Genomic DNA, 112712 nt, shown 5'->3' with positions numbered 1-112712 from the left:
CCCCACCTCCACCGCGGACGTCGTCATCGCCGATCCCGCGCGCCGGACCGGCGGGAGGCGCATCGTCGACCCCGAGCAGTGCTCGCCCGCGCTCTCGGCCCTGCGCGAGGCCTACGCGGGTCGGTCGCTGGCGGTCAAGACCGCGCCGGGTATCGACTACGACGGCCTGCGCCGCCGGGGCTTCGACGGCGAGGTCGAGATCGTCTCCCTCGACGGTGGCGTCCGCGAGGCGTGCCTGTGGTCCGGTCCCGTCGCCGTCCCGGGCCTCACCCGGGCGACGGTGCTGCGCGGCTCCGGTTCCGGTGGGTACGAGGTGTTCTCGACCGACCCGCACGACGTGGATCCCGAGCCGGCCGGCAAATACCTCATCGAGCCCGACGGGGCCGTCATCCGCGCGGGTCTCGTCCGCCACTACGCGGCGCGGCACGGGCTGTGGCAGCTGGACCCCCAGATCGCCTACCTCACCGGCGACGCGGTGCCCGCCGGGGAGCGGGGCTTCGAGATCCTCGACTCCGCGAAGTTCTCGGAGAAGGCGCTGCGGGCCGAGTTGCGGGCGCGCGACGTGGGGTCCGTCGAGATCCTCACCCGCGGAGCGGGAGTCGACCCCGACGTGCTGCGCAAGAAGCTGAAGCTGGAGGGTTCACAGCCGATGACGGTGGTGATCACGCGGATCGGCAGGTCGGTCACGGCCTTCCTCACCCGCCCGACGCGGTAGGTGCTCAGAGGACGCGCAGCTGCGGGAAGGCGAGCATGTCGTCGAAGATGTTCATCGCCACGGGATCCACGGTCACGGTGGCGGCGTCGCCGGTGAACAGGTCGAGGATCTTCTTCTCCAGGGCCTGGGAGGCGTCGTTCTCGTCGGCGGTCTGCTCCACCAGCCGGTAGCCGAGCGTCGAGTGGAAGGTGTACGCCTCGAACCCCTTCGGCGCCATCTGCAGGAGGTCCTGCATGCGCTGCCGGAAGTCGCGGAGAGTGCGTTCGGTCGCCGCGTCGACGCTCGCGAGTTTCACGCCGAGCCCCTTCGACAGGGGCTGCACGAGGCCGTCGACGCGCATCGTGACCGAGCGGGGCGCGGTGATGTTCGCACGGGTCACGGCGTCGAGGACCGCCAGATGTGCGGCCTGCATGTCCTTGCCCGCCAACCACGCCGGCCACTCCGAGGTGCCGAGCTGGCTCTGGTTCACGCCTTCGAACACGGTCATGTGCATGCTGTTGTGCGGCAGTAGCGCGAAGTGGTCGCGGAACCGGGACTCGCGCACCAGCTGCTGCGCCCGATTCTCGGCGCGGAAGAAGGCCGAGTCCTGCGGGATGGGGCTCACGAAGGTGTTGCCGGTGAATCGCTGGGCATTACCCTCGACGTCCCACTTCTTGCCGGGGCCCGCGGCGAGGGGAGTGCGTCCGTCGACCGAGTAGGGCACCGTGGATGCCTCGGCGGCGGAGGAGGAGTCCCGGCTGCCACATCCTGCGAGCGCGGCACCGGTGCCTACGACGAGCAGGCCGGCCAATGCCGCGCGACGGTCGATCCCCTTATTGCCTGATGCGCTCATGCGATCGCACACTAAGGCGCGGCGGCGAACTCTCGACGGCCGTTGCGTGAAATCTCAGCGGCGCGGTGAATCCGTGCACGACGGCCTGTGTGGGCGTCGCGCGCTCGTCATCGCGGGCGTGCGAGCCCACGGCCCGTGACACGATGGAACCCATGCAGGAAGCGCGCCGGTCGGATGTCGAGATGTTCCACGTCATGGACGTGCTGGCCGCGGCGGCGCGGCGCCGGGAGACCCATGGCGACGTGATCTCGCTGGCGGCGGGTCAGCCGTCCGCCGGGGCGCCGCGGCCCGTGCTCGCGGCCGCGCACGCGGCCCTCGATGCGGGCCCGCTCGGGTACACGGAGTCGATGGGCATCGCCCCGCTGCGGGAGACGATCGCGGCGCACTACAGGCGCACCTACGGCCTCGACGTCCCGCCGGACGCGGTGGCGGTCACCACTGGCTCGTCGGGAGCGTTCACGCTGATCTTCCTCGCGGCGTTCGACGCGGGCGACACCGTCGTGATGGCGCGGCCCGGGTATCCTGCCTACCGGAACACCCTGGCGGCGCTGGGCTGTCGGGTCGTGGAACTCGATTGCGGCGCCGCGACCCGCTACCAGCCGACCGTCGCGATGCTGGAGGCGCTGCCGGAGCCCCCGAAGGGGCTCATCGTCGCGAGCCCCGCGAATCCGACGGGGACGATTCTCGCACCGTCGGACTTGGCGGACCTGGCGCGCTGGTGCGAGGCGCACGGCACGCTGCTCATCTCCGACGAGATCTACCACGGCGTCAGCTACGGTCGCCCCACGGCGTGCGCGTGGGAGAGCTCGCGGGAGCAGGTCGTGATGGGCTCGGTGTCGAAGTACTTCGCGATGACCGGCTGGCGGCTCGGGTGGATGCTGTTGCCCGAGTACCTGCGCCGTCCGGTCGAGCGGCTCACCGCCAACATGACCATCTGCCCGCCCGCGGTCAGCCAGTACGCGGCAGTCGCCGCATTCTCCGAGGAGGCGCGCGACGAGCTCGACGGGCACGTCGCCGGGTACGCCCGGAACCGGGAGATCGTGCTCGCCGGGCTGCGCGCGCTCGGGGTCACCGAGGTCGCGCCGCCCGACGGTGCCTTCTACGCCTACGCCGATATCGGGCACCTCACCGACGACTCACTCGCCTGGTGCGCACGGGTTCTCGACGAGACCGGGGTGGCGATCACCCCGGGCCTGGACTTCGACACGGCCCGGGGCGATCGCTTCATCCGGCTGAGTTTCGCCGGCGCGACCTCCGAGATCGAAGAGGCGCTGGTGCGGTTGGAGACGGTCTTCCGGCGGTAGGGCTCAGGCGGTGAGAGCGCGGCGCAGGGCGGCGATGGCGAGGTCGAAACCCGCCTGGGCGCCGTGGGTCTCGCGCAGCGCGTTGAGCATCATGAAGTCGTGGATGACCCCGCCGATCCGCACGGCGGTCACCTCGTTGCCGGCCTCGCGGAGCTTGGCGGCGTAGGCCTCGCCGCCGTCGCGCAGCACGTCCGCCTCAGCGGTGATCACGGTGGCGGGCGGCAGACCCGTCAGCTGCTCGACGGTCGCGTTCAGGGGCGAGGCGAAGATCTCCGCACGCTGCGCCGTGTCGGTCGTGTACTGGTCCCAGAACCACTGCATCGCGTCGCGGCGCAGGAAGTAGCCCTCGGCGAAGTCGCGGTACGAGGAGGTGTCGAAGTCGGTGTCCACCACCGGGTACAGCAGCACTTGGGCGGCCAGTTCCACATCGCCGCGGGCCTTGGCCTGCAGGGCGAGGACGGCGGCCATGTCCCCGCCGACGGAGTCGCCGGAGACGGCGATCCGGGCGCCGTCGAGGTTCTTCTCAGCGCCCGAGTGCACGATCCACTGCGCGACGGCGTAGTTCTGCTCAATGGCGATCGGGTAGCGCGCCTCGGGGGAGAGGTCGTACTCGGGGAAGACCACGGCGGCGCCGGTTCCGACCGCCAGTTCGCGGACCAGACGGTCGTGCGTGTGGGCGTTGCCGAAGACCCAGCCGGCGCCGTGGATGTAGAGGATCACGGGCAGGACGCCGGTGGCGCCCTGCGGCCGGATGATGCGGGTACGCACCTCGCCGGTGGGGCCGCCGGCCACGGTGATCCACTCCTCGTCGACCTCGGGGAGGGTGACGCCCTCGCCGGACTGCACCTCGTCGACGGTCTTGCGGCCCTCGACGGGGCCGAGGTCGAACAGGTAGGGCGGGTTGGCGGTGGCGTCGGAGAAGGCCTGGGCGGCGGGCTCGAGGATGGTCTTGCTCATGATCTGCTCCTTGTCGGCTTCGCGGAGAACGTTCGTTCTCGCGCTGACTGCTACAGTAGGGGAACGATCGTTCTCTCGTCAAGGGGTGTGGGGAAAATGGATGCGGAGCAGCAGCGCGCGGCGGTGTTGGAGGCCGCGGAGAAGCTCTTCTACGGCAAGGGCATCCAGGCCGTGGGCATGGACGAGATCCGCACCGCCGCCGGTGTCTCGCTCAAGGCGATCTACAAGCTCTTCCCGTCGAAGGACGCCCTCGTCGCCGAGGTGCTGACCATCCGGGACCGGCGCTGGACAGAGGGGCTGCACAAGTACGTCGATGTGGCCGACGGCCCGGAGCAGAAGATCCTCGCAGTCTTCGACTGGCTCGACGAGATGTTCGCCGAGAACGACTTCCGCGGCTGCTCCTTCATCAACATCTACGGCGAGCTCGGCGCCACGTCGCCGACGGTCGCCGACGCAGCGCAGCACAACAAGGCGTGCTACCAGGACGAACTGTCGGCGCTCGTCGCCGACGCGGGGCTGCCCGAGCGCGTGGCGGTGCAGATCGGCCTGCTGACCGAGGGTGCGCTCAGCACCGCCGCCATCCTCGGCCCGGACGGTGTGGTCGACGGTGCCCGCGAGGCTGCGCGGGTCCTCATCGGAGCGCAGCGGACCGCGGCGAGCTGATCAGGCCGGCGCGGTCAGGACGACGGGGCCGTCCTCGGTGATGGCGACGGTGTGCTCGCTGTGCGCGGCGCGGGAACCGTCGGCCGAGCGCAGCGTCCAGCCATCGGCGTCGAAGACGATCTTGTCCGTGGTCGCGCAGAACCACGGTTCCAAGGCGAGCGTCGTGCCGGTCTGCAGGAGCATCCCCTTGCGCGCCTTGCCGGTGTTCGGCACGTGCGGGTCCTCGTGCATCGTCCGGCCGAGGCCGTGCCCGCCGAACTGGGTGTTCACCGGGTAGCCGTACTTCTTCGCGACCTCGCCGATGGACGCCGAGACCGTGCCGAGCCTGGTGCCCGGGCGCATGTGGTCGATCGCGGCGTCGAGCGCGTCCCGCGTGGCCTGGATGAGGCGCGTGTCCTCGTCGCGCGCGGTGCCCACGCTCACGCTGCGCGCGGCGTCGGCGACCCAGCCGTCGATCGACACCGCGATGTCCACCGTGAGCAGGTCGCCGTCCTCGAAGATGTGCTCGTGCGGTAGGCCGTGCAGGCACGCGTCGTTGATGGAGATGCATGTGACGTTGCGGAACGGGCCGCTGCCGAACGATGGCGCGTAGTCCCAGTAGCAGGACTGCGCGCCGCGCTCCTCGATCATCGTGCGGGCGCGGTACTCGAGCTCCATGGCGTTCATGCCGACCTCGGCCATGCCGGTCAGCTCGTCGAGCAGCTCGGCGATGAAGATGCCGGTCGTGCGCATCTTCGCGATCTCGGCGGGGGTCTTGAGCTCCATCATGGTATTAAAATACCACGTTTAGCCGGTGCGGCTGAACCGCTCCGCGGCCAAGTACTCGGCCGCCAGCTCGTCCAGGGGCTCGTCCAGGACCGCCGCCAGCGCGACGACGGTGCCGAACGCGGGCGTCGCCATGCGGCCGGTCTCGATCTTGCGCAGCGTCTCCGGGGAGATGCCCGCCGCCCGGGCGACGTCGTCGAGCTTGCGGGTGCCGCGCGAGGCCCGCAGCCGCGCCCCGAGACGCCGACCCGCGGCGATCTGTTCGGGGGTGAGGGGCTGTCGGACCATACGCTCAGACTAGCGCGCGAGGACGATGTCGAACCTGGCGCGTGACCATGGGCGGCCGCCGAGGTCGCGCCCGGCCGGAACCGGCGCGCCCTCCGGCTGGGGCTCGAAACGCTTGATCAGCGAGTCCTTGACACCGAAGACGCTGTCGCCGACGGCCAACTGCTCGTCGCCCTCGACGAAGATGTGCGTCACGAGGGTGCGGTACCCGGGGGCCGAGACCATGAAGTGCAGGTGTGCTGCGCGCATGGGCGAGCGTCCGGTGGCCGCCAGTAATCGGCCGACGGGGCCGTCGGCCGGGATGGGGTACGGCGTGGGCGTGAGTCCCCAGAACCCGTAGGTGCCGTCCTCACGCGCCTCGAGGCGTGCGCGCGCGGCGGTGCGTTCGTCGTCGTACTGGACGTCGTAGAAGCCGTCCTCGTCGGCCTCCCAGACCTCGATGCGGGCGCCGGGGATCGGCGCACCGTCGGTCCCCGTGACGGTGCCCTCGACCCAGCACGGCTCGCCCGTCGCGCCGCCGGCGATGTCGCCGCCGAACGGGACGGCCGGGGCGTCGTCGACGAAGAAGGGGCCGAAGACCGTGGCCTCGGTGGCGTCGCCGTCGAGCTCGTTGTTGACGGTGACCGTCTGCATGGACGCGCCGAGCACGTCGGAGAGCAGGATGAACTCCTGCCGGCGGTCGTCGGTGATGTGGCCGCACGCGGTGAGGAAGTCGATCGCCGCGGTCCACTCCGCCTCGGTGAGGCGGACCTCGCGGATGAACGAGTGCAGATGCCGCACCAGCGACTGCAGCACCGTCCGCAGGCGCGGGTCCTCGGTGTCGGCGAAGGACTGCAGGACCCGATCGACGAGGGCCTGTTCGGCCGCCGCCTGATCGGTCGTCGATGTCTCGTGCACGGGGGCTCCTCAGGCGTGCTCGGGCGCGGCACCGGACCACGCGGCGGACAGGATGCGTTCAAGATCGGCCGCGGTGACCGGTCGCGGATTCCCGGCCGGCACCAGTGGCAGGATCGCCTCGGCGGCGGGGACGACATCTGCCTCGGACATGCCGAGGTCCCGCAGCGCGCGGGGCGCGTGCACCTCGTCGTACAGGGCCGCGAGGCCCTCGACGGCGGTAGCGGCGCCGAAGGCCGTCGCCAGCCGGGCCTCCGCCTCCGGTGCGGCGGGCGCGTTGAAGGCGAGGACGTGGGGGAGCACCGCGGTGTGCGTCTGCGCGTGCGGGAGGTCGAAGGCTCCGCCGAGGACGTGGCAGATCTTGTGGTGCAGGCCGGATCCCGCGGACGAGAAGGCGGTCGCGGCGAGGTACGCGGCGTAGAGCACCTGCTCGCGCCCGGCGAGGTCGGACGGGTCCGCTGCTACGGTCGGCAGTCCCGCGCGCAGCGCGCGGGCGGACTCCGCCGCGAGCACCCGGTCGATCGGATCGGCCCGCGGGCCCCACATCGCGTCGATGCTGTGCGCCAGCGCGTTCAGCGCCGAGGCGATGCCGATGTCCGGGGGCAGCCCCAGGGTGAGCTCGGCGTCGTAGACGATCGCGCGGGGTGCTACCCGTGCGTCGACGCCCGTGGTCTTGACGCCGTTCTCCGTCAGCCCCCACATCGACGTCGCCTCGGAGCCGGAGTACGTCGTCGGGACGGCGACGATCGGGATCGAGGTGGTGAGGGCGATCGCCTTGGCAAGACCCATCGCCGAGCCGCCGCCGAAGCACAGCAGCAGATCGGCGCGCGCCCCCTCCGCGGCCGCACGGCCGCGCTCGGCGATCTCGACGGGCACGTGCATCGCCACGTCGTGGTGGCGGATCGCCACGGGGAGGCCCGCGGCGATCTCGGCTGCCCGGTCCGCCTCGCGCGGGCTGCAGATCAGCATGATCCGCTCGGCGCCGGCGGTGACGTCGGCGATCGCGTCGCGGGCCGTCCCGGACCCGAACCGGACCGTCTGGGTGAGGCTGTCGTGGGTGAAGTTCATGCGCGGGCCCCTTCGAGTCGTTCGGCGAACCAGTCCGCGGCCACCGCGTTCCGTTCGTCGGCGTGGTTGTAGACGGTGTGTTCTCCGTCGTCCCAGATCCGCAGTGTCGCATCGTCGGCGGCGTCGAGGAAGGGCTGCTGATCGGCCAGCTGCACCAGCGGGTCGGCGCCGCCGTGCAGCACGAGCAGCGGACACGGGATGCTCTCAGCGTTCGGATCGAAGCGCAGGCGAGCGAAGTTCGCGGTGACGGCGTCGTCGTCGGTCGTTCCCAGCATCGCCTTCGCCTGTTCGGAGAAGGTCCGGAAGTCGAGCAGGCGCGGCGCGGCGAAGGCGCCGTTGACGCAGCACGCGGCGACGCCGGGGTGCCGGGCCGCGGTGAGCGCCGCGAACAGGCCCCCGACGCTGTTGCCCCACACCCCGACCGGCCCGTCCGGCGTCGCGAGGTCGACGAAGACGCCGAACGCGGCGGCGACGTCCACATCGAGGTGGACGCCGTGGACGAGCCGCGCATCACCCTGCCCGGGGCCCTCCGCGAGGATCACGGCGAGTCCGCGGGCGAGCAGCGCATCGGCGTAGCGCAGGTAGGTCGCGCCCCATCCGCTCTGGCCGCCGAAGACCACGACGGTGCCGCGCGGCGAGGCGGGGCGCAGGTGCCAGCCGGTCAGGGCGCCCGCGTCGAAGGCCGGCTCCACCCGGTGCATCGGGACCGGCGAATGCGCGGCGGCGCCCGCCACGGCCCCGTCGAACCGCGCGTACAGGGCGCGCTTGCGGTCGGTGTCGAAATTGAAGGCCATCTGCGCGAACAGGAAGCAGGCCGCCGCCGCGCGGTGGCTCTCGTACGCGGTGGTGGTGCGTCCCGCACGGGCAGCGGTCTCGGCCTCGGCCGTCCGCGCCGCGCCGAGTTCCTCGGCGACGTCGTCCCAGGCCCAGCCGGCGTCGGTGCCCGCCCGCAGCGCGAGGACGTCGTCGTACCGCATACCGGCGTCGAGCAGGCGCGTGACGCCCATCGCCCGCCAGTGCGCCTCGTTGGTGGCGCTCACGTCGGCGTTCATCGGGCGACCGCCACGGCCGGTGCGGCGCTCAGCGTCGCCCGGAGGCCGTCCACCAGACGTGGTAGGTCGGTGAGGGCGCCCGCGCCGTACAGGTGGAAGTCGGGCCGCGCGAGGAAGGCCTCGGTGCCGGTGGCCGCGAAGTAGGCGGCGTAGGTGCCCTCCTCGTCGACGACCGAGTGCGCGTGCCCCGGCTCCAGGGTGACGACGGTGCCGCCGAGCTCGGCCAGGAAGGCCAGGCGATCCGGCCCCAGGAGTTCGGTCGCGTCGCCGGTGGACACCAGGGTGAAGCCCCACGGGTGCAGGTCGTCGAACCGTCCCGAGCGCTCGCCGCGGCGCACCACGCCCTGCGGTGCCAACGTGCCGGCGAAGCCCCTCGGTACCCCCGAGTCGTCGGCGTCGATCACGCCGGCGGCGATCGTCGGGAACGGGGGCAGCGGCGGCACCTCGCCGCGCTGGAACGCGGCATCGCGCGCGGCGGCGGCCACCGGGTCCTTGAGGTTCGCCACGCGGCCCAGCTCCACGGCGCAGGCCTGGATCACCTCGACGTGCGGCCGGCGCTCGGTCTCGTAGGTGTCCAGGAGCGCGTCGTCGGCCTTGCCGGAGAGCACCAGGTCGAGCTTCCAGGCCAGCGTGATCGAATCGCGCATGCCCGAACACGCGCCCTGCCCCATGTAGGGCGGCATCGTGTGCGCGGCGTCCCCGGCGAGGAACACCCGGCCCGCGCGCCAGGTGTCGGCTGTGCACGCGGAGAACGTGTAGACGATGTGGCGGAGGATCGTCAGATCCTCGGGACCCAGGTCGTGCTGCGCCCGGAGCCAGCGCCAGGCGAACTCCTCGGTGGCCATCTCCTGGGCGTCGTCCTCGGGGCGGACCGCGACCTCGAACCGTTGGCGGCTCCGGCCGATGGGCATGAACATGTGGGGCTGGTGCGGATCGCAGAACTGCCGGGCGGTGTCGAACCGATCACCCAGGGGGCGGGTGCATTCCGTGTCGATGTTGAGCCACCGATCGTCGACGTGCAGATCGGTGCGGCCGATCCCGAGGATGTGGCGGACCATACTGCCCGCGCCGTCGGCACCAACGACGTACCTGGCGGTCACCGTGCGCTCGGGCGCATCGGCCCACTGCGCGTCCCGGTCACGCGACCAGGGCCGCACCGTCAGCTCCACGTACTCGTCCGACTGCTCCATACCGACCAGGACGGTGCCCTGGTGCACGTCGAGGTTGGGGCGCGTGCGGTTGCGGTCGTCGATAGAGCACTCGATGTGCGGCTGGTACATCGAGTAGTGGGCCGCGAAGCCGCTGGACTCGCCCGACCAGTCGACGGCGATCAGCAGGTCCTCGGCGTGGTTGCGCCACTCGTAGACGGCGGCGGGAGCGGCATCGCGCAGCGCCTCATCGACGTCGCCCGCGGCCTGGATGATGCGCGCGGTCTCGCCGTCGATGTGGGTCAGCCGCGGCATGCCGTAGAGGCTCGGCCACCGCTCGATCACCACCACCCGGTGGCCGGCGCGCGCGAGCATCGACGAGAGGACGAGGCCGGTCGGTCCGTAGCCGACGACGGCGACGTCGTAGTCAGTGGTGGTTGTCGATTCGGTGTTCACGGCTCTCCTTCATCGCGGTACTGGGGCGATGGATGCACGCTACGAAGCTGTGACCGGCGCCACTATCCGCGCGGCGACAGCGCTATCCGATTCGCGCCGGGAAGTGGTGACATGGATCGCAGTTCCGCGCCGAAGGCGGTGTAACCTGCAGGTGAGAGCGCTTTCGAGGCGCCCCGGCGAGGTGGAGGCGATGGCGATGTGGGGTGCGGTCGAGCGCGGTGACAGGGCGCTGTCCGCCCCGCTCGGCCGGTTCGACAGCCTTCGCACCGCCGATGTCGACGCCTTCCGCAGCGCGGCGGGCGGACTGCTCAGCACGCACTCGATCGCGGTGCCGCGGGGCGCCGCCACCGCGTTCGACGGTGCGGTCCGCTCCGCGACGGTCGCCGACCTCGGCGTGGTCTACCTCGAGCAGGGCGCACCGATCGACGTCGACATCCTCGACCGGATCGACTACTACGACCTGATGATCGCCGTGGCCGGGTCCAACCGCCTCGAACTCGTCGGCGCGGGCGGAGGGACGGTGATCGAGGGTGGTGTCGCTGCCGTCCTCTCGCCCGCGATGCGGGCCCGGATGCGGATGGACGGCGCCTACCGCCAATTGCACCTGCGGCTCGAACGCGCCGCCGTGCAGGAGCGGCTGGAGGCACTCGTCGGCCGGCCCGTCGGCGGCCCCGTCGTCTTCGACGTGGGGATGGACCTCGCCGCGCCGGGGCTCCGCAGCTGGTCGAGCGCTCTGCGCTCGTTGCTGCGCGATCTGGACGACGAAGCCGGGCTCGCGGCCGATCCCGCGATGGCGCGGCACTGGCGGGACCTGCTCATCACGGGTCTGCTGGTCTCCCACCGGCACAACCTGTCGGCGCTGCTGCACGAGCACGACGCGGACCGGGTGCATCCGCGGACCTTCCAGCGCGCGCTCGACCACATCGAGTCTCACCTGCGTGGCCCGCTGTCGGTGCCGGACGTTGCCGCCCACGTCGGCATCAGTGTGCGTTCGCTGCAGCGCGCCTTCCAGGACCGGCTGGAGACCTCGCCCAGCGCGTACATCCTGGGGGAGCGGCTCGACCGGGTCCGCGCGGAGCTCCTGGCTTCCGATTCCGGGCGCACCGTGACCGACACGGCCTACGACTGGGGGTTCACCCACCCCTCGCGGTTCTCCGCCCTGTACCGGCGCCGGTTCGGCGAGACGCCCTCGCGGACCCGCGCGCGAGCCTCAGGGCGGTGACCGCGGGCCGGGTTCAGCGCGCGGCAGTCAGGTCGGCGATGAGATCGGTGACGCGCTCGAGGTGGCGATCCGTCCGATCCGCCAGATGCGCGACGGCCAGCTCGACGCCGCTGCCCGCGCCCGCGAGCGGCACGTACATGATGCCGTCGAGTCGGAGGGCGGTGATCGGCTTGGGCGCCAGCGCGATGCCGAGGCCCGCCGCCACGAGGGTCCCGAGGGTGGAGGTCTCACCGACCTCGTGTCGGATCGCGGGAGCCACACCGCCCTCGCGGAGCAGGGCCATGACCCGGTCGTACATCGCGGACCGCCGGCCCGCGCTGTGGACGATGAACGCTTCGCCGGCCAGGTCGGAGACCCGCAGTCGTTCCCGCTGCGCGAGGGGGTGCTCGGCGGGTAGTGCGACGACCCACGGCTCGCGGCGCACCACCCGGACCGTCAGCGACGGATCCGCGACCGGCGGACGCAGGAGCGCGATGTCGATCTCACCGCCGCGCAATGCCTCGACCTGGTCCGGTACGAGCATCTCGCCGCGGAAGGCGAAGTCGATGCCGGGCAGCTCTTCCGCGAGCCGGCGCGCCAGTGGCGGCAGCAGGCTGTAGGTGGCGGTGCCGACACAGCCGATGGTGACGTGCCCCGTCGCGCCCGCTGCGACCCGCCGCGCGTGCTCGCTCGCGTCGTCGACGGCGGCGAGGATGCCGCGCGCCCGGTCGAGGTAGGCGCGCCCCGCGTCGGTGAGGTCGACCCGGCGGGTGGTGCGGTGCAGCAGTTCCACGCCCAGATCGCTTTCCAGCTGACGGATCTGGTGTGAGAGCGGCGGCTGCGCCATGTGCAGCCGCCGCGCCGCGCGACCGAAGTGGCGTTCCTCGGCGACGGCGACGAAGTACTGCAGCTGACGCAGATTCATATCGGCAGAGTATCAATTGCGCATCATTCCTGTACTTCAGTATCCGGATTGCGCAGCCTACCGTCGATCGCATGGATGCCTACGTCTATGCAGCGGCCCGTACGCCCTTCGGCCGGTTCAACGGCGCCCTCGCCGGCACCCGTCCCGACGACCTGGCCGCGGCGGCGATCCGTGCTGTGCTGGGCCGCGCTCCGGCTCTCGGCGCGGGCGGCGCGATCGACGAGGTCGTGTGGGGCAACGCCAACGGCGCCGGCGAGGACAACCGCAACGTCGGGCGCATGGCCGCCCTGCTCGCAGGAGTCCCGGTCGAGGTGCCCGCCACCACGGTCAACCGGCTGTGCGGTTCCGGGCTCGACGCCGCGCTGATGGGCAGCCGCTCCATCGAGACCGGCGATGCCGACGTCGTGCTCACCGGAGGCGTCGAGTCCATGACCCGAGCGCCGTGGGTGCTGCCCAAGAGCGCCAAGCCCTTTCCCGCCGGCGACGTCACCGCCGTCTCGACCACACTCGGCTGGCGGCTGGTCAACCCCGCCATGCCGACCGAGTGGACCGTCAGCCTCGGCGAGGCCAACGAACAACTCGGCGAGACGTTCTCCGTCTCGCGCGAGCGGCAGGACGAGTTCGCGGCGCGCTCGCACCGTCGGGCCCACGCGGCGTGGGAGGAGGGCTTCTACGGCGACCTGGTGGTCCCCGTCGCCGGCCTCGAGCGCGACGAGAACGTCCGGCCGGGATCCACCGCGGAGACGCTGGGCGCGCTGCGCCCCGCGTTCCGGCCCGACGGGACTATTACCGCCGGCAACGCCAGTCCGCTCAGCGACGGTGCCGCCGCGGTGCTGCTGGGATCGGACGGCGCGGCCGAGACGATCGGGCTCGAGCCCCTCGCCCGGATCGCCGGCCGCGGCGCCACGGCTCTGGAACCGCAGCTGTTCGGGTACGCGCCGGTCGACGCGGCGAACCGGGCCCTCGCCCGGGCCGGGATCGACTGGGGCGATGTCGGCGTGGTCGAACTCAACGAGGCCTTCGCGGTGCAGTCCCTGGTGTGCATCGACGCGTGGGGGATCGACCCCGCGATCGTCAACCCCTACGGCGGCGCGATCGCGCTCGGGCATCCGCTCGGCGCGTCCGGTGGCCGGCTGCTCGGCACGCTGGCGAAGGCCCTGCGCAAGCGCCGCGAGAGGTACGGCGTCGCGGCCATCTGCATCGGCGTCGGGCAGGGCCTCGCCGTCGTCCTGGAGAACACGGAGGAGGGCGCATGAGCAGGGCAGTGGTGTACGACGGTGTCGATGAGGCGGTCGCGGGGATCGAGGACGGTTCGACCGTCCTGATCGGCGGCTTCGGTTTGGCGGGCATGCCCTTCGACCTCATCGACGCCCTGATCCGGCAGGGCGCGACCGACCTCACTGTGGTGTCGAACAACGCGGGCAACGGTGAGGTCGGGGTCGCGGCGCTGCTCGCGTCGGGCCGGGTCCGCAAAGTGGTGTGCTCCTTTCCGCGGCAGAGCGACTCGTACGTCTTCGACGAGCTGTACCGCGCGGGAAAGGTAGATCTGGAAGTGGTTCCCCAGGGCAATCTGGCGGAGCGGCTGCGCGCCGCCGGCGCCGGAATCGGTGGCTTCTACTGCCCGACGGCCGTCGGAACGCCGCTTGCCGAGGGGAAGGAGTCGCGCGAGATCGACGGCCGGACGTACCTGCTCGAGTATCCGATCCGCGGCGACTACGCGCTGATCGCGGCGCATCGTTCCGATCCGTGGGGCAACCTCGTCCACCGCAAGACCGCGCGGAACTTCGGGCCCGTCATGGCGGCCGCAGCTGCGACCACGATCGTGCAGGTCGACGAGGTCGTACCGCTCGGCGCGATCGATCCCGAGGCGGTCGCGACGCCGTCGATCTTCGTCGACCGGATCGTCGCCGTCGACGCCCGGCACTACACCGTGGAGGGAGCACGATGAGCACGCATCGTCTGACGATGGAGGAACTCGCGGCCCGCGTCGCACGCGACATCCCGACGGGGGCCTACGTCAACCTCGGGATCGGGCAGCCCACGAAGGTCGCCGATCATCTCCCCGCGGAGCGCGAGGTCGTACTCCACACCGAGAACGGCATGCTCGGCATGGGGCCCACGGCCACCGGCGATCTCGTCGACCCGGATCTGACGAACGCCGGCAAGGTGCCCGTCACGGAGCTCCCGGGCGCCGCGTACTTCCACCACGCCGACTCCTTCGCGATGATGCGCGGCGGCCACATCGACGTCTGTGTTCTGGGCGCGTACCAGGTCTCGGAGCGCGGGGACCTGGCCAATTGGCACACCGGGCGCGCGGGCGACATCCCCGCGGTCGGCGGCGCGATGGACCTCGCCGTCGGGGCGAAGCAGGTGTACGTGATGATGACGCTGCTGAACAAGTCCGGCGAGTCCAAGCTCGTCCCGAGCTGCACCTACCCGCTCACCGGTCTGGGCTGTGTGAACCGCGTCTACACCGATGTCGGGATCTTCGAGACGGGTCCCGACGGGGTGCGTGTGCTCGAGACCTTCATCGGGATCGACGAACTCCGGGGGCTGCTCCCCGTCGCCCTGCGCTGAACCCGCACGGTCGGGCTCTCGTCCGCCGGTGCGCGGGGGTCAGTTCTTGATGACGCTGTCGCCCGTGCGGCGACCGGAGGTGAAGGCGTACACCGTCCCGTCGTCACCGACGGTGACCAGCTCGCCGTCGGGTCCGATCGAGACCCCGGACGCGGACTTGACCGTGTCCGGCAGGTCGAAGGTGCGCAGCGTGGTGCCGGTGTCCGTCCGGAACTCGATGAGCTGCGACTGCACGGCCGCCCACGAGCGCACCACCGCGTAGCCGACACCGCCGCGGATCTGCGCGGCGGGGGAGACCATCGCGACATCGGTCCGCTTGAAGACCTCGCGCACGCTCGAACCCTCGTCCTGCAGCGCGGTGAACGACGCGCGGCGCAGGCCCGGCGCGGCCGGGATGATCGTCCCGTCGGGCGAGACCGACGGGGGCACGGTGCTCTGGTAGCCGAGGTCGTGCGTCCACTTGGTGGCGCCGGTCTTCGCGTCCAGCGCGGCCAGCTTCTTGTTCCGCAGGTTCACGTACAGGGTCGACCGGTCCGCCGACAGCGCGGGCGAGCCGATCGCCCCGTCGGGCAGGTCCGTGCGCTCCCAGGAGTACCGCAGGTCGTGCCGGTTGCCGCCGTTCTTGTCGTAGTCCACCGCCATCACCTTCGACGGTCCGGAGGCCCCTCCGACGACGACGAACGCGCGCTCGGCCTTCGTGTCGACCGCCGGCGGTCCGGACACCGGGCATCGCGGTCCGTTCGTGGCGCAGTCCTCGATGCCGCCGCCGTTGTCGTTGGCGGAGACCTGCGGGAACAGCCCGATCGCAGCGCCCGCAGCGACACCGTCGTGCGAGTCGACCAGCACCATCTGGCCGAGGTGGGTCACGGCGAGGACGGTGTTGTCGCCCGCGAGCTTGATCCACAGCGGCGTGCCCGCGGTGGGGTAGCGCCAGCGCACCTGGTTGTCCGGGTTGAAGCTGTACAGCCAGCCGGGGACGCCGAGGTAGGTGTATTCGAACTGGTCCACCACGGGGGCCTGCAGATCGGCGCCCGGGGCGTCGCGGCGGCAGTAGGTCTTGCGACCCACAGTGAGCTCGAGGCTGAAGGTGCTGCACCCCGTGTCGGTGCGGGCGGTCACCGACACCACTCCGCGGTTGGAGACGGCGGGCGCGGCGGTGTTGGGGCCGACGAGGGCGCGGTTCCACGCCGGGACCAGCGAGGACGCGGCGTCACGGTCGGCGTAGGAGTTGTTACGCGAGTCCCCGTACATCCCGGGCCAGGCGGCGGAATCGTCGGCGTACACCCAGGTGGTGTCCGGCGAGCACGAGGCCAGGACCGCGGCGGCGGCCACCGTCGCACCCAGCGTGAGTGCGCGCCTACCCAACCGCATGTGTCTCCTCCGCTCGACGTTCTTTTCGCCCCACAGATTAGCGTGGGGGCCGTACCGGACCGGCGGGGCGCACCCGCCGGATAGGCTCCCCTGCATGACGAGCATGTGGAACGCCCCGTACCGATCGCGGTGGCGGCACGCGCGGCAGGCCGATCAGCAGGCGCGATTCCTGACGCCCGCGTCGCTGCGCTGGGTCCTCAAGAACAAGGCCTACACGCCCTGGTACCTGGTGCGGTACGCCCGCCTGCTGAAGTTCCGGCTGGCGAACCCGCACATCGTGCTCAAGGGGATGGTCTTCCTCGGTAAGAACGTCGAGATCCACGCGACGCCCGGTCTCGGCCGTATGGAGATCGGCCGGTGGGTGCACATCGGAGACTCGAACAAGATCCGCTGCCATGAGGGCTCGCTGCGCATCGGCGACAAGTCGGTCTTCGGCCGCGACAACGTGGTCAACTGCTACCTCGACATCGAGTTCGGCCCCGCCTCGCTCGTCGCCGACTGGTGCTACATCTGCGATTTCGACCACAAGATGGACGACATCACCATCCCGATCAAGGACCAGGGCATCATCAAGGGCCCCGTCCGGATCGGTGGAGACACCTGGGTCGGCACCAAGGTCACCGTCACCCGTAATACCCTGATCGGCCACGGCAGCGTACTCGGCGCGCACGCCGTGGTCCGTGGGGAGATCCCCCCGTACTCGATCGCCGTCGGCTCGCCGGCGCGGGTGGTCAAGAACCGCAAGGAGATGTGGGACGCGAGCATCGCCGAGCGCGCCGAACTCGAGCGCGCCCTCGCCGACATCGAGCGCAAGAAGGCGGAGGCCCGCGGGCTGCCGGGGAACGGCTAGGGCTCTCGCGGCGGGGCAGCCCGTCCCGGCGGCGTCATCGGTGCGAACGCGCTCCGATGCACGTCCGCGACGGCCGCACGGTCTTCGGGCGTCTCGTTCCGGACCAGCACGCTCAGCCCTCCGCGGCGTCGACCACCGCGCGGAGACGGGGCGAGACGGGCGCGAAGACGTCGAGGACCCCGATCGCGCGGAGCTGCGGTACGGCCGCGGTCAGTGCCGCGACGAGCTCGTCGGCTTCGGGCGAGCCCTCCCGGGCGGCCTCCAGTGACTGTGCGTTCCGCACGAACGCTGCGACCGTTCCCTTCCGCAGCGGTGTGCCGCCGAAATCGGCGGTGCTCTGGTCGTCGGGCAGCACGTCTTCCGGTCGCACGGTCATGGACTCGACCGTGCCACATCGGACAGCTGTCGTGCAGCGGCGCAGGTCAGACCGGGTTCGTCGGGTCCCGCTCGGGGAGGGGACGCTCGTCGATCACGCGCCGCCCCAGAGGAGTGCGGGGACGGCGCTTCGCGGCGAGGTAGACCTGCGCGGTCTCCTGCGCCACGGCGTCCCAGGTGAGCTCCTCGACCTCGGTGCGCGCGGCGGCGGCCCAGCGGTGTGCCGCGGCGGGATCGTCCAGCACCGCGCGGATCGCCGCGGTCAGAGCGGGCACGTCGGCGGGCTCGACGGACAGGCCCGTCTCGTCGTTGCGGATGAAGTCCGCCAGGCCGCCCGCGGTGGTCGCGATGACGGGGATGCCGGTCGCGGCGCCCTCGAGGGCGACGATGCCGAAGGGCTCGTAGCGCGACGGGATCACCAGCGCGTCCGCCGAGTGCAGCTGCGCGACGAGTTCCTCGTGGTCCAGCGCGCCCGTGAACTCCACGGCGCGCAGCACCCGGTGCTCGCGTGCGACGTCCCGGAGCCACGCGGCCTGCGTGCCGTCGCCGGCCACCGTCAGCGTGGTCCCGGGGTGCGTGCGCCGCACCCGGGCGAGCGCGGCGACGAGGTCCTGGACGCCCTTCTCGTACTCGAGCCGGCCGACGTACAGCAGGCGGGGAGCGCCCCGTCGGCCCGCCCCGGACCCACCGGCGGCGGCGCGGTCGCGGAACGGCCACAGCGACGAGTCGATCCCGTTCGAGATGGTGTGCAGCTGGGCGAGACCCGGACCGAACAGGCGGTTCACCTCGTCGGACATGGACCGTGAGCAGGTGATCACCGCGTCGGCCTCGTTGGCGAGCCACCACTCGGTGGAGTGCACCTGCCGGTTCACCGGCCCGGACACCCAGCCGCTGTGCCGGCCCGCTTCGGTGGCGTGGATGGTGGCGACGAGCGGGGCGTCGAAGGCCTCGGCGAGCCCGACGGCGGCGTGCGCGGCGAGCCAGTCGTGGGCGTGCACCACGTCGGGAACCCAGGGCCGGCCGACGCTCCCGGCGCCGTGCAGTGCGTCCTCGCCGGCGGTGGGGTTGTATCCGGCCAGGCGCAACCCGGCCCGGAGCATGGAGTGCCCCATCGAGAGCACCCATGGCATCATGTCGGTGCCGAAGTCGAGCGCCAGGGGGTCCTCGGCGGCCATGATCACGCGGATACCGTCGACGACGGAGTCCGAGGTCGGGTGGCTGCGCGGGTCGGTGCCCGTGGGCTGGCGCGAGACCACGACCACCTCGTGGCCCTGATCGCGCAGTTGCAGCGCGAGGTGGTGGACGTGCCGGCCGAGTCCGCCGACCACGACCGGCGGGTACTCCCAGGAGACGAGCAGGACACGCATGGCTACAGCCCTCCGACGGGGTCGAGGCGTGCGGGCGGCAGGCGCCGGGCGTCGAGGCCGGGGAACGGATCGTCGGCGAGGCGCCAGGTGCGGGCCAGGGCGACGGCGCGGGCCTCGTCCCCGCGTTCGGCCGCTTCGGCGATCTCCCGCAGTGCGTGGGCGTGCTTGTACGCGCGGTCGCGGGCGTAGTCGGCGGCGGTGTCCTTGGAGACCATGAACGGCCAGTCCGACTGGAGGCACATCAGCGCCTCCTGCAGCACCTGATCGGAGACGACATCGCGGACGCGCCCGGCGCGCTTGTCGAGCACGCGGAGCACCGTCGTGGTGACCTCCTCGTTGAGCTCGACGAACTCGCGCACCTGGGGGCCGTCCCAGACGTGCCAGTCCTTGCCGGAGCCCCACGAGCTGGCGGGGATCTCGCGGGCCTCGCCCACGTATCCGGCCTCCGCCGCGGAGCGCAGGGTGCCGACGTCCACGCCCGCCTCGGGCAGGGCACGGAGGACGCGCTCCAGCCAGATCGGGCCCTCATACCACCAGTGCCCGAAGAGCTCGGTGTCGAAGGCCGCGACCACGAGCGCGTCGCGGCCGATCCGTGCGCTCTCGGACCGGAGGCGCCGGACCACGGTGTCCACGAAGTCGGCGACGTGTTTGTCGATGGCGGCGTCGGCGCGGGCGGGGTCGTACGGTGCCTTGTCGGCCTCGGCCACGTTCTTGCCCGTCACCCGGCTCGGTTTGAGGCCCGTGGCGTGGTCGTGCGCGTAGAAGTCGCGGTAGGAGGCGTGCCCGGGGTAGCCGGACTTGGGCGACCACACCCGGTAGCTCACCGGCAGGTCGCGACCGAAGGCCAGGACCGAGGACTCCCCGACGGGACGGGCGAGGGCCGTGTCGCCACCGAGCGTGGGCCCGTCGACCATGAAATGCGTGACGCCGGCGGCCTCGTACTCCTCTTCCATGCCCGGCTTGTACGCGCACTCGGGCGCCCAGATGCCGGTGCGGGCGGGCGATCCCAGCCGCGCGGCGCCGTAGGCGAGGCCCTCGCGCAACGCGAGCTCCCGCAGGCGGGGATGGAGCAGGGGCTGGAAGGGGTGCGCGAGCGGCCCGCCCAGGAGTTCGACGGTGCCGGCATCGGCCAGTCGGCGCAGGACGGGCGTGCCGCCGTGGCGCCAGCGGGTCTCGAACAGATCGAGCGCGTGGGCGGCGTTGCGGTGTTCGCGCGCGCCGAGTTCCGCCGCGGCAGCGCGACCCGACAGCGCCGCCTCGTGGGCGCGCAGCTGCCAGTTGCCGAGGTAGTGGTGCATGGCCTCGAGGCAGTACGGATCGTCGAGCTGCGCGGCGAGCACCGGGGTGACGCCGAGCGTGAGCTGGTCGGTGCGGCCCTCGTCCGCGAGGCGGTCGAGCATCTCGGCCATGCGCAGGTACGAGGCCGCCCACGACTGGTACAGCCACTCCTCGCCGACGGGCCACGCGCCGTGATGCGCGAGCCAGGGCAGATGGGAGTGCAAGACGAAGGCGATCATCCCGGGCTCGCGCCCGGCGGTCACGGCTTCCTCGCGTAGAAGAACAGGTCGAGGCTGTCGGGCGCGTCGGCGCGCACGTCGAAGTCCGTCGCGGCGACGGCGGCCACGTCGTTCGACAGATCCTCGGGCCAGGGCTCCCCGGCGAGGGAACGCTCGATCTGGGCGTCGATGAAGCTTCCGCCGTGGCGGCGATCGAGCTCGGCGAGCCGCGCGCCGTGGTAGACGCCGAGTTTCTCGGTCACCTCGAGACCGGCCTCCTCCAACAACTCGACGAGCTCGGCGGAGTTGAGTTCGCGGGTGTGGAAGGGATTGAGCGGGGTATCGCGCCCGGGGGAGAAGGTGACCCGATTCGGCGTCGAGATGGCGAGCTCGCCGCCGGGGCGGAGGATGCGCGCCACCTCGCGCAGGAACTGCGGCTGGTCCCAGAGGTGCTCGATCACCTGGAAGTTCACGACGGCGTCCACCGAGGCGTCCTCGAGCGGGAGCTCGGCGAGGTTGCCGTGCAGCATCGTCACCGCGGGGTACGCGGCCCGCACGTGCGCGACGGCGGACTCGTCGTAGTCGAGGGCCGTCACCGTGGCGCCGCCGTCGGCGAGCATCGCGGCGCCGTAACCCTCACCGCTGCCGGCCTCGAAGACCGATTTCCCGGCGTAGCGGTCCACGATCGCGAGATAGGCGATCTCGTGCCGGCGGAACCAGTAGTTCTCCTCGGGGATACCGGGAACGGTTCGCTCGCCGGTCAGGGGCAGCGGGTCACACATTCTTCTCAGCCTAGTCGTCGCGCGGCGTGGGCCATCCCACATGGACAGTTACCTCCCGGTAACTTACTCTGGCGTTAAACAGTGCTGTGAGGCGGTGCTAAGTTCGGCGGGTACCCCTCTGGTGGGGCGCGATTTCCGCACCCGCACGGCAGTGTGAGAATGTGCCCTACGAGTATCCGATCATCGATGGAGGTCGACGAAGACCAATGACGAACGTAGTCGTACTGATCAAGCAGGCTCCCGACCCCGGGTCCGAACGCAAGCTGTCCGATGACTTCACGGTCGACCGGTCGATCGATCCGTGGCTCGAGGAGATCAACGAGCGCGCGGTCGAGGCGGCGCTCCAGATCAAGGAGGCCCACGGCGGCGAGGTCACCGTGCTGACCGTCGGTCCCGCGAGCGCCACCGATGCGATCCGCAAGGCGCTGTCCATGGGTGCCGACAAGGCCGTCCACGTCCAGGACGACGCCATGCACGGTTCGGACGCCATCCAGACCGCGTGGGTCATCGCCCGCGCGCTGGGCACCATCGAGGGTGTCGAGCTGGTCATCGCCGGTAACGAGGCCACCGACGGCCGCGTCGGCGCCGTCCCGGCGATCCTCGCCGAGTACCTGGGCCTGCCGCAGCTGACCCACATGCGCACTCTCAACGTCGACGGTGACTCGCTCACCGGCGAGCGCGAGACCGACGAGGGCGTCTTCGCCCTCGAGGCCTCGCTCCCTGCCATCGTCTCGGTCAACGAGAAGATCAACGAGCCCCGCTTCCCCTCCTTCAAGGGCATCATGGCCGCGAAGAAGAAGGAGATCAACGTGCTCTCCCTCGCGGAGATTGGCGTCGAGCTCGACGAGGTCGGCGGCGCGAACGCCGGCAGCACCGTCACGGGCGTGACCCCGAAGCCGCCGAAGCAGGCGGGCGAGAAGGTCGTGGACGAGGGTGACGGCGGCAGCAAGGTCGCGCAGTTCCTCATCGGCCAGAAGATCATCTGAGACCCTCGAATCCACTCATAAGGAGAGAAGCCGTTATGGCAGACGTACTCGTCCTCGTCGAGCAGGTCGACGGGAAGCTCAAGAAGGTCACGGCCGAGCTGCTGACCGCCGCCAAGGCCCTGGGTGAGCCGGCCGCCGTCGTCGTGGGTGCCCCCGGCACCACCGACGCGATCGCCGATCAGCTCAAGGCCGCCGGTGCCGCCAAGATCTACCGCGCGGAGTCGGCCGAGGCGGCCGAATACCTGGTGACGCCGAAGGTCGGCGTGCTCGCCGAGCTCGCCGAGAGCCAGGGCGCCGCAGCCGTGCTCACCGCCGCCACGTTCGAGGGCAAGGAGGTGGCCGGCCGCGTCGCCGCGCGCCTCGGCTCCGGCCTGGTCGCCGACGTGATCGCCTTCGGTCCGGGTGGTACGGCCACCCACTCGATCTTCGGTGGCGCGTTCACCGTCGAGGCCACCGCCGGTGGCGACACCCCGGTCGCCTCGCTGCGTCCGGGTGCCGTCGAGGCCGACGGTGTCGCCGGCGCCGGTGAGATCGTCGACGTCGCGGTTCCGGCCGAGGCGGAGAACGCCGTGAAGATCACCTCGAAGCAGCCGATCCAGGGCGGCAACCGCCCCGAGCTCACCGAGGCGTCGATCGTCGTCTCCGGTGGTCGTGGTGTCGGTTCGGCCGAGAAGTTCTCGGTCGTCGAGGAGCTCGCCGACTCGCTGGGTGCCGCCGTCGGTGCCTCGCGTGCCGCCGTCGACTCGGGTTACTACCCGGGCCAGTTCCAGGTCGGCCAGACCGGCAAGACCGTGTCGCCGCAGCTGTACATCGCCCTGGGTATCTCGGGCGCCATCCAGCACCGCGCCGGCATGCAGACCTCGAAGACCATCGTGGCCGTCAACAAGGACGAAGAGGCCCCGATCTTCGAGATCGCCGACTACGGCATCGTGGGCGACCTGTTCGACGTCGCCCCGCAGCTCACCGAGGCCGTCAAGGCGCACAAGGGCTGATCGGCAGTACCACTCGACGAGCCCCGTCCGGGATCTCCGGACGGGGCTCGTTCGTGTTCCGCGACGGGTGTTCCTTCCGAATTGTCGCGATCCCCCTCGATATGAGAACTAGAGTTGTTGACGATTCGTGATCACGTCGAGCGGGAGGTCCGGGGTGGGCGCACAGGAGTGGGGGAGCGACGGGACGCGGGGGCGGAACGACGGGGTGACGCCCCGTCCGGGAGTCGACCGTCGAGGATTCCTGGTGGGACTCGGGCTCGTGGCCGGCGCGAGCGTCCTGGCCGCGTGCGGCGGTTCGGGGACCGGAGGCGGACCGTCGTCGGCGGCCCGGCGCCCCTACAGCTCCCTGGCAGGTCCGGACATGTCGGGCGCAGCGCCCGGCGTGCGTGCGCAGGACGACCTGTTCCGCCACGTCAACGGCGCCTGGTACGACGGCTACACGATACCGGCGGACAAGGTCTCCACCGGTGCGACGGAGTCGCTCGGCGACCAGGTGGAGCAGCAGCTCAAGGAGATCGTCGAGTCGATCCGTGATCCCCGGCCGGGAAGCGACGAGGCCAGGATCCGGGACGTCTACACGACCTACATGGACACGGCGGCGATCGAGGCGGCGGGCACGGGGCCGATCCGGCCGATGCTGGCCGCGATCGACGGTGCCGCCGACCGCGCGGCCCTGTTCGAGGTGATGGCCGCGCAGGAGCGGTCCGACAACGGGTGGGGCATCATCGCGAGTGCGATCGGCCCCGACGGTAAGGACTCGACGCGCAACGTCGTGACGATCGCCCCGGGACCGATCGGCCTGCAGCGGGAGCAGTACACCGACCCGCAGCACGAGGAGATCCGTGCGGCGTACCGGGACTACCTGAGCACGACGGCCCGACTCGCGGCCTTCCCCGATCCCGCGGCCGCGGCCACCCGGATCGTCGATCTGGAGCGGGCTCTGGCCGCCGCGATGTGGCCGCTCGAGAGGTACCGCGACCCCACTGCGACGTACAACCCGTACCCGTGGGAGCACCTCGACGGGCTCGCACCCGGCTACGACTGGATCCGCTGGCGCGACCTCCAAGGGATCCGTGCGGACGTCTCGAAGGAGGTCGTGCTCGTCCAGCCCGACTACCTCACCGCTGCCGCGACGATCTGGGCGGACGCCGATCTCGAGGCCCTCAAGGACCGCGCGCGCATGACCGTCGTCCAGACCTACACGGCGGTGCTGCCCAAGGAGTTCCGCGACGCGCAGTTCGCCTTCGCCAAGCTGGTGCAGGGTACGGAGAAGGACACGGAGCGATGGAAGGACGCGCTGGGCTTCGTGAACAGCGCAGTGGGGGAGGCGCTGGGCAGGCTCTATGTGGAGAAGCACTTCTCCGCGGACGCGAAACAGCAGGTGCTCACGCTCGTCGACAACATCAAGGCCGCGTATCGGACCAGCTTCGAGCACTCGCCGTGGATGACGGCGCCCACGCGCGCCGCCGCGGTCGCCAAGCTGGACAAGATCGTCACCAAGATGGGGTATCCGGACACGTGGACGAGTTACGAGCGGCTGAAGACCGATGCATCGTCCGCGGTGGCCAATCACCGCGCGGTGATCGCCTTCGCGAACGACAAGGCACTCGGCGATCTCGGAAAGCCCGTCGACCGCACGGAGTGGAGCATGCTCCCGCAGACCGTCAACGCCCAGTACGACCCGACCAAGAACGAGATCTGTTTCCCCGCGGCGATTCTGCAGAAACCCTTCTACTCGCCGGACAGCACCGCAGCGGTCAACTACGGCGCGATCGGTGCGGTGATCGGCCATGAGATCGGCCATGCCTTCGACGATTCGGGCTCGCGGTACGACGGTGACGGCAACCTGCGGGACTGGTGGGCCCCGGAGGACCGAGCGGAGTTCGACAAGCGCGCGAAAGCGGTGATCGCGCAGTACAACGGGCTCGTGCCGATCGGTCTCGGACCGGGCGACACCGTCAACGGCGAGCTGACGGTCGGCGAGAACCTGGCCGACCTCGGCGGACTCTCGGTGGCGATCAAGGCCTTCCGGATCGCCGTCGCGAATCGGGACCAGGGAACGCAGTTCGCGGACGAGCACGGGGCCGCGGCCGCGGCGTCGTCGTCCGCGGCATCGGCCGCCGCGTCGGACGCCGTCCTGGTGCCGCTGTTCCTGAGCTACTCCCGGAGCTGGCAGGGCAAGTCGCGACCCGAGGCGGCGAGGGAGTTGCTCAAGACCGACACGCACGCGCCCGAGGATCTCCGCGTGACCCAGGTGGTGAAGAACCTCGACACCTTCGCGTCCGCCTTCGGCGTCCGCCCGGGCGATGGGGAGTGGCTCGCGCCGGAGCAGCGCGTCACGCTCTGGTAGTCCGTCGGCGGTCTAGGATCGTGCCGTGAGCAGCGTGTTGATCGTCGACGACCAGCGTCTCATCCGCGACGGACTGCGCATGCTGCTCACGGCCGCGCCCGACTTCACCGTCGCGGGCGAGGCCGCCAACGGCGACGAGGCGGCGCGCGCGTACCGCGAGCTCGAGCCCGATGTCGTGCTCATGGACCTGCGAATGCCGGGTGTCGACGGGGTCCGGGGCATCGAGCAGATCATCGCCGCGGATCCGGCCGCACGCATCGTCGTGCTCACCACCTTCGACGACGACGAGCACATGTACCCCGCGCTCGCCGCGGGAGCCGTCGGCTTCCTGGTCAAGGACATCGCCCCGGAGGCCCTGCTCGACAACCTGCGTCGCGCACTCGACGGGGAGGTCCCGATGTCGCCGGGGCCCGCGCGCCGCGTTCTCGGCGAGGCGCTCCGTGCCCGATCCGCGTCGGCCGCTCCGACGGTGCAGGAGCCCGCGGTGCCGCTCACGGACCGGGAGAACGACGTGCTCTCCCTCGTCGCCGAAGGGCTGGGCAACGCGGCCATCGCCGCCCGGCTGCACGTCGCGGAGTCGACGGTGAAGGCGCACATCGCGAACCTCCGGCAGAAGACCGGCGCCGGTTCGCGGGTCGAGTTGGCGCGCTTCGCCACTCGCGACTGAGCTACTCCGCGCGCGTCGGAACGGACAGTGTGACGATCCACTGGTCGCCCTGCGGGCCCGCCGTGATGCTGCCGCCCGCCAGTTCGGCGCGCTCGGCCATCCCGGTGAGGCCGTAGCCGTGCCCGCGGGTCGCGTGCGCGGGCAGCGGGCTGGCGACACGGGCCTCCCAGGCACCGTCGGCACGCCGCACGCCCACGGAGACGCGAGCGCCCTGGGGCGCGTGCTTCATGACGTTGGTGAGGGCCTCCTGCACGACCCGCACCAGAGTCAGGGCGTCGATCGCGGCGGGCGGTGCGTCCCCGAGATCGATCCGCGCGTCCACGTCGAAACCGGCGTCGACGGTGCGCTCCACGGCGCGCCGGATCTCGCTCTCGGCGTCGTCGATCGTCCGGTCCGCCGCGGGCTCCCGCGCGCGCATCGCGGCCAGCAGCCGGCGGATGTCGGCGAGCGAGTCCGTGGCCGTCTCGTGGATGTCCGAGAGGACCTCGTCGAGCCCGGGATCGATGCCCGCGTAGACGGTCCGCGCCACTCCCACGCGGAGCGAGATGGCCGACATGTGATGCGCCATCAGGTCGTGCAGTTCCCGTGCCAGCGCCGCCCGCTCGTCCCGCCGGGCGTGCAGCGCTTCACGTTCCAGCTCCCGACGCTCGCGTTCCGCCTGGGTGAACCGCTCCCGCATGTACAGCCCGCCCACGACGGGCAGGCCGACGAAGCTGATCGTCTCGGCGAGCACCCGCACGAGCGTGTGCTGCTCGTTGTCGAGCACCGATCCCGTGATGTAACAGGCCGCCCACACCGCGGTCGCCGCGACGATCTGCCACCGCGGGCGTTGCGAGGCGGCGAGCTCGGCGAGGGCGAGCGCCGCGAGGTAGGGGACCAGGCCCGCGGGTCCCCAGGCCTCCACCGACAGCAACCACCCGCAGAGCACCGACAACGCGATCGAGACCGCGAACGGTGCGCGGCTGCCGAGGGCGAAGAGCACCGCGGCGAGCATCGATCCGGCGATGTAGCCCGGCGAGGCGTGGAAGCGCCCGGGGTACACGCTCACCGCGAGGAGTACGGGCACCACCACGAGGGGAGCGACCCGCACGCCGACGGTCCAGCTGGTGCGTGACATGGCAGCACCGTACGGCACCGTCGGGTCCCACCAAAAGCCGTGACCTGCGTGCTTAGCCGTTCCGCAAAAGAATGTCAACCCCCTCCCGGCCAGTCCGGACGGCCGAAACCCCGTCCGAAGGGCGGAGTCGCGGGGCCCCGCCGCCGACGAGGGTTGAAGCCATGATCAACGACCTCACCGAGCGGCCGCGCGCCGTCGCCGGCACACCGCGCCGCACCTTCCTCACCGCCCTCGTCGCCGCACCGCTCGCGGGCACCGCCCTCGTCGGATGCCGCCCCGGCCCGTCGGCCTCCGCGCCCGCGCTTCCCGGCGGCCGGCGCGCGCTGCCGATCCCGCCGCTCGCGCGATCGGTGGTCGGTGCGGACGGGGTGCGGCGCTTCGATCTCACCGCGCAGGCGGGATCGTCGGAGATCATCGCCGGCCGGCGGAGTGCCACATGGGGATTCAACGGGGACGTCCTCGGCCCGACCCTGCGCGCCCGGGGCGGTGAGGCGGTCGCGGTCACCGTCCGGAACCGCCTCGCCGAGGCGACGAGCGTGCACTGGCACGGCATGCACGTCCCGGCCCGCGCTGACGGCGGACCGCACCAGATGATCGAGCCGAACGGCACCTGGCAGGCGGAATGGACGGTGCGGCAGCGGGCCTCGACGCTCTGGTACCACCCGCACCCGCACGGCGTGACCGAGAAGCACGTCTACCGCGGGCTCTCCGGGTTCTTCCTGCTCGACGACGACGCGCAGGACGCTCTCGGCCTGCCGTCCGAGTACGGCGTCGACGACGTCCCCGTCGTGGTGCAGGACCGGAAGTTCACGCCCGACGGTGCGCTCGACGAGAGCGGTGCCGGAACATCGGGTCTGATCGGCCCGACGGTGATCACCAACGGCATCGCCGGTGCCGGCCTCCTCGCCCGCCGCGGCAGGATGCGGCTGCGGCTGCTCAACGGCGCGTCCGCGCGATGCTTCGAGTTCGGCTTCGCCGACGGAAGGCGGTTCGAGATGATCGCCTCCGACGGTGGGCTGCTCGCCGCACCGGTGCCGCTGACCCGGCTGATGCTCAGCCCGGGGGAGCGCGCCGAGATCGTCGTACCGATCGCCGCCGGCGAGCGCGTCATGCTCCGCTCGTATCCGACGACGGTGCGCGGCAGGATGTCCGGCGACACCGCACGCGCGTACGGGCAGGACGACACCCTGGACGTGCTCGAACTCGTCGGGGCCGATCGTCTCGAGAGCGGCGCCGGCCCGGTGCCGCGCACGCTCGCCGGGATCGCGCCGCTCGCAGCGGGGGCCACGACCGCGTCTCCGGCCACCCGCACCTTCGACCTGCAGTGGTACATGATCAACGGCGAGCGGATGGACATGAGCCGCATCGACCTCGCGCCCGTCGTCGACACGACCGAGGTGTGGACGGTGCGCAACAAGGACAACTGGCCCCACAACTTCCACGTCCACGACGTGCAGTTCCAGATCACCTCGTTCAACGGCGCACCGCCACCCGCGGCGCTGAGTGGGTGGAAGGACACCGTCTACCTCGCGCCCGGCGATCACTGCGCGCTCGCGATGCGGTTCACGGACTACACCGATCTGACCCTGCCCTACATGTACCACTGCCACCTGCTGCTCCATGAGGACCGCGGAATGATGGGCCAGTTCGTCGTGGCGGGCAAGGGCCAGACTGCGCCCACCCGCCTCGACATGGCCGGCATGCCCGGGATGGAGATGCCCGGAGCGCCTGCGCCCGCCTCATTCGGCTCGGCGCCGCACGGCGGCCACTGAGCCGAGACCTCCTACACCCCTACGGAACCCCGTGCGGGCACGCGATCCGCGTCCGCAGGAAGGTCGATGACCATGACCACCAGTACCACCACGCTCGCTCCCGATGCGGCGAGTCCTGCCGTCGCTGGCCCGTCGCCGGTGAACCGTCGGCCTGCGGCTCGGATGATCGGACTCGATCTCGCCCGCGCGCTCGCCGTGATCGGCATGTTCTACGCGCACGTCGGGCGCAAACAGGAGTTCGTCCTCCTCGATCCGTCCACGTGGGACGGCATCGTCGTCGGACGATCATCCGCGCTCTTCGTCCTGCTCTCTGGCCTCGGGCTCGGATTGATGACCCGCGGCCGCACCGGTGACGCCGTGGCGGCCCGACGCCGGGAGATCGTCTACCGCGGCGTCTTCCTATTCTTCGTCGGCGGAGTGCTGGTCACCCTCGGCGTGCACATCTCGATCATCCTCGCGACCTACGCCGTCCTGTTCTGGCTCGCGCTCCCGCTGTTCGCACTGAGCGACCGGGCCCTCGTCGCGACGGCCGCGAGCGCGGCGCTCCTCGGTCCGCTCGTGAACGCCGGAGCGATCGCGCTGATCACCCGGTTCGGGGATCCTGACACCGAGTTCGCGAAGCTCATCGCCACCGGTAACTACCCGGTGCTGATCTGGATCGCCTATCTCATCGCCGGCATCGCGGTGGGGCGTCTCGCGCTCGACCGTCGTGCGACCGCCGCCCGCCTGATCGGCGCCGGCACCGCACTGATGCTCGCATACCCGATGGCCTGGGCACTCTCGTCCGCCACCGGAACGGTCTTCGACGGTTTCGGCGGTGTGATCACCGCGGCGGGCCGGCAGGCGGCGGGTGACGCCGAGCGCAGCGCCTGGGGCTGGGTGTGGAGCGATGCCTACCGGTTCGTCGGTGCGCAGCCGCACTCCGGTACGCAGCTCGAGGTCATCGGCAACATCGGGTTCGCGCTCGTGCTGATCGGCGCCTGCCTGCTCCTGGGTGCGCGCGCCCCGCGCCTGCTCGCCCCGGTGGCGCGGGTCGGTCGGATGTCGCTGTCGCTGTACTGCCTTCACATCGTGGCGGTCTTCGTGCTGCTGCACACGGTGCAGGACTCGCGCCAACAGGCATGGCTCGAGACGGACTGGCGCGGCACGGCGATGTGGCTCGCCTTCACGGCGGGCGCCTTCGTCTTCGCAACGGCGTGGTTCCGGCGCCGATCGACGGGGCCGCTGGAGGAGGTCATGCGGCGCCTACCGGGGCATCTCGAGTCCCGGTCCTGACGTTCCCGGCGCCGCCGGCCGAACGCGGGTACGGTGGGAACGGACCGCGTTTCCGCCCGCCGCTCAGCCCGACGGGTGTGAACAGCCCTGAACGACAATCAGATACGCGGAGGTGCCGTACCTTGTCCCAGAACCCCAACTACACCACGTCCGACTCCGGAGCGCCGGCCGGGAGCGACGAACACTCGCTCACGGTCGGCGCCTCCGGTCCCATCGTCCTGCACGATCACTACCTGATCGAGCAGATGGCTCAGTTCAACCGTGAGCGGATCCCCGAACGCCAGCCCCACGCCAAGGGCAGCGGCGCGTTCGGGACCTTCGAGACCACGGCCGACGTCACGGACTTCACCTGCGCGGCCGTCTTCGCCCCGGAGACGAAAACGGAGATGGTGGCGCGCTTCTCGACGGTGGCGGGGGAGCGGGGAAGCCCCGACACCTGGCGCGACCCCCGCGGTTTCGCGCTGAAGTTCTACACCACCGAGGGGGTGTACGACCTGGTCGGGAACAACACCCCGGTGTTCTTCATCAAGGATCCGCTCAAGTTCCAGCACTTCATCCGCTCGCAGAAGCGGCGCGCCGACAACAATCTGCGCGATCACGATATGCAGTGGGATTTCTGGACGTTGTCGCCCGAGTCCGCGCACCAGGTCACCTGGCTCATGGGCGATCGCGGGATCCCGAAGTCGTGGCGGCACATGAACGGCTACGGCTCGCACACCTATCTGTGGGTGAACGCGGAGGGCGTCAAGCACTGGGTGAAGTACCACTTCATCTCCGATCAGGGCGTCGAAACGCTGACACAGGAGGAGGCGGACCGCCTCGCGGGCGCCGACGGCGACGTCCACGTGCGCGACCTCTTCGATGCGATCGCGCGCGGCGAACACCCGAGCTGGACGTTGAAGGTGCAGTTGATGCCCTTCGACGACGCGGCCGACTACCGGTTCAACCCCTTCGACCTCACCAAGGTCTGGCCGCACGCCGACTACCCGCTGCGCGAGGTGGGACGGATGACGCTGCACACCAACCCGACCGACAACCACGCCCAGATCGAGCAGGCGGCCTTCGAGCCCAGCAACCTGGTACCGGGTATCGGTCTGAGTCCGGATCGGATGCTGCTCGGCCGCGTCTTCGCCTACGCGGACGCGCACCGCGCCCGGCTCGGTGCGAACTACAAGCAGATCCCCGTGAACCGTCCGCGCAACGAGGTGCGCAGCTACTCCAAGGACGGGGCGATGCGGATCGATCCGGTCCGTGACCCCGTCTACGCGCCCAACTCGAAGGGCGGCCCGGCCGCCGACTACCCGGGGCAGCCGGAGCCGCAGTGGGCCGCGCAGGGCGAGATCGTGCGCGCCGCGTACGTGGCGCACCGCGAGGACGACGACTGGTCACAGCCGGGAACGCTGGTGCGCGAGGTCCTCGACGACGCGCAGCGGGATCGCCTGGTGTCGAACGTCTCCGGCCATCTCCTCGACGGGGTCAGCGAGCCCGTGCTGGAGCGAGCCTTCGAGTACTGGAAGCGGATCGACGCGGAGATCGGCGAGCGCATCGAACGCGCCGTCCGTGACGCACAGGCGTCATGACAGGGCGGTGAGCGCGAGGTCGAGCAGACCGTCGAGTTCGGCCGCGTCGGGCACCTCGCCCACCATGAGCCACCGGTAGACGGCAGGGCCGATGAGCAGGTCACGCACCTGCTCATCGGTCAGGTTCGAGCGGATCGCCCCTGCGTCCCGGGCACGGGCGATCGTCTCCGCGAGCGCTTCGGCGCGCGGCGCGAGGTAGTGCTCGTGGAGAGCGGCGCGGAGGTCGGGGCGGTGGGCCCCGGTCGCGTGCACCGCGAGCACGGTCCGCGCGGCGGGGGATCGCGCGATCCCGCCGACGAACCCGGTCACCAGTGCTCGCAGATCGGCGACCGGGTCGTCGGTCGACGGTGCCGTCAGGGGAGGCACCGTCGCAGTCAGGGCGCCGACCACCAGCGCATCCCGGTCCGGCCACCGGCGGTAGACGGTGGGACGGCCCACGCCCGCGCGACGCGCGACGGACTCGATCGTGAGGCCCTGGTAGCCGACGGCTTCGAGTTCCGCCAGCACGGCATCGACGATGGCGCGTTCGGCGGCGGCGCTACGCGGTCTTCCGGGGGTGGACGGGGGCACCATCACAGTATAGTTTCGTTACATGACGGAACGTAATGGAGTGCCTGCGGCCGCCACCGCGGGGCTGTTCGTCGCGTGGGCGGCACACGACGCCGAAGAGTGGTTCATGATCGGGCCGTGGGCACGGGAACACGGTCTTCCGGTCTCGGACGGGCTGGCGCGCACTGCGATCGGTGTCATGGGTGTCGTGGTCGGTGCGGCAGCAGTGGACGGCGTGCGGACCGGAGGGAGGTCGGCGACCTATCAGGCGGCACTGCTCGCCTACGGCCTGCACGGATTCACGCATGTGGCCGTTTCGTTAGCGGTGCGGGGCTATTCGCCCGGCGTCGCGACCGTGCCGGTCGCCGTCCTGCCCTTCTGGTTCTGGGTGTCGCACCGGCTCGGGGACGCCGGAGTCCGCCGGTCTTCCCGGACTCTGCTGCCGCGCGCCGCCGCGGTGCTCGCCGGTTCGATGGCGACGGCCTACGGCACTGCCGCGCTCCTCACGGCCTGCGTTCCCGTGCGTAGCCGGATAGCTCGGGCTCGTCAGGTCCGGGCGTAGTCGGCGCCGTCGGAGACGAACTCGGGATGTCCGTAGGTGGCGAGGCGCTGATGGATGAGTCGCGTCAGGTACAGGTCGACGCCGTCGCGCACGAACGGGATGCGGGCTCCGATCTCGGCCGCGATGGTCCGCCCGCCGATGAACGGCGCGGTGAGCGCGACCAGGGCCACGTCGACCGGGGTGAAGTCCACGCCCATGCGGGCGGCGTTCGACGGTCTGCCGTCGCAGAAGGCGATCGCGAACGAGGTCTTGCTCCAGGCCTTCTCCACCCTGCTCGCGGCCTCGTCGAACGGGCCGCGTTCGGGGCGCAGGTAGGCCTCCATGGAGGAGCGGACGAGCGCGCCGCAGGTCTCGTCGTCGAAATCGTCGCGGAGGAGGGCCGCCCGGCCGTTGAAGACCGCGATGATGCCCTGCGGTGTGGTCGGTAGCAGTTCCTCGGGCAGGCCGAGGAGGAAGCAGCGGTAGCGGTTGAACTCGACGATCGCGCGTTCGTGGGCGTCGAAGTCCCGCTTCTCCCGTCGCGCGCGGATCGCGAGGAGGTAGCTGCCGATGGTGCCGGCCGGCATCTGGTCGACCTGGGGGATGGGGATGCCGTAGGTCTCGCGATCCCAGGCGCCGGGCCGCGTCAGCGCGTGGAACCGGACCATCGAGTGCATGAGGCGCACCATCGCGGCGGCCTCGAAGCCCTCGCGGAACCGCTCCAGGGCGCCGGGGAGCGTGGTCACCGCGAAGAAGTTGGCGGTCTCGTTGATCCGGCGCGCGGCGCGCGTTCCCGACAATGCGCCGGTGAGCGCCATCGGCAGCGCCGCGTACGTGTTGAGGAAGGTCGCGAGGAACACCCCGCGGGTGATGAACGGCGCCGTGAGTGCGGAACCGACGCGCGCGAGCCTGGCGCCCTTCTCGACCATGGCCATGTCGACCCAGTCCGGGGTGTCCTCCATCGCGGCGAGGAAGGCGCGCAACTCCTCGGGTGCGTCCGGGACGGCCTCGACGCCCTCGCGGCAGGCGCGGCGCAACATCCCCACCAGCGTCTTAGTGCCGTAGCGCGGTTCGAGCGCGGCGTACGGGTCGGCCACGACATCGCCCAACAGCGTCGTGGTCGCGATGAGCTCGACGGTGCGCTCGTCGTCGAGGGTGGCTGCACGGCGACCGAATCCGGGCTGGAGGGACGATCGGACGTCGGGGTCGGTCGTGTGCCGGAACGGCGCCCGGTCGAAGTCGACGGCGCCGTACAGGTCGGGTTGCAGGGCCGCCTGGGCGCGAACACGTTCCGCGAGCTCCGGGTAGTGCTGCGTCATCACCGCTCCTGACTTTCAGTCTGTAAGTACGACGATGACAGGGTGTAAGTTACCCTGTCAAGGGCAATGACCCGAACGCGTATGAGCGCCACCGAGCGGCGCGAACAGATCCTCGACGTCGCGCACGCCATCGTGGCAGCCGAGGGTTTTCACGCGGCGACTCCCAAGCGCATCGCCGAGGCCTCCGGCGTCACGCGCACGGTGCTCTATCAACAGTTCGGCGATCTCGCGGGGCTGTTCGTTGCTCTGATCGACCGCGAGGCGGACCGCATCGGCGAGCAGTACCTGCGCGCGGTCGCCGAGGTGGCACCCGATTCCGGCAACGATCCCTTCGTCTCGGCCTTCGAAGGCGCGGTGCGCGCCCTCGACGAGAATCCGGAGGGCTGGAGGCTCTTCCTCTTGCCCCCGGAGGGCGCGCCGCCCGCGTTGCACGAGCGCCTCGCCGAATCCCGGGACGCCGTGGTGGCGTTCATGGAGCTCAGCCTGCGCGCGACCTTCCCGGGGGTCGAGGATCCCGAGTATCTGGCGCGTGTGGTGCACGCGACCGCGCGCGAGCTGCTGTGTCTGCGCCTGACGGACCCGGACAACGCCACCGTCGAGCGGCTGACCGGGCTCATTCGGCGCCTGCGCACGTTCGCACCGCCGCCGACGTAGCGGCGAGGCGGCGCGATCGGCGTCTACTCGGGCAACAGCCGGGCGAGGAGACGGCGCAGCGTCGCCGACTCGTCGTCGGAGAGCCGGGACGCGAGGAGTGCGTCCTCCGCGACCCGGATCGCTTCCTTCGTGCTCAGAACGACCCCGGCGCCGTCGTCGGTGGCGGAGACGATCCGCCGGCGCGCGTCGTCGTCCTGTTCCCGGGCGACCAGGCCGCGCGCCTCCAGCTCCGCGAGGTGCTTGCCGAGCCGCGTCGTGTCCCGGCCCGTGCGCCGCGACAGTTCGACCTGTGACGTCGCGCCGCCGCGCAGCAGGGTGGTCAGGATCGCGTACTCCCACATCGACACCCCGGCCTCGCGCAGGATCGGCTCCTCGATGGTGAGGAGGCGGCGCCCCAGGATGCCCACCGATTCGGCCAGGTCGGGGGCGTTCGCGCGCTCCTCCGGTGACATGACGGCTCCATATCGTATACCGCGGTGCACGAAAATGCTCTACCGTGGTGCACGGTAGAGCTTGCACCGTCATCACCGAACCTACTGGGAGGCGTCATGGACACAGCGGATCTGCATCGCGCGACGGAGGAGTTCGCCGCGTTCCTGTCCGAAGCCGCGGAGGCCGACCTCGCAGCGCCGGCGGGGGAGTGCACCGTCGGTCAACTCGCGGGATCGCTGACGGCGCGGGCGCAGGCCCTTGCCGCCGAGATCGACCCGGGGGCACCCGCCGCGCCTGCTCCGCGCTCGTCGGACCGCGACGGCGGTGGATTCGAACGCCCTCTGCGGTACGCCGTCCGGTCGCTGACGAGCGCCGCGGCGGCGGCCCCGTTGGACGAGGCCACACGGGCGGCTCTCACGGATCTGGTGCGCGACGTCGAGGACGGAGCGGCCCTCGTGGGGCGCGCGCTCGGTCTGGCCTGAATCCGCGGTGTCGCGGACGCGGCCGAACCGGACATCGGCGACGGCGGGTCCGATACGGTGAGCGAATGTCTTCGAACACCGAATCTCCCGTGGCGCCCCCGGTGCCCAAGGACGCGGCCACCGTCGTGCTGGTGCGCGACGGCGCGGACGGCATCGAGGTCTTCCTGCAGCGCCGCGTGCAGCAGATGGCCTTCGCCGGAGGCATGACCGTCTTCCCTGGGGGCGGCGTGGACCCCCGCGACGGCGGGGCGGACCTCGCGTGGCGCGGCCCGGAGGCACCCTGGTGGGCGGACCGGTTCGGCGCCACCGAGCGCGACGCCCGCCAGCTGGTGTGCGCGGCGGTGCGCGAGACCTTCGAGGAGTGCGGCGTTCTGCTCGTCTCCGGCGCCGACGGCGGCGCTCCCGACGTCGACGCCCTCGCGCCGGCCCGGCGGCGGCTCGAGGCCAAGGAACTCTCACTCGCCCAGTTCCTCCGCGCGGAGAACCTCGTCCTCCGCGCGGACCTACTGCGCCCGCTCGCGCACTGGATCACCCCGAAGAACGAGAAGCGCCGGTACGACACCCGTTTCTTCCTCGCGGCCCTGCCCGACGGTCAGCAGGCGGACGACCGGACGAGCGAGGTCGAGGAGGCGGGCTGGCGCACCGCGGCGCAGGCGCTCGCGGACTGGTCCGCCGGACGGTGCTTCCTCCTCCCGCCCACCTGGTCCCAGCTGCGGGCGGTGGCCGAGCACGGCACCGTCGCCGATCTGCTGGCCGCCGAGCGGGTGATCGAGCCGGTCGAGCCCGAGCTGCCCCTCGGGGGCGCGATCGACTCGTTGCAGTTCGCCGAGGCCGCCGAGTACGTCGCGTCGATGCCGCCGAACATCCCCCGCCCCGCGCTGTAACACCGTCGCTTCGCCCGCTATTCACCGTCGTTGGGGAAGGGTTCACCGACCCGCGCGGTCGCGGTTCACCGTCCGGTCGTCTGGCGCGCCCACTGTGAGCGCATGGCAACACTGGTCATCGGCCGGAGCCCGGCCTCAGAGACGCTGATCGACGGTGCCGAGTACGAGGTCGTACTCACCACCCGAGCGGACGACATCGACACGGTGCAGCGGTTGCGCTACGAGGTCTTCGGCACCGAGCCGGGGTTCGAGGCCTCGATGGCCGGGGTCGTCGACGGCCGCGACGCCGACCACTTCGACCAGTTCTGCGACCACCTCGTCATCCGGCACAAGCCGAGCGATGCGATCGTGGGTTGCTACCGGATCCTGCCGCCGCCCGGCGCGATCGCCGCCGGCGGACTGTATCTCGCCACCGAGTTCGACCTCGGCGCTCTCGACCACATTCGCCCCGAGACGCTCGAGATGGGCCGGGCCTGCGTTCGCGCCGATCATCGGACCGGTGGCGTGCTGTGCCTGATGTGGGCGGGCCTGCTCGCCTACAGCGATCTGCGCGGCATCCGGTACGCGATGGGCGCCGTCAGCGTCCCGATGCAGTACGAGGGCTACGGCCGCGGCGCGACGGTCCGCGCGGTCCGCGAGCTGGTCGATGCCAAGCACCGCTCGCAGTGGGTCGTGACGCCGCACAACGAGGTCGAGGAGATCACCGCCGAGCCGGCCTCCCGCCGGACCTTTCCGCCGCTCGTCACCGGCTACCTGCGGATGAACGCCGAGATCCTCGGTGCGCCGAGCTTCGACCCGGTCTTCGACGTGGCCGACTTCCCGATGATCATCGACCGCACGCGGTTCAACGTGCGCTATCTCGAACGTCTGCAGCAGGCGGCGGGGAGCCTCTAAGCCATGATCCCCGTCGCGGAACTGCCCCGGCATCCCTGGCAGCAGGTCTCGCCGTGCGACGGTGCCTGCTCCGCCGACGAGCCGCAGGAGACCGCGGCCTGGCTGCGCGCCGTGCGCTGGATCGCGCTCCTGACCGTCCTGGTCCTGGGGCTCCTCGCCCTCGCGATCGCGTACCCCTGCGGCGCCACCGCGCGGCGCGTCGTGATCCGCGGCGGAGCCCGTGGCTTCCTGTGGTCGCTGGGCATGCGGGTGGAACCCGTGGGCAATGTGCCGCTGCGCTCGCTGGTGGTGGCGAACCACCAGTCGCTGCTCGACATCGTCGCCATCGCCTCGATCGCGCCGGCCGCCTTCGTGGCCAAGGCGGACATCTTCGACGTCCGCCCGGTCGCGGTGATCATGCGGGCCTTCGGTGCGATCCCCCTGCGCCGCGAGCGGCTCAGCGAGCTGCCGCGGACCGTCGAGCAGGTCTCGGAGCTGCTCCGACGAGGACGGACGGTCGCGCTCTTCCCGGAGGGCACCACCTACTGCGGGTTCCACCGCGGTGACTTCCGCCCGGCCTTCTTCCAGGCCGCGATCGACGCAGGGGCCGACGTCGTGCCCGTCTCCCTGCGGTACTCGATGCGACTGCCCGGCCCCGCGCGGGGCGCGCGGCAGAGCGCGGTCGCCGCGTACGTCGGGCCCGACACCGAGATCGCCACCCTGTCGCGCGTGATCGGTGCTCGCGGTGTCGCGGTGCGCGTGCACGCGATCGAGGTGATCCCGGCGGGAGCGTGGGCGGCGGCCGGCCGCGGCGCGCTCGCCGCGCGGGCCGAGGCCTCGGTGTTCGCGGACGCGGAGTTCCTCGCGCCGGTCGTGTGGCTGCCGCTCGCTGCCTGAGCACTCGGTCAGGAGTACGTCCGCCGATAGCGGTGCGCGTATTCTGGGGCTGCGATGACTCCCGACCGCGAGAACCCCGTCTACCTCGACCACGCCGCGGACACCCCCATGGTGCCCGAGGCGCTGGCGGCGATGGCCCAGGCCGCCGCGCGCCCGGGCAATGCCTCCTCGCAGCACGGATCCGGCCGCAGGGCGCGCCGGATCCTCGAGGAGTCCCGCGAGTCGATCGCCCGGGAACTGGGCGCCCGTCCCTCCGAGGTCGTCTTCACCGGCGGCGGGACCGAAGCCGTCAACCTCGCCGTGAAGGGCCTGTACTGGGCCCGGCGCGCAGAGAACCCGGCCGCCGTCACGGTGATCGTCTCGTCGATCGAGCACCACGCCGTCCTCGACGCCGTCGAGTGGCTCGGCGAGCACGAGGGTGCGCGCGTCGTCTTGCTCCCCGTCGACCATCGCGGTCTGGTCGACCCCGCAGACCTGCGTGCGGCCCTCGACGAGGCCTCCGGGACCGTCGCGCTGGTCAGCGTGATGTGGGCGAACAACGAGGTGGGCACGCTGCAGCCGATCGCCGAACTGGCCGCGGAGTGCGCCCGGGACGGTGTTCCGATGCACTCCGATGCCACCCAGGCCGCCGGGCACGTGCCCATCGACTTCGACGCCAGCGGCCTCGCCGTGCTCACCAACGCCGCGCACAAGTTCGGCGGGCCGCAGGGCGTGGGCACCATGCTCATCGGCCGGACCGTCGCCTGTGTGCCGCTCTCGCACGGCGGTGGCCACGAGCGAGACCTGCGTTCGGGGACCCCCAACGTGGCCGGTGCGGCCGGGATGGCCGCCGCGCTGTCCGTTGCGGTCGCGCGCATGGACGAGGAGTCGCCGCGCCGTGCCGCGCTGCGCGACCGGCTGCTCGCGGGCGTGCGCGGCCTGGAGGGTGCGATCGCCAACGGCGGCGCGGCGCACGGGATCCCCGCGCTCCCGGGCATCGCGCACGTCTCCTTCGCGGGCTGTGAGGGCGACTCGCTGCTCATGCTGCTCGACGCCCGCGGCATCGAATGCGCCACCGGCTCGGCGTGCAGCGCCGGAGTCGCCCGGGTGAGCCACGTCCTCGAGGCCATGGGCGCCGATCCGGCGACGGCCCGCGGCTCGCTGCGCTTCTCCTTCGGGCCCGAGACCACAGAGTCCGATATCGACGCGGTGCTCGACGCGCTGGGCCAGGTCGTCGATCGCGCCCGCGCCGCGGGCCTCGCCTCCAGCGGGGTCCGCTGATGCGCGTCCTGGCCGCGATGAGCGGCGGCGTCGATTCCGCCGTCGCGGCTGCGCGGGCTGTCGAGGCCGGGCACGACGTCGTGGGCGTGCACCTCGCGCTGTCCGAGGCGCCGGGCACCCTGCGCACGGGCTCACGCGGCTGCTGCTCCAAGGAGGACGCGGGGGATGCCCGTCGCGCCGCGGACGTCCTCGGCATCCCGTTCTACGTGTGGGACTTCGCGGAGCGCTTCCGCGAGGACGTGATCGACGATTTCGTCGCGGCCTACGCGGCGGGGGAGACCCCGAACCCGTGCCTGCGCTGCAACGAGAAGATCAAGTTCTCCGCGCTCGCCGAGCGGGCCTACGCCCTGGGCTTCGACGCCGTCGCGACGGGCCACTACGCGCGCCTGTCCGACGGTGAGCTGCGCCGCGCCGTCGACGTCGACAAGGATCAGTCCTACGTGCTCGCGGTGCTCACGGCCGAGCAGCTGGGCCGCGCCCTGTTCCCGGTGGGCGACACCCCGAAGCCGCAGATCCGCGATGAGGCCGCGCGCCGCGGCCTCGCCGTCGCCGATAAGCCGGACAGTCACGACATCTGCTTCATCCCGTCGGGCGATACCCAGGCCTTCCTTGGCGCCCGCATTGGCGTACGGCCCGGCGCCGTCGTCGACGCCGCCACCGGCGAGCGACTCGGCGAGCACGCCGGCGTGCACGAGTTCACCATCGGTCAGCGCAAGGGCCTGGGCCTGCCGGGCCCGGGGCCCGACGGTGCCCCGCGATATGTGACCTCCATCGACGCGGAGACCGGCGAGGTCCGGGTCGGCAGCGGTGACCAGCTCGACGTCACGCGGATCGTGGCCGACGGTGCGGTCTGGACCTCCGGTGCCGCGCCGGACGGGCCCGTCGACGCGATGGTCCAGGTGCGCGCCCACGGCGGCCTCGCCCCGGTGACGGCGCGCGCCGTCGGCGATCTGCTGGTCCTGGACCTGCACGAGCCGCTCCGCGGCGTCGCGCCCGGCCAAGCGGCGGTGCTGTATGCGCCGGACGCCGAGCTGGGCGACCTGGTGCTCGGCTCGGGCACGATCCGCTCGACCGCGTCGGCAGTGGTGGGCTCGGGGACCGCAGCGAGCGAGCCCGGTGTCGATGCCTGAGACGCTCGCGCCGCTGATCGGCGGGGTGACGGGGATCGGCTCGGTGCCCGGCACCGACCCGCGCGAAGCGGCGGCCACCGTCGTCGGCGAGCTCGAGGTGCCCTTCCTGCCCGAACTGCCGAACCGCGGCCTGGGCGCCGACATGATCGGCCGCGCCGCCGGGCTCCTCGTGGACATCGGCGTGGACGTCTCGTCCACCGGTTACCGCATCGGCGTGCCGGGCGGGCGGGTCGCACGGCTCGTCGGCGACCATCTCGAGCGCGATCTCGACGCCTTCGAGGAGGCCTACGAGGTCGCCCGGCGCCGCGGCGGAGGCCTGGTGAAGACACAGGTCGCCGGGCCGCTGACGCTCGCGGCCGCGGTGGAGTTGCCGAACGGTCACCGTGCGGCCCGCGATCGCGGGGCGATGCGCGACATCGCCGCTTCCCTCGCGGAGGGACTGGTGCGGCACGTCGCCGACCTGCGCCGGCGACTCGGCGCCGACGTGGTGCTGCAGCTCGACGAGCCGTCGATGTGGTCCGTCGTGCACGGGACCGTGCCCGCGCTGACCAAGCTGGACCCGATCCGCGCCGTCCCGGCGCCCGAGGCCGCTGAGCTGCTCGCGTCCGTGATCGACGCCGTCGATGCACCCGTCCTGCTGCACCTGTGTGGACGGATCGAGTGGGATGTGGTGCGCCGCGTCCCCGTCGACGGTGCGCTGGTCGACGCCACCCGCTTGGCGGTTCCCGACTACGAGGGCCTCGGAGAGTTCGTCGAATCACGACCCGTGGTCGGCCTCGGACTGGCCCCGACGGTGCCCGGGCGCAGGTCGCCGGCCGATCTCGCGGCGCCGGCGATCCGGATGTACGACGAGATCGGACTCCCGCGGCGCGCGCTCGCCCAGGCGGTCGTCACTCCGGTGTGCGGTATGGCCGATTCGCCCGGTATTCGCCCGGTTCTGGACGCCTGCAAGGGGATTCGTGCGGTCTTGGCGGAGGCGTCCGCCGTCTAGTCGATACACTTCGGCGATGTTCCCGACCACCGGTCCAGTCGATGGTGCAGACACCGCCTGGCTGCTCGCCGCATTCGCTCTCGTCCTGCTGATGACCCCGGGCCTGGCCCTGTTCTACGGCGGCATGGTGCGCAGCAAGAGCGTGCTCAACATGATGATGATGTGCCTCACCGCGATCCCCGTGGTGTGGCTGTTGTGGGTGGCCTTCGGCTACTCGATGACCTTCGGGCCCGATCGTGGGGGAGTCGTCGGGGATCCCACGACCTTCGCGGGCCTGCGCGGGCTCCTCGGGGCGTTCGGCGCGGACGGCTCGGACTCGGGCGCGACGCCGCTGGTCGGCCACGTGCCCGCGCTGCTCTTCGTGGCGTTCCAGGCGGGCTTCGCCATGGTCACCGTCGCCCTGATCGCGGGTGCGGTCGCGGACCGGATGCGGTTCGTCTCCTGGCTGGCCTTCGCGGCGTTGTGGGCCACGCTGGTGTACTTCCCGGTCGCGCACTGGGTGTTCTCGACGCCGGGGCTGACGGCGGCGCACGGCGGCTGGATCACCGAGCACCTGCGGGCGATCGACTTCGCCGGCGGCACGGCGGTGGAGATCAACTCGGGGGCGTCCGCGCTGGTCATGGCACTGCTCCTCGGGCGCCGCGCGGGCTGGCCGCGGGATCCGATGCGCCCGCACAACTTGCCCTTCGTGATGCTCGGGGCGGGACTGCTGTGGTTCGGCTGGTTCGGTTTCAACGCCGGCTCGACGCTGGCCGCGAACGGCTCGGCAGCCCTGATCACGGCGAACACGCTCGGGGCGGGCGCGATCTCGATGGTCGCATGGCTCGTGGTCGAGAAGGTCCGGCACGGCAAGCCGACCTCGTTCGGTGCGGCGTCCGGCGTCGTCGCGGGACTGGTCGCGATCACCCCCTCCTGCTCGGCGGTGACGCCGATCGGAGCGCTCGCCGTGGGAGCCGCGGCGGGCGCGATCAGCTCGTACGCGATCGAGCTCAAGTACCGCTGGCGCTACGACGACTCCCTCGATGTGGTGGGCGTGCACCTGGTCAGCGGCGTCGTCGGCACCCTCATGATCGGCCTGGTCGGCAGTGCTGCGGCCCCGGCCGGGCGCGACGGCCTGCTGTACGGCGGCGGCCTCGACCAGCTGTGGCGGCAGGCCGTCGCCGTGGTCGTGGTGCTCGGTTACGCGATGGTGGTCACGCTGCTCATCGGCCTGGCGCTCAAGGCGACGATCGGGCTGCGGGCCGATCCGCAGCACGAAGCCGATGGCCTCGACGACGGGCTGCACGCCGAGTCCGCGTACGACTTCCACGTGGTGCGGGGCGGGCGGCTCGAACCCGGTCGTTGATGCGACGGCAAAGGTATCGTGCCGCTATGACCGGTTCACCTCGCGTTGCCCCGCTCATCGTCGCACTGATCGCCGCGGGTGCGCTCGCGGGCTGCTCCTCGAGCTCGGACTCGATCAGCATGGGCGTGACGCCCGCCCCGTCCGCATCGTCGGCGTCCGCGCAACCGTCCACCGCGATACCCGCCCGCGTGCCAGGCACGTACGCCAACGGCGACTGGGTCATCCGGCTCGCGGCCGACGGGACCTGGGAGGAGGACCTCCGCGGGCAGGTCAACGCCTACGGCGGCACGTACACCGTCGACGGCGACCGGGTCGTCCTCCGTGATCGCCGCGGATCCAGTGAGACCGCGACGCTGCAGGGCGACGAGCTGCGGTTGCCCTCGATCGTCCTCACGCGCCGGTAGCGCATTCCGCCCTCAGCGATACCCTCGATATCTCCCCGCGTCTGGAGTAATCATGTAATTAAGTAATCACGACAGATCGAGGAGGTCTCCCATGATGGCAGGACGGGGTCCGCGCACCGAGGTGCCGGACGCGAAGGACGCGGGGGACTGGTTCGCCGGGCGTCTCCCGGAGGGCTGGTTCGACGGTGCGCCGCAGGTCACCGTCGACCGTGACGAGATCGTCGTCGTGGGCGCGCTGCCCGAGGACGGCGAGCAGTCGGCGGCGCAGCGCGAGGGGCGCGCCGCCCGCTTCCGTGAGGACACCCGCGAGCAGCGGATGCGGATCGCCGACGAGGCACAGGAACGTTATCGTCGCCGCGTCTCGTGGGGTGTGCGCACCGGCGACGAGACGATCCTCTACACCCACCAGGCGGTGCCGGTGATGACGAGGTTGCGCCAGCCGGAGCGGTTGGTCCTGGACACGCTGGTCGACGCGGGCGTCGCCCGCTCGCGCGCCGACGCCCTCGCGTGGTGCGTGCGCCTGGTCGGCGAGCACGCCGACGAGTGGCTCGCGCAGCTGCGGCAGGCCATGAAGGATGTCGACGACCTGCGTGAGCGCGGGCCTCAGCTCTGATCGAGGGCCGTGATCGCCCGCTTCGGGGCGATCTGCCGGTAGCTCGCGTCGATGAGCTCGCGCACCTCGTCCCAGTCGACAGTGCCGATCGTGAGGTCGAGCCCGAGCCATCCGGCGGAGGCCATGTACGCGGGCAGGTAGAAGCGCTCGTCCTGTTCCAGGGCTATGCGCTCGGCGGGGTCGGCGATGAACAGCACGCTGGTGTTCCGCTGCTCGTGCGGGCGGCTCTCGGTCTTCTTCGTCCCGCCGCCGTACATCGCGAACATCTTGCCGCAGCGGAAAGTCGGGCGACCGTGGGCGATCTTCTCCGTCGCCTCCGGGAAGGCGAGCGCGATCTCGCGGACGCGGACGAGCACGGGGTCGTCGTCGGCGAACATGATCGGATGCGGCATGCCTCCAACCTAGGGGGAACGCGCACGCCAGTCGATGGAACGTGTTCTACTCAGAGGGTGAGTGAGCAGTCCATCCGCGCCGGCATCGTCCAGTTCACCTCCGATCGAGGGGTGCCGCCGCACCGGCTCGCCCCGCTCGTCGAGGCGGCGGGCTTCGCTTCCTACTTCGTGCCGGAGCACGGCCACATCCCCACGCGCCGCGACGCCGCGCACCCGGGCACCGGCACCGCCGAGCTGCCCGACGACCGCTACCTGCGCACGCTCGACCCGTGGACGTCGCTGGCCGCGGCCGCCGCGGTCACCGAGCGGATCGAGCTGTCCACGGCGGTGGCGCTGCCGGTGCAGTCCGACCCGATCACCCTCGCGAAAACCATCGCCACCGTCGACCACCTGGCGAACGGCCGGGTCACGCTCGGTGTCGGATTCGGCTGGAACCTCGACGAGCTCGCCGACCACGGCGTACCCGCGGGCCGCCGCCGCACCATGCTCCGCGAGTACCTCGAGGCGATGCGCGCGCTCTGGCGTGACGAGGAGGCCGCCTACGACGGCGAATTCGTCTCCTTCGGACCCAGCTGGACCTGGCCGAAGCCCCCCGGTGCCGTGCCCGTCCTGGTCGGCGCCGGGGGCACCGACAAGAACTTCACCTGGATCGCCAAGAACGCCGACGGCTGGATCACCACCCCGCGCGACCGCGGGATCACCGGCGCCGCAACGCGGCTCGCCGAGATCTGGCGCGAGCACGGACGCACCGGCGCGCCCCGCATCGTCGCTCTGGACGGCATGCCCGACGGTGACCGCCTCGCCCGGTGGAACGACGCCGGAGTCACCGACGTGCTCTATCCCGTGGACGACTCGAGCGTCGACGCCGCATCGGCCCACCTCGACAAGCTCGCTACCGCAGTGGGTCCAGCCCTGCGGTGAGCGCGGGGGCGCGCCCGGTGGTGATCTGTTCCGCGAGCAGCTCGCCGGTGAGCGGCCCGAGCGTCAAGCCCCACATCCCGTGCCCGCCACCGACGTAGACGCCGGGCGTCGCGGTGCCGCCGATCAGCGGTAGTCCGTCGGCCGACAGCGGCCGCGAGCCCACCCACTGCTCGTCGATGCCCGACCAGTCGATGCCGCGTAGCAGCGGCCGGACGGCGTCGTTGGTCACCCGGATACGTTTGGGGTTGAGCGGCCTATCGGGATCGGCGAACTCCATGATCCCGGCCACTCGGACTCGGGGGCGGCCGTCGGCGCCGTCGGGCCGCGGGGTGATGGCCGCGCGGGCTGCGGGGAAGTAGGTGGCGCCCCGCAGCGGGGTGTCGATCGGTACCGAGCAGCTGTACCCCCGGCCGGCGAAGAGCGGGATCTTCACGCCGTGCGCGGCGGCCAGTGCGGGCAGCCACGCGCCGGAGCACAGGACGGCCGCGTCGGTCAGCTCGTCCATCCCGGAGCCGATCACGCGGACCCGCGTGCCGTCCGCCCGCACGTCCGTGACGTCAACACGGGTGCGGAGCTCGCCGCCGCCCGCGAGCACGGCGTCGGCGAGGGCTCGGACGTACGCGCCGGGGTCCATGTACCGCTGGCCGCGCAGTCGCACTGCGAGGGCCACGTTCTCGGTCAGGTGCGGCTCGTACTCGCGCGCCGATTCCGGGTCGAGCAGCGTGAGGTCGATCTGCTGGCCGGCCGCGGAGACGCGCGCCAGCTCGTCGAGGATCGCGCCGGCGTCGTGCAGGCTCGCGAAGCCCACGGTCATATCGCGCGCGAGCACCTCGCCCCGGACGCCCGCGGCGATCTGCCGCTCGTAGGAGCCGAAGATGTGGGCATTGAGCTTCGCGTAGGTGCGCATCGACTCGCCCCACTTGTGGGGCGTGCAGTTGAGCGCGAACGCGGCCATGAACCGCGCTACCGCCGGGTCCGTCGAGGGCACCAGCGCGACGGGCGACGACGGTGACAGCAGCGCGCGCGGCCCCTGCTTGAGCAGCGCCGGCTCGGGCAGTGGGATGGTGAACGCCGGGCTGAGCCAGCCCGCGTTGCCCCACGATGCGCCCGCGGCCGGGCCGATCCGGTCGACGACGGTGACCTCGACGCCCCGCTGTTGCAGGGCGAACGCGGTGGACAGGCCGACGATCCCGGCCCCGATGACGATGGCCTTGTGGGCCGTGCTCGAGTTCTTCATGGCACGACTATGGGCCACCGGACGGTCCGATGTGCCCGATTCGGGCTAGCCTGGTGGCGTGACGGATTTCGGCGGGCCTGCGGTGCCGGTGCTGCGCATGTTCGACCGCGATGCGACGATCGAGTTCTACACGCGGTACCTGGGTTTCACGCTCGAGTGGGAGCACCGCTTCGAGCCGGACCTGCCCGCGTACGTCGAGGTCCGGCGCGGCGGCGTGGTGCTGCACCTGTCCGAGCACTTCGGTGACGGCAGCCCGAACTCGGTGGCGTGGATCCCCGTCGCCGACGCCGCGGCGTTGCAGGCGGAGCTCGCCGCGCACCGTCATCCCCGGTCCAGGCCAGGCCTCGATCCCGACGGCCCGGGTGGCCCGACGGTGACCGTCATCGACCCGTCGGGGAACGAGTTGCGCTTCGCGCAGTCGCGGTGACGGCGGAGCGGGATCAGCCGAACGGCCGATGCGATCGCACACCGCGGGTGTGATACTTCGTCGCATGTTCACAGCTGAGACCACCGGAGTCGTCCGTACGGCGTGTGCGGTGACGGCCGCTGCGGCGCTGTTGATGGCCGCCGGGTGCAGCGGTTCGGACGCCAAGGAGACGTCGACGACCTCGTCGTCCACCGCGACCGTGACCTCGCAGGCCTCGACCGGCACCGTCGCGCCCGGTCCCACGCGGCAAGGGACCGCCACCGCGACCGTGGCGCCGAAGCCCACCACCACGACCGGGACGGCAGCGCCGAAGCCGACCGTCTCGCCCGGTTGTTACGACGCGGACGGGCACGGTCCCGACGGCGCGGATCGCCCGTGCCCCACGCCGAAGCCGACCACGCGCACTACGACTCCGATGCCCGGTCCCGCCCCGAACCCGAACGACTGCTCGACCAACCCGCGCCCAGGCTGCGACGGCGGCGCCTCCAACCCCAACCCCGACGGGCCGTAGTCCCGACGGCTCGACCGGACGCGCGGCGGTCTCCGTGTCGGTGTCCTCGACTAATCTGACAGCCATGTCGAAGGAGCTGACCGAGGACGACCGCCGCGCGTGGCAGGAGCTCGCCGAGGAGGTGCGCGGACACCAGTTCCGGTACTACGTGCAGGACGCGCCCGTGCTCTCCGACGGTGAGTTCGACGCGCTGCTGCGCCGCCTGCAGGAGATGGAGGCGGCGTTCCCGGAGCTGGCGGTGGCGGATTCGCCCACCAAACTGGTGGGCGGCGGCTTCTCCACCGAGTTCACGGCGGTGGACCACCTCGAGCGGATGATGAGCCTCGACAACGTCTTCGACGAGGGCGAACTGCGCGACTGGATCGCGCGCGTGCAGAAGGACGTGGGCGGGGAGGTCGTCTTCCTCACCGAGCTCAAGATCGACGGTGTCGCACTCAACCTGGTCTACGAGAACGGCGCGTTGGTGCGTGGGGCGACGCGCGGCGACGGGCGCACCGGCGAGGACGTCACGCTCAACGCGCGCACCCTGCGGGACGTGCCGCACGCGCTCACCCCGTCGGACGAGTTCCCGATTCCCGACCTGCTCGAGGTGCGCGGGGAGGTCTTCTTCCGGCTGGCCGATTTCGAGGAGCTCAACGCCGGCCTCGTCGCCGAGGGCAAACCGCCCTTCGCCAACCCCCGCAACTCCGCGGCGGGGTCGCTGCGCCAGAAGAACCCGCAGATCACCTCGCGCCGCAAACTCGGGATGATCTGCCACGGCCTGGGCCGCATCCAGGGGCAGTGGTCACCGTCGAGCCTGCACGACGCCTACCGCGCCCTCGCCGCGTGGGGCCTGCCGGTCTCGCAGTACACCAAGCAGGTGGTCGGGGCCGATGCGGTGGTCGACCGGGTCTTCTACTGGGGTGAGCACCGGCACGATCCGGAGCACGAGATCGACGGCTTGGTGGTCAAGGTCGACGAGATCGCGCTGCAGCGCAGGCTGGGCGCCACGTCCCGCGCGCCGCGCTGGGCCATCGCCTACAAGTACCCGCCCGAGGAGGTCACCACCAAGCTCCTCGACATCCGGGTCAACGTGGGCCGCACGGGCCGGGTCACGCCGTACGCCTACATGGCGCCGGTGACCGTCGCGGGCTCCACGGTCGAGTTCGCCACGCTGCACAACGCGTCCGAGGTGGAGCGCAAGGGCGTCCTCATCGGTGACACGGTCACCATCCGCAAGGCGGGCGATGTGATCCCCGAGGTCCTCGGTCCCGTCGTGGACCTGCGCGACGGCACGGAACGGCCTTTCGTCATGCCGGTCACGTGCCCGGAATGCGGTGCGACGCTGGCCCCGTCGAAGGAGGGCGATGCAGACATCCGCTGCCCCAACACCGAGACCTGCCCCGCCCAGCTCCGTGAGCGGCTCTTCTACCTCGCGGGCCGCAACTGCTTCGACATCGAAGGGCTGGGCTACGAGGCGGCGTCGGCGCTCACCGCCTCGCCGGTGCTGCACAACGAGGGCGACGTATTCGGGCTCACCGAAGAGGATCTGCTCCAAGTCCCGCTGTTCACCAACGACGGCGGCACCCTGTCGGCGAACGCGCAGCGGCTCCTCACGAACCTCGGTGTGGCCAAGGACAAGCCGCTCTGGCGCGTGCTCGTGGGTCTGTCCATCCGCCACGTCGGACCATCCGCCGCACGGGCGCTGGCGCAGGAGTTCGGCAGTCTCGACGCGATCGCCGAGGCCGATGTCGAGCGGCTCGCCGAGGTCGACGGTGTCGGCCGCACGATCGCCGAGGCGGTGATCGACTGGTTCACCGTCGACTGGCACCGCGAGATCGTCGAGAAGTGGCGAGCCGCCGGCGTGCGCCTCGAGGACGAGCGGGACGAGTCCGTGCAGCGCACCCTGGAGGGCCTGTCGATCGTGGTCACCGGTTCGCTGCAGAACTTCTCCCGGGACGAGGCCAAGGAGGCGATCCTCGTGCGCGGCGGCAAGGCGGCGGGCAGCGTCTCCAAGAAGACGGCCTTCGTCGTGATCGGGGACGCGCCGGGCTCGAAGGCGGAGAAAGCGGAACAGCTCGGCGTCCCCATCCTCGACGAGGAGGGCTTCGCGAAGCTGCTCGCGGAGGGGCCCGAGGCCGTCGCGCCCGCGCCGGCCGAGGGTGAGGCGGACGCTACCTGACCAGCACCGTCGCCACGATTCCGGCGAGGTAGCCCAGCCGGGCGACCTCGGACGGGCGGAAGTCGGGCCCGCCCGGACGGCCGACGAGCACCACCTTGCCGATGGCGCCCAGCGGCGCGGCGGCGAGCTTGGTGTCCATCTGCTGCCAGGACTGCGGCACCCAGTCGGCCTCGGCATCGAGGGCGACGGGGCCGCTGAGCGGCAGGAAGTCGAGGTGCTCGGGCGGCGTCTCCGGCAGGCCCGAGGAGCCGAAGACCGGCCACTGCGTCTCCGCGGTGTTGCTGAGCACGGCGCACCAACCCACCCGCAGCACACGGGGCACCTGATCCGCCAGCAGCTGCAACTGGTCGTGGCCGGCGGCGGCCACGTGGTCGATGAGCTCCAGCTCCCGGTGCGTGTCCAGGACGTCGGCGTAGGGGCGGATCGAGTCCACCGAGATGCCGTCGAGCGCCTCGGCGGCCGTGATCAGAGTGTCCGGCAGAGACTGCGGGCCCAGATCGACCACGATGTCGTCCACCGCGAAACCGTCGCCGCGCTCCACGACGTCGAGCGAGAGGATGTCGGCACCGACGGAGCCGAGCGCCACGGCGAGCGAGCCGAGGCTGCCGGGGCGGTCGGTGAGGCGGACGCGCAGGAGATAGGACACGCCCCGATTGTGGCACTCGCCGGCGGGCGGCGCAGATCCGGCAGTGGGAGACGCGCCGGGGGAGCAGTATGTTGCGATAGCATCGCCGGCCGCGGTCGGTTGGCGGAAAATCGGATCCGTAGCCGCCGGGGTGGCGGACGACCTCAGGAGGACGGAGCCATCATGACCGGATCAGCTGCAGCACGCTTTCTCGCCGCGATCGCGGCCGTCGGGGCTACGGCGACGCTGCCGGCGGTCGCCGGTGCCGCGCCCGTGGCCGCCCAGACGTCGGTGATTCGCGACTGTCTCAGCCGGCCGGCGACGAAGCCGAGCTCCATCACCCTCGCGTGCGCCGACGCCAACGCGCGCCTGGTCGGGATCGTCTGGGATTCGTGGACCGCCGACATCGCGACCGGCGTCGGCGACCTCGAGGAGAACACCTGCGAGCCCGACTGCGCCCGCGGCGCGCAGGTCAGCCGCCGGGTGGGGATCAGCGTGCACACGCCGGTCGGCACGGGGGCCGACCGCCGATTCACCGTGGTCACCTACGGCACCTCCGGCGCGTGGGGCAACGACTTCCGCGACGCGGACCTGCCTCGCTGATCCGACGTCGGCAAGATCACACCGCCTCGGTTGGTGTCCCGGGACGCCGGCACCGACACTGGTACGCATGCCCCACACCGAAACCCGGGCGGAGGCAGGAGCGGCCCACAAGGCCTCGCTGACCTCCGTCGCCCGACGCATCGCCCCCGGCCGCGAACACGAATTCCTGGCCTGGACCGACGCGGGAATCGCACTGGCCCGTACCTATCGCGGCTTCCTGGGCGGCGGGTGGGTCCGTGCCGCGGACGATCCCGAGCTGTACTTCGTGATCTACCGCTTCGCCTCCGACGAGGAACTCGCCGAATGGCAGGGCTCCCGGGTGCGCAAGCATTGGCTCGAGCGGTGCGAGGGCCTCGCCGTCGAGACCGCCACGCACCGCCTGTCCGGGATCGAGGGCTGGTTCTCCCCGCAGCCCGACGGTGCCGGCCCCGTCGCGGCCCCCGTGGCGAAGGTCCCGCCGCGGTGGAAGCAGGCCGTCGCCATCTGGCTCGGCTTCTTCCCGCTCTCGCTGCTGATCAACTTCCTGGTGCTGCCGCACCTGACGGTCCTGCCGGCGCACGGCTGGGGCTTGGTCGGCCGAACCCTGATCGCGACGCTCATCAACACCCCGCTGATGGTCTTCCTCGTACTGCCGTGGGTCACCGCGCGGATCAAGCCCTGGCTGGAACGGCGCTCCCTGACCTGAGCAAGAACGGTCAAGCGCGGGCGGTGCCGGGCGGTCGATACTGATCACCATGTCCGCATCCGCCGATCCGCTGCGCCGCCTCCTCGAGGCCGTGCTCGCCGACCCGCACGACAGCCTTGACGCCATGGCCGCCGGCGCGCACAGCTCGACCTTCCACTTCGCGCGGCAGGTCCGCGCGGGCGCGGGCGAATCGCCCGTCGCCCTGCGGCGGCGGGTCCTGCTGGAGCGGTCCGCGTGGCAACTGCAACGCGGTTCGACGGTGACCGATGCCGCCTTCGCCGCCGGCTACGAGTCCGTCGAGGGCTTCATTCGCGCGTTCGCACGGGCCTACGGCCACTCGCCCTCACAGCTGCCGGACACCGTCGGGCACTGGTTGCCCGCGCCCAACGGCCTGCACTTCCACTCCCCGACGGTGCTGTACGTCGACTCCGGTGAGGGACACGAGGATTCGACCGGCGATGTGCTGGCGCTGCAGATCCAGCACGACGCGGCGGACATCGCGGCCCTGCTCGACGCGGTCGCTGCGCTCCCGGGCGAGGAGTACCGAAGGGTCCGGCTGCCGGGGTCGCGGCCGCGGCACTGGGACGGGCCGGACGAGTCGCTGTCCCAGGTCCTCTGGCACCTCGTGCACAGCACGGCGCCGTGGTGCGCGACGATCGCCGGCGAGCCGTCGCCCGAGCTCGACCCCGACGACGATCCGGCGGCCCTCGCGCGGGCCCACGCGCAGAACTCGCCGCGGTGGCTCGGCCTGGTCCGGGACATCGAGCGGCGCGGCGCCTGGGGCGACCGGGTGATCGACGCCCTGTGCGAGCCGCCCGAGTCCTTCCTGCTCTCGCAGATCGTCGCGCACGAGCTGACCTTCTCGGCGCACCGGCGGCTCCTGGCGCGCTGGATGCTCGCCGACGCCGGCCTCGCCCTCGACACCCCCGAACTCGACCCCGACCCCATCATCTGGCACCGGAGAATAACGGGAGGAACACAGTGACATCTCCAAAGACCGTCTACTCGTACTACACGGCCTCGACGCTCGACGGCTTCCTCGCCGACGAGAACGACAGCCTGGACTGGCTGCTGGATCAGCCGATCGACGAGGGCGGGCCGATGAACATCGAGGAGTACATGACGTCGGTCGGAGCGATCGTCATGGGGCTACACCACCTACCAGTGGGTCGTCGACCGGGTCCGGGCCGGCGACGAGCCGTGGTACTACGCCGACTACCCGGTGTTCGTCTTCACCCACCGGGAGCTGGAACCCATTCACCCGGGTGTGCGTTTCGTGGCGGGCGCCCCGGCGGAGCTCCGCGCGACGCTGGAGGCGGCCGCGGGGGAGAAGGGCGTCTGGGTCGTGGGCGGCGGCGACCTCGCCGCGCAGTTCGCCGAGACGGGCATGCTCGACGAGGTGATGATCAGCTACGCGCCCACCACCGTCGGGTCGGGCCGGCCGCTCTTCCCCCGCGCCTTCGACTTCGAACTCGTCGAGTGGGCGCGGAACAAGGCCTTCCTGTGCGGCCGCTACCGGGTGGTGGGGCCGCGCGCGTGAACGCCGCATAGGATCGGGGACATGTCTGCCATCTCCCGGGACGAGGTCGCCCATCTGGCGCGCCTGTCGCGCCTCGCCGTCACCGACGAAGAGCTCGACGTCTTCGCCACGCAGCTCGATTCGATCCTCGAGCACGTCAAGGTGGTGACCGAGGTCGGCTCCGATACCAGCACGGCCGATGTCGCGCCGCTGACGCTGCCGGTGGGCAACGTGAACGTGAACCGGGGCGACAGCCCCGTCGGCAGCCTCACTCCGGAGGAGGCGCTCTCGGGCGCCCCGAACCGCGAGGGTGACCGCTTCGCCGTGCCGCGCATCCTGGGGGAGGAGTGACCGTGACCGATCTGCGTGCATCGAACGAGATCACCGGCGCCACCGCCGCCGACCTGGCCGCGAAGATCGCCGCCGGCGACCTGAGCTCCGTCGAGGTGACCCAGGCGCATCTGGACCGGATCGCCGAGGTCGACGGTGACCTGGGCGCCTTCCTGCACGTCGGCGCCGACGCGGCCCTCGCCGCGGCGCGCACCGTCGACGAGGCCCGGGCCCGCGGCGAGCAGCCCGCGTCCGCGCTGGCCGGCGTCCCGATCGCGCTCAAGGACGTCTTCACCACCACCGACGCGCCCACCACCTGCGGATCCAAGATCCTCGAAGGCTGGACCGCGCCGTACGACGCGACGGTGACCGCGAAGCTGCGCGCCGCGGGTATCCCGATCCTCGGTAAGACCAACATGGACGAGTTCGCCATGGGCTCGTCGACGGAGAACTCGGCGTACGGCGTGACCCGCAACCCGTGGGCGGCCGACCGCACCCCGGGCGGCTCCGGCGGTGGCAGCGCCGCGGCGCTGGCCTCCTACGAGGCGCCGCTCGCGATCGGCACCGACACCGGCGGTTCGATCCGGCAGCCCGCGTCGCTGACCGCCACCGTCGGCGTGCGCCCCACCTACGGCGCGGTGTCGCGCTACGGCCTCGTCGCCTGCGCTTCGTCGTTGGACCAGGGCGGGCCGTGCGCGCGCACCGTCCTCGACACCGCCCTGCTGCACGAGGTCATCGCCGGGCACGACCCGCGCGATTCCACCTCGCTCGACGCCGCGGTGCCCGACGTGGTCGCCGCCGCCCGCGCGGGCGCCACCGGGGACCTCACGGGCGTCCGGGTGGGCCTGGTGAAGGAGTTCGGCGCCGACGGCACCGAGCCCGGCGTCCAGGCGTCCTTCGAGAAGGCCGTGCAGCAGCTGCGCGACCTGGGAGCCGAGACCGTCGAGGTGTCGCTGCCGACCCTGCAGTACTCGCTGGCCGCGTACTACCTGATCCTCCCGTCCGAGGTCTCCTCGAACCTCGCCCGCTTCGATGCCATGCGCTACGGCCTGCGTACCGGCGACGACGGCACGCACTCGGCCGAGGAGGTCATGGCCCTCACGCGGGAGGCGGGCTTCGGCCCGGAGGTCAAGCGGCGCATCATGATCGGCACCTACGCGCTGAGCTCCGGCTACTACGACGCGTACTACGGCAGTGCGCAGAAGGTCCGCACTCTGCTGGCCGACGACTTCGCGCGCGCGTACGAGAGCGTGGACGTGATCGTCTCGCCCACCACGCCCACCACGGCGTTCAAGCTGGGGGAGAAGGTCGGGGATCCGCTGGCGATGTACCTGTTCGACCTGTTCACGCTGCCGACGAACCTCGCCGGTCACTGCGGCATGTCCGTGCCCTCGGGCCTGTCCACGGACGACGGGCTCCCCGTCGGCCTGCAGATCCTGGCGCCCGCGCAGGCCGATGATCGTCTGTACCGGGTGGGTGCGGCGTACGAGGCGGCTCGCGGCCCCGTCGCCTGACGGTTCCAGCTGCCCCGGGCCGGACGGCGGTCAGGACGCCGGGTGCAGGTGGGTGGTGATGCCCAGCATGTTCCAGGTGTTGATCGTGCCGACGGCGATGAGCAGATCGGTGCGGCGCTCCTCGCCGAGCAGGCGGCCGGCCTCGTCCCACAGCGCGTCGTCGACCGCGTCGATGCCGGCGGTGAGGCGTTCGACGAAGGCCAGTGCCACCCGCTGGGTCTCATCGAAGAAGGGGCTCTCCTCCCACGCCGCGACACCGTAGATCGTGCGGGTGGGCGTGCCGAGCCGCTCGAGGTCGCGGGAATGCTTGTCGACGCAGAAGGCGCAGCCGTTGATCTGGGACGCGCGCAGCTTGACGATGTCGTACAGGGCCGCCCCGAGGGAGCGGGCCAGGCGTGAATCCAGGGCGACGAGGGCCTTGTACGTCTCGGGCGACGAGGTGGCTCCGGGCGTGCGGTTCATGATGCTTCCTCTCGAATTCGGATATTAGGTGTCCAGGTTTAGGGGTTGGTGCTCCCGTCGCGCGGGGAGGGCGTGTCAGGTGCCGCCGAAGTGGCGCCGCGCGGCGTCTCCGACACGTCGTGGGGTCGACTCGGCCAGATCGGCGATCGAGGTCGCGGCCAGCTCGCGCCGCCATGCGAGCTCCGCGCTGCGCATCGCGTGGGCGATGCCGCACGGCTTCGCGAACTCGCTCCGCGGGTTTTCGGCGTTCATGCCTCGTCGGCGGATCTCGGTGCAGGAGAAGGCTTCGGTGCCGCCCTCGATCGCCGCGACGACGTCCATGAGCGTGATCCGCGATGCGGCACGGGCCAGGCGGATTCCACCCCGGCGTCCCGGAAGCGATTCGGTGATCCCGGCACGGGCGAGCGCCTGCAACTGCTTGCCGAGGTACGCCGCCGGAAGGTCGTAGGACTCCGCGAGGCGCGGAGCGGACACCGGCGTCAGGTCGTCCGCCTCCAGCCAGTGCAACAGCACGCACACGTGCGCCGCCCATTCGACGCCCTCGCTCATCCGCACGACCGCCTCCTAACCTGGATACAACGTATCCGGTTAAGCGGCGGTGGGCAACTCCTCGCGGCTGACCAGGTCCGCGACCAGCTCCGCGCCCTGCCGCTCGTCGTAGCGGTGCCCGAGACCGGGCGGCGGCGCCGTCGCGCCCAGGAGGTCGACGGTGGCCTGGACGAAGCCGAGCCCGGGGAACCACGGCGGCCGGGGCGTGGGCCGGCCGACGGCGGCCGCTGTCCGGGCGGGCGGCGCGATCAGCAGGCGTGGTGACCAGATCCCCACGGGATCGGAGGCGTTGAGCTGTGCGGGTCCCGCGATCGCGACCCCGGCCGGCGTTCCCACCTGCAGCGTCGCCGCGAGTGGCGCGCCGAGCTCCGTCGCCCGCTGCTGCGCGGCGATCACTCCCACCGTTCCCAGGCTCTGCCCGTACACCCGGACCCGGGTCGACGGTGCCCGCCGATGCAGCTCGTCGATCAGCGCTGCGGTGCTCGCGGCGGCCGCGTCCCTATGCAGGACGAAGGACTGCCAGCTCGGCATCTCGGTGTACTGCACGGCCACGATCGCGCTGTCGCCGTGCAACGCCTCCTCGACGCCGCGGACGAAATGCGGATCGACCCAGCCGGATCCCGTCGGGACGGCGACCACCACGGCCCGTCGGGCGAGGCCGCCCGCCGCGATGAGCCGATCCACGGCGACCGCGGCGCGGGCGGTGGGGGAATCGCCGTCGCCGAGCGAGGCGTACGCCCGGATCCCCGGTGCGGCGGAATCGATGCTCATGAAGCGCTGTGCGTAGGAGGCCGTGTCGGCGGACCCGGCCGCGGCGGGCCAGGCGAACCCGGCCAGCGCGAGCGTGGCGGCGATCCCCACGCACGCCGTCCGGAGGCGCACGGTCCGCAGCGCGGCAACGGCGAACGGCACCGTCGCGACGACGCCGGCGAGCACCGCGAACGTCGGCGGGTCCACCGGATCCGCGCCGGCGGCAGCCCGGAGACGGTTCTGCCATAGGACCCACCCCACCAGCGCGGCGGCGCCGAGGTATGCCGCGAACCGGTATCCGCCCGCAGCGGGCTCGCGGTTCCGGACGACGGCCCACCCGATCAGTCCGCCGACCGCACCGAAGAGCAGGCACACGACGATCTGCACGGTGGCCGTGCGCGGCAATTGATTCGGGAACAGCGCGACGGCCACCCCCACCGCGTAGCCGTTGAGCACGCCCGCCCGGGGGCGCGGCAGCGCGATCACAGCCGGCCCCCGGCGGTGAGCCAGCTCGTCGTGATCTCGCGGACCGACTCGGCGCGCGGCGGACCGTCGTGCTGGCGCCAGGTGTTGGCGCGCACCGCGAGCACCGCGATCCCGGCGACCTCGGTGCAGCGTCGCCGCTGGTCGAGCGGGCGTGCGGTGCAGGTGTCGGCCATCCGCGCGAACAGGGTGTCGTCGAGCAGATGACGGGCCCATCCGCCCAGCGGGCGCCCGCGCGCGTCGGCGTGCCGCAGCAGGTCGTAGCCGAGGTCGTGGGCCTTGCACGGGGCGTCGAACTCCGCGGGCAGCGGCACCACCGACGAGCACTCGCCGTGCGGGTTGATCGCGTAGCCCGGCCCGGCCGCGGCCGCGTAGGCGAATCCGGACGGGATCGAACGGATCTGATCGGCGACGCCGACATCCGCGGCGGTGATCGCGCGGACCGCCGCGGCCGTGGCCGCATCCTCGGCGGGTGCGGAGTTCTCGGCGGAGGCGGGCAGCGAGATGCCGAAGGACAGGGGGACGGCCAGGACGGCTGCGGCGGCGAGCATGCGGCGGTTCATGACAGCGACGCTAGGAACGCCGGACGGGCGACCGGATCGGCTGCGCGAGGGGTTCGATATCACCCGAACGGGTGAGGACGCCGGGCGCCGGCCACCCCTAGCGTTCAGTGTCATGAGGACCACCACGAGGCTCGAACGACTCGGCAGCGCGACGGTGCGCGCCGGCCGCTACCTGGATCGGCAGAGCGCCCTGCACATCAAGGCGCCCGACGGTGCGCTGCACGCCACGCCGCTGGGGATCTTCCTGTCGCGGAAGGTCAACTGGCTGTTCCTGGTGGTCGCGCTCATCATGTGGGCGGTGGCATGGCCCACCCTGAACGAGCAGTTCTCGGTCCCCGCGGCCCTGCTGCCGATCATCAGCGGACTGTCGGTGCTGCCCATCGCCATCGCCTGGGCGCACCCGCGTGCCGCGTGGGGGATCGTCGCCGCGACAGCCGCGGTCTTCCCGCTCCTGTGGTTCGACGCGAAACAGGACTGGCAGTGGAACTGGCAGGTCTCACTGATCATGGCGATGCTGATCACCAGCTGGATCGCCTTCCTCAAGTGCTCGCCGCTCGATGCGATCGCGATCGCCGCTGCCTCGTCGGTGCTGTTCTGGATCAACGCTCAGGACGGCACCGGCGGCGGGTGGGTCGCCGGGATCCTGGTGTCGCTGGTGATCATCCTGCTGCTGCGCCTCGCACTGCAGTCCCGCAACCGCCTCGAGGAGCAGACCGAGGTCAGCGAGCTCGAGCGCGGCCGCCGCGCCATCCTGGAGGAGCGCACCCGCATCGCGCGCGACCTGCACGACATCGTCGCGCACCGGATGTCGCTCGTCGTGGTCCAGGCGCAGACCGCGCAGTACCGCGTCCCCGACGTCTCCGAGCGCGCCCGCGCCGAGTTCGACGGGATCGCCGTCTCCGCCCGTGAGGCCCTCAACGAGGTCCGCGCGTTGCTCGGCGTGCTCCGGCTCGACGACGCCTCCGCCGAGCTCGCTCCCGCCCCGGGCCTCGGCGGGGTCGACGAGCTCATCGACGGTGCCCGGGCGGCTGGAGTCACCGTCGAGTACCTGCCCCTGCCCGACCCGTCGGCGATCGGCGAGACCACCGCACTCGTCGCCTACCGCATCGTGCAGGAGTCCATCGCCAACGCCACCCGGCACGCACAGGGCGCGGCGATCACCGTCGCGCTCACCCTCGACGCGGGCACGCTGAACCTGAGCATCGAGAACGGGCCGCGCACCTCCGACGCGGACCTCGGCGGTCCCGGCCTGGGCCAGGGCATTCCGGGGATGGCGGAGCGGGCGCGCACCGTCGGAGGCTCACTGTCGGCGACGCCGACGGCGGGCGGTGGCTTCGCGGTCCGTGCCGCGCTCCCGGCCCGTCCCGACGGTGCCACCGCCTAGGCTGGGGTCGTGCCCATCACCGTCTTCATCGCCGACGACCAGGCCATGGTCCGGCAGGGCTTCGGCGCCCTGCTGGGCGCCCAACCCGACATCTCCGTGATCGGGGACGCCCCCGACGGCAAGGCCGCCGTCGCCGAGGTCGCGCGTCTGTTGCCCGACGTGGTGCTCATGGACGTGCGCATGCCCGAGATGAACGGGCTGGAGGCGGCCGCCGAGATCCTGCGTCGACACGACGGGGTGCGGGTGCTCATGCTCACCACCTTCGACATCGACGACTACGTCTACGAGGCGCTGCGCGTCGGGGCGTCCGGGTTCATGCTCAAGGACGCGCCGGCCGAGGAACTGGTGCGCGCCGTCCGGGTGGTACACGAGGGACAGTCGCTGCTCGCGCCGTCGGTCACCCGACGGATGATCGCCGAGGTCACGGCGGCGCGGGCGCACCGGCGGACTCCGCCGCCCGAACTGAAGACCCTGACCCCCCGCGAGCGCGAGGTGCTCGAGGCCGTGGCCGCGGGCCGCTCCAACGCCGAGATCGCGGCGGCGCTGTTCGTCTCCGACCAGACCGTGAAGACGCACGTCAGCAAGGTCCTGCAGAAACTCGGCCTGCGCGACCGGGCGCAGGCCGTCGTCTACGCCTACGAGACCGGAGTCGTCACGCCCGGATGACCTGACGAGTTGTCCTGACGGGTCAGGGGTCCACGCGGCAAGATCGTCGGCATGAGTCTGCGTATCGGAGTGCTGACCGGTGGTGGTGATTGTCCGGGGTTGAACGCGGTGATTCGGGCGGTGGTGCGGACGAGTGATTCGCGGTACGGGTCGGCGGTGGTGGGTTTTCAGGATGGTTGGCGTGGGTTGTTGGAGGACCGGCGGGTGCAGTTGTCCAACGATGATCGCAATGATCGGTTGTTGACCAAGGGCGGGACGATGTTGGGGACGGCGCGGACGCATCCTGATGTGTTGCGGGCGGGTTTGGATCGGATCAGGCGGACTCTTGATGACAATGGGATCGATGTGCTCATTCCGATCGGTGGGGAGGGCACGTTGACGGCGGCGTCGTGGTTGGCGGAGGAGGGTGTGCCCGTCGTGGGGGTGCCGAAGACGATCGACAATGACATCGACTGCACGGATGTGACGTTCGGCTTCGACACGGCGTTGACGATCGCGACGGATGCGATCGATCGGTTGCATTCGACGGCGGAGTCGCACCAGCGGGTGATGATCGTGGAGGTGATGGGTCGGCATGCGGGGTGGATCGCGTTGAACTCGGGGTTGGCGTCGGGGGCGCATATGGTGCTGATTCCGGAGGTGCCCTTCGATGTGGAGGAGGTGTGCCGGTTGATCAAGCGGCGGTTCCAGCGGGGGCATTCGAGTTTCATCGTGGTCGTCGCGGAGGGCGCGAAGCCTGCGGAGGGGTCGATGGAGCTGCGTGTGGGTGGTACCGATGAGTTCGGGCATGAGCGGTTCACGGGTGTGGCGCATCAGTTGGGGGTGGAGATCGAGAAGCGGATCAACAAGGAGGTCCGTACGACGGTGCTCGGGCATGTGCAGCGTGGTGGTACGCCGACGCCGGCGGATCGGGTGCTCGCCACGCGCTACGGTGTCAACGCCGCTGATGCGGCGCATGCCGGCAAGGTCGGGCAGATGGTCTCGCTGCGTGGTACGCAGATCGGGTTGGTCCCGCTCGCGGATGCGGTCAAGCAGCTCAAACGGGTGCCCCGGGAGCGCTACGACGACGCCGCCGAGTTCTTCGGCTGACCCGACGAGGTGCGGTCGGGCCGGGTGATTGGCGGGCCTGAAGCGAGCCTTAAGAGCGGTGGTGCACGATTCCGGGCATGAATCCGAATCCTCCCTCGAACCCGGGCGGTCACCCGGGCCAGGATCCCTCCGATCCGAACCAGCAGACGCAGCTCCGCCCCACCTGGCAGTCGGGCGAGCACCTCCAGCAGGGCGGCGCACCGTCGTACCAGCCGAACCCTGACTCGTACCCGCAGTACCCGGCCGCCCACCAGGGCTACCAGGGCGCGTACGGCCCGGCCGGGGCGCAGGCTCCCGGCGTCCCCCCGTTCCCGCCCGGTCCCGGCGCCCCGAAGAAGCCGCGCCCCGCCTGGCTGATCCCCGCGCTCATCGGCGGCGGCGCCGTCGTCCTCGTGATCGCGCTGATCGCCGGGATAGCGATCGTCAAGAGCATCGGTGGCGGGAGCGGTGACACCGGTTCGCCCGGCGGCACCGTCAAGGCCTACTTCGCCGCCCTGCAGGCCGGCGACGCCACGAAGGCGCTGAGCTACGGCAAGGAGGCACCCGCCTCCACCGAGCTGCTCACCGACGAGGTGCTGCGCAAGCAGCGCGACCTGGCGCCCATCAAGGACCTAAAGATCGTGAGCGAGACCAGCGGCTACAGCGGGTCGGTGCATCTGACGGTGACGATCGGAGAGGTCGCGTACGACGAGGAGCTCAACCTGGAGAAGGTGGGCGACGACTGGAAGCTCGCCACTGCCGCGGTGCAGCTCAAGCCGTACTCCGCGTACGACTCCGACAAGAAGAACGTGACCGTCCTCGGCAAGCCCCTCCCGGCCTCCGGCGTGGTCTACGTCTTCCCGGGCGCTCTCGACCTGGGCTCCGTCAACAAGAACCTGGCGCCGCAGCGGGAGAAGATCAGCGTCGGTGACAACAAGGGCCAGGCGTCGGTGAAGGGTCTGTCCCGCTTCAGCGCAGGCAGCTCCTTCAGCATCGCCTTCGGGCTCAGCGACGCCGCCAAGGCCTCCGCGCGCCAGCAGATCGCCGCGAAGTACGCCGAGTGCGCCGCATCGAAGGACCGCTTCCCGGCCGGTTGCCCGCAGTCCGATTACTCGGGCGAGAACGGCAGTTACACCTGGACCGCGCCGAACGCGCAGGACATCGACCTGAGCGACACTGTCCGCGACGGCCAGCTCCGCTTCAGCGACAACCGGCCCTGGACCTTCACCGCGACCGCGCGCGACGGTCGCCCGCTCACCGGGTCCGATACGGGCCTCGTGTACGGAACGATCACCGTGACCGCGGACGCGGTGGCCGTCTCGGTCCGCTGACCGGCGTCCGATTAGGCTGAGGGCATGAGTGCCGAGCTTGCCGAACACGATCTTCCCGAGTACGCGGACGTCGTCGCCCGCTACCAGCCCGTCATGGGCATGGAGGTCCACGTCGAGCTCGGCACCGCCACCAAGATGTTCTGCGGCTGCCGCACCGAGTTCGGCGCCGAGCCCAACACGCAGGTGTGCCCCACGTGCCTCGGCATGCCGGGCGCGCTGCCGGTCGTCAACGAGGCGGCGGTGCGCTCGGCCATCCGCATCGGCCTGGCCCTGAACTGCTCGATCCGTCCGAGCTCGGTGTTCGCGCGGAAGAACTACTTCTACCCGGACCAGCCGAAGAACTACCAGATCAGCCAGTACGACGACCCGATCGCGTACGACGGCTACCTCGACGTCCCGCTCGAGGACGGCACCACCTGGCGGGTCGAGATCGAGCGCGCCCACATGGAGGAGGACACGGGCAAGTCGACGCACGTCGGCTCCGCCACCGGCCGCATCCACGGCGCCTCCCACTCGCTCCTCGACTTCAACCGCGCCGGCGTGCCGCTCGTGGAGATCGTCACGCGCCCCATCGAGGGTGCGGGGGAGCGGGCCCCCGAGATCGCCCGCGCGTACGTGACCGCGCTGCGCGACCTGCTCGCCTCGCTCGACGTCTCCGACGTCCGGATGGACCAGGGCTCGATGCGCTGCGACTCCAACGTCTCGCTCCAGCCCATCGGCTCCTCCGAGTTCGGTACCCGCACGGAGACCAAGAACGTCAACTCCCTGCGGTCCGTCGAGGTCGCGGTGCGGTACGAGATGCGGCGCCAGGCGGCCGTTCTCGACGCCGGCGGCACCGTCGTCCTCGAGACCCGGCACTTCCAGGAGGGCGACGGCACCACCACCGCCGGCCGCCCCAAGGAGACCGCCGACGACTACCGCTACTTCCCCGATCCGGACCTAGGCCCCGTCGCGCCGCCGGCCGAGCTCGTCGAGGAGCTCCGGGGCACCATCCCCGAGCTGCCGTGGTTGCGGCGCGCCCGGATCCAGGCCGACTGGAACCTCTCCGACGAGGTCATGCGCGACCTCGTGAACCTCGGCGCGATCGACAGGATCATCGCCACCGTCGACGCGGGCGCCACGCCCGACGCCGCGCGGTCGTGGTGGGGCAGCTTCCTGCCGCAGCAGGCCAACACCCGCTCCGTCGAACTGTCGGAGCTGGCGATCTCGCCGGCCCAGGTCGCCCGGGTCATCGCCCTGGTGGACGAGGGCAAGCTTACGAGCAAGCTGGCGCAGCAGGTCATCGTCGGCGTGCTGGACGGGGAGGGCGAGCCCGACGAGGTCGTCGCCGCGCGCGGCCTCGAGGTGGTCCGCGACGACGGTGCGCTGCAGAAGGCCGTCGACGAGGCGCTCGCCGCCAACCCCGACATCGTCGAGAAGATCAAGTCCGGCAAGGTGCAGGCCGCGGGCAAGATCGTGGGCGACGTCATGAAGGCCACCCGCGGACAGGCCGACGCCGCCCGCGTCCGGGAGCTAGTCCTCGCCGCCTGCGAGTGACGCGGGTCCGGCCTCGCCCGGCGAGCGGAGCTCGGTGACCACGGCCTCCCCGTGTGCCGCGCGCTTGGCCCGGTACATCGCCTCGTCGGCCTCGGCGAGGAGGAGCTCCACCCCGTCCCGGTCGTCGACGCGGACCGTGCCGAGCGCCACGCCGATGCTCGCGGTGACCGCGGCGCCCTCCACGACGGTCACCTTCCCGATCTCCCGCTGGAGGGTGTCCGCGATCGACGCGTGATCCACGGCGAGCGCGCCGGCGAGCGCGACCGCGAACTCGTCGCCGCCGATCCGGGCGACGACGGCCGTGGGCACCACGTCGCGCAGCACGGCGGCCACCCGCACCAGGACCGCGTCGCCCGTGTCGTGCCCGAGGGCGTCGTTGACCGTCTTGAAGTCGTTCACGTCGACCACCATGACCGCCACCGGGACCCGCCGCCGGCCGGCGGCGTGCTGCAGGATGCCGCGGTGGCACCCGCGGCGGAATCCGCGCCGGTTGAGCACGCCGGTCAGCGGATCGGAGTCCGAATCGGCGGCGTCCTGGGACAGGAAGGCGATGCCGATCTGGACGCAGGCGGGTACGCCCACCGTCACGACGGCCAGCATCGCGAACTTGATGGCGGTCATCACCCAGCCGTACTCGACGACCAGCGGCGGGACGAAGAGCACGAGCGCCCCCGCCGAGACGGCGGACTGCGCGACCAGGTGCAGCGGAGAGAGCATGAACGCCGTGAACGTGGCGACGAGGGCGATCGCGCTCAGGCCCGCCACCCCGGCCATGAGCTCGACATCCGCCCAGGAGACCGCGACGATCGACATCGTCGAGGTCAGGACGAAGGCCCCTGCGCAGCGCTCGCTCGGAACTGCTCCCACCTGCCAGCGGACCGCCCAGAACAACCCCACCGCGGCACCCGCGGCCCGGATCAGCCGGGCGGTGTCGGGCGAGGTCGAGACGGAGCCTCCCATGTCGACGAACAGGAGCGCGGCGGACATCGCGCCGAGCAGCAGCGCGCACACGCTGACGACGGACCGGAATCCGCGGAGCAGTGTGCGGTTGGTGAAGTACTCGATCCGCTCGCGGTAATCCGGGCCGCCCCGCCACCACGTGGTGCCGACGTATCCGACCCAGTGGGACAGAGCCGCGACGGCACCCGCCGCTTCGTCGTCGAGGTACGGCGATTTCTTCACCGTGGCTCCTGCCGACCGTTCGATCATTCGATGAGAGATCGTGAAGCGCGGGACTTCGTTACAGAGGACCCGTGTGGGTCAATCGTCGCTGGTGGTGGCCTCGCCACCCGGCATCGGGATCAGCACGACGCGGTCGTCCGTGGGGGCCTGCGGTGCGGGTTTGTTGGTGGTCACGCCCTGCGGCAGGTCCTTCGGGCCGATCGCGAGCCGTCCGAAGACGCCGTACTTCGCGCGGTCGAGAACCTGGATCGGCTCCCCGTCGGCCGTGGTCGGGCCCTCCGGCAGCTTGAGCATCTCGACCTTGCCCGTGCGCGATTCGCTGACGAAGACCGCGCCAGTGACCACTGCGCAGCCCGCGAGGCCGGGGCGATCAGGCCAGCTCCACACCACGGAGGCGGGTGAGTTCGGGGTCAGCACGCGCAGGCGGTCCTGTGTGATGCCCTGGTCGGCGATGAAGACCGGTCCGCCGCGCGGGAGGCCGCACAGCGACTGCCGCACACCTCCGTCGGTGGCGAGCACCTTGGGGCGGACGGGGGAGACCGTGCCCGGCGAGGGGAGTAGGAGCACCTTCCCGGCGAGGGACGCCGGGTCGCGCGCGGCGTTCGCATCGCCCGCGTTCCCGGTGGCGACGATGAGGTCCCGGCCCGAGAACAGGAGCGACCCCGCGTTACCGGTCGCGCCCTTGGGGATGCCGGACAGGATCACCTTCGGCTCGTCGCCCGGCGTCACCCGCACCACTCGGTTGTCGGTCGGGGTGCTGACGTAGGCGTAGAACAACCGGTCCTGGTCGTACGACGGGGACAGTGCGATCGCCGTGAGCCCGCCGTCGCCCGACGTGTCCACCCCGACCCGCAACACCTCCCTATTGGGGAGGTCAGTCGTGGTGTACATGATCGCGCCACCGCGTTCGGCGACGTAGGCGTGCTCGAAATCGCCGGTCGGAATGAGGTCGGTGGGCTCGGTGAGGCACGTGGCCAGCACCAGAGGGTTCTGATCGATGCACGGTCCGGGCGCCTTGGGGGCCGCGCTCGGCATGGCGGGACCGGTGGGCTTCGTCGTCGTCACCGCGCCCGTGGGCGGGCCGGTGAAGGGGGCCGCCTCGCTGCCGGAGAAGTCGGCGCACCCCGCGAGCAGGGCCGCGACCACCGCGACCACGACGGTGCGCCGCGCGCCGGAACGCGCGCGCCGGGTCCCCACATCCATGCCGCCACACTACCGATCGGGCCGGGGCCGCGGTTCGCTCCCGGCCCGCGGCGCGTTCGCACTCTAGGGTGGATTCCGTGAGTGACAAGGACGGAATCGAGAACGAGACCAGCGAGGGCGCGGCCGAGTCACCTTTTGACTTCCGGTCCACGGGTGAGTTGCCGCGGTTCGGCGAGCGGCATCCCACGGGCGGGTTCGTCCTGGACCCCCATGACGACTCGGACACCGGCATCGGTCCGGTGCTGCCGCGCTACCGCGACGAACCCGCGGGCGCGGCGGACGCCACGTCGGTGACCACGCCCACCTCGGCACCGCCCGCCCCCACGCCGGCCGCCTCCACGCCGGCCGCCTCCACGCCGCCGGCGTCCGCGGCGGGGACGGCACCGTCGAGCGGGGACGGCCCGGCGTCGTCGGTGCCGGACACGAGCGATCTGGCGGCGGCCATCGCCGCGGCGAACGCGGCCACGGCCGCGATCTCCACGTCCGGTACTCCGGACGCCGCGACGGAGCGCGCCGACCTGTCGAGCGACGAGCGCGACGAGTTCGGCAAGCGCTACAACCGCCGACGGGGCCGTGAGCGCGCCGCGCAGGCGCGGGCCGAGGCCGAGGGCATTCCGCTGGAGTCCGCGGCCACCGAGCCGATCGCACCGCCGCCCGGACGCCGGTTCGGCAAGCCCGTCGGGGACGTCTCCGCCGAGTTGGAGGAGGCCCGCAAGGCCGCGCGGCGTGGCAGTACCGACCTCGGGCTGCTCGTACTGCGCGTGGCGGTCGGCGTGATCCTCGCGGCGCACGGCATCCAGAAGCTGTTCGGCATCTGGGGCGGCCCGGGGATCGATGGTTTCGCCCGGTACCTGCAGAACGGCAACGACCCGTCACTCGGCTTCCAGCGGTTCACCAAGGTCATCTCGATCGCCACCGGTGTCGTCGAGCTGGGCGGTGGTGCGATGCTGATCCTGGGCCTGCTCACCCCGATCGCGGCCGCCGGCGCGGTGGGCGTGATGCTCTCCGCCACCCTGTTCAAGCTGACGACGGTGGGGAACGGCTTCGTCTTCTTCACCCAGGACAAGGGCGTCGAGTTCGAGCTGCTGCTGCTGTTCGCCGCGGTGGCGATCATCCTGACCGGCCCGGGCAAGCTCTCGCTCGACTTCAACCGGGGCTGGGCACGCAGGCCGCACGTCGGCTCGTTCGTCTGGCTGGTCGTCGCGGTGGCCGCGGCGGTCACCGTCTGGATCCTGCTCAACGGAGCGAATCCGCTGGTCAAGCGATAGTCGTACGCACGCCGAACGCCCGGCCTCCCGCGAGGGAGCGCCGGGCGTTCGTGCGTGACGGGCCTACGGCACCTGCCGGACCGCACCCTTGTCGGCCGAGGTCGCCAGGGCCGCGTACGCGCGCAGCGCCGTGGTGACGGTGCGCTGCCGGTCCTTGGGCTGCCACGGGCGCTCCGAGGCCTCCATCTTGGCGCGGCGGCGCGCGAGCTCGTCGTCGTCGACGAGGACCTTCAGCGTGCGGGAGTGGACGTCGATGAGGATCTCGTCGCCGTCCTCGACGAGGCCGATGTCGCCGCCCGACGCCGCCTCGGGAGAGGCGTGGCCGATGACGAGGCCCGACGACCCGCCGGAGAACCGGCCGTCGGTCACCAGGCCGCAGAACTTGCCCATCCCGGTGCCCTTCATGAAGGCGGTCGGGTGCAGCATCTCCTGCATGCCGGGGCCGCCGGCGGGACCTTCGTAGCGGATCACGAGGACCTCGCCCTTCTGCAGTTCCTTCGACAGGATCGCGTGGACGGCGTCCTCCTGGCTCTCGACGACGCGCGCCGGGCCCTGGAACTGCCACAGCGACTCGTCGACGCCGGCCGTCTTGAGGATCGCTCCGTTGCGGGCGATGTTGCCGCGCAGGACGCACAGACCGCCCTCGACGGTGTAGGCGTGCTCCTTGTCGCGGATGCAGCCGTCCGCGGCGTCGGTGTCGAGCGATTCCCAGCGGTTCGACGTGGAGAAGGGCTCGGTGGTCCGGACCCCGCCGGGAGCGGCGTGGAACAGCTCGATCGCCGCGTCGGTGGCGGTGCCCCCGCGGATGTCCCAATCGGCGAGGTAGGCCTCGAGCGACGGCGAATGCACCGGGCGGACGTTCGTGTTGAGTAGCCCGGCGCGGTTCAGCTCGCCCAGGATGGCGGGGATGCCGCCGGCCCGGTGCACGTGCTCCATGTAGTACTTCGGCGAGTTCGGCGCCACCTTCGCCAGGCACGGCACGTTCCGCGAGATGCGGTCGATGTCGTGCAGGTCGAAGGCGATCTCGCCCTCCTGCGCCGCAGCCAGGATGTGCAGCACCGTGTTCGTCGAGCCACCCATCGCGACGTCGAGCGCCATCGCGTTCTCGAAGGCCTCGCGGGTGGCGACGTTGCGGGGGAGCACCGATTCGTCGTCGTTCTGGTAGTACTGCTTCGCGATGTCGACGATCAGCTCACCGGCACGGGTGAACAGGTCGCGGCGGGCCGTCTGGGTGGCCAGCGTCGATCCGTTGCCGGGCAGCGACAGGCCGAGCGCCTCGGTGAGGCAGTTCATCGAGTTCGCGGTGAACATGCCCGAACACGAGCCGCACGTCGGGCATGCGGAGCGCTCCACCTCGAGCAGTTCGGTGTCGCTGACGTTGCTGTCGGCGGACGCCGAGATCGCGTCGATCAGGTCGGTGCCGGGCCGCACGACGCCGTTGATGACCACCGAGGTGCCGGCCTCCATGGGGCCGCCGGAGACGAAGACGGTGGGGATGTTCAGGCGCATCGCGGCGTTGAGCATGCCGGGGGTGATCTTGTCGCAGTTCGAGATGCAGACCAGCGCGTCGGCGGTGTGCGCGTTCACCATGTACTCGACCGAGTCGGCGATGATCTCGCGACTCGGCAGCGAGTAGAGCATGCCGCCGTGGCCCATCGCGATGCCGTCGTCCACGGCGATCGTGTGGAACTCCTTCGCGACGCCGCCCGCCGCGACGACAGCTTCCGCGACGATCTCGCCGACGTTCTTCAGGTGCACGTGTCCGGGCACGAACTGCGTGTAGGAGTTGGCGATCGCGATGATCGGCTTGCCGAAGTCGTCGTCGGTCATTCCGGTGGCGCGCCAGAGGGCGCGGGCCCCGGCGGCTTCTCGTCCGACGGTGGTGGTGCGTGAGCGGAGCGGTGGCATGTGCTTCTCGCCTCGGATCTTCGTATCGTGCGGGCTGGTGGAGGAGACGGGCTCCCCGTGAACGGGGAAAGGCCCGTCCTGCGGGATTTATTCCGCGGTGACGTCGGGGATCCGGCCGCCCGAGGCGACCGCGACGCGGGGGAGCTGGCTGATGGTGACGGCGGGTAGTCGCACCTCGGAACCGTCGGTGCGGACTGCGTACACCGCACCGTTGCGTCCGATTCTAATGCCTGCGATGTCGTCCCATCCGATCGTGGTCGCGCCCAGGACCCGGACGGACCGCACACCGTCGGGGCCGATCACGGTGCGGACCCGCAGAACCCACAGCGCGAGCAGGACCGGCACGATCAGGAGGGCCCAGCCGAGGATCGCCGCGCCGGCACCCGCGGACGCGCCGTCGACGGAGCGGCCCAGGGTCCAGGGCCCGACGATGGGGGCGAGGCAGACGGCGAACAGTGCGACGCCGAGCAGTGCGATGCGCGGGTGCTTGAAGACGACGCGGTCGCCGGCGGCGATCGGCACGGCGGTGTCCGACGTGTGGTCGGTGGTCACGGTGCGGGTGGTGCCGGTCGTGCTCGACTGCTTCGCGGGACGCTCGCTCATAACACGCATTGTCGCACGCGGCACGCGAATCCCAATATCTGAGACGAGGTGGCTCACTGGTTTGACGCGACTGCACACCAGCGCCTAGTTTCACTGGTGTGAAACACAGCTACCAGCTCCTCGTAATCGGTCGGCGCGTCGTCGCCTGAACCGGTTGCAGCCGTTTCACACCAGCATCGACGCGCTACCCTCGCTCAGCTACCGCTGACGGGGGTTTTTTGTTGCCCGAATAGTCCTCGGACAACGCCGCCCGCCGATACGTCCCTAGAGCAGAGCACCGCATGAGTGGTGAGAAGGTCACATCGTGAGCGCACCTACAGCTCGGCCCCACCCAGGGCAGAAGCCCGGGGCCCGTAAGCCCGGCGCCGGGATCCCCGGCGCGCATTCCGCCGCCTCGAAGCAGCACGTCGTCAACGACGTCGCGCACAGCGTCCTCGATGGCGCCCGCGTCGTGGCCCCCGAGCGCGTCACCGGCGCGCAGTCGGTGGTCCGTTCGCTCGAGGAGATCGGCGTGGACACGGTCTTCGGCATTCCGGGCGGATGCATCCTTCCGGTCTACGACCCGCTCCTCGATTCGAAGAAGGTCCGCCACGTCCTCGTGCGGCACGAGCAGGGCGCCGGCCACGCCGCCACCGGTTACGCGCAGGCCACCGGCAAGGTCGGCGTGTGCATGGCCACCTCCGGCCCGGGCGCGACCAACCTCGTGACGCCGCTGGCCGACGCGCAGATGGACTCGGTGCCGATCGTCGCGATCACCGGCCAGGTCGGCCGCCCGCTGATCGGCACGGATGCCTTCCAGGAGGCCGACATCTCGGGCATCACGATGCCCGTCACCAAGCACAACTTCCTGGTCTACGACGCGGCCGACATCCCGCGCGTCATCGCCGAGGCCTTCTACCTGGCGCAGAGCGGCCGCCCCGGCGCCGTGCTCGTCGACATCCCGAAGGACGTGCTCCAGGAGGACACCGTCTTCTCGTGGCCGCCGCAGATCGACCTGCCCGGCTACCGTCCCGTCACCAAGCCGCACGGCAAGCAGATCCGTGAGGCCGCGCGCCTGATCGCGGCGGCGAAGTCGCCGGTGCTCTACGTCGGTGGCGGTGTGCTCAAGGCGGAGGCGTCGGAGGAACTGCTCAAGCTGGCCGAGCTGACCGGCATCCCGGTCGTGACCACGCTGATGGCCCGCGGCGTCTTCCCCGACAGCCATCAGCAGCACATGGGCATGCCCGGCATGCACGGCACCGTCGGCGCCGTGGCCGCGCTGCAGCGCTCCGACCTGCTGGTCACGTTGGGGGCACGCTTCGACGACCGCGTCACCGGCAAGCTGGACTCCTTCGCGCCGGACGCCAAGGTCATCCACGCCGACATCGATCCGGCGGAGATCGGCAAGAACCGCTTCGCGGACGTCCCGATCGTGGGCGACTGCAAGGAGGTCATCACCGAGCTGATCGCCGCGATCTCCGAGGATCGCGCAACCATCGCGGCCCCGGACCTCAGCGTGTGGTGGGAGTACCTGGACGGGATCCGCAAGACCTACCCGCTGGCCTACAAGCCGGAGTCCGACGGTGCGCTGAGCCCCGAGTACGTGATCGAGCGCCTCGGCGCCGCGGCCGGTCCCGATGCGATCTACTGCGCGGGCGTCGGCCAGCACCAGATGTGGGCCGCGCAGTTCATCAAGTACGAGAAGCCGCGCACCTGGCTGAACTCGGGCGGTCTCGGAACCATGGGCTACGCGGTCCCCGCGGCCCTCGGTGCCAAGATGGGCGCGCCGGAGAAGGAGGTCTGGGCGATCGACGGTGACGGCTGCTTCCAGATGACCAATCAGGAGCTCGCCACCGCCGCCATCGAGGGTGCTCCCATCAAGGTCGCCGTCATCAACAACGGCAACCTGGGCATGGTCCGCCAGTGGCAGACGCTGTTCTACGAGCAGCGCTACTCCAGCACCGACCTGTCGACGCACTCGATGCGGATCCCCGACTTCGTCAAGCTCGGCGAGGCCATGGGGTGCGTGTCCTTCCGGTGCGAGCGCGAGGAGGACGTCGACGCCGTGATCGCGCAGGCGCGGGAGATCAACGACCGTCCGGTGGTGATCGACTTCATCGTGGGCGCCGACGCCCAGGTGTGGCCGATGGTCGCCGCGGGCACGAGCAACGACGAGATCATGGCGGCACGGGACATCCGTCCGCTGTTCGACGAGGACGACGCGGCCGACGAGCCGGCCGTCATCCACGCCGCGATGGAGCGTTCGGAGGAGCAGAAGTGAGCACCACGCACACGCTGAGCGTCCTGGTCGAGGACCGGCCGGGCGTGCTCGCCCGCGTCTCGTCCCTGTTCTCCCGCCGTGGCTTCAACATCGAATCCCTCGCGGTGGGCGGCACCGAGCTCAAGGGCGTCAGCCGGATGACGATCGTCGTGACGGTCGACGAGCTGCCCCTCGAGCAGGTCACGAAACAGCTGAACAAGCTGGTCTCGGTCCTCAAGATCGTCGAACAGGATTCGGCGTCGTCCGTGGCCCGCGAGCTCATGCTCATCAAGGTGCGCGCGGACGCGACCACGCGCGGCCAGGTCACCGACACCGTCGACCTGTTCCGTGCCAAGATCGTTGACGTCTCGCCCGACTCGGTGACCATCGAGGCCACCGGTACGCCGGACAAGCTCGACGCGCTGCTCGCGGTCCTGGATCCCTTCGGGATCCGTGAGATCGCGCAGTCCGGCGTGATCGCGCTGGGACGCGGTCCCAAGTCGATCACCGCGACCCGCTAACTTAACTACTGCAAAAAACCAGAAGGGACACCGAACCACAGTGGCAATCGAACTGTTCTACGACGAGGACGCCGACCTCTCCATCATCCAGGGCAAGAAGGTCGCGGTCATCGGCTACGGCTCGCAGGGCCACGCGCACTCGCTGAGCCTGCGCGATTCCGGCGTCGACGTGCGGATCGGCCTCAAGGAGGGCTCGAAGTCGCGGGCCAAGGCCGAGGAGCAGGGCCTGACCGTGGGCACGCCCGCCGAGGTCTCCGAGTGGGCCGACGTGATCATGCTGCTCGCGCCCGACACCGCGCAGGCCGAGATCTTCAAGACGGACATCGAGCCCAACCTCAAGGACGGCGACGCGCTGTTCTTCGGGCACGGCCTGAACATCCACTTCAAGCTGATCGAGGCCCCGGCCAACGTCACCGTCGCGATGGTCGCCCCGAAGGGCCCCGGCCACCTGGTGCGCCGCCAGTTCGTCGACGGCAAGGGTGTTCCCGCCCTCATCGCCGTGGACCAGGATCCGACCGGAGGCGGCCAGGCGCTCGCCCTGAGCTACGCCGCCGCGATCGGTGGCGCCCGCGCCGGCGTCATCAAGACCACCTTCAAGGAGGAGACCGAGACGGACCTCTTCGGTGAGCAGGCCGTGCTCTGCGGCGGCACCGAGGAGCTCGTCAAGGTCGGCTTCGAGGTGCTCGTCGAGGCGGGCTACGCCCCCGAGATGGCCTACTTCGAGTGCCTCCACGAGCTCAAGCTCATCGTGGACCTCATGTACGAGGGCGGCATCGCACGCATGAACTACTCGGTGTCCGACACCGCGGAGTTCGGCGGCTACCTCTCGGGCCCGCGCGTCATCGACGCCGACACGAAGAAGCGCATGCAGGACATCCTCACGGACATCCAGGACGGCACCTTCGTCAAGCGTCTCGTCGCGAACGTCGAGGGCGGCAACAAGGAGCTCGAGGCTCTTCGCAAGGAGAACGCCGAGCACCCGATCGAGGTCACCGGCAAGAAGCTGCGCGACCTGATGAGCTGGGTCGATCGCCCGATCACCGAGACCGCCTAGGTCCTCACCGCATCACCGCAGAGCCCCGTCGGACCGGTGTCCGACGGGGCTCTTGCGTGTCCGGAGGCGACGACGTACCGTACTGAACATGTTCAGTGAACCTGTTCAATCACGGGCGGAGGCCAAGGCTGGAACTCGGGCGCGCGTCCTCGCCGCGGCGGATGCACTGTTCCGCGCGGACGGCTACGCGGCGACGACGGTGCGTCGGATCGCCGCCGAGGCGGGCGTCAGCGTCGGCACGGTGATGGGCGTGGGGGACAAGGATGCGCTCCTCATCGCCATCATCGACGACTGGATCGCGGCGGTGCACGCCCGGCGTGAGCCCTCCGCGGTGCTGCCGCGACTGACCCCGGGCGAGGCGACCGCGCGACTGATGGCGCTCGTCGCGCCCTTCGTGGCGTACTTCAACGCGGACGGTGACCTCTCCCGCGAGTACGCGGCCGTTCTCGCGCGCGGCAAGCATCGCTCGCGGACCTTCGGCGACCTCGGCGACGAGTTGCGGGCCGACTTCGAGCAGGTCTTCGCCGCCGCGGGGAGCGCTGATCCCGGCGCCGCGGCCCGCACCCTCTACTTCGTCTACATCGGCCTGCTGTTCGCCACCTCGGGCGGTGCGATCACGCGGGAGACCGCGGCGGAGCGTCTCGTCGACGCTATCGGACAGATTCTGGGAGAAGGGGTTTCGCAATGACCACAGGTTTCATCGACACACCGCACTGGCCCTGGCTCACCGTCGCGCTCGCCGCCGTCCTGCTGGGCGACGCGCTGCTGTCGATGCGTCCGCCCGCCTTCATCCGGGACTGCCTCGACGGTGTCCGGTTCCCGCGCGACTGGTGGTGGATCCTCGTCGTGATCAAACTGGTCGCGGTGGCGGGGCTCCTGGCCGGGCTCCACTACCCGGGTGTCGGCGCCGCGGCCAACGTCGGCGTGATCGCCTACTTCGTCTGTGCCGCGGTGGCGCACGTGCGGGCGCGGTTCCTGGGTTCGACGTTCTGGGTGAACTGCCTGGGCATGCTCGGCTTCGCCGTCGTTGTGCTGATCCTGTCCTACCTCTAGTCCGGCGCCGAAGAAACCAGCACTGCTGATTGATAGTGATAGAGTGCTTCGAAACGGCTATCACGACGACGATGGCCGCGGACGGAAGCGAGACGTGGATGCGACTGGCCCTCACGCACATGGGACGCACTCAGGGGATCCCGTTCCCCGGGCAGGCGGAGTACGAGCAGACCCTGACCGACCTCTCCGAAGCCTCGGTCCGGCGCAACTTCGACCCGTACATCGACATCGACTGGGACGCGCCCGAGCTGGCGATCGTCCCGGATGATCCGCGGTGGGTCTGCGACTCCCGGTTCGATCCGATCGGCCGCCACCCGTGGTACCAGGCGCAGCCGCTGGCGAAGCAGATCGAGATCGGCATGTGGCGCCAGGCGAACGTCGCGAAGGTGGGCCTGCAGTTCGAGTCGATGCTGATCCGCGGGATCATGCAGTACACGGCGGCCCTGCCGAACAACTCGCCGGAGTTCCGCTACGCCACGCACGAGGCGAAGGAGGAGTGCCAGCACACGCTGATGTTCCAGGAGTTCGTGAACCGCGTGGGCATGGACGTGCCGGGCGGCAGCGCCTTCCTGCGCCGCATCTCGCCGATCGTGCCGCTCTTCGCGACCATGACGCCGCTGTACTTCTACATGATGGTCCTCGGCGGCGAGGAGCCGATCGATCATCTGCAGAAGCAGTTCCTGCGGTCGGGTTCGGAGCAGCACCCGGCGATGAGCTCGATCATGCAGATCCACGTTGCGGAGGAGGCGCGCCACATCGGCTTCGCGCATCAGCTGCTCGAGCACCGTATCCCCACCCGCGGCCGGTTCCCGCGGCTCGTGCTCTCCCTCATGCTGCCGATCACCATGCGGGTCATGGTCACCATGATCATGATGCCGCCCAAGCAGTTCTGGGACACCTTCGACATCCCGCGGTCGGTGAAGAAGGACATCTTCTGGCGCTCGCCCGAGTCGCAGCAGATGAAGCGCGACGTCTTCGGCGACGTCCGGATGATGGCCGAGAAGTGCGGCCTGATGAACCCGCTCAGCAAGCTCATGTGGCGGATCTGCGGCATCGATGGACGGGTCTCCCGGTTCCGCAGCGAGCCGGCGTACGCCGCGCAGTAGCCTCCGGTGCGCAGCTGCGACGATGCTGTGACCTGACGCAGAGCCCCTCGCGACAGCGCCCTCCTACGTTCGTTCACGTCGGCATTCACCGAATGCCGTGCACGGGAACGACCGAAGGAGAACGCATGTCGAAGATCACCACACCGCGCCACGTGCTCGCAGTGCTCGCCCTCAGCGGCGCGATCCTCGCCCCGGCGGTGGGGGTCGCGCAGGCCGAGCCGAGCCCCGCGCCCGGGCCGCCCGTCCGCGACGCCGCCTTCTGGGATCGCTACGACCAGTGGTCGGTGACGTTCGCCCAGTGCCTTGCGGCCAAGGGCGTGACCGATCCCGGCTACGACCGGGCGAGCGGGTGGAGCGGCGGCGCGCAGACGCCCACGGCGAAGCGCGCCGCGCAGGAGTGCGAGTCGATCGTCGGACTGCCGCCGACGATCACGGAGAAGTAGCCCGATTCGCCCTCCTCGGACCGGCCGCGACTACAGCTTCGCGAGTGCGCGGCTCGCGGCGTGGAAGCCGCACATGCCGTGCGCGGCCGGTCCGGGCGGGGTCGCGGCCGAGCAGATGTACATGCCGGGTACGCCCAGGTCGTAGGGCTGCAGGGTGATGCGCGGGCCGAAGACGAGCTGGAGCGGGTCCTTGGAGCCGGTGTTGATGTCGCCGCCCATGAAGTTCGCGTTGTAGCGCGACATCTCGGTCGTCGAGCACACCGCGGTGCCGACGATCCGCTCCCGGAAGCCGGGCGCGAAGCGTTCGATCTGGGCGATGATCGCCTTGGCGGCGTCGCCCGCGAAGCCGTTCGGGACGTGGGCGTAGGACCAGACGGGGTGCACATCGCCCACGCTGCGGCTCGGGTCGGCGAGGTACTGCTGTCCGACGAGCACGAAAGGGCGGTCGGGCATCCGGCCGGCGGCGATGGTCCTCTCGGACGCGGCGATCTCGGAGAAGTCGCCGCCCAGGTGGACGGTGCTCGACCGCCGCGCGTCCGGATTGGTCCAGGGCACACCGCCCTCGACGGCGAAGTCCACCTTGAACGCGCCGGGCCCGTACCGGAATCGGGTGAAGGCGCGGCGCACACGCGCCGGCAGTCGTGCGCCGAGGATCGTCGCCACCTGGTGCGGGTCGAGGTCGAAGAGCGTCACGTCGGCAGAGGGGAGATTCGCCGCCGTCACCCGCGCACCGGTCTCCACCCTGCCACCCAGATCCTCGAACTCGGCGAGCAGCGCCGCGGCGATGGCTCCGGATCCACCCTCGGCGACCTGCCACCCGAAGCGATGGCCGGCGGTCAGCATGCCCTTGCCGATCGCGGAGCTCATCGGCTCGTGCAACGGCCGGAAGGTGTGCGCCGCAACGCCGCCCCAGAGTCCGCGTGCCTGGGGCGTGCGGAAGGCGCGCGCCAGGGCCGCCGCGGGGAGCGGAGTCGGTGCTCCGAATCCGGCCAGTGCCAGCGGATGCCGCGGGACGCGGAGCAGAGGGCCCAGCATCGACGGGCCGATCTTGTCGAAGTTCCGCACGGGCCGCTCGAACAGCGCGCGCCACGCGGCACCGTCGGCCCCGAGGCCCGCGGCGGTGTCGGCGACGGAGCGCCGCAGCACCCCAGCGGAGCCGTCGTCGAGCGGGTGCACGCACTCGATGTCCGCGGACCGCCAGCGCAGCCCGCGCCGCTCCAGGTCGATCGTCGCGAGGAACGGCGAGCCCACCGCCATCGGGTGGATGGCCGCGCAGTGATCGTGGACGAGCCCGGGGACGATCGCCTCGAAGGACCGCAGCCCGCCGCCGACGGTGTCGCCCGCCTCGAGCAGAGTCGTCTCCACGCCCGCGCGGGCCAGGGTGATGGCGGCGGCGAGCCCGTTGGGGCCGCCGCCGATCACGGTGCCGGTGGTCATAGGGACGAGCCTACGGGGAATCGGACGGGGTCGGAGGTCCAGGTGATCGTGCTCGGGACGGGACCGTCGGGCAGCCAGGGCTGGCTGCTCACGCAGTCGGTCACGTTCCAGCGGCCGCGGGCGATCACGCCGAGCGCGGCGTCGATGATCTTGAAGTCCTGAGTCATCCGCGTCACCGGCTGGGACTCGGCCCAGACCACGATCACCTCGCCCGGTTCGAACCGCGCCTGCTCCTGGACCGCGGCGATCAGCCGCTCGTCGTGCAGGTGCCCGTCGCCGAAGTTGAAGCCGATCAGCGTGTTGCAGACCAGCTCGCCCTCCCGCAGCGTGCGCTGTTCCACGTCGGGCACGTGCCGGAGCATCATCGAGAACAGGCCGCGGCCGTTGCTGTGCAGTGCTCGCCAGCCGAGCCCCTTCTCCAGCAGCACCTCCGCCCACTGCCGCTCGATCCCGAAGGCCACGAACTGGTCGACGGTGTTGTGCACGGGGCGCTGGACGCGGTCGAGCTTCGCCTCGGCGCCGGGCGCGAAGGCCCACATGCCCGTGGCCCAGTTCCCGGCGTACTGCCGCAGCGAGGGCAGGAAGGAGACCTTGTCCGGGCGCAGATTGCCGAGCACGGGGAAGAAGGCCAGCGCCGCCACCGTCGGCAGCACCAGCCACGCCGGCGACATGTCGAGCACCGAGAAGCCGTCCTGCGCGGGGAAGCCGACGAACAGGAAGACGGCGGTGTAGGCGAACAGCAGGTTCCACTCCAGCGGCACGGCCAGCGGGAAGGTGGAGATGATGAACAGGTGGTAGCACACCATGAAGACGGCGCAGACCACGGTGAGCGTCCGGTTCACGGAGAACAGCAGGACCAGTGGTGCGGCGATCTCGACGAACGTGCCGAGTCCCTCCGCCATGAACCGCGACAGCTTCGAGGGCAGCAGATCGTGCGGCGCATCGCGGTAGTGGGCGCGGCGCAATCCCTTGAAGGGCATGCACGGCGAGTTGGAGACCATCACGGGGATGACCATGATGAAGTGCCGCCCGATCTTCGACAGTCCGGCGCCCACCCAGACCGCGACGATGAGGAGCTTGAGGCCCACGATCATCGTGGCGAAGGACAGCAGCGGGAACAGGGCGAACATGATCATGGCGGGCAGGTACTGCTCGCCGCGCGCACCGAGGAAGATCGTCTTGTCCCGCAGTCCGATCAGGATCAACAGCGCGATCGGCGCGATCATGGACCACGGCGGCAGCAACGGCGACGGGGAGTCGCCCACCGAGCCGCCCGGCAGCGCGATGCCCACCACCAGGCTGAGCAACAGGCCGAGGTACAGCGCCACGTCGATCCCGGTGCGGCGGGTGCCCGCTGTGAGCGGGACCCAGGCGTACGGGCGCAGCCGGATCGTGCCGGTGCGCGCCCAGAACCGGATCCCGCCGGTCATCGGCTTGATCTTGAAGGTCAGCGGTCCCCACGCACCGGCGATGCCGATGGCCTCGAGGAGCGTCGTCCACAGCACCAGCTTCTGGTAGACGACGGGCTGGTTCCACCACTGCCCGACCTCCCAGAAGTGCAGGCCCGACGTGGCGGTCGCGGCGAGCACGCCGCCGCAGGCGAACAGCACCATCAGCTTGACGATGTACACGAGGTAGATGCCCCAGGCGCTGCCGAAACCGTTGTCCACCCAGTGCTGGGTCGCGTACTTCACGCGCTCCCGGATGGGTCGGGCGAGGAACTCCTCCGGGTCGACGGGAGGAAAGGCGGGTTGCAGGAATCCCATGTCGGTCTTCTCCGTTCGGTGGTCAGAGGGCGGCGTCGAGGCGACGCAGGGCGGGCTTGTCGATCTTGCCGACGGGGTTCTTCGGCAGGGTGTCGGCGACGGTCACGGCGACGGGCTGCTTGAACTTGGCGAGGTGCGCGGCGGTGTGCGCCAGAACGGCGTCCGGGTCGACGGTGGCGGGGGCGACGTACAGCACGGGGACCTCGCCGTACTTGGCGTCCGGCTGCCCGATCACGGCGGCCTCGGCGACCCCGTCGAGCCCGTAGACGACGGACTCGATCTCCTTGGGGTAGATGTTCTCCCCGCCGCGGATGATCATGTCCTTGGCGCGGTCCACGAGCGTCAGGTAGCCGTCGGCGTCGAGTACGCCCACGTCGCCGGTGCGCAGCCACCCGTCCACCACGGTCTTCGCCGTCTCCTCGGGACGGTTCAGGTAGCCGCGCATGATGTTCGGCCCGGCGAGCATCACCTCCCCGGCCTCGCCGACGGGGACCTCGGCGCCCGCGCCGTCGACGATCTTCAGTCGCTGGCCGGGGAGCGGGAGGCCCACGGTGCCGACCTTCTTCACGCCGTGCAGGGGGTTGACGGTGGCGGCGCACGTGCACTCCGACAGGCCGTATCCCTCGACGAGCGGGAACCCGTAGCGGGCCTCGAAGCCCTGCAGCAGTTCCCGGCTGGCCGGCGCGGCGCCGCAGATCGCGAAGCGCATCCGCGAGGTGTCCGGGCGCACCTCGGGCGGCAGGCCCAGCAGCATCGTGTAGATCGTGGGGACCGCCGAGAAGTAGGTGGCACCGGTCGACTCGAGACGGTCGAAGAAGGTGCGCGGATCGAACCGGGAGACGATCGTGATGCGGCCGCCGCCGCGCAACGGGTTGAGCGTCGAGACGACGATCGCGTTGACGTGGAACAGGGGCAGGATCAGCAGGCTGTGTTCGTCGGCGGTGAAGTCGAAGGCCGCGCTGGACATCTCGCACATCGCCGTCAGGTTCGCGTGGTCGAGCATGACGCCCTTGGGCTTACCGGTGGTTCCGGAGGTGTAGATCAGGAGCGCGAGATCCTCGGCGGCGGAGGCGGGCTCGGCGTCGTCGGGGGAGGCCGAGAGCAGCTGCTCCGGGGTGAGGGTCACGGCACCGTCGAATTCGACGCCGTCCGCCGAGATCACGACGCGGGCCGCGGAGTCGGTCACCTGGAAGCCCGCTTCCGCGGGGGTGAGGTACGGATTGATCGGTGTGGCGGCGGCGCCGAGGCGCCAGCTCGCGAACAGCGCGACCACCAGTACCGCGGTGTTGGGCAGGCGGACCGCGACCACATCGCCGCGGCCGACGCCGGCGGCGCGCAGAGCGGACGCCGCCCGGCGTACCGCGTCGAGGAAGGCCGTGTTGTCGAAAGCCAGGTCGTCGTCGGCGACGGCGGGGGCGGCGGGTGCCTCGGCGGCACGGGTGTCGGGCAGGGTGGCGAAGGTCTGCGTGGTGCTCAACGGGGATCTCCTCGTGTGGTGGGTGGAAGAACCGTACGACAGGTGTGACGGCGGTCACCCCGTCTCGCCGCGACCAAGTTCGCCGTCGGCTTCGTCTTCCGGAGACGAAAGAACCTCTCTGATCGGACGAGAGTGCGGCATATCCTGAGTCCGTGGAACGAAGACAGTCGTCGCGCGCGATGGACGACCCGATCGCCGTCGCCGTGCTCGGCAGCCTCGGCGATCTGGACCGGCGCGCGCTCGCGGACCGGATGACCGGTGTGATCCTCGCCGAGATCCCCGACCTGCGGGGCGACGCCGCGATCGAGCGGGCGCTCGCCGCGAGCGTCGCCGGCAACGTGGAGACCGTGCTGCACGCCATGCTCCTCGGCATCGACCCCGGCGGCGTCGAGGCCCCGCTCGCCGCCATGGAGTACCCGCGGCTGCTGGCGCAGCGCGGTCTCCCGCTCACCGCACTGGTCCGGGCCTACCGCCTGGGGCAGGGCGTCATGGTCGGCGAGATGCACGACGTGGTGCGCGGAACGGATCTCGACGCGGAGGGCAAACTCTCGGCGTCGGGCTGGATCACGCAGTGGTCCTTCGCGTACTCCGACACCGTGATCGAGGCCGTCATCACGGCCTACCAGCGGGAGCGCGATCGCTGGATGCAGGGCAGATCGAGCGCGCGGGTGGCCCGCGCCAGGGAACTGCTCGCGGGAACCGAGGCCGTCGACGTCGACGAGGCCTCCGCTTCCATCGGCTATCCGCTGCGCCGCCACCACCTCGCGCTCATCGCCTCGTTGCCGGACGTCCGTGACGGCGACGATCTGGTCGACCGCCTCGAGGCCTACGTCCGGGAGCTGGCCGCCGCCGTCGGTCCCGTCGAGGCGCCCCTGTTCGTCGCCGCCGATCAGCGCACGGTCTGGGGGTGGCTCCCCGTCGCCGACCCCGGGCTCGCGGTGGAGCGCGCTCGCGAGCACGTGCGGGCCTCGTCGTCCGACGGTGCGCTGGTCGTCTTCGGCAGCGTCCGTCCGGGCCTCGACGGCTTCCGCCGCTCGCATCGGGAGGCCGTGGCCGTGCGGCGCTCCGTGGGGGACGAGGCCGCCGCAGGCCGTGCGCGGTTCGCGGGGGATCCGGGGGTGATGGTCGCTGCCCTCATGGGCACGGACCCGGCGGCAGCGCAGGCCTGGGCGCGCGACGTCCTCGGCGATCTGGCCGCCGACACCGAGTCCGACGCCCGCCTGAGGGAGACGCTCGCGGTGTTCCTGCGGCACGGCGGCGGCTACAAGGCGGCGGCGCACGAGCTGAGCATGCATCCGAACTCCGTGAAGTACCGGGTGCAGCGCGCCGTCGAACGCCGGGGACGCGAGATCGCCGCCGACAGGCTCGACCTGGAGGTCGCGTTGCTCGTCTTCCGACCCGCCCGGGCAGGGCGCATCCGCAGGTCACTAAGCTGAGCGGGCAACCGGCACCGTGAATGAGGAGCGCAAGTGACCCGTCCCGTGGTATTGATCGCCGACAAGCTGGCACCGTCGACAGTGGAGGCGCTCGGTGACGGCGTCGAGGTGAAGTGGGTCGACGGCCCCGATCGCCCGGCCCTGCTCGCCGCGGTGCCCGAGGCCGACGCCCTGCTCGTCCGCTCGGCCACCACCGTCGACGCGGAGGTCCTCGCGGCCGCCACCAAGCTGAAGATCGTCGCCCGCGCGGGCGTCGGCCTGGACAACGTGGACGTGCCCGCCGCCACTGAGCGCGGCGTCCTCGTGGTGAACGCGCCCACGTCGAACATCCACACCGCCGCCGAGCACGCCGTCGCGCTGATGCTGGCCACCGCCCGGCAGATCCCCGCCGCGGACAAGACCCTCCGCGAGCACACCTGGAAGCGCAGCGCCTTCAACGGCGTCGAGATCCTCGGCAAGACCGTGGGCGTCGTCGGCATGGGCCGGATCGGCCAGCTCGTCGCCCAGCGACTCGCCGCCTTCGAGACCAAGATCATCGCGTACGACCCCTACGTGAGCCCGGCCCGCGCCGCGCAGCTCGGCATCGAGCTGGTCAGCCTCGACGAGCTCGTCGAGCGCGCCGACCTCATCACGGTCCACCTGCCGAAGACCCCGGAGACCAAGGGCCTCATCGGCCGCGAGCTCCTGGCGAAGGCCAAGAAGGGCGTCATCATCGTCAACGCCGCCCGCGGCGGCCTCGTCGACGAGCAGGCCCTGGCGGACGCGATCACCTCGGGCCACGTCTTCGGCGCCGGCCTCGACGTCTTCGAGACCGAGCCCTGCACCGACAGCCCGCTGTTCGAGCTGCCGCAGGTCGTCGTGACCCCGCACCTCGGCGCCTCCACCTCGGAGGCGCAGGACCGCGCCGGCACCGACGTGGCCAAGAGCGTGCGCCTGGCCCTTGCCGGCGAGTTCGTCCCGGACGCCGTCAACGTCAAGGGCGGCGCCGTCGACGAGGAGGTCGCGCCCTGGCTCGAGCTCACCCGCAAGCTGGGCGTGCTGCTGGGCGGCCTGCCCGGGCAGCTGCCCGAGAAGATCGGCGTCACCGTCCGCGGCGAGCTGGCCAGCGAGAACGTAGACATCCTGCAGCTCTCGGCGCTGCGCGGCCTGTTCTCCGCCGTCATCGAGGACGCGGTCACCTTCGTCAACGCCCCCGCGCTGGCGGAGGAGCGCGGCGTCACCGTCGAGCTGGAGAAGGTCTCGGAGAGCCCCAACCACCGCAGCCTCGTCGACGTGCGCGCCGTGTACGGCGACGGCACCGTCGCCAACGTCTCGGGCACTCTGTCCGGCCTGGGCCGCGTCGAGAAGGTCACCAACATCAACGGCCGCAACTTCGATCTGCGCGCCGAGGGCCTGAACCTGTTCATCGCCTACGGCGATCAGCCGGGCTCGCTCGGCAAGATCGGCACGCTCCTCGGCGACGCCGGGATCGACATCCAGGCCGCCGCGCTCAGCCAGGACGCGGAGGGCGACGGGGCGACCGTGCTGCTGCGCGTCAGCCAGGCGGTGCCCGCCGAGGTGCAGCAGGCGATCGGCGAGGCCGTGTCGGCCACCACCATCGCGCAGGTGGACCTCTCGTGAAGCTCGCGGTGATCGGCGGGGACGGCATCGGCCCCGAGGTGACGGACGAGGCGCTCAAGGTGCTGCGTGCGGTGGTCGGCGAGATCGAGACCACCGACTACGACCTGGGTGCGCGCCGCTACGAGCGCAACGGCGAACTGCTCACCGACGAGGACCTGGCGTCCTTGCGCGAGCACGACGCGATCCTGCTCGGTGCCATCGGCGATCCGCGCAAGGTCCCGCCGGGCGTGCTCGAGCGCGGTCTGCTGCTGAAGATGCGCTTCGCGCTGGATCACCACGTGAACCTGCGCCCGTCGAAGCTCTTCCCGGGTGTCGAGTCGCCCCTGAAGAACCCGGGCGAGATCGACTTCGTCGTGGTCCGCGAGGGCACCGAGGGCGCGTACACCGGCAACGGCGGCGCGATCCGCGTGGGCACGCCGCAGGAGGTCGCCAACGAGACCTCGGTCAACACCCGGTTCGGCGCGGAGCGCGTGGTGCGCTTCGCCTTCCAGCTGGCGCAGTCCCGCCGCAAGAAGCTGACGCTGGTGCACAAGACCAACGTGCTCGTCTTCGGCGGCTCGCTGTGGCAGCGCACCGTCGACGAGGTGGCCTCCGAGTTCCCCGACGTCGCCGTGGATTACAGCCACATCGACGCGGCCACGATCTACCTGGTGACGGACCCGTCGCGGTTCGACGTCATCGTGACCGACAACCTCTTCGGTGACATCCTCACCGACGAGGCCGGCGCGATCTCCGGCGGCATCGGCCTCGCCGCGTCGGGCAACATCGACGCGACGGGCACCAACCCGTCGATGTTCGAGCCCGTGCACGGCAGCGCGCCCGACATCGTCGGCCAAGGCGTCGCGGACCCCACCGCGGCGATCCTGTCCGCCGCGATGCTGCTGCGCCACCTCGGTAACGAGGAGGGCGCTCGGCGGATCGAGGACGCGGTGACCGCGGACCTCGCCGCCCGCGGCGACACACCCGTCCGCACCACGGAGGTCGGCGACCGCATCGCCGCCGCCCTCAGCGCATAGCCCTTCGCCGCCCCCGCACTCCGGCTTAACAGCGTTAGCAGCAGACGTTTCCCCAGGAAGCGCTCTGGGCTAACGCTGTTAAGTCATTTCCGGGGCGACGACGGTGCCGCCTCCCGCGGTTCGGGGGCCTTCGCGTCGGAGGGCACCAGGGGATAGGCGAGCAGCGGGGCCAGGGCGACGATGGCGAAGGCGGCACCGAAGCTCGTCGCGTGGATGAGGGCGCCGAGGATCGGGCCGGCGGCGGTGGTGGCGACGAACTGCCCGGTGTTCTGGATCCCCAGAGCCCGGCCGCTGAAGAACGGTCCCGCCTTCTCGGCGATGGCGGTGAACGCCAGTCCGTTGTCGGCGACGGTGACCACCGAGGCGACCAGGAAGACCACCACCGCCACGGGGGAGCCGATCGCTGCGAGCGCGCCGAGAGCGCCCATCGAGGCCGCGGCGGCGAGGGCGATCCACTTGATCGGCGACGTGCGCGATCCCAACCGGTCCGACCACGCCCCGGCCGCGATGCGCCCGAGGGCGCCGAAGAGCTGGCTCGCGGAGACCAGCAGCCCCGCGGTGGCGGGGGCCCAGTGCAGCCCCACGATCAGCCACGTGATGCCCCACGTCCAGATCGCGCCCTGCGGCAGCACCAGTAGCAGCGAGACGGCGTGGATCCGGGCCAGGAACGAGTCCTCGCGGTACGGATTCGCGCGCGCCTCGGTCGCGGCGGGGCCGGACCCCGGCCGCGGCGGGTCGACGATGAACGCCCACACCAGGACCAGCGAGAGCGCCGCGACGGCGAGCGGCACGACCATCGCCGCCGTCAGGCCGGCGCGACTCGCGAGCAAGGGCATCGTCAGCGACAGCAGGGCGATGCCGAGCGGCTGGGAAGTCTGCCGGATCCCCATCGCGGTGCCGCGGCTCGACGCGGGGAACCAGCCGACCACGATCCGGCCGCTCGCACCGTTGCCGCTCGCCGCCATCGCGGAGGCGGCGAACAGGCCCGCCGCCGAGACCGGCAGGGGCGCGTGCGTCGCGAAGGCGGCGACGGTGCCGGCCAGCGCGACGGTGGCGCCGGCCATGCTGATCAGCAGTACCCGGCGCTCGCCGTAGCGGTCGATGAGCGCGCCCCACAGGATCGTGGTGAGCAGGAGACCCGCCGGGGCGGCGGCCGCGAAGAGCCCCGCGCGCTGCACCGGGAGGCCGTCGCGGATGAGCTGCGGGATGAGGAACGCGGTGCAGTTCACGGCGGCGGTCGTGGTGATCGCGGCGGTCATGGACACCACGAGGATCCACCAGCGGCGGGCGGCTGACATCTCCATATCGAATCCCAATCAGTGGAACGATGTGACTACATTGTGGGACGAAGCCTAGCTGATCGAAGTATCCACGTCGACCGGTAGGCTCGCCCTATGCGCCTTGCACGAATCGCCAGCAGTGACGGGGTCGCGTTCGCGGCCATCGAGGGTGACCCGGAGGACGGTGCCCGGGCCCGCGAGATCTCCGAGCATCCCTTCGGGACACCGGAGTTCACCGGCCGCAGCTGGGCACTCGACGACGTGCGCCTGCTCGCCCCGATCCTCGCCAGCAAGGTGGTGTGCATCGGCAAGAACTACGCCGCGCACGCCGCGGAGATGGGCGGCGAGGCGCCGAAGGATCCGGTGATCTTCATCAAGCCCAACACCTCGATCATCGGCCCGCTCGCGCCGATCAAGCTGCCCCGCAGCTCGCAGCAGGTGGACTACGAGGGCGAGCTCGCGATCGTGATCGGCCAGCCCTGTCGCGACGTGCCCGCCGCCAAGGCCAAGGACGTGATCCTGGGCTACACCGTCGCCAACGACGTCACCGCGCGCGATCAGCAGCGCCACGACGGGCAGTGGACCCGCGGCAAGGGCTACGACACCTTCTGCCCGCTGGGCCCCTGGATCGAGACCGAGTTCGACCCGTCGGACGCGCGGATCTACACCGAGCTCGACGGCGTGATCAAGCAGGACTCGCGGACCTCGCTGATGATCCACTCGGTCGGCGACATCGTCGAGTGGATCTCGTCGGTCATGACGCTGCTCCCCGGTGACGTCATCCTCACCGGCACCCCCGAGGGCGTCGGCCCGTTCACCGCCGGACAGCACGTCGCCGTCACCGTCGAGGGCATCGGCACGCTGACCAGCCTCGCCGAGGACCGCTGATTCAGGCGCGGTCGATCACGCGCACCGTCGCACCGGGGAGGCGGCGTACGGGATGCCGCGGTGGGCGGCCACGCCGTTCATGACGACGCCGGCCACTGTTCCTGATTCGGTCCGGACGATCGCTGTGCCCATCACAGCTCAAGGCTAGGCCGTCCGCGCCGCGTGCGACGGATCAGTCGGCCTTGACGGCGAGCACGGGGATCGGCGAGTTCAGGATCAGGCGCTGGCTGACGCTGCCGAGGACGGCCTTGCTCACGAGGGACCGCCGGCGGACGGCGATCACCAGGCGTGTCGCGCCGCGCTCATCGATCTCGTCGAGCACGGCGTCGACGGGGTCGCGGTCGCCGCGTCCCGTCCGCTCGACGACGGTGATCGGTACCTCTTCGTCGAAACCCGAGACGTCGAGCTTGGCGATGCCGAGGTTGACGGCCACGAGATCTGTGCCGAGGGCCTTCGCCTCCTCGACGCCGGCGCGCAGGGCGACGGGGCCTTCGGTGGTGCCGGGGACCGCGACGATGATGGTCATGATGCTCCTCGTGTCGAGAACGATCCGGTCAGCGGAAGTCGCCGCGGGAGAAGGACTCCTCCAAGTCCTCCAGGGAGCGGCCGCTGGTGTTGGGCAGGGTCTTGTAGATCAGGAAACAGAACAGCGCGCAGACGACGAAGAACGTGCCGTACGTACCGACGATGCCACCGACCTTGATGAGTGTGGGGAAGATCTGCCCGACGAGTGCGTTCGTCAGCCAGAGGACGAGCACGGACAGGCCCATGCCGAAGCCGCGCAGGCGCAGCGGGAAGAGCTCGGACAGGCACACCCACACCGGCACGTTGAGCGCCGTCTGCATGGCGAGCACGAACAGTGCGACGAAGATCAGGACGGCGTAGGCCTGCACCTTGCCCTCCGGCAGGATCAGTGCCGAGAGCACCGTGAGACCGTGGCAGACGGTCACACCGATCATGCCCAGGATGATGAGTCTGCGGCGGGGGATCCGGTCGATGAGGAGGAACAGGCAGACCGCGCTCCCGATGACCGCGGAGACCCCCATGAAGATGTTCGCGATCGGGGCCGCGCTGTTGCTGAAGCCGGCGGTCTTGAGCATCTCGGTGCCGTAGTACATCACGGAGTTGATCCCGGTGAGCTGCTGCGCGATCGCCAGGATGACGGCGGCCAGCATGATGCGGCGCACCCAGGGGATCGCCAGGTCGGCCCAGCCGCCGGTCTGGGCGGCCTCCTCCTCGCGGGCCAGCTCCTCGACCTCCGCCATCTCGGCGCGCGCACGGTCCTCGGTGCGGACCTGCATCAACACGGCGAGCGCCTCGGCGTCGCGCCCCTTCGAGATGTACCAGCGGGGCGATTCCGGCATCCGCAGCATGCCGAGGAAGAGGAACACGGCCGGCACGGCACACACCGCGAGCATGATCCGCCACACCCCGGGGTGTCCGTCGGGGTTGGCGTCGCTGAGCGGGGGCCATACCCGGGCGATGATCGCGTTGATCACGAAGGCCAGGAGCTGGCCGACGACGATGGCCAGCTCGTTGCGTCCGCCGAGGGTGCCGCGTCTCTCCGTCGGCGCCAGCTCGGACAGGTACACGGGGACGACGACCGACGCCCCGCCGACCGCGAGTCCGAGGACGAATCGGGCCGGCAGCATCATCGCCAGATCGTTCGCGAGGACCGCTCCGAGCGTGCCGACGAAGAAGACGACCGCGAGGATGATCATCGTCCTGCGGCGCCCTATGGCGTCGGCGAGCCGGCCACATACGAGCGCGCCCAGCGCGGCTCCGACGAGCAGCGTGCTCACCACGAGGCCTTCGGTCGTGGTGGTGAGCCCGAGGTCGTGCTTCATCGGTTCCAGTGCGCCGTTGAGCACCCCGGTGTCGTAGCCGAAGAGCAGGCCCCCGAAGGTGGCGACGACGGCGACGAGGTCCATTCGTCGCTGGTGGGGGCCCGGTCTGAGGGGTGGCAGTGCCGTTCCGCCCGCCGGCGTGCTGGTGCTTCCGTGCGTCATTGTCGGAGTCCTTCCCGCTGTCCGCGTGAGGTACATCACAACAGAGCTCCGAGGTCTTTGGCAAGTAGTTGCGCGAGATTGAAAGAATGTCAGGACATGAATGATGGGCGTGTGGCATTCTGAAGTCGTTCGCAGGACGGCACACGACGGAGGTGGCGCACGATGCACGACGAGACGCAGCAGGATCCGACCCGGGTGCGGGTCGCGGTGATCGGTATGGGCTGGATGGGTCGGGTGCATGCGCAGGCGTACGCCCGTGTGCCGCATCACTACCCGGACGGCCCGGCGGTGCCGGTGCTGGCGGCGGTGGCCGACGACGTCCCGGGGCGCGCCGAGACCTTCGCCGCCCGGTTCGGCGCGGGCGCGGCCCACACCGACTGGCGCTCCGTCCTGGAGGATCCGACGATCGACGCCGTCTCGGTGACCGTGCCGAACTTCCTGCACCGTGAGATCGGCGTCGCCGTGCTCGACGCCGGCAAGCACCTCTGGATCGAGAAGCCCGTCGGGCTGACCGAGGCCGACGCCGCCGCGGTCGCCGAGGCGGCTGTGCGGAACGACCGCCGCACCGCCGTCGGCTTCAACTACCGCAACGCGCCCGCGGTGCAGGCCGCTCGAGCGATGATCGCCGACGGCCGCCTCGGCGCCGTCACGCACGCGCGGTTCCGGTTCTTCAGCGACTACGCCGCGCATCCCGACGGTGCTCTGACCTGGCGCTACCAGCGCGACCGCGGCGGCAACGGCGTCCTCGGCGACCTGGGTTCGCACGGGATCGACCTGGTCACGTACCTGCTCGGCGATGTCGACGCCCTGGTCGCGGACACGGCGGTCTTCATCCCCGAGCGTTCGGAGCCCACCGGCGCCACCTCGGGGCATCAGCTCGCCACCTCCGGCGTGCGCGGCCCCGTCGAGAACGAGGACTACCTGTCGGCCCAGCTGCGCTTGGCCTCCGGCGCGCGGTGCGTGCTCGAGGCGAGCCGGGTCGCGGTGGGGGAGCAGAACTCCTACGGCTTCGAGATCCACGGGACGTCCGGCATGGTGCGCTGGGACTACCGCCGCATGGGCGAGCTCGAGGCGGCGCTCGGCACGGACTTCCAGGACCAGCCCGTGTCGACGGTGCACGTCGGGCCCGGCAGCGGCGACTTCGCCGCGTTCCAGCCCGGTGCGGCGAACCCCATGGGCTACGACGACCTCAAGGTCATCGAAGCGCAGCACTTCCTGCGTTCCATCGTCACCGGTGTCCCGGAAGGGGCCACCGTGGAGGACGCGGTGCGCAGCGCCCGCGCGCTCGACGCGATGACCCGCTCGGTCGTCGACGGGCGCTGGGTCGCGCTGGCGTAGACACTCGCACGCCACGGTGCCGACGGTCCGCGGACCGTCGGCACCGTGGGTTCGTCAGCCCGCGAGCGAGGCCGTGAGGGCGGCGTCCGCGGCCAGGAGGACCTCTGCCGCGACGGCGACGCCCTCCTCGCGCCCGAGCTCGGTGTCCTCGTGTTCGATGTTGACGCGCATGTCGGGGTCCACGTCGTGGAGGGCGCCAAGGAACTCGGTCCAGTAGGCGGTGTCGTGGCCCTTGCCGAGTGCGACGAAGTCCCACGCCGCCCGCTTCGGCCACTCGTTCGCCCATTCGTCGCCGCCGAGGTTGGTCCGTGCCTCGTCGGCTCCGAGGCGGCGGAAGGAGTTGTCCAGCACGCCGTTCAGCGCCGCGTACTCCGGGTTGACGCGCACGTCCTTCGCGGCGGCGTGCACCACGAGTTCGCCGAGGTGCCGGACGACGGCCACGGGGTCCATCTGCTGCCAGAACAGGTGCGAGGCGTCGAGCTCCACGCCGAGATGGGTGGACCCCGTCCGCTCGACCAGCTCGTGCACGGAGGCGCTGTTGAAGACGATGTTCTGCGGGTGCAGTTCGAGGGCCACCTTCACGCCGTGGTCCGCGGCCAAGCGGTCGGTCTCGCGCCAGAAGTCGGCGGCGATCTCCCACTGGTGGTCCAGCACGTCCAGCGCTGCGGAGTTCCACGCGTTGACCACCCAGTTCGGGTGTGTCGCACCGGTGTCGCCGCCGGGCAGTCCGGACATGGTGACCACGCGGTCCTGGCCGAGGCGGGCCGCGAGCCGGATCGAGCGGCGGATGTCGTCGGCGTGGCGCCCGCCGATCGCGCGGTTCGGGTGCAGCGGGTTGCCGTTGCAGTTGAGCCCGGCGATGCTCACGCCGGTGCCCTCGAACGTCCCGAGGTAGTCGTCGCGGGCGGTGTCGCTGACGAGGATGCCGGCGATGTCCGGAACGTGTACGGGCGGCAGGAAGCCGCCGGTGTTGAGTTCGATGCCGGTGAGGCCGACGTCGGCGATCGCGCGGAGCGCGTCGGGGAGCGGACGGTCGTGGTAGACGGCGTTGTACAGGCCGAGTTTCATGGGGGTCTCCGTCGGGATGTCAGGGCTGGGGGAGGAGGGCGGTCACGTCCACGGGCGCCCCACCGGCCACGGCGGACCGCGCGACGGCGTCGATGAGCTCCATGTTGTGCAGGCCGTCGGCGAAATCTGCATTGCGCGGCAGTGACTCGTCGGCGGGCAGTCCGGCGACCTCCTCGAGGAAGGCGCGGGCCTGGAAGACGAAGCCGTCGTTCTGGCCGATCCCGACACCGGGTGCGTCCATGGCGAGGCCGCCGCGCCAGTACGGGTGGTCGGGGCCGAGCGTCACCGTCCGCGGCCCGCCGAGCGCCTGGTCGTCGTCGGCGAACACGACCCGGACCTGCCCGGGGTGACGGAAGTCGAACGCGGCCGAACCGCGCTCGCAGAAGACCTCGACCTTCAGTGTGTTCGGATGCCCCGCCGCGACGCGGGAGACCTGCAGGGCGCCCGTCCCGCCGCCGGCGAAGTCCACGAAGAAGCCCGCCACGTCGTCGTTCTCGACGGTGTCCCGCTCGTCGCTCACCGCGCCGTGCTCGTGGCCGATCACCCGGCCGAGCGGCTTCGGCCGGGTCGCGAACGCGGTGTGCAGCGTCGCGCCGCGGACCGTGGCGACGGGACCGCCGAAGAGCTCCGCGACGTAGGTCAGGTGGCTGCCCACGTCGGCGAGGGCACCCGAGCCCGCGGGTCCCTTGAACCGCCAGCTGATGGGGCCATCCGGGTCGCAGGCGTAGTCGGTCCAGTACGCGCCGTCGACGTTGATGAGGCGGCCGAGGCGGCCGCTGCGCACCAGTTCTCCGAGCAGGGCGATGCCCGGCGATCGCAGGTAGGTCAGTCCGATGCGGCCCAGGACACCGTGCTCGGCCGCGGCCTCCGCGGCGAAGGTCATGGCGCGGGCGTCCTCGAGCGTGTCCGACAGCGGCTTCTCGCACAGAACGTGCTTCCCCGCGGCCAGCAGGGATTCGACGACCTCCCGATGGAGCGCGTTCGCGACGACGACGCTCACCACGTCGATGTCGGCGGCGGCGGCGATCGCCTGCCACGAGGTGTCGTGCCGTTCGAAGCCGAAGCGCCGGGCGGTGTCCTGCGCCAGCGGCTCGTACGCGTCCGCGATCGAGACCAGCCGCACGTCCGGCAGCCCGGGGCCGTAGACGGCGGTGGCGGATCGATAGCCGGCTGCGTGTGCCTTGCCCGCCATGCCGGCGCCGATCACCGCGACGCCGATGCTGTTGCTGCTCATATCCCTCCTTCAGGGGTTGCCGTGCGCTCCGTCGCGGCCTAGCGTCGATGGTAGTTGGAGCGCTCCAACAATCATGAATAATGTTCGTATGTCCTGTCAAGAGGGAGTGTGATGGCGGGTAAACGGCCGACGATCTACGACGTCGCGACGCGAGCGGGGGTGTCGAAGTCCCTGGTCTCGCTCGTCCTGCAGGGGTCGCCGCGAGTCGGAGAGGGCTCGCGTCGCGCCGTCGAGGAGGCGATCGCCGACCTCGGGTACCGCCCCAGCAGGGCGGCGGCGAATCTCGCCGCGCGCCGCACGCGCACCGTCGGGGTGCTGATCGACGACTACACGAACCTGTGGTTCGTGGACCTCGTGCGCGGCCTGCACGCGGCGCTGGGGCCGGCCGGCTACCGGCTGGCCGTCGTCGACGTCGCCACCGCGGACCAGGCCGAGGACCCGGTCGAATCCATGCTCGCGATGCGGGTGGACGGTCTCGTTCTCGGCATGGACCCTCCGCGATCGTTGGTCGCGCGCGACGACGCCGCACTGCCGCCGGTCGTGGTCGCGGGCACGCGGGCGATGCGGGACGCGCGGTTCGACGCGGTGGCCAACGACGACGCGGAAGGAGCGCGCCTGGTGGCGCGACACCTGGTGGAACTGGGGCATCGCACCGTCGGGCAGGTGTGCGCCGGCGGCGGGGCGGGCGACGTCCGGCGCGCCGCCTTCGCCGCCGAGATATCCCGTCTGGGCGCGACCGTGGTCGACGCCTCCTGGCGCGGCGGGGCGTCGGACGAGGCCGGGTTCCGCGCCGCCGCCGAGCTGTTCGCCGCGGATCCGGGGATCACCGCGGTGTTCGCGGCGAACGACGTGATGGCCGTCGGCGTGCTCGGGGCGGCGCGTGAGCACGCCTTGGAGGTCCCGCGCGATCTCTCCGTCGTCGGTTACGACGACACCTCGCTGGCCTCGACGCGACTGGTCGGGCTGACGACGGTCGACGACCGCAGCTTCGAGGTCGGGGACCGAGCGGGCGCCCTGTTGCGCGACAGGATGGCGATGGACGCCGGGGGCGCGACGATGCGTGACCGCGAGTGTCGTGTTCTCGCACCGCGGCTGGTCGTCCGGAGCACCACCGCGCCGCCCGGCTGAATCGCCGGCTCGCGGCAATGTGCGTATGTCTGAACAAACACTAGGCAAGCGCTGTGATCTGTACTACATTCAGCTCAGCGAGTGGGTCGTCTCACTCGGTGAGGTCGAAGGGACACAGCAATGAAGAAGACCACGCAGCGGCCGCGGAGGCTCCGTACTCTGCTCGCCGCGACCGCGGCCGGCACGGCCGCGCTGATCACGGTGGTGGGGTGCTCGAGCACGGGCGGCGCGCCGCGCGACAGCGGCGACGGCGGTGCCGGCGTCGGCTCGGCGGGCACGAAGCGCCTGACCATCGCCATGGTCACGCACCAGCAGCCCGGCGACACCTTCTGGGACCTCATCCGCAAGGGGGCGGAGATGGCGGCGAAGAAGGACAACGTCACCCTCCGCTACTCCAACGACCCGCAGGCCCCGAACCAGGCGAACCTCGTGCAGGCGGCGATCGACAGCAAGGTCGACGGGATCGCGCTCACCCTCTCCACGCCGAACGCCTTCCAGGCCGTCGTGCAGAACGCGCAGAAGGCGGGGATTCCGGTCTCCGCGTTCAACGCCGGCTACAACGACTACGCCCGCATGGGGATCCAGCAGTACTTCGGCCAAGACGAGACCACCGCGGGCGTCGCTGTCGGCGAGCGCCTCGCGAAGGAGGGTGCCAAGAAGGCTATCTGCATCATCCAGCAGCAAGGCCAGGTCCAGCTCGAATCGCGCTGTGCGGGCGTGCGGACCGGCCTCGCGGGCGGCACCGTCGAGAATCTCAACGTCAACGGCGAGGACATGACCGACGTGCAGTCCAAGGTCAACGCCAAGCTGCAGCAGGACCCGAGCATCGACACCGTCGTGGCGCTGGGCGCGCCCTTCGCGCTGACGGCCACCAAGGCGGTCGAGAGTGCCGGTGCCAAGCCCCGGATCGTCACCTTCGACACCAACGCAGCCCTGGTCGGCGCGATCCAGAACGGCAAGGTCGCGTGGGCCGTCGACCAGCAGCCCTACCTCCAGGGCTACCTCGCCATCGATTCGCTCTGGCTGCAGATCATCAACGGCAACACCATCGGCGGCGGCCAGGCGGTGTTCACCGGCCCGGCGTTCATCGATAAGACGAATGTCGACAAGGTCGCCGAGCTCGCCAAGGGCGGTACCCGCTGATGACCACCGACGAGGCTCTTGATCTGAGCACGCACACGCCCGTCACCGACGAGCGCGTCAAGAAGCAGAAGCCGCTGCAGCGGTTGATCCTGCGCCCCGAGGTGGGTGCGCTGATCGGCGCGATCGCGATCCTGATCTTCTTCCTCATCGTCGCGCCGCCCTTCCACAGCCCGGAGGCCTTCGCCACCGTCCTCTACGCCAGCTCCACGATCGGCATCATGGCCTGCGGGGTCGCCGTGCTCATGATCGGCGGCGAGTTCGATCTGTCGACCGGTGTGGCCGTGACCTTCTCGTCCCTCGCGGCGTCGATGCTCGCCTACAACCTGCACCTGAACACCTGGGTGGGATCACTCCTCGCCCTGGGGCTGTCGCTCGCGGTCGGTGCCTTCAACGGCTACATGGTGATGCGCACCAGGATCCCCAGCTTCCTCATCACGCTGGCGACCTTCCTCATGCTCACCGGCATCAACCTCGCGGTGACCAAGATGGTCACCGGTCAGGTCGCCACCCCGACGATCGCGGACATGCAGGGCTTCCCGTCGGCGCAGGCCGTCTTCTCGTCGACGATCCATGTCTTCGGGGTCGGGCTCAAGGTCACGGTCCTCTGGTGGGTGCTGTTCACGGTCGTCGCCACGTACGTCCTCATGCGCACGCGCGTCGGGAACTGGATCTTCGCCGTCGGCGGCAACCAGGATTCCGCACGCGCCGTGGGCGTCCCGGTCACCAAGGTCAAGATCGGTCTGTTCATGTTCGTGGCCTTCTGCGCCTGGTTCGTCGGGCAGCACCTGCTGTACGCCTACGACACCGTCCAGTCCGGCCAGGGCGTCGGCAACGAATTCCTCTACATCATCGGTGCCGTCATCGGCGGCTGCCTGCTCACCGGCGGCTACGGCACCGCGGTGGGCGCGATGATCGGCGCGTTCATCTTCGGCATGGTCAACCAGTGCATCGTCTACGCCGGCTGGAACCCCGACTGGTTCAAGTTCTTCCTCGGCATCATGCTGCTGTTCGCCGTGATCGCCAACAACGCATTCCGCAACTTCGCCGCGAAGAGGTGACCCTATGACCACGGACGACATTTCGGCCGAGAGCCCCGAGACCGGCGACGACAAGGTCGCGCTGATCGAGTTCAAGGACGTCGGCAAGCAGTACGGCAACATCATCGCGCTCAAGGGGATCAACCTCCGGGTCTTCCCCGGCGAGGTCACGTGCGTGCTCGGCGACAACGGTGCCGGCAAGTCGACGCTCATCAAGACGATGGCGGGCCTGCACAAGCCGAGCGAGGGCGAGGTCCTCGTCGACGGCGTGGCGACGACGCTCGACTCGCCGAAGGACGCGCTCGAGAAGGGGATCGCCACCGTCTACCAGGACCTCGCTGTCGTGGGCCTGATGCCGGTGTGGCGCAACTTCTTCCTGGGGCAGGAACTGCGCTCCGGTTTCCTCAAGAGCCTGGACGTGCAGACCATGCGCGCCACCACGAAGGAGGAGCTGTTCAAGATGGGCATCGACCTGCCCGACGTGGACGCTCCGATCAGCTCGCTGTCGGGCGGCCAGCGGCAGTGCGTCGCCATCGCGCGGGCGATCTACTTCGGCGCACGCGTGCTGATCCTCGACGAGCCGACCGCGGCCCTCGGGGTCAAGCAGTCGGGCATGGTGCTGCGATACATCACTGCGGCCCGGGACCAGGGCTTCGGCGTCGTCTTCATCACCCACAACCCGCACCACGCCTACATGGTGGGCGACCATTTCGTCCTGCTCAACCGCGGACGCCAGAAGCTCGACTGCACCTACGACGAGATCAGTCTCGACGAGCTGACCTCGCAGATGGCGGGCGGCGACGAGCTCGAGACGCTCAGCCACGAACTGCGCAGGTGAGCGAGTGACGGCGACGCTCCTCGAACGCTTCGGTCGCCGGCTGCGGGTCGCGATGGTCGGCGGTGGGATCGGCAGCTACATCGGCGAGACCCACGCCATCGCGCTCCGCACCGACGGGGTGTGGGACCTCGTGGCGGGAGCCTTCTCCCGCACGTCGGCGACGAACGCGGCCACCGGGCGGTCGTGGCTCGTGGCACCCGATCGCACCTACGCCGACCACCGCGCCCTCATCGCGGGGGAGTCGGCGCGGGCGGACCGGGTGGACGCGGTCATCGTCGCGACCCGGCCGTCGAGTCACGCCGAGATCGCGTGCGACCTCCTGGCCGCGGGTTTCCACGTGATCTGTGAGAAGCCGCTCACCGATACCGCCGCAGACGCCCGACGGGTCGCGGCGGCGGTGGCCGGCTCGGGACGCCGCCTCATGCTCACCCATTGCTACAGCGGCTATCCCATGGTCCGGCAGGCCAGGGAGATGGTCGCCCGGGGCGACCTCGGCCGGATCACCCTGGTCGAGATCAGGTTCGCCGGTGGGATGTACGCGGCGACCACACCGCACGGCTCGTGGCGCGTGGACGGCACGGAGGGCGGGGTCACCGCGCTGACCGCCGACCTCGGGACGCACGCCGTGCATCTCGCGGAGTTCGTCGCCGGCCGCCGCATCACGACGGTTCACGCCGACCTCGCCCGCGTCGATCCGGGGCACGTGGCCTTCGACAACGCCTACCTGACCCTCGATTTCGAGGGCGGCGCCCGCGGGCGGTGCTGGGCGACCTCGCAGGCCGCGGGGGCGACCCACGGGCTCGCGATCACCGTCCACGGCGACCGCGGCAGCCTTTCCTGGAACCACGACACCCCGGAGACGCTGTGCTGGCGTGCGGACGGCGAGTCCGACCGCCTCCTCACCAAGGCGGGTCCCGGGGCCACGCCGGCCGCACTCGCGGCAGCGCGGTTCACGGCCGGACACCCGGACGGATACGCGCTCGCCTTCGCGAATCTCTACCGCGACTTCGCGTTCGCGCTGTTCGCCGATGGGGTGGGGGAGGACGCCGCCCCCTACCTCGCCGACCTCCCCGACGTCGCCGACGGTGTCCGCACTCTCGCGGTCGTCGAGGCCGCCGTCCGGTCCGACGAGACCGGACGCCCCGCCGCCGTCGACATCTGACCACTCCGACCCGAATCGAGAGAGTATGACCGAGCCGATCCGCGTGGCCCTCGTGGGCTGCGGCAACATCGCCCTGGGCTTCCACATCCCCGCCTATCTCGCGGCCGACGACCGGTTCCGCATCGTCGGCATCGCCGATCCGACTCCGGAGCGGCTCGAGCTGGGCCGCGTCGCCGCGGGACTCGCGCCGGAGCAGGTGCACGCGGACGTCGCCGAGCTGCTCGCCCGTGACGACGTCGACGCGCTCGACCTGTGCACCCCGCAGCACCTGCACCGGGACGTCGCGATCGCTGCGGCGCGCGCGGGCAAGCACGTGCTGTGCGAGAAGCCGATCGCCGCCGTCCCGGCGGACGCGGAGGCCATGCGGGCCGCCGCCGCGGAGGCGGGGACGGTGCTGGCCGTGGTCGCCAACTACCTCTTCTTCCCGGAGATTGTGGCGCTCAAGGCGATCATCGACTCGGGCGAGCTCGGCGAGATCCGGACGGCGCGCGTCGACATGCTGGGGGTCCTGGACCTGCCCGGCGCGGCGGGTTACCGGCCGACGTGGCGCCACGATCCCGCGCAGGCGGGTGGGGGAGTCCTGGTCGACATGCTGCACGGCGTGTACCTCGCCGAGGCGCTCCTCGGCGCGCGTGCGGAACGGGTCTCCGCGTTCGTGGACAGCGCGACCGATGGCGACGCCGTCGACGGAATCGCGTTGTGCCGCCTCGAGGCCGGCCGTCGCGTCGCGCTGGTGAACATCGGCTGGGGCATGGGCCAGGGAGGGCTCGCGGTCGAGGGCGATCGCGGCCGAGCCGTGGCGCACTACCGTGCGGACGGGACCATGCCGTGGGCGCCGTTCGAATCCCTCACCGTCACCACGGAGTCCGGGACGCGCACCGTCGACCTCGCGACGGGAGCCGAACTGGAGCCGCTCATCGCCGCCTCGATGCGGGAGACAGTGCTCGACTTCGCCGATGCGGTCGCCGGCGGCCGCGCCCCCGTCGTCGATGCCGCAGTCGCCCGGCACATCCTCGAGATCACGGTCGCCGCGTACGCGTCGGGCGCCCTCGGCGCGACGGTGCCGCTCCCGCTCGACGGTGCGCTCTTCGCCTCGGGCGTCGCGGGCCTCGCCGCCATCGGGGTGCCCGAGGACTCCTTCGTGCGCCGCCGCGGGCTGTTCGGGCTCTCGGTTCCGGCTTCGTCCGGGATCGGGGGCTGACGTGCAGATCGGACTGCTCACCGACAGCCTCTCGGACCTGACCCGCGCCGAGGCGCTCGACACCGCGGTGGACCTCGGTGTCGAGACCGTCGAGATCGGCTTGGGCGGCGTGCACGGCGGGTGGTCGCCCGCCCCGCACGCCGACCTGGTGGAACTCTGCAGCGACGGTGGCGCGCGTGCGGCCCTGGCCCGCGACGTCGCCTCGCGCGGCCTGCGACTCGAGGCCTTCAACGCCGCCGGAAACCCGCTGCACCCCCGGCACGGGGAGCGCGACGCCGCTGTCCTGCGCGGCGCGCTCCAGCTCGCGCAGGAGTTCGAGATCGGCACCGTCGTCACGATGTCAGGCCTTCCCGGCTATCCGGGGGACACCGTGCCGCCGTGGATCACGACCGTCTGGCCGCCCGAGAATCTGGAACTGCTGGACTACCAGTGGGAGCGGGCGATCGAGTGGTGGGGACCGATCGCCGATGAGGCCCGCGCCCGGGGCGTGCGGATCGCCGTCGAGATGCACGCCAACCAGCTCGTCTACAACGTGCCCGGCCTCCTTCGGCTGCGCGCCGCCGTGGGTGATGTGGTGGGCGCGAACTTCGATCCCAGCCACCTCCTCTGGATGGGAGCCGACCCGCTCGCCGCGATCCGCGCCCTGGACGGCGCGATCCATCATGTCCACGCGAAGGACACCCGCATCGAGGACCGCGCCGCGGTCGCCTCGCGGCTCGAGACCGTCCCGAACCCGCGCACCGAGGAGCGGGCGTGGAACTACGTCGCGGTCGGCACCGGGCACCCCGACGGCGTCGACTTCTGGGTGCGGTTCATCGCGAACCTGCGCCTCGCGGGATACGACGGTCCGCTGTCCATCGAGAACGAGGACTACACGCTCGGCCAGCGCGAATCCGTGGCGCTGGCCGTCGAGATGCTGCGCGGCGCGCAGAAACTGGAGGAGGTGCGATGAGCAGGACCCGGATCGCGGTGCTGGGTTGCGGCCGGATCGGGCGGGTGCACGCCGATTCCGTCGCGGTGAGCGACCGCGCCGAGCTGACGTGGGTCTTCGACCCGATCGAGGCGGCCGCACGGGAGGTCGGGGAGCGCTACGGCGCGGCGTGGGCGACCGACGTGGAGGACGTCCTCGCGGCCGGCGATGTGGACGCCGTCGTGGTGGCCTCGCCCACGCCGACGCACGTGGACCTGCTCAGCCGAGCGGTGCGCACCGGCCGGACCGCGCTGTGCGAGAAGCCCATCGACCTCGACATCGCCCGGGTCGACGCCTGCCGCGCCGATCTCGGCGACCTCACCGACAGGGTGATGCTCGGCTTCAACCGGCGGTTCGACGCCTCCTTCGCCGAGGTCCGCCGTCGCGTCGACGCGGGCGAGGTCGGCCCGCTGGAGCAGCTCACCATCGTCAGCCGCGATCCCGCGCCGCCGCCGGCGGACTACGTCGCCTCGTCGGGCGGGCTGTTCCGGGACATGATGATCCACGATCTCGACCTCGCCCGGTTCTTCCTCGGCGAGGTGGTGGCGGTGTCGGCCCTGGGATCGAACCTGGTCTCCGCGGAGATCCGCGCTGCCGGCGATGTCGACGGCGCCATGGTGGTGCTGCGCGGCGCCGGCGGGCAGCTGGCGACCATCACCAACTCCCGGCGCTGCGCCTACGGCTACGACCAGCGGCTGGAGGCCTTCGGCGCGTTGGGCGCGCTCACCGCGGCCAATCAGCACGCGACCTCCGTGAACTTCTCGGGGGCGGCGTACACCGGTGCCGCGGGACCGGCCCTGAACTTCTTCCTGGATCGCTACACGCCGGCCTACCGTGCCGAGCTCGACGCCTTCGTGACGATGACCGAGACCGGCGGCGTCGCGTCGCCCGGGTTCGACGACGGTCGGGCCGCGCTGCTGCTCGCCGACGCCGCTGCCGAGTCGCTCCGCACCGGAGCCGTGGTGGAGGTCCGCGCGTGACGGTGCGCTGGGGCCTGCTGTCGACGTCGGGGATCGGCCGGGTCGCCGCCCGCGCGATCGCTGCGGCCGACGGTGCCGAGCTCGTCGCCGTCGCCGGGCGCGAGCCCGATCGCGCCGCGGCGTACGCCGCCGAGGTCGGGGCGCCCGTCGCGTACGGGAGCTACGAGGAGCTGCTCGCCGACAGCGGCATCGACGCGGTCTACGTGCCGCTGCCGATCACACTCCACGGTGAGTGGGCGATCCGGGCCCTGGAGGCGGGCAAGCACGTGCTGTGCGAGAAGCCGCTCACCCTGGACCCGGATGAGGCGACGGCTGTCTTCGACGCCGCGGAGCGTGCGGGGCGGCTTGCGATAGAGGGCTTCATGTGGCGGCTGCACCCGCAGACGCTGCTGGTCCGTCGACTGCTCGCGGAGGGCGCGGTCGGTGAGCTCGCGCTCGTCCGCGCCGCGCTCAGCGTGAGTGCCCCGCCCGGCGACATCCGGCGCACGACCGACCTCGGCGGCGGCGCGCTGGCGGACCTCGGAGGCTATTGCGTCAGTGCGGTCCGCCTGTTCGGCGGCGAACCGTCGACCGTGCGCGCCGTGCGGGTCGCCGACCCCACCGGGACGGGCGCGGGCCACGATCTGCGAGCCTCCGCGATTCTCGAACTCGATTCCGGCGCGATGGGGCTCATCGACGTGGGCCTGGACCTGGAGCGACGCGATCAGCTCGAGCTCGTCGGCACCTCGGGGCGGATCGTCGTCGACGACCCGTGGCTGTGCCGGTCGGGCACCATCGAATTGATCCGTGGGGAGCGGTCCGAGAGCCCGCCCGCGGACCCGAGCGGAGCCTTCCGGCTCACCGCAGCGGGCCCGGACAACGAGGACGCCTACCGGATCGAGTTCGAGGCCGCGAGCGCGGCGTTCGCCGGAGAGGCGAGCCCGGCGTTCGGCCGCGCCGACGCGATCGCGCAGGCCCGTGCTCTCGCGGCCGCGCGGCGTTCCGCCGCGGAGGGCGCCACGGTCCGCCTGTAAGGCGCCCGCCCCTGCCCGACGGTGCCGTCACCGGCGGGCAGTGGCGTGCTCACCGGCGGATGCGGGAAGCCTCAACGCCCCGGCCAGCGGGATCAGGAGCAGTGCCGCGAAGGGCACGAAGGCGAGCCGGTAGCCGGACGCCACCGCATCGACGCCCGCGACACCGGTGCCGAGGCGCACCGCCGCCGCGGCGGCCGCGACCCCGAGCGCGGTGCCGACCTGCTGCAGTGTCGCCGACAGGCTGTTCGCAGCCGACAGCAGATCGCGGGGTACGTCGGCGAACATGACGGTGTTGTAGGCGCTGAAACCGATGGACCGCACCATCCCGGAGAAGACGAGGAGCGCGGCGATGACCGGCGCCGGTGTCGCCTCGTGCACCCGGGCGAACGCGAGAAGTATCGCCGCGCCCGCGACGATCGACCACACCAGGGTGCGCCGGAAGCCGAGCAGCCGGATGATCGGCGAGGTGAGCGGCTTGATCCCGACGTTGCCGACGAACACCGCCGTCACCATCGCCCCCGCGGTCGCCGCGCTCCATCCGAACCCCGCCTGGAAGAGCAACACGAACAGGAAGGGCGCGCCGGTGATCACCGCGCGGTAGACCGATCCGCTCAGGTTGCCGGCGCGGAACGTCGGGATCCGCATGACGGCGAGGTCGAACAGCGGATCGGCGCGGCGGCCCATGCCCCGCGCGGCGGCGACCGCGAGTGCGACGGCCGCGCCCAGCAGTCCGGCCACCTCCCAGGGGCGCCCGCCCTGGAGCAGCTCGATGCCACCCGTCAGGCACACCACCGCGCCCGCCGTGAGCAGGTAGCCCCAGCGGTCGAGCGGAGTGCGGATCCGTTCCTCGCGCCGAGGGAGGAGGAACGCTCCGCCGATCGCCAGCGCCACCCCGATCGGCACGTTGAGCACGAAGATCCATCGCCACCCCAGGGCGTCGGTGATGACGCCCCCGAGGAACGGGGCGATCACCGGCGCGATGAGTGACGGCCACGTCAGGTACGCCATCGCGGAGAGGAGGTCGGTGGGGCGCACCGCCCGCAGCACCGCGATCCGGCCGACGGGGATCATCAGGGCTCCGCCGATCCCCTGCGCGACGCGGAAGAGGGTCAACCACAGCAGGTCCGGCGTGAGCGCGCACGCGACGGACGCGACGGTGAACGCCGCGACGGACCACAGGAACACGCGGCGATCCCCGTACCGCTCGGCGGCCCACCCCGCCACGGGGATCGCGACCGCCACCGCCAGGAGATAGCCGACGATCGCGGGGCTGACTCCCGCCGGAGTGATCCCGAAGTCGCGGGCGATCGCCGGCGCGGCGGTCTGCAACACGGTGCCGTCGAGGTTCTCGAGGAACAGCGCGCCCGCCACCAGGAGCGCGAGGGGGCGGCTGAAGCTCGTGACCTCCTGCGGACGGAGGCGCAGTCCGATACGCGACATGTCCATATGTTCGGTCAAATATGTCTGAGGTGCAAGTTCTCAGTCGTACGCACCGCAGACCTGCTGGTCCCAGTCGATCACCGAGCCGGTGACCACGCCGCTGCGGTCCGAGAGTAGGAAGACCACTGCTGCGGCCGCGTCCTCGGCGGATGCGAGGCGACCCGCGGGCAGGTCGCGCCCGGCCTGCTCCGCCCAGTCGTCGGGAGCGTCGTGGAACCGCTTCTGCACCTGGGCCTCGCCCTCCGTCTCGGTCCAGCCGATGTTGAGGCCGTTGATCCGGATCCGGTCGAAGCGGTGGGCGTGGGCCGCGTTCTTCGTGAGCCCGATCAGCCCCGCCTTCGCGGCGACGTACGGCGCCAGGTAGGGCTGACCGCCGTGCGCCGACATCGAGATGATGTTGACGACGGTGCCGGGGGCGCGGCGTGCTCGCATGTCGCGCACCGCAGCGGCCATGGTGAAGAAGGGCGCGCGGAGGTTGATCGCGATGTGCTCGTCGAAGAGCTCGGGCGTGGTCTCGGTCAAGGTGCCGCGAGACGTGAGTCCCGCCGCGTTGCACAGGCAGTCGACCCGGCCGAGGGTCTCGACCACCGCTTCGACCGAACCCGTCGCCTGCGCGGGATCGGCGACGTCGGCCTGAACGAACATCGCCTCAGTCCCCTCCGCGGCCAGGTCGGACCGCAGGGCCTCCCCGACCGCGGCATCCCTTCCGGAGAAGGCGACGCGGGCTCCGGCCGCGGCGGCCGCGCGGACGACGGCGGCGCCCACGCCCCGGCTTCCGCCCGATACGAAGACGACCCTGTCCGCGAGATCGGCGGGCCGCCCGGTCACGGGCGGTGCCGCTCGTCGAGGGCGGCCAGTTCGGCCGCGAAAGCCTCCGGGTCCAGGCCGGACGCCAGCGCGCGGCGGGTCAGTTCCGCCTGCGTCTCGCCGTGCATGCCGCCGAGCGGTTGGTCCCGGTCCAGGTTCGACGGGAAGGCGTACCCCTCGGCCGAGGCGGCGACGAGGTTCTCCACGGCGCGAGCGTCTCCGGTGGCGGCGAACCCCTGCAGCTCGGGGTAGACGGTGCGGAGGATCGCGGATCGGTCCACGGCGTCCATCGCGCGCCCGAACGCCGAGCTGATCTGCAGCAGGTTGGCCATCCGGCGGATGCCCGCCGATCGGTTCGAGCCCGCGGCGTGGAACAGCGCCGGGTTGAAGAAGACGGCGTCGCCTGCGCGCAGCGGCAGCTGAACGTGGTTCGCCTCGAAGTAGTCCCGGAACTCCGGGAGGTTGAAGGCGAGGTATCCGGGCTCGTAGCGCTGGGAGTACGGCAGATACAGGGTGGGACCCGATGAGATCGGCATATCCACCTGTGCGACAGCGCCCTGCAGGGTGAGCGCGGGGGAGAGCAGGTGCGTGTGCCGTGGGAAACGCCGCGCCGTCTCCGGCTCCATGAATCCGAGGTGGTAGTCGCGGTGCGGGGACTGCGCCGCCCCGCCGGGGTTCACCACGTTGATCGCGGACGTCACCTGGTACATCGGGCCCAGCCACGCGGTCGCGACCAGCGCGAGCACGTCGTTGGCGTAGTAGCGGGCGAACGAAGCGGGATCGCGGAGCGCGTGCTTGCTCAGGGCGTTCCAGATCCGGTCGTTCGCGCCCGGCGCGGCGAAGTGGTCGCCGCCGCCGGAGCCGTTCGCGCGCTGTTCGGCGATCATGGCGGTGAACAGTGCTGTCGACTCGTCGAGGCCGTGCCGGTGGTCGAAGGCACCGTCGAAGACGACGATGCCCGGGCCGGTCAGGAGCGCGCGCGCCAGCTCGCCGGACAGCTGCTCGCGCTTGTCCGGATCGGCCGCGGCCTCCGTGGCCGCAGCGCCGTAGAACAGGACCCCGCGCACCGCCCGGTCCGCGTAGGGGTACGAGGCCAGGTCGGTCTCGAACTCGAGCTGCGCCGTGAACTCCTCGAGGCGGCAGTCGGCCTCGCTGATCCGGCCCGTGTGGTTCGATGCCCCGGCCCGGGCCGGGAAGGTGGTGGACATATCGCTTTTCCTGACGTCGATGCGAAGCGGGAGTGGGGAATCGGTGTCCGCCCCCGGATTCATCGTGGCAAGCTGTCGGGTTCCGGATAGCCCGGAAAACCCTCAAGAATCCCTCAGCACGAGGAGGCCCGCGGTGGCGCACTCCCATCCGATCCGCGAGATCGCGCAGCAGGCGGGCGTCAGCGAGGCCACTGTCGACCGCGTGCTCCACGGCCGCGTCGGGGTGCGCGAGGGAACGGCGGCACAGGTCCGGCAGGCGATCGCCGATCTCGACCGGCAGCGCTCGCAACTGCGGCTGTCGGGTCGCCGGTTCATGCTCGATCTGGTCATGGAGACTCCGCGCCGGTTCTCGGACCTGACCCGCGTCGCGCTGGAGGCCGAGCTGCCCACCCTGCGCCCGGCGGTCTTCCGCGCCCGCTACCACGTGCGGGAGGCGTGGCAGCCGGATGAGCTGGTCGCGGAGCTCGACGGCATCGCGCGCCGCGGGAGCCACGGCGTCGTCCTCAAGGCTCCGGACACACCCGCGGTCGCGGCGGCGATCGCGCGCCTGACCGCGCGCCGCATCCCCGTCGTCACCGTGGTCACCGACGTTCCGCAGAGCGCCCGGATCGCGTACGTGGGCATGGACAACCGCGCCGCGGGCGTGACCGCGGCGCACCTCGTCGCCCAGTGGGTGGGGGAGTCGCGCGGAGCCCTGCTCGTCGTCACCAGCGGCCGTCTCTTCCGGGGCGAGGAGGAACGGGAGACGGGGTTCCGCAGCGAGATCCACCGGACCGACCCGGCGCGGCGGATCGTCGGCATCGTCGATACGGGCGGCCTCGATGCGGTGTGCCACCGGGAGGTCGCCGCGGTGCTCGCGAGCGACCCGGACATCGTCGCGGTCTACTCGCCGGGTGGCGGCAACCGGGGGATCATCGCGGCGTTCGATGAGGTGGGGAGGAGGTATCGCGGCTACATCGCCCACGATCTCGCCGAATCGAACCGCGAACTGTTGCTGGCGGGTCGGATCTCGGCGGTGCTGCACCACGACCTGCGGGCGGACCTGCGCGGCGCCGCCCACGCGATCATGGCCTTCCACGGCGCGATCGACGGTCCGCACCGGCCGCGGCCGACCGCGATCCAGATCGTCGTGCCGCCCAATCTCGCGGCGGTGGACGGCTAGCGGCTGAACACCGAGACGTCGAAGAAGTACCGCGATGCGCGGTAGACGTGCCGTCCCAACTCGATGGCGGTGCCGGACTCGTTGAAGGCGACGCGCTGCATGGTGAGCACGGCGCCGCCCGCCGGCTCGTCGAGGAGGCGCGACTCCTCCTCGTCGGAGATGCGGGCACCGATCCGCTGCTGCGCCTGGGCGATCGTGATGCCGCGCCCGCGCAGGCACTGGTACAGGCCCTTGCTCTGGAGCTCGTCGGGCGCGGGTGCGAGCTCGGCGGGGATGTAGTTGGTGAGGATCGCGAGCGGCACGTCGTCCGCGCTGCGCAGACGCCGGATCGAGACCACCTGTGCGTCGTGCTCGATGCCCAGCTCGTCCGCGATCTCCTCGTCCGGCCGGCCGAGGCGGTAGTCGAGCAGCTCCGTCGACGGGGTCTGCCCCGCGGCGATCAGGTCCTCGTAGAGGCTGGTGAGCTCCACGGCGCGGTGCACCTCGTTGCGCACCACCTGGGTGCCGACGCCGCGCTTGCGGACCAGCAGGCCCTTGTCCACGAGTGCCTGGATCGCCTGGCGGGCGGTGGGTCGGGAGAGGGTGAGCCGCTTGGCGAGGTCGATCTCGTTCTCGATCCGGTCGCCGGGCACGAGCTCGCCGTTCAGGATCGAGCGCTCAAGGGCCTGCGCCAGCTGGTAGTACAGCGGCACGGGGCTGGTGCGGTCCAGTTCGACCGAGACCGGGGCAGGTGACATGCGGTGCAGTCTAGTGCACCGATGCCGGAAATGCGGGCGCTGATCACCGTTTGTTCGTACAATCGCCCCTTGCGAATCCACCGCGCCTATGTCCGCACATACCATGGGCATGTCATTCCGCTCTGCGTGGGCACGCGGCTGCCGCGACAGCTCAAACAGGTGGATCGGCGCAGCTAGAAGGCTATTGAAGATTGTCGCCTCCTTCTGTTAGATTGACAGGACAAACGAGCGGGAGTGATCCACGTCTCGTCCGGGACCAGGCTAAGGAGGGCCTCCCACATGACTGACGCCGGTACCCACGGTGCCCCGTTCGACCTGATCACGATCGGGCGGGTGGGGGTCGACATCTATCCCCTGCAGGACGGTGTCGGGCTCGACCGGGTCGAGACCTTCGGCAAGTACCTCGGCGGGAGCGCGACCAACGTCGCGGTGGCCGCCGCACGCCACGGCCGCCGGTCCGCGGTCATCACCGCGACCGGCGCGGATCCGTTCGGGCGCTTCGTCCATCAGGAACTCGTGCGGCTCGGCGTCGACGACCGGTACGTCGGCGAGGTCCGCGGCCTGAACACCCCCGTCACCTTCTGTGAGATCTTCCCGCCGGACGACTTCCCGCTGTACTTCTACCGCGATCCGATCGCGCCGGACCTCATGCTCGACGACGATGCGCTCGACCTCGACGCGATCCGCTCCGCGAAGATCTTCTGGGCCACCGTCACCGGCCTCTCGCGTGAGCCGAGCCGTTCCGTGCACCACACCGCGTGGAACGCCCGCGGCCGAGCTTCGCTGACCGTGCTCGATCTCGACTACCGCCCGATGTTCTGGGAATCGGCGGAGGTTGCGAGCCAAGAGGTGGGCAAGGCCCTCGAGCACGTCACCGTCGCCATCGGCAATCGTGAGGAGTGCGAGGTCGCGGTCGGCGAAACAGTTCCCGACCGGGCCGCCGACGCGCTGCTGGAGCGCGGCGTCGAGCTCGCCGTCGTCAAGCAGGGCCCCAAGGGTGTCCTGGCGAAGACCCGCGACGAGCGCGTCGAGGTCGCGCCGCACTTCGTGGAGGTGATCAACGGGCTCGGCGCCGGAGACGGCTTCGGCGGCGCCGTCTGCCACGGCCTCCTCGCGGGCTGGCCGCTCGAGCGAGTCCTGCGCTTCGCCAACGTCGCGGGCGCCATCGTCGCCTCGCGCCGCGAATGCTCGACCGCCATGCCCACCACCGCCGAGGTGGAGACCGTCATCGAGGAACGAGGCGCCGACCATGTCTGATCCCATCGCCATCACGGCCGGCCCGCTCGGCGCAGCCGACTTCGAACGCCTGCGCACCGCCCGGCACGAGACCCCCGACGCCATCGCCGAGGTGCTCGACGCGCGCATCCGCCGTCCGCTCGTCCGGGGCGATCGCAGGCTGCTCATCGTCGCCGCGGACCATCCCGCCCGTGGCGCGCTGGGGGTCGGCTCCGACGCCATGGCCATGGCGGACCGGTACGAGTTGCTGCAGCGGATGGCGCTCGCGCTCTCCCGGCCCGGCGTCGACGGCGTGCTCGGCACCCCGGACGTCATCGAGGACCTCGCGCTGCTCGGCCTGCTCGACGACAAGATCGTGGTCGGCTCCATGAACCGAGGTGGCCTCCGCGGCGCGGCCTTCGAGATGGACGACAGGTACACGTCCTACGACGTGCCCGCGATGCGCCGCGCCGGCCTGGATTTCGGCAAGCTCCTCGTGCGCGTCGACCTCGACGATCCCGCCACCGTCGTCACGCTCGAGGCCACAGCGCGCGCGGTCGACGCCGCGGCCGCCGCGAAGCTGCCGATCATGCTGGAGCCCTTCATGAGCCGGCGCACCGACGGCAAGGTCGGCAACGACCTGTCCACCGAGGCGGTCATCAACTCGGTCGCCATCGCCTCCGGCCTCGGCAACACCTCCGCCTACAGCTGGCTCAAGCTCCCCGTGGTCGACGACATGGAGCGCGTGATGGCGGCGACCACGCTCCCCACGCTGCTCCTCGGCGGCGACCCGGGCGGCGACCCCGCCGCCGTCTACGCCTCGTGGGCCAAGGCCCTCGCCCTGCCCGGCGTGCACGGCCTCGTCGTCGGCCGGACGCTGCTCTACCCCCGCGACGGCGACGTGACCGCCGCCGTCGACACCGCCGCCGGCCTCGTGCACGGCGCCTGACCACCCGCACCCACCTCCGCGAAGGAGCCGCTCCATGACCACCACCGAGACCCTCACCGTCGTCCCGCACTGGATCGACGGCGCCGAGTACCCGTCCACCAGCGGCCGCACAGCCGACGTCTACGACCCCGCGCTCGGCGTCGTGACCAAGCGCGTCGCGCTCGCCGACCGAGCCGAGATCGACGCCGCCGTGGCCTCTGCCAAGCGGGCCTCGGAGGGCTGGGGAGACCTTTCCCTCGCCAAGCGCCAGGCCGTACTGTTCGCGTTCCGCGAGCTCCTCAACGCCCGCAAGGGCGAGCTCGCCGAGATCATCACGAGCGAACACGGCAAGGTGGTCTCCGACGCGCTCGGCGAGATCAGCCGCGGCCAGGAGGTCGTCGAGTTCGCCTGCGGGATGGCGGATCACCTCAAGGGCGAGTACAGCGAGCAGGTCTCCAGCGGGGTGGACGTCTACTCCACCCGGCAGCCCCTGGGCGTGGTCGCCGTGATCAGCCCGTTCAACTTCCCCGCGATGGTGCCCGCCTGGTTCTTCCCGATCGCGATCGCGGCCGGCAACGCCGTGGTGCTCAAGCCCAGCGAGAAGGACCCGTCGGCCGCGATCTGGATCGCTGAGCTGTGGCGCGAGGCCGGCCTGCCCGAGGGCGTCTTCACCGTGCTCAACGGCGACAAGGAGGCCGTCGACGGTCTGCTGACCCACCCCGACGTGGCGGCAGTCTCCTTCGTCGGCTCCACACCGATCGCCCGCTACGTCTACGAGACCGCCACCGCGCACGGCAAGCGGGTGCAGGCCCTCGGCGGCGCCAAGAACCACATGCTGGTGCTGCCCGATGCCGACCTCGCCCTGACCGCCGACGCCGCCATCAACGCCGGATTCGGGTCGGCCGGCGAACGGTGCATGGCCATCTCGGTCGTGGTCGCCGTCGAGCCCGTCGCCGACGCCCTCATCGAGGAGATCACGAGCCGCATGGCCGGGCTGCGGATCGGCGACGGCCGTCGCGGCTGCGACATGGGCCCGCTCGTCACGCAGGCGCACCGCGACAAGGTCGCCTCCTACATCGACGTCGCCGTCGAGGACGGCGCGGACGTCGTGGTCGACGGCCGCGACGTGAACCCCGACGGCGACGCAGGAGGCTTCTGGCTCGGCCCGACGCTGATCGACAAGGTGCCGACCACCTCTCGCGTGTACACCGAGGAGATCTTCGGTCCCGTGCTCGCGATCGTCCGCGTCGCGAGCTACGAGGAGGGCGTCGACCTGATCAACGCCGGCGCCTTCGGCAACGGCACCGCGATCTTCACCAACGACGGCGGCGCGGCGCGCCGGTTCCAGAAGGACATCCGCGTCGGCATGGTGGGCATCAACGTGCCGATCCCGGTTCCCGTGGCCACCTTCAGCTTCGGCGGTTGGAAGGACTCGATGTTCGGCGACACCAAGGCGCACGGGGCCGAGGGCGTGAAGTTCTTCACCCAGCTCAAGGCCATCACCAGCCGCTGGCTCGATCCCAGCCACGGCGGCGTCGACCTGGGATTCCCGCAGAACCACTGACGCGAACGGATATCGGCAGCAACATCGTCCGTGAGGACGGACGAAGGAGAGGACGGCGATGGCGACGACGCCCAACGAATGGTTCCACGCCCGCGGCGTATTGGCGCGGGACGGGTGGGAGTCGGTGGTCGACGGGTCTCTCCCCGGCTGGGCGCACACGGGGATCCGCGTGGCGGACCTCGGGGAGGATCCGATCGTGCTGCCCGGCGGTGACATCGAGCGCATCGTCGTGCCCCTGTCGGGCGGCGTCGTGGTCGAGCTCGACGCGGCTGCCGCCGCGGGTTTCGACGGTGGCCCCGTCGTCGCGCTCGCCGGCCGCGCGTCCGTCTTCGACGGCCCCACCGACGTGCTGTACGTCGGCGCTGGTGGGGGATTCGCCGTCCGCGGGCCCGCCCGCGTGGCGATCGCGGAGGCCCCCACGTCACAGCGCCGCCCCACGCGGTACATCGCCGGGGCGGAGGTGCCCGTCGAAGTGCGCGGTGCCGGCCGGGACACCCGGCAGGTGCACAACTTCGGCACGCCGGGCGCGCTGGACGCGGCCGCGCTCATCGTGTGCGAGGTGATCACGCCGGGCGGCAACTGGAGCAGCCATCCCGCCCACAAGCACGACGAACACGTCGCCGGCCACGAGTCCCGGCTCGAGGAGATCTACTACTTCGAGACGGCGCCCGCTCGCGGCCTGCCCGCCGGGGCCGTGCCCGACACCGCCGACGCCTTCGGAAGCTTCGTCACCTACTCGTCGGCGGCGGGGGAGATCGACACCAACGCGCTCGTCCGCACTGGCGACATCGCCCTCGTGCCCTTCGGCTACCACGGGCCCGCGATGGCCGCCCCCGAGTACGACCTCTATTACCTCAATGTCATGGCCGGCCCCGACCCCGAGCGGGTGTGGCTGATCAGCGACGACCCGCGCCAGGCCTGGCTGCGGGACACCTGGCCGGCACAGGCCACCGACCCGCGGCTGCCCTACACCGCCGCACCGACCGAAGGAGACGAGCGATGAGCACCCGGCGGATGACCGTGGGCCAGGCCCTCATCGAGTTCCTGGCGCACCAGTGGACCGTGGACGAGACGGTGCACGCCGACGGCACCGTGAGCACCGTGCGTGAGCGCACCG

Annotated in this window: 110 protein-coding genes and 1 pseudogene (2 of these 111 only partly in view); 70 read left to right on the top strand and 41 right to left on the bottom strand. The window is 71.1% G+C overall.

The window, feature by feature from the left end; genetic code table 11:
• Positions 1-715, top strand: partial view of a class I SAM-dependent methyltransferase gene (locus FK268_RS02760; RefSeq protein ID WP_146430872.1) — the 3' portion only. The gene continues 440 nt to the left of window position 1, outside the view; the window shows 715 of its 1155 coding nt (coding positions 441-1155); its start codon lies off the left edge, out of view; the stop codon is at positions 713-715.
• Between the two features lie 4 nt (positions 716-719).
• On the opposite strand, the gene FK268_RS02755 is transcribed toward FK268_RS02760, so the two are convergent.
• A complete protein-coding gene (locus tag FK268_RS02755; protein WP_146430870.1) occupies positions 720-1547 on the bottom strand; it encodes a DUF1868 domain-containing protein in 828 nt (275 codons plus the stop codon).
• 143 nt (positions 1548-1690) lie between these two features.
• Here FK268_RS02755 and FK268_RS02750 point away from each other — a divergent pair, with 143 nt between their 5' ends.
• Complete coding sequence (locus tag FK268_RS02750; protein ID WP_146430869.1) at positions 1691-2851, top strand: pyridoxal phosphate-dependent aminotransferase; 1161 nt, start codon at positions 1691-1693, stop codon at positions 2849-2851.
• A 3-nt stretch (positions 2852-2854) separates the two neighbouring features.
• On the opposite strand, the gene FK268_RS02745 is transcribed toward FK268_RS02750, so the two are convergent.
• Complete coding sequence (locus FK268_RS02745; RefSeq protein WP_146430867.1) at positions 2855-3808, bottom strand: alpha/beta hydrolase; 954 nt, start codon at positions 3806-3808, stop codon at positions 2855-2857.
• A 96-nt stretch (positions 3809-3904) separates the two neighbouring features.
• Between FK268_RS02745 and FK268_RS02740 the strand changes: the two genes are divergently transcribed.
• Positions 3905-4471: a TetR/AcrR family transcriptional regulator gene (locus tag FK268_RS02740; protein ID WP_146430866.1), complete on the top strand. Its 567-nt coding sequence runs from the start codon at positions 3905-3907 to the stop codon at positions 4469-4471.
• Here FK268_RS02740 and map read toward each other — a convergent pair whose 3' ends face one another.
• The 6 genes from map to mhpA are packed head-to-tail and all read right to left on the bottom strand — an operon-like array spanning position 4472 to position 10139.
• Positions 4472-5239 carry a type I methionyl aminopeptidase gene (map, locus tag FK268_RS02735; protein WP_146430864.1) on the bottom strand — a complete coding sequence of 256 codons (768 nt, stop codon included), beginning with the start codon at positions 5237-5239 and terminating at the stop codon, positions 4472-4474. It abuts the gene before it with no gap.
• A gap of 18 nt (positions 5240-5257) precedes the next feature.
• Positions 5258-5524: a helix-turn-helix domain-containing protein gene (locus FK268_RS02730; protein ID WP_146430862.1), complete on the bottom strand. Its 267-nt coding sequence runs from the start codon at positions 5522-5524 to the stop codon at positions 5258-5260.
• A gap of 9 nt (positions 5525-5533) precedes the next feature.
• Positions 5534-6418 (bottom strand): dioxygenase family protein, encoded by an 885-nt coding sequence (locus FK268_RS02725; protein ID WP_146430860.1) that lies wholly within the window; start codon positions 6416-6418, stop codon positions 5534-5536.
• Between the two features lie 9 nt (positions 6419-6427).
• Positions 6428-7483 (bottom strand): maleylacetate reductase, encoded by a 1056-nt coding sequence (locus FK268_RS02720; RefSeq protein WP_146430858.1) that lies wholly within the window; start codon positions 7481-7483, stop codon positions 6428-6430.
• A complete protein-coding gene (locus FK268_RS02715) occupies positions 7480-8523 on the bottom strand; it encodes an alpha/beta hydrolase (protein ID WP_231706886.1) in 1044 nt (347 codons plus the stop codon). The genes FK268_RS02720 and FK268_RS02715 overlap by 4 nt, the downstream gene beginning before the upstream one ends.
• Positions 8524-8531: 8 nt before the next feature.
• Positions 8532-10139: a bifunctional 3-(3-hydroxy-phenyl)propionate/3-hydroxycinnamic acid hydroxylase MhpA gene (gene mhpA, locus FK268_RS02710; RefSeq protein ID WP_146430854.1), complete on the bottom strand. Its 1608-nt coding sequence runs from the start codon at positions 10137-10139 to the stop codon at positions 8532-8534.
• Positions 10140-10329: 190 nt separating this feature from the next.
• Here mhpA and FK268_RS02705 point away from each other — a divergent pair, with 190 nt between their 5' ends.
• The gene (locus tag FK268_RS02705; RefSeq protein ID WP_231706885.1) at positions 10330-11361 is read left to right on the top strand and encodes a helix-turn-helix transcriptional regulator; all 1032 of its coding nucleotides are present in this window, start codon (positions 10330-10332) and stop codon (positions 11359-11361) included.
• A gap of 13 nt (positions 11362-11374) precedes the next feature.
• Here the strand turns inward: FK268_RS02705 and FK268_RS02700 are convergent, their stop codons facing one another.
• Entirely contained in the window at positions 11375-12265 is an 891-nt protein-coding gene (locus FK268_RS02700) for a LysR substrate-binding domain-containing protein (RefSeq protein WP_146430852.1), read from the bottom strand.
• 71 nt (positions 12266-12336) lie between these two features.
• Between FK268_RS02700 and FK268_RS02695 the strand changes: the two genes are divergently transcribed.
• Genes FK268_RS02695 through FK268_RS02685 form a run of 3 tightly spaced genes read left to right on the top strand, consistent with a single transcriptional unit; the run spans position 12337 to position 14842 of the window.
• Positions 12337-13521: a thiolase family protein gene (locus FK268_RS02695; RefSeq protein ID WP_146430850.1), complete on the top strand. Its 1185-nt coding sequence runs from the start codon at positions 12337-12339 to the stop codon at positions 13519-13521.
• On the top strand, positions 13518-14213 hold the full coding sequence (locus FK268_RS02690) for a 3-oxoacid CoA-transferase subunit A (protein ID WP_146430848.1): 696 nt from the start codon (positions 13518-13520) through the stop codon (positions 14211-14213). Before FK268_RS02695 ends, FK268_RS02690 begins: the two co-directional genes overlap by 4 nt.
• Positions 14210-14842 (top strand): 3-oxoacid CoA-transferase subunit B, encoded by a 633-nt coding sequence (locus tag FK268_RS02685; RefSeq protein ID WP_146430846.1) that lies wholly within the window; start codon positions 14210-14212, stop codon positions 14840-14842. The genes FK268_RS02690 and FK268_RS02685 overlap by 4 nt, the downstream gene beginning before the upstream one ends.
• 39 nt (positions 14843-14881) lie before the next feature.
• On the opposite strand, the gene FK268_RS02680 is transcribed toward FK268_RS02685, so the two are convergent.
• Positions 14882-16213, bottom strand: a complete 1332-nt coding sequence (locus FK268_RS02680) for a PQQ-binding-like beta-propeller repeat protein (protein WP_146430844.1) — start codon at positions 16211-16213, stop codon at positions 14882-14884.
• 94 nt (positions 16214-16307) lie between these two features.
• Between FK268_RS02680 and FK268_RS02675 the strand changes: the two genes are divergently transcribed.
• Complete coding sequence (locus FK268_RS02675) at positions 16308-17063, top strand: acyltransferase (protein WP_146430842.1); 756 nt, start codon at positions 16308-16310, stop codon at positions 17061-17063.
• Between the two features lie 112 nt (positions 17064-17175).
• Here FK268_RS02675 and FK268_RS02670 read toward each other — a convergent pair whose 3' ends face one another.
• The 4 genes from FK268_RS02670 to FK268_RS02655 are packed head-to-tail and all read right to left on the bottom strand — an operon-like array spanning position 17176 to position 21083.
• Positions 17176-17439, bottom strand: a complete 264-nt coding sequence (locus tag FK268_RS02670) for a hypothetical protein (RefSeq protein WP_146430840.1) — start codon at positions 17437-17439, stop codon at positions 17176-17178.
• Positions 17440-17485: 46 nt separating this feature from the next.
• Positions 17486-18805, bottom strand: coding sequence for a glycosyltransferase family 4 protein (locus FK268_RS02665; RefSeq protein ID WP_146430838.1), 1320 nt, complete (start codon positions 18803-18805; stop codon positions 17486-17488).
• Positions 18806-18807: 2 nt separating this feature from the next.
• Positions 18808-20322: a 1,4-alpha-glucan branching protein domain-containing protein gene (locus FK268_RS02660; protein ID WP_146431844.1), complete on the bottom strand. Its 1515-nt coding sequence runs from the start codon at positions 20320-20322 to the stop codon at positions 18808-18810.
• 20 nt (positions 20323-20342) lie between these two features.
• Positions 20343-21083, bottom strand: coding sequence for a class I SAM-dependent methyltransferase (locus FK268_RS02655; RefSeq protein ID WP_146430836.1), 741 nt, complete (start codon positions 21081-21083; stop codon positions 20343-20345).
• 206 nt (positions 21084-21289) lie between these two features.
• On the opposite strand from FK268_RS02655, the gene FK268_RS02650 reads away from it, so the two are divergent.
• The 4 genes from FK268_RS02650 to FK268_RS02635 all read left to right on the top strand — a co-directional run bounded on the left by FK268_RS02650 (position 21290) and on the right by FK268_RS02635 (position 26078).
• On the top strand, positions 21290-22069 hold the full coding sequence (locus tag FK268_RS02650) for an electron transfer flavoprotein subunit beta/FixA family protein (protein ID WP_146430834.1): 780 nt from the start codon (positions 21290-21292) through the stop codon (positions 22067-22069).
• Positions 22070-22104: 35 nt separating this feature from the next.
• Complete coding sequence (locus tag FK268_RS02645; protein WP_146430832.1) at positions 22105-23061, top strand: electron transfer flavoprotein subunit alpha/FixB family protein; 957 nt, start codon at positions 22105-22107, stop codon at positions 23059-23061.
• Between the two features lie 127 nt (positions 23062-23188).
• Positions 23189-25411: a M13 family metallopeptidase gene (locus tag FK268_RS02640; protein WP_231706884.1), complete on the top strand. Its 2223-nt coding sequence runs from the start codon at positions 23189-23191 to the stop codon at positions 25409-25411.
• Positions 25412-25436: 25 nt separating this feature from the next.
• Positions 25437-26078: a response regulator gene (locus FK268_RS02635; RefSeq protein WP_146430830.1), complete on the top strand. Its 642-nt coding sequence runs from the start codon at positions 25437-25439 to the stop codon at positions 26076-26078.
• A gap of 1 nt (position 26079) precedes the next feature.
• On the opposite strand, the gene FK268_RS02630 is transcribed toward FK268_RS02635, so the two are convergent.
• The gene (locus tag FK268_RS02630) at positions 26080-27195 is read right to left on the bottom strand and encodes a sensor histidine kinase (RefSeq protein WP_146430828.1); all 1116 of its coding nucleotides are present in this window, start codon (positions 27193-27195) and stop codon (positions 26080-26082) included.
• Between the two features lie 161 nt (positions 27196-27356).
• Between FK268_RS02630 and FK268_RS02625 the strand changes: the two genes are divergently transcribed.
• From FK268_RS02625 to FK268_RS02615, 3 genes are all read left to right on the top strand, one after another.
• Entirely contained in the window at positions 27357-28967 is a 1611-nt protein-coding gene (locus FK268_RS02625; RefSeq protein WP_146430826.1) for a multicopper oxidase family protein, read from the top strand.
• A gap of 72 nt (positions 28968-29039) precedes the next feature.
• A complete protein-coding gene (locus tag FK268_RS02620; protein WP_158636021.1) occupies positions 29040-30242 on the top strand; it encodes a DUF418 domain-containing protein in 1203 nt (400 codons plus the stop codon).
• 122 nt (positions 30243-30364) lie between these two features.
• Positions 30365-31822 (top strand): catalase, encoded by a 1458-nt coding sequence (locus tag FK268_RS02615; protein ID WP_146430822.1) that lies wholly within the window; start codon positions 30365-30367, stop codon positions 31820-31822.
• Here the strand turns inward: FK268_RS02615 and FK268_RS02610 are convergent.
• Entirely contained in the window at positions 31817-32392 is a 576-nt protein-coding gene (locus FK268_RS02610) for a TetR/AcrR family transcriptional regulator (RefSeq protein WP_158636020.1), read from the bottom strand. The two genes, FK268_RS02615 and FK268_RS02610, sit on opposite strands and share 6 nt — an antisense overlap.
• A gap of 22 nt (positions 32393-32414) precedes the next feature.
• Between FK268_RS02610 and FK268_RS02605 the strand changes: the two genes are divergently transcribed.
• Positions 32415-32933, top strand: coding sequence for an HXXEE domain-containing protein (locus tag FK268_RS02605; protein WP_146430818.1), 519 nt, complete (start codon positions 32415-32417; stop codon positions 32931-32933).
• Here the strand turns inward: FK268_RS02605 and FK268_RS02600 are convergent.
• Positions 32918-34231, bottom strand: a complete 1314-nt coding sequence (locus FK268_RS02600) for an oxygenase MpaB family protein (RefSeq protein ID WP_146430816.1) — start codon at positions 34229-34231, stop codon at positions 32918-32920. The two genes, FK268_RS02605 and FK268_RS02600, sit on opposite strands and share 16 nt — an antisense overlap.
• Positions 34232-34297: 66 nt before the next feature.
• On the opposite strand from FK268_RS02600, the gene FK268_RS02595 reads away from it, so the two are divergent.
• On the top strand, positions 34298-34885 hold the full coding sequence (locus FK268_RS02595) for a TetR/AcrR family transcriptional regulator (RefSeq protein WP_231706883.1): 588 nt from the start codon (positions 34298-34300) through the stop codon (positions 34883-34885).
• Positions 34886-34908: 23 nt separating this feature from the next.
• Here the strand turns inward: FK268_RS02595 and FK268_RS02590 are convergent, their stop codons facing one another.
• Positions 34909-35337 carry a MarR family winged helix-turn-helix transcriptional regulator gene (locus FK268_RS02590; protein ID WP_146430814.1) on the bottom strand — a complete coding sequence of 143 codons (429 nt, stop codon included), beginning with the start codon at positions 35335-35337 and terminating at the stop codon, positions 34909-34911.
• Positions 35338-35433: 96 nt separating this feature from the next.
• On the opposite strand from FK268_RS02590, the gene FK268_RS02585 reads away from it, so the two are divergent.
• From FK268_RS02585 to abmR, 10 genes are all read left to right on the top strand, one after another.
• A complete protein-coding gene (locus tag FK268_RS02585; protein ID WP_146430813.1) occupies positions 35434-35799 on the top strand; it encodes a hypothetical protein in 366 nt (121 codons plus the stop codon).
• Positions 35800-35864: 65 nt separating this feature from the next.
• A complete protein-coding gene (locus tag FK268_RS02580; protein ID WP_146430811.1) occupies positions 35865-36683 on the top strand; it encodes an NUDIX hydrolase in 819 nt (272 codons plus the stop codon).
• A 102-nt stretch (positions 36684-36785) separates the two neighbouring features.
• Positions 36786-37577 carry a GNAT family N-acetyltransferase gene (locus tag FK268_RS02575; RefSeq protein ID WP_146430809.1) on the top strand — a complete coding sequence of 264 codons (792 nt, stop codon included), beginning with the start codon at positions 36786-36788 and terminating at the stop codon, positions 37575-37577.
• 3 nt (positions 37578-37580) lie between these two features.
• On the top strand, positions 37581-38453 hold the full coding sequence (locus FK268_RS02570; RefSeq protein WP_146430807.1) for a lysophospholipid acyltransferase family protein: 873 nt from the start codon (positions 37581-37583) through the stop codon (positions 38451-38453).
• Between the two features lie 54 nt (positions 38454-38507).
• Positions 38508-39713 carry a cysteine desulfurase family protein gene (locus tag FK268_RS02565; protein WP_146430805.1) on the top strand — a complete coding sequence of 402 codons (1206 nt, stop codon included), beginning with the start codon at positions 38508-38510 and terminating at the stop codon, positions 39711-39713.
• Positions 39713-40843 carry a tRNA 2-thiouridine(34) synthase MnmA gene (gene mnmA / locus FK268_RS02560; protein WP_146430803.1) on the top strand — a complete coding sequence of 377 codons (1131 nt, stop codon included), beginning with the start codon at positions 39713-39715 and terminating at the stop codon, positions 40841-40843. The genes FK268_RS02565 and mnmA overlap by 1 nt, the downstream gene beginning before the upstream one ends.
• Complete coding sequence (locus FK268_RS02555; RefSeq protein WP_158636019.1) at positions 40836-41834, top strand: uroporphyrinogen decarboxylase/cobalamine-independent methonine synthase family protein; 999 nt, start codon at positions 40836-40838, stop codon at positions 41832-41834. The genes mnmA and FK268_RS02555 overlap by 8 nt, the downstream gene beginning before the upstream one ends.
• 16 nt (positions 41835-41850) lie before the next feature.
• On the top strand, positions 41851-43179 hold the full coding sequence (locus tag FK268_RS02550) for an ammonium transporter (RefSeq protein ID WP_146430799.1): 1329 nt from the start codon (positions 41851-41853) through the stop codon (positions 43177-43179).
• A gap of 26 nt (positions 43180-43205) precedes the next feature.
• Positions 43206-43583: an Atu4866 domain-containing protein gene (locus FK268_RS02545; RefSeq protein WP_146430797.1), complete on the top strand. Its 378-nt coding sequence runs from the start codon at positions 43206-43208 to the stop codon at positions 43581-43583.
• 91 nt (positions 43584-43674) lie between these two features.
• Positions 43675-44196 carry an ATP-binding transcription factor AbmR gene (abmR, locus tag FK268_RS02540; RefSeq protein WP_146430795.1) on the top strand — a complete coding sequence of 174 codons (522 nt, stop codon included), beginning with the start codon at positions 43675-43677 and terminating at the stop codon, positions 44194-44196.
• On the opposite strand, the gene FK268_RS02535 is transcribed toward abmR, so the two are convergent.
• On the bottom strand, positions 44187-44588 hold the full coding sequence (locus FK268_RS02535; protein ID WP_146430794.1) for an MmcQ/YjbR family DNA-binding protein: 402 nt from the start codon (positions 44586-44588) through the stop codon (positions 44187-44189). The genes abmR and FK268_RS02535 overlap by 10 nt on opposite strands.
• Before the next feature lie 72 nt (positions 44589-44660).
• On the opposite strand from FK268_RS02535, the gene FK268_RS02530 reads away from it, so the two are divergent.
• Positions 44661-45509 carry a TIGR03619 family F420-dependent LLM class oxidoreductase gene (locus FK268_RS02530; RefSeq protein ID WP_146431838.1) on the top strand — a complete coding sequence of 283 codons (849 nt, stop codon included), beginning with the start codon at positions 44661-44663 and terminating at the stop codon, positions 45507-45509.
• Here FK268_RS02530 and FK268_RS02525 read toward each other — a convergent pair.
• The gene (locus FK268_RS02525) at positions 45481-46746 is read right to left on the bottom strand and encodes an NAD(P)/FAD-dependent oxidoreductase (RefSeq protein WP_146430792.1); all 1266 of its coding nucleotides are present in this window, start codon (positions 46744-46746) and stop codon (positions 45481-45483) included. The two genes, FK268_RS02530 and FK268_RS02525, sit on opposite strands and share 29 nt — an antisense overlap.
• A 58-nt stretch (positions 46747-46804) precedes the next feature.
• Here FK268_RS02525 and FK268_RS02520 point away from each other — a divergent pair, with 58 nt between their 5' ends.
• The 3 genes from FK268_RS02520 to ligA all read left to right on the top strand — a co-directional run bounded on the left by FK268_RS02520 (position 46805) and on the right by ligA (position 49845).
• Positions 46805-47173 (top strand): glyoxalase superfamily protein, encoded by a 369-nt coding sequence (locus tag FK268_RS02520; RefSeq protein WP_146430790.1) that lies wholly within the window; start codon positions 46805-46807, stop codon positions 47171-47173.
• Between the two features lie 64 nt (positions 47174-47237).
• On the top strand, positions 47238-47684 hold the full coding sequence (locus FK268_RS02515; RefSeq protein ID WP_146430788.1) for a hypothetical protein: 447 nt from the start codon (positions 47238-47240) through the stop codon (positions 47682-47684).
• 64 nt (positions 47685-47748) lie between these two features.
• Complete coding sequence (ligA, locus tag FK268_RS02510; protein ID WP_146430786.1) at positions 47749-49845, top strand: NAD-dependent DNA ligase LigA; 2097 nt, start codon at positions 47749-47751, stop codon at positions 49843-49845.
• Here the strand turns inward: ligA and FK268_RS02505 are convergent.
• The gene (locus FK268_RS02505) at positions 49838-50491 is read right to left on the bottom strand and encodes an ACT domain-containing protein (RefSeq protein ID WP_146430784.1); all 654 of its coding nucleotides are present in this window, start codon (positions 50489-50491) and stop codon (positions 49838-49840) included. The two genes, ligA and FK268_RS02505, sit on opposite strands and share 8 nt — an antisense overlap.
• A gap of 162 nt (positions 50492-50653) precedes the next feature.
• Here FK268_RS02505 and FK268_RS02500 point away from each other — a divergent pair, with 162 nt between their 5' ends.
• From FK268_RS02500 to gatA, 6 genes and pseudogenes are all read left to right on the top strand, one after another.
• Positions 50654-51073, top strand: coding sequence for a hypothetical protein (locus FK268_RS02500; RefSeq protein WP_146430781.1), 420 nt, complete (start codon positions 50654-50656; stop codon positions 51071-51073).
• A 67-nt stretch (positions 51074-51140) separates the two neighbouring features.
• Positions 51141-51758 (top strand): antibiotic biosynthesis monooxygenase, encoded by a 618-nt coding sequence (locus tag FK268_RS02495; RefSeq protein ID WP_146430778.1) that lies wholly within the window; start codon positions 51141-51143, stop codon positions 51756-51758.
• A gap of 49 nt (positions 51759-51807) precedes the next feature.
• Positions 51808-52743, top strand: coding sequence for a helix-turn-helix transcriptional regulator (locus FK268_RS02490; protein ID WP_146430775.1), 936 nt, complete (start codon positions 51808-51810; stop codon positions 52741-52743).
• Positions 52740-53298, top strand: a pseudogene (locus FK268_RS02485) (dihydrofolate reductase family protein). Before FK268_RS02490 ends, FK268_RS02485 begins: the two are co-directional and overlap by 4 nt.
• 21 nt (positions 53299-53319) lie before the next feature.
• A complete protein-coding gene (gatC, locus tag FK268_RS02480; RefSeq protein ID WP_146430771.1) occupies positions 53320-53628 on the top strand; it encodes an Asp-tRNA(Asn)/Glu-tRNA(Gln) amidotransferase subunit GatC in 309 nt (102 codons plus the stop codon).
• Positions 53625-55121, top strand: a complete 1497-nt coding sequence (gatA, locus tag FK268_RS02475; protein WP_146430768.1) for an Asp-tRNA(Asn)/Glu-tRNA(Gln) amidotransferase subunit GatA — start codon at positions 53625-53627, stop codon at positions 55119-55121. The genes gatC and gatA overlap by 4 nt, the downstream gene beginning before the upstream one ends.
• A 30-nt stretch (positions 55122-55151) precedes the next feature.
• Here gatA and FK268_RS02470 read toward each other — a convergent pair whose 3' ends face one another.
• The 4 genes from FK268_RS02470 to FK268_RS02455 form a co-directional block, all read right to left on the bottom strand.
• On the bottom strand, positions 55152-55583 hold the full coding sequence (locus FK268_RS02470) for a carboxymuconolactone decarboxylase family protein (RefSeq protein ID WP_146430765.1): 432 nt from the start codon (positions 55581-55583) through the stop codon (positions 55152-55154).
• 75 nt (positions 55584-55658) lie between these two features.
• Positions 55659-56132 (bottom strand): RrF2 family transcriptional regulator, encoded by a 474-nt coding sequence (locus FK268_RS02465; protein WP_231706927.1) that lies wholly within the window; start codon positions 56130-56132, stop codon positions 55659-55661.
• A gap of 39 nt (positions 56133-56171) precedes the next feature.
• On the bottom strand, positions 56172-57368 hold the full coding sequence (locus tag FK268_RS02460) for an alpha/beta-hydrolase family protein (protein WP_146430759.1): 1197 nt from the start codon (positions 57366-57368) through the stop codon (positions 56172-56174).
• Positions 57365-57928, bottom strand: coding sequence for a hypothetical protein (locus FK268_RS02455; RefSeq protein WP_146430757.1), 564 nt, complete (start codon positions 57926-57928; stop codon positions 57365-57367). Before FK268_RS02455 ends, FK268_RS02460 begins: the two co-directional genes overlap by 4 nt.
• A gap of 112 nt (positions 57929-58040) precedes the next feature.
• On the opposite strand from FK268_RS02455, the gene FK268_RS02450 reads away from it, so the two are divergent.
• From FK268_RS02450 to gatB, 5 genes are all read left to right on the top strand, one after another.
• On the top strand, positions 58041-59312 hold the full coding sequence (locus FK268_RS02450) for a sensor histidine kinase (RefSeq protein WP_146430753.1): 1272 nt from the start codon (positions 58041-58043) through the stop codon (positions 59310-59312).
• 9 nt (positions 59313-59321) lie between these two features.
• A complete protein-coding gene (locus FK268_RS02445) occupies positions 59322-59978 on the top strand; it encodes a response regulator (RefSeq protein ID WP_146430751.1) in 657 nt (218 codons plus the stop codon).
• Between the two features lie 57 nt (positions 59979-60035).
• Complete coding sequence (locus tag FK268_RS02440; RefSeq protein WP_146431836.1) at positions 60036-61067, top strand: ATP-dependent 6-phosphofructokinase; 1032 nt, start codon at positions 60036-60038, stop codon at positions 61065-61067.
• 77 nt (positions 61068-61144) lie between these two features.
• Positions 61145-62377, top strand: coding sequence for a hypothetical protein (locus tag FK268_RS02435; RefSeq protein WP_146430749.1), 1233 nt, complete (start codon positions 61145-61147; stop codon positions 62375-62377).
• 24 nt (positions 62378-62401) lie between these two features.
• The gene (gene gatB / locus FK268_RS02430) at positions 62402-63913 is read left to right on the top strand and encodes an Asp-tRNA(Asn)/Glu-tRNA(Gln) amidotransferase subunit GatB (protein ID WP_146430747.1); all 1512 of its coding nucleotides are present in this window, start codon (positions 62402-62404) and stop codon (positions 63911-63913) included.
• Here gatB and FK268_RS02425 read toward each other — a convergent pair.
• Positions 63890-65095: a GGDEF domain-containing protein gene (locus tag FK268_RS02425; RefSeq protein WP_158636018.1), complete on the bottom strand. Its 1206-nt coding sequence runs from the start codon at positions 65093-65095 to the stop codon at positions 63890-63892. The two genes, gatB and FK268_RS02425, sit on opposite strands and share 24 nt — an antisense overlap.
• A gap of 78 nt (positions 65096-65173) precedes the next feature.
• Entirely contained in the window at positions 65174-66298 is a 1125-nt protein-coding gene (locus FK268_RS02420; RefSeq protein ID WP_146430743.1) for a PQQ-dependent sugar dehydrogenase, read from the bottom strand.
• A gap of 77 nt (positions 66299-66375) precedes the next feature.
• On the opposite strand from FK268_RS02420, the gene FK268_RS02415 reads away from it, so the two are divergent.
• A complete protein-coding gene (locus tag FK268_RS02415; RefSeq protein ID WP_146430741.1) occupies positions 66376-67566 on the top strand; it encodes a DoxX family protein in 1191 nt (396 codons plus the stop codon).
• A gap of 63 nt (positions 67567-67629) precedes the next feature.
• On the opposite strand, the gene ilvD is transcribed toward FK268_RS02415, so the two are convergent.
• Both ilvD and FK268_RS02405 read right to left on the bottom strand, forming a co-directional pair.
• A complete protein-coding gene (gene ilvD / locus FK268_RS02410; RefSeq protein WP_146430739.1) occupies positions 67630-69474 on the bottom strand; it encodes a dihydroxy-acid dehydratase in 1845 nt (614 codons plus the stop codon).
• A gap of 87 nt (positions 69475-69561) precedes the next feature.
• On the bottom strand, positions 69562-70077 hold the full coding sequence (locus FK268_RS02405; RefSeq protein WP_158636017.1) for a PH domain-containing protein: 516 nt from the start codon (positions 70075-70077) through the stop codon (positions 69562-69564).
• Positions 70078-70381: 304 nt separating this feature from the next.
• On the opposite strand from FK268_RS02405, the gene FK268_RS02400 reads away from it, so the two are divergent.
• The 7 genes from FK268_RS02400 to FK268_RS02370 all read left to right on the top strand — a co-directional run bounded on the left by FK268_RS02400 (position 70382) and on the right by FK268_RS02370 (position 76493).
• Positions 70382-72337, top strand: a complete 1956-nt coding sequence (locus FK268_RS02400) for an acetolactate synthase large subunit (RefSeq protein WP_146430735.1) — start codon at positions 70382-70384, stop codon at positions 72335-72337.
• Positions 72334-72837 (top strand): acetolactate synthase small subunit, encoded by a 504-nt coding sequence (ilvN, locus tag FK268_RS02395; protein WP_146430733.1) that lies wholly within the window; start codon positions 72334-72336, stop codon positions 72835-72837. Before FK268_RS02400 ends, ilvN begins: the two co-directional genes overlap by 4 nt.
• 40 nt (positions 72838-72877) lie before the next feature.
• Positions 72878-73891 carry a ketol-acid reductoisomerase gene (gene ilvC, locus FK268_RS02390; protein WP_146430731.1) on the top strand — a complete coding sequence of 338 codons (1014 nt, stop codon included), beginning with the start codon at positions 72878-72880 and terminating at the stop codon, positions 73889-73891.
• An 88-nt stretch (positions 73892-73979) separates the two neighbouring features.
• Positions 73980-74579 carry a TetR/AcrR family transcriptional regulator gene (locus FK268_RS02385; protein WP_146430729.1) on the top strand — a complete coding sequence of 200 codons (600 nt, stop codon included), beginning with the start codon at positions 73980-73982 and terminating at the stop codon, positions 74577-74579.
• Positions 74576-74944, top strand: coding sequence for a DoxX family protein (locus FK268_RS02380; RefSeq protein ID WP_146430727.1), 369 nt, complete (start codon positions 74576-74578; stop codon positions 74942-74944). Before FK268_RS02385 ends, FK268_RS02380 begins: the two co-directional genes overlap by 4 nt.
• Positions 74945-75042: 98 nt before the next feature.
• On the top strand, positions 75043-76050 hold the full coding sequence (locus FK268_RS02375) for an AurF N-oxygenase family protein (RefSeq protein ID WP_146431835.1): 1008 nt from the start codon (positions 75043-75045) through the stop codon (positions 76048-76050).
• A gap of 125 nt (positions 76051-76175) precedes the next feature.
• The gene (locus FK268_RS02370) at positions 76176-76493 is read left to right on the top strand and encodes a hypothetical protein (RefSeq protein WP_146430725.1); all 318 of its coding nucleotides are present in this window, start codon (positions 76176-76178) and stop codon (positions 76491-76493) included.
• A gap of 30 nt (positions 76494-76523) precedes the next feature.
• Here FK268_RS02370 and FK268_RS02365 read toward each other — a convergent pair whose 3' ends face one another.
• The 3 genes from FK268_RS02365 to FK268_RS02355 are packed head-to-tail and all read right to left on the bottom strand — an operon-like array spanning position 76524 to position 81173.
• Entirely contained in the window at positions 76524-77930 is a 1407-nt protein-coding gene (locus FK268_RS02365; RefSeq protein ID WP_146430723.1) for a phytoene desaturase family protein, read from the bottom strand.
• Complete coding sequence (locus FK268_RS02360) at positions 77927-79696, bottom strand: DUF3556 domain-containing protein (protein ID WP_146430721.1); 1770 nt, start codon at positions 79694-79696, stop codon at positions 77927-77929. The genes FK268_RS02365 and FK268_RS02360 overlap by 4 nt, the downstream gene beginning before the upstream one ends.
• 22 nt (positions 79697-79718) lie before the next feature.
• Positions 79719-81173 (bottom strand): class I adenylate-forming enzyme family protein, encoded by a 1455-nt coding sequence (locus FK268_RS02355; RefSeq protein ID WP_146430719.1) that lies wholly within the window; start codon positions 81171-81173, stop codon positions 79719-79721.
• A 152-nt stretch (positions 81174-81325) separates the two neighbouring features.
• On the opposite strand from FK268_RS02355, the gene FK268_RS02350 reads away from it, so the two are divergent.
• From FK268_RS02350 to FK268_RS02340, 3 genes are read left to right on the top strand one after another with little or no spacing between them, the layout of a single operon-like run.
• Positions 81326-82609, top strand: coding sequence for a PucR family transcriptional regulator (locus FK268_RS02350; RefSeq protein ID WP_146430717.1), 1284 nt, complete (start codon positions 81326-81328; stop codon positions 82607-82609).
• Between the two features lie 33 nt (positions 82610-82642).
• Entirely contained in the window at positions 82643-84229 is a 1587-nt protein-coding gene (serA, locus tag FK268_RS02345; RefSeq protein WP_146430715.1) for a phosphoglycerate dehydrogenase, read from the top strand.
• Entirely contained in the window at positions 84226-85245 is a 1020-nt protein-coding gene (locus FK268_RS02340) for a 3-isopropylmalate dehydrogenase (protein ID WP_146430713.1), read from the top strand. Before serA ends, FK268_RS02340 begins: the two co-directional genes overlap by 4 nt.
• Positions 85246-85328: 83 nt before the next feature.
• On the opposite strand, the gene FK268_RS02335 is transcribed toward FK268_RS02340, so the two are convergent.
• Entirely contained in the window at positions 85329-86549 is a 1221-nt protein-coding gene (locus FK268_RS02335) for an MFS transporter (protein ID WP_146430711.1), read from the bottom strand.
• A gap of 90 nt (positions 86550-86639) precedes the next feature.
• Here FK268_RS02335 and FK268_RS02330 point away from each other — a divergent pair, with 90 nt between their 5' ends.
• Entirely contained in the window at positions 86640-87413 is a 774-nt protein-coding gene (locus FK268_RS02330) for a fumarylacetoacetate hydrolase family protein (RefSeq protein ID WP_146430709.1), read from the top strand.
• Positions 87414-87585: 172 nt separating this feature from the next.
• Here FK268_RS02330 and FK268_RS02325 read toward each other — a convergent pair whose 3' ends face one another.
• Positions 87586-87939 carry a universal stress protein gene (locus FK268_RS02325; protein ID WP_146430707.1) on the bottom strand — a complete coding sequence of 118 codons (354 nt, stop codon included), beginning with the start codon at positions 87937-87939 and terminating at the stop codon, positions 87586-87588.
• A 28-nt stretch (positions 87940-87967) separates the two neighbouring features.
• Complete coding sequence (locus tag FK268_RS02320; protein WP_146430705.1) at positions 87968-89422, bottom strand: sugar porter family MFS transporter; 1455 nt, start codon at positions 89420-89422, stop codon at positions 87968-87970.
• Positions 89423-89584: 162 nt separating this feature from the next.
• Between FK268_RS02320 and FK268_RS02315 the strand changes: the two genes are divergently transcribed.
• Positions 89585-90760 (top strand): Gfo/Idh/MocA family protein, encoded by a 1176-nt coding sequence (locus FK268_RS02315; protein ID WP_146430703.1) that lies wholly within the window; start codon positions 89585-89587, stop codon positions 90758-90760.
• A gap of 54 nt (positions 90761-90814) precedes the next feature.
• Here FK268_RS02315 and FK268_RS02310 read toward each other — a convergent pair whose 3' ends face one another.
• Complete coding sequence (locus FK268_RS02310; protein ID WP_146430701.1) at positions 90815-91828, bottom strand: sugar phosphate isomerase/epimerase family protein; 1014 nt, start codon at positions 91826-91828, stop codon at positions 90815-90817.
• Positions 91829-91847: 19 nt separating this feature from the next.
• Entirely contained in the window at positions 91848-93062 is a 1215-nt protein-coding gene (locus tag FK268_RS02305; protein ID WP_146430699.1) for a Gfo/Idh/MocA family protein, read from the bottom strand.
• Positions 93063-93173: 111 nt separating this feature from the next.
• Here FK268_RS02305 and FK268_RS02300 point away from each other — a divergent pair, with 111 nt between their 5' ends.
• From FK268_RS02300 to FK268_RS02260, 9 genes are all read left to right on the top strand, one after another.
• The gene (locus FK268_RS02300; protein WP_146430697.1) at positions 93174-94190 is read left to right on the top strand and encodes a LacI family DNA-binding transcriptional regulator; all 1017 of its coding nucleotides are present in this window, start codon (positions 93174-93176) and stop codon (positions 94188-94190) included.
• Positions 94191-94310: 120 nt separating this feature from the next.
• Positions 94311-95333: a substrate-binding domain-containing protein gene (locus tag FK268_RS02295; protein ID WP_146430695.1), complete on the top strand. Its 1023-nt coding sequence runs from the start codon at positions 94311-94313 to the stop codon at positions 95331-95333.
• A complete protein-coding gene (locus FK268_RS02290; protein WP_146430693.1) occupies positions 95333-96391 on the top strand; it encodes an ABC transporter permease in 1059 nt (352 codons plus the stop codon). Before FK268_RS02295 ends, FK268_RS02290 begins: the two co-directional genes overlap by 1 nt.
• Positions 96392-96395: 4 nt before the next feature.
• The gene (locus FK268_RS02285) at positions 96396-97208 is read left to right on the top strand and encodes an ATP-binding cassette domain-containing protein (RefSeq protein ID WP_146430691.1); all 813 of its coding nucleotides are present in this window, start codon (positions 96396-96398) and stop codon (positions 97206-97208) included.
• Positions 97209-97212: 4 nt separating this feature from the next.
• Positions 97213-98370, top strand: a complete 1158-nt coding sequence (locus FK268_RS02280; protein WP_146430689.1) for a Gfo/Idh/MocA family protein — start codon at positions 97213-97215, stop codon at positions 98368-98370.
• Between the two features lie 25 nt (positions 98371-98395).
• Entirely contained in the window at positions 98396-99571 is a 1176-nt protein-coding gene (locus FK268_RS02275; RefSeq protein ID WP_146430687.1) for a Gfo/Idh/MocA family protein, read from the top strand.
• Position 99572: 1 nt separating this feature from the next.
• Positions 99573-100523: a sugar phosphate isomerase/epimerase family protein gene (locus FK268_RS02270; RefSeq protein WP_146430685.1), complete on the top strand. Its 951-nt coding sequence runs from the start codon at positions 99573-99575 to the stop codon at positions 100521-100523.
• Positions 100520-101521 carry an inositol 2-dehydrogenase gene (gene iolG, locus FK268_RS02265; RefSeq protein ID WP_146430683.1) on the top strand — a complete coding sequence of 334 codons (1002 nt, stop codon included), beginning with the start codon at positions 100520-100522 and terminating at the stop codon, positions 101519-101521. Before FK268_RS02270 ends, iolG begins: the two co-directional genes overlap by 4 nt.
• The gene (locus FK268_RS02260; RefSeq protein ID WP_193560230.1) at positions 101518-102534 is read left to right on the top strand and encodes a Gfo/Idh/MocA family protein; all 1017 of its coding nucleotides are present in this window, start codon (positions 101518-101520) and stop codon (positions 102532-102534) included. Before iolG ends, FK268_RS02260 begins: the two co-directional genes overlap by 4 nt.
• 27 nt (positions 102535-102561) lie before the next feature.
• Here FK268_RS02260 and FK268_RS02255 read toward each other — a convergent pair whose 3' ends face one another.
• Genes FK268_RS02255 through FK268_RS24910 form a run of 3 tightly spaced genes read right to left on the bottom strand, consistent with a single transcriptional unit; the run spans position 102562 to position 105989 of the window.
• Positions 102562-103974, bottom strand: coding sequence for an MFS transporter (locus FK268_RS02255; RefSeq protein WP_146430681.1), 1413 nt, complete (start codon positions 103972-103974; stop codon positions 102562-102564).
• A gap of 39 nt (positions 103975-104013) precedes the next feature.
• Complete coding sequence (locus FK268_RS24915) at positions 104014-104802, bottom strand: SDR family oxidoreductase (protein WP_146430679.1); 789 nt, start codon at positions 104800-104802, stop codon at positions 104014-104016.
• The gene (locus FK268_RS24910; protein WP_146430677.1) at positions 104799-105989 is read right to left on the bottom strand and encodes a phytanoyl-CoA dioxygenase family protein; all 1191 of its coding nucleotides are present in this window, start codon (positions 105987-105989) and stop codon (positions 104799-104801) included. The genes FK268_RS24915 and FK268_RS24910 overlap by 4 nt, the downstream gene beginning before the upstream one ends.
• 133 nt (positions 105990-106122) lie before the next feature.
• Between FK268_RS24910 and FK268_RS02240 the strand changes: the two genes are divergently transcribed.
• Positions 106123-107151 carry a LacI family DNA-binding transcriptional regulator gene (locus FK268_RS02240; RefSeq protein ID WP_146430676.1) on the top strand — a complete coding sequence of 343 codons (1029 nt, stop codon included), beginning with the start codon at positions 106123-106125 and terminating at the stop codon, positions 107149-107151.
• Here the strand turns inward: FK268_RS02240 and FK268_RS02235 are convergent.
• A complete protein-coding gene (locus tag FK268_RS02235) occupies positions 107148-107888 on the bottom strand; it encodes a GntR family transcriptional regulator (protein WP_146430674.1) in 741 nt (246 codons plus the stop codon). The genes FK268_RS02240 and FK268_RS02235 overlap by 4 nt on opposite strands.
• Before the next feature lie 279 nt (positions 107889-108167).
• Here FK268_RS02235 and iolC point away from each other — a divergent pair, with 279 nt between their 5' ends.
• The 5 genes in view from iolC to iolD are tightly spaced (at most 58 nt apart) and all read left to right on the top strand, a layout consistent with a single transcriptional unit that may run on beyond the window.
• Entirely contained in the window at positions 108168-109145 is a 978-nt protein-coding gene (gene iolC / locus FK268_RS02230; protein ID WP_146430672.1) for a 5-dehydro-2-deoxygluconokinase, read from the top strand.
• Positions 109138-110052 carry a Cgl0159 family (beta/alpha)8-fold protein gene (locus FK268_RS02225; RefSeq protein WP_146430671.1) on the top strand — a complete coding sequence of 305 codons (915 nt, stop codon included), beginning with the start codon at positions 109138-109140 and terminating at the stop codon, positions 110050-110052. The genes iolC and FK268_RS02225 overlap by 8 nt, the downstream gene beginning before the upstream one ends.
• A gap of 34 nt (positions 110053-110086) precedes the next feature.
• The gene (locus tag FK268_RS02220; RefSeq protein WP_146430669.1) at positions 110087-111595 is read left to right on the top strand and encodes a CoA-acylating methylmalonate-semialdehyde dehydrogenase; all 1509 of its coding nucleotides are present in this window, start codon (positions 110087-110089) and stop codon (positions 111593-111595) included.
• Between the two features lie 58 nt (positions 111596-111653).
• Positions 111654-112598: a 5-deoxy-glucuronate isomerase gene (gene iolB, locus FK268_RS02215; RefSeq protein WP_146430667.1), complete on the top strand. Its 945-nt coding sequence runs from the start codon at positions 111654-111656 to the stop codon at positions 112596-112598.
• Positions 112595-112712 carry the beginning of a 3D-(3,5/4)-trihydroxycyclohexane-1,2-dione acylhydrolase (decyclizing) gene (gene iolD / locus FK268_RS02210; RefSeq protein ID WP_146430665.1) on the top strand. The gene runs 1832 nt beyond the window's last position, so 118 of the gene's 1950 nt are visible here — the first part of the coding sequence; the start codon lies at positions 112595-112597; its stop codon lies beyond the right edge, outside the window. The genes iolB and iolD overlap by 4 nt, the downstream gene beginning before the upstream one ends.

The organism is Tsukamurella sputi (assembly GCF_007858445.1).
Lineage (GTDB): Bacteria > Actinomycetota > Actinomycetes > Mycobacteriales > Mycobacteriaceae > Tsukamurella > Tsukamurella sputi.
This window is presented reverse-complemented; position numbering and strand designations above follow the sequence as displayed.

Excerpts from the sequence above, each read along its gene's own strand:
- FK268_RS02755 (WP_146430870.1), bottom strand. The coding sequence starts at position 1,547 with ATGAGCGCATCAGGCAATAAGGGGATCGACCGTCGCGCGGCATTGGCC.
- FK268_RS02750 (WP_146430869.1), top strand. The coding sequence starts at position 1,691 with ATGGAACCCATGCAGGAAGCGCGCCGGTCGGATGTCGAGATGTTCCAC.
- FK268_RS02745 (WP_146430867.1), bottom strand. The coding sequence starts at position 3,808 with ATGAGCAAGACCATCCTCGAGCCCGCCGCCCAGGCCTTCTCCGACGCC.
- FK268_RS02740 (WP_146430866.1), top strand. The coding sequence starts at position 3,905 with ATGGATGCGGAGCAGCAGCGCGCGGCGGTGTTGGAGGCCGCGGAGAAG.
- map (WP_146430864.1), bottom strand. The coding sequence starts at position 5,239 with ATGATGGAGCTCAAGACCCCCGCCGAGATCGCGAAGATGCGCACGACC.
- FK268_RS02730 (WP_146430862.1), bottom strand. The coding sequence starts at position 5,524 with ATGGTCCGACAGCCCCTCACCCCCGAACAGATCGCCGCGGGTCGGCGT.
- FK268_RS02720 (WP_146430858.1), bottom strand. The coding sequence starts at position 7,483 with ATGAACTTCACCCACGACAGCCTCACCCAGACGGTCCGGTTCGGGTCC.
- FK268_RS02705 (WP_231706885.1), top strand. The coding sequence starts at position 10,330 with ATGGCGATGTGGGGTGCGGTCGAGCGCGGTGACAGGGCGCTGTCCGCC.
- FK268_RS02700 (WP_146430852.1), bottom strand. The coding sequence starts at position 12,265 with ATGAATCTGCGTCAGCTGCAGTACTTCGTCGCCGTCGCCGAGGAACGC.
- FK268_RS02695 (WP_146430850.1), top strand. The coding sequence starts at position 12,337 with ATGGATGCCTACGTCTATGCAGCGGCCCGTACGCCCTTCGGCCGGTTC.
- FK268_RS02690 (WP_146430848.1), top strand. The coding sequence starts at position 13,518 with ATGAGCAGGGCAGTGGTGTACGACGGTGTCGATGAGGCGGTCGCGGGG.
- FK268_RS02685 (WP_146430846.1), top strand. The coding sequence starts at position 14,210 with ATGAGCACGCATCGTCTGACGATGGAGGAACTCGCGGCCCGCGTCGCA.
- FK268_RS02680 (WP_146430844.1), bottom strand. The coding sequence starts at position 16,213 with ATGCGGTTGGGTAGGCGCGCACTCACGCTGGGTGCGACGGTGGCCGCC.
- FK268_RS02675 (WP_146430842.1), top strand. The coding sequence starts at position 16,308 with ATGACGAGCATGTGGAACGCCCCGTACCGATCGCGGTGGCGGCACGCG.
- FK268_RS02670 (WP_146430840.1), bottom strand. The coding sequence starts at position 17,439 with ATGACCGTGCGACCGGAAGACGTGCTGCCCGACGACCAGAGCACCGCC.
- FK268_RS02665 (WP_146430838.1), bottom strand. The coding sequence starts at position 18,805 with ATGCGTGTCCTGCTCGTCTCCTGGGAGTACCCGCCGGTCGTGGTCGGC.
- FK268_RS02660 (WP_146431844.1), bottom strand. The coding sequence starts at position 20,322 with ATGATCGCCTTCGTCTTGCACTCCCATCTGCCCTGGCTCGCGCATCAC.
- FK268_RS02655 (WP_146430836.1), bottom strand. The coding sequence starts at position 21,083 with ATGTGTGACCCGCTGCCCCTGACCGGCGAGCGAACCGTTCCCGGTATC.
- FK268_RS02650 (WP_146430834.1), top strand. The coding sequence starts at position 21,290 with ATGACGAACGTAGTCGTACTGATCAAGCAGGCTCCCGACCCCGGGTCC.
- FK268_RS02645 (WP_146430832.1), top strand. The coding sequence starts at position 22,105 with ATGGCAGACGTACTCGTCCTCGTCGAGCAGGTCGACGGGAAGCTCAAG.
- FK268_RS02630 (WP_146430828.1), bottom strand. The coding sequence starts at position 27,195 with ATGTCACGCACCAGCTGGACCGTCGGCGTGCGGGTCGCTCCCCTCGTG.
- FK268_RS02625 (WP_146430826.1), top strand. The coding sequence starts at position 27,357 with ATGATCAACGACCTCACCGAGCGGCCGCGCGCCGTCGCCGGCACACCG.
- FK268_RS02620 (WP_158636021.1), top strand. The coding sequence starts at position 29,040 with ATGACCACCAGTACCACCACGCTCGCTCCCGATGCGGCGAGTCCTGCC.
- FK268_RS02605 (WP_146430818.1), top strand. The coding sequence starts at position 32,415 with ATGACGGAACGTAATGGAGTGCCTGCGGCCGCCACCGCGGGGCTGTTC.
- FK268_RS02600 (WP_146430816.1), bottom strand. The coding sequence starts at position 34,231 with ATGACGCAGCACTACCCGGAGCTCGCGGAACGTGTTCGCGCCCAGGCG.
- FK268_RS02595 (WP_231706883.1), top strand. The coding sequence starts at position 34,298 with ATGACCCGAACGCGTATGAGCGCCACCGAGCGGCGCGAACAGATCCTC.
- FK268_RS02590 (WP_146430814.1), bottom strand. The coding sequence starts at position 35,337 with ATGTCACCGGAGGAGCGCGCGAACGCCCCCGACCTGGCCGAATCGGTG.
- FK268_RS02585 (WP_146430813.1), top strand. The coding sequence starts at position 35,434 with ATGGACACAGCGGATCTGCATCGCGCGACGGAGGAGTTCGCCGCGTTC.
- FK268_RS02580 (WP_146430811.1), top strand. The coding sequence starts at position 35,865 with ATGTCTTCGAACACCGAATCTCCCGTGGCGCCCCCGGTGCCCAAGGAC.
- FK268_RS02575 (WP_146430809.1), top strand. The coding sequence starts at position 36,786 with ATGGCAACACTGGTCATCGGCCGGAGCCCGGCCTCAGAGACGCTGATC.
- FK268_RS02570 (WP_146430807.1), top strand. The coding sequence starts at position 37,581 with ATGATCCCCGTCGCGGAACTGCCCCGGCATCCCTGGCAGCAGGTCTCG.
- FK268_RS02565 (WP_146430805.1), top strand. The coding sequence starts at position 38,508 with ATGACTCCCGACCGCGAGAACCCCGTCTACCTCGACCACGCCGCGGAC.
- mnmA (WP_146430803.1), top strand. The coding sequence starts at position 39,713 with ATGCGCGTCCTGGCCGCGATGAGCGGCGGCGTCGATTCCGCCGTCGCG.
- FK268_RS02555 (WP_158636019.1), top strand. The coding sequence starts at position 40,836 with ATGCCTGAGACGCTCGCGCCGCTGATCGGCGGGGTGACGGGGATCGGC.
- FK268_RS02550 (WP_146430799.1), top strand. The coding sequence starts at position 41,851 with ATGTTCCCGACCACCGGTCCAGTCGATGGTGCAGACACCGCCTGGCTG.
- FK268_RS02545 (WP_146430797.1), top strand. The coding sequence starts at position 43,206 with ATGACCGGTTCACCTCGCGTTGCCCCGCTCATCGTCGCACTGATCGCC.
- abmR (WP_146430795.1), top strand. The coding sequence starts at position 43,675 with ATGATGGCAGGACGGGGTCCGCGCACCGAGGTGCCGGACGCGAAGGAC.
- FK268_RS02535 (WP_146430794.1), bottom strand. The coding sequence starts at position 44,588 with ATGCCGCATCCGATCATGTTCGCCGACGACGACCCCGTGCTCGTCCGC.
- FK268_RS02525 (WP_146430792.1), bottom strand. The coding sequence starts at position 46,746 with ATGAAGAACTCGAGCACGGCCCACAAGGCCATCGTCATCGGGGCCGGG.
- FK268_RS02515 (WP_146430788.1), top strand. The coding sequence starts at position 47,238 with ATGTTCACAGCTGAGACCACCGGAGTCGTCCGTACGGCGTGTGCGGTG.
- ligA (WP_146430786.1), top strand. The coding sequence starts at position 47,749 with ATGTCGAAGGAGCTGACCGAGGACGACCGCCGCGCGTGGCAGGAGCTC.
- FK268_RS02500 (WP_146430781.1), top strand. The coding sequence starts at position 50,654 with ATGACCGGATCAGCTGCAGCACGCTTTCTCGCCGCGATCGCGGCCGTC.
- FK268_RS02495 (WP_146430778.1), top strand. The coding sequence starts at position 51,141 with ATGCCCCACACCGAAACCCGGGCGGAGGCAGGAGCGGCCCACAAGGCC.
- FK268_RS02490 (WP_146430775.1), top strand. The coding sequence starts at position 51,808 with ATGTCCGCATCCGCCGATCCGCTGCGCCGCCTCCTCGAGGCCGTGCTC.
- gatC (WP_146430771.1), top strand. The coding sequence starts at position 53,320 with ATGTCTGCCATCTCCCGGGACGAGGTCGCCCATCTGGCGCGCCTGTCG.
- FK268_RS02470 (WP_146430765.1), bottom strand. The coding sequence starts at position 55,583 with ATGAACCGCACGCCCGGAGCCACCTCGTCGCCCGAGACGTACAAGGCC.
- FK268_RS02465 (WP_231706927.1), bottom strand. The coding sequence starts at position 56,132 with ATGAGCGAGGGCGTCGAATGGGCGGCGCACGTGTGCGTGCTGTTGCAC.
- FK268_RS02455 (WP_146430757.1), bottom strand. The coding sequence starts at position 57,928 with ATGAACCGCCGCATGCTCGCCGCCGCAGCCGTCCTGGCCGTCCCCCTG.
- FK268_RS02450 (WP_146430753.1), top strand. The coding sequence starts at position 58,041 with ATGAGGACCACCACGAGGCTCGAACGACTCGGCAGCGCGACGGTGCGC.
- FK268_RS02435 (WP_146430749.1), top strand. The coding sequence starts at position 61,145 with ATGAATCCGAATCCTCCCTCGAACCCGGGCGGTCACCCGGGCCAGGAT.
- gatB (WP_146430747.1), top strand. The coding sequence starts at position 62,402 with ATGAGTGCCGAGCTTGCCGAACACGATCTTCCCGAGTACGCGGACGTC.
- FK268_RS02420 (WP_146430743.1), bottom strand. The coding sequence starts at position 66,298 with ATGGATGTGGGGACCCGGCGCGCGCGTTCCGGCGCGCGGCGCACCGTC.
- ilvD (WP_146430739.1), bottom strand. The coding sequence starts at position 69,474 with ATGCCACCGCTCCGCTCACGCACCACCACCGTCGGACGAGAAGCCGCC.
- FK268_RS02405 (WP_158636017.1), bottom strand. The coding sequence starts at position 70,077 with ATGAGCGAGCGTCCCGCGAAGCAGTCGAGCACGACCGGCACCACCCGC.
- FK268_RS02385 (WP_146430729.1), top strand. The coding sequence starts at position 73,980 with ATGTTCAGTGAACCTGTTCAATCACGGGCGGAGGCCAAGGCTGGAACT.
- FK268_RS02380 (WP_146430727.1), top strand. The coding sequence starts at position 74,576 with ATGACCACAGGTTTCATCGACACACCGCACTGGCCCTGGCTCACCGTC.
- FK268_RS02375 (WP_146431835.1), top strand. The coding sequence starts at position 75,043 with ATGCGACTGGCCCTCACGCACATGGGACGCACTCAGGGGATCCCGTTC.
- FK268_RS02370 (WP_146430725.1), top strand. The coding sequence starts at position 76,176 with ATGTCGAAGATCACCACACCGCGCCACGTGCTCGCAGTGCTCGCCCTC.
- FK268_RS02365 (WP_146430723.1), bottom strand. The coding sequence starts at position 77,930 with ATGACCACCGGCACCGTGATCGGCGGCGGCCCCAACGGGCTCGCCGCC.
- FK268_RS02360 (WP_146430721.1), bottom strand. The coding sequence starts at position 79,696 with ATGGGATTCCTGCAACCCGCCTTTCCTCCCGTCGACCCGGAGGAGTTC.
- FK268_RS02335 (WP_146430711.1), bottom strand. The coding sequence starts at position 86,549 with ATGGAGATGTCAGCCGCCCGCCGCTGGTGGATCCTCGTGGTGTCCATG.
- FK268_RS02330 (WP_146430709.1), top strand. The coding sequence starts at position 86,640 with ATGCGCCTTGCACGAATCGCCAGCAGTGACGGGGTCGCGTTCGCGGCC.
- FK268_RS02325 (WP_146430707.1), bottom strand. The coding sequence starts at position 87,939 with ATGACCATCATCGTCGCGGTCCCCGGCACCACCGAAGGCCCCGTCGCC.
- FK268_RS02320 (WP_146430705.1), bottom strand. The coding sequence starts at position 89,422 with ATGACGCACGGAAGCACCAGCACGCCGGCGGGCGGAACGGCACTGCCA.
- FK268_RS02315 (WP_146430703.1), top strand. The coding sequence starts at position 89,585 with ATGCACGACGAGACGCAGCAGGATCCGACCCGGGTGCGGGTCGCGGTG.
- FK268_RS02310 (WP_146430701.1), bottom strand. The coding sequence starts at position 91,828 with ATGAAACTCGGCCTGTACAACGCCGTCTACCACGACCGTCCGCTCCCC.
- FK268_RS02305 (WP_146430699.1), bottom strand. The coding sequence starts at position 93,062 with ATGAGCAGCAACAGCATCGGCGTCGCGGTGATCGGCGCCGGCATGGCG.
- FK268_RS02300 (WP_146430697.1), top strand. The coding sequence starts at position 93,174 with ATGGCGGGTAAACGGCCGACGATCTACGACGTCGCGACGCGAGCGGGG.
- FK268_RS02295 (WP_146430695.1), top strand. The coding sequence starts at position 94,311 with ATGAAGAAGACCACGCAGCGGCCGCGGAGGCTCCGTACTCTGCTCGCC.
- FK268_RS02290 (WP_146430693.1), top strand. The coding sequence starts at position 95,333 with ATGACCACCGACGAGGCTCTTGATCTGAGCACGCACACGCCCGTCACC.
- FK268_RS02285 (WP_146430691.1), top strand. The coding sequence starts at position 96,396 with ATGACCACGGACGACATTTCGGCCGAGAGCCCCGAGACCGGCGACGAC.
- FK268_RS02275 (WP_146430687.1), top strand. The coding sequence starts at position 98,396 with ATGACCGAGCCGATCCGCGTGGCCCTCGTGGGCTGCGGCAACATCGCC.
- iolG (WP_146430683.1), top strand. The coding sequence starts at position 100,520 with ATGAGCAGGACCCGGATCGCGGTGCTGGGTTGCGGCCGGATCGGGCGG.
- FK268_RS02255 (WP_146430681.1), bottom strand. The coding sequence starts at position 103,974 with ATGTCGCGTATCGGACTGCGCCTCCGTCCGCAGGAGGTCACGAGCTTC.
- FK268_RS24910 (WP_146430677.1), bottom strand. The coding sequence starts at position 105,989 with ATGTCCACCACCTTCCCGGCCCGGGCCGGGGCATCGAACCACACGGGC.
- FK268_RS02235 (WP_146430674.1), bottom strand. The coding sequence starts at position 107,888 with ATGTCACCTGCCCCGGTCTCGGTCGAACTGGACCGCACCAGCCCCGTG.
- iolC (WP_146430672.1), top strand. The coding sequence starts at position 108,168 with ATGACTGACGCCGGTACCCACGGTGCCCCGTTCGACCTGATCACGATC.
- FK268_RS02225 (WP_146430671.1), top strand. The coding sequence starts at position 109,138 with ATGTCTGATCCCATCGCCATCACGGCCGGCCCGCTCGGCGCAGCCGAC.
- FK268_RS02220 (WP_146430669.1), top strand. The coding sequence starts at position 110,087 with ATGACCACCACCGAGACCCTCACCGTCGTCCCGCACTGGATCGACGGC.
- iolB (WP_146430667.1), top strand. The coding sequence starts at position 111,654 with ATGGCGACGACGCCCAACGAATGGTTCCACGCCCGCGGCGTATTGGCG.